Source organism: Clostridium akagii DSM 12554 (assembly GCF_000686725.1).
Lineage (GTDB): Bacteria > Bacillota > Clostridia > Clostridiales > Clostridiaceae > Clostridium_I > Clostridium_I akagii.
Genome location: NZ_JMLK01000011.1, coordinates 1 through 115,343, shown reverse-complemented (window position 1 = coordinate 115,343; position 115,343 = coordinate 1). Strand labels below are relative to the sequence as shown.

115 protein-coding genes, 4 tRNA genes, 3 pseudogenes and 1 riboswitch are annotated in these 115,343 nt (G+C 31.2%); of the genes and pseudogenes, 16 read left to right on the top strand and 106 right to left on the bottom strand.

The genetic code is table 11. The features are described 5' to 3' along the window. Nucleotides 1-329 precede the first annotated feature (329 nt). The 29 genes from BR66_RS0106330 to BR66_RS0106190 all read right to left on the bottom strand — a co-directional run bounded on the left by BR66_RS0106330 (nt 330) and on the right by BR66_RS0106190 (nt 31,138). Nucleotides 330-1,349: a glycoside hydrolase family 130 protein gene (locus tag BR66_RS0106330; protein WP_026882155.1), complete on the bottom strand. Its 1,020-nt coding sequence runs from the start codon at nt 1,347-1,349 to the stop codon at nt 330-332. Between the two features lie 225 nt (nt 1,350-1,574). Then, the gene (locus tag BR66_RS0106325) at nt 1,575-2,297 is read right to left on the bottom strand and encodes a response regulator transcription factor (RefSeq protein ID WP_278246801.1); all 723 of its coding nucleotides are present in this window, start codon (nt 2,295-2,297) and stop codon (nt 1,575-1,577) included. Nucleotides 2,298-3,228: 931 nt separating this feature from the next. Then, the gene (locus tag BR66_RS23270; RefSeq protein ID WP_051624125.1) at nt 3,229-3,906 is read right to left on the bottom strand and encodes a hypothetical protein; all 678 of its coding nucleotides are present in this window, start codon (nt 3,904-3,906) and stop codon (nt 3,229-3,231) included. Between the two features lie 65 nt (nt 3,907-3,971). Beyond that, nucleotides 3,972-4,376, bottom strand: coding sequence for a hypothetical protein (locus BR66_RS23265; protein WP_035795614.1), 405 nt, complete (start codon nt 4,374-4,376; stop codon nt 3,972-3,974). 458 nt (nt 4,377-4,834) lie between these two features. After that, nucleotides 4,835-5,404 (bottom strand): hypothetical protein, encoded by a 570-nt coding sequence (locus BR66_RS23260; RefSeq protein WP_051624124.1) that lies wholly within the window; start codon nt 5,402-5,404, stop codon nt 4,835-4,837. Then, complete coding sequence (locus tag BR66_RS0106305; protein WP_026882152.1) at nt 5,391-6,056, bottom strand: response regulator transcription factor; 666 nt, start codon at nt 6,054-6,056, stop codon at nt 5,391-5,393. The genes BR66_RS23260 and BR66_RS0106305 overlap by 14 nt, the downstream gene beginning before the upstream one ends. A gap of 215 nt (nt 6,057-6,271) precedes the next feature. Continuing rightward, entirely contained in the window at nt 6,272-8,077 is a 1,806-nt protein-coding gene (gene ftsH, locus BR66_RS0106300; RefSeq protein WP_026882151.1) for an ATP-dependent zinc metalloprotease FtsH, read from the bottom strand. Between the two features lie 51 nt (nt 8,078-8,128). After that, entirely contained in the window at nt 8,129-8,692 is a 564-nt protein-coding gene (locus BR66_RS0106295) for a TetR/AcrR family transcriptional regulator (protein WP_026882150.1), read from the bottom strand. A gap of 102 nt (nt 8,693-8,794) precedes the next feature. After that, entirely contained in the window at nt 8,795-10,507 is a 1,713-nt protein-coding gene (locus BR66_RS0106290) for a sensor domain-containing diguanylate cyclase (protein WP_026882149.1), read from the bottom strand. Between the two features lie 389 nt (nt 10,508-10,896). Beyond that, nucleotides 10,897-11,043 carry a hypothetical protein gene (locus BR66_RS25590; RefSeq protein WP_156946239.1) on the bottom strand — a complete coding sequence of 49 codons (147 nt, stop codon included), beginning with the start codon at nt 11,041-11,043 and terminating at the stop codon, nt 10,897-10,899. A gap of 14 nt (nt 11,044-11,057) precedes the next feature. After that, a complete protein-coding gene (locus BR66_RS24745) occupies nt 11,058-12,329 on the bottom strand; it encodes a helix-turn-helix domain-containing protein (RefSeq protein WP_051624123.1) in 1,272 nt (423 codons plus the stop codon). Nucleotides 12,330-12,509: 180 nt separating this feature from the next. Beyond that, nucleotides 12,510-14,009, bottom strand: coding sequence for a uroporphyrinogen-III C-methyltransferase (cobA, locus tag BR66_RS0106275; protein WP_026882148.1), 1,500 nt, complete (start codon nt 14,007-14,009; stop codon nt 12,510-12,512). Between the two features lie 5 nt (nt 14,010-14,014). Next, nucleotides 14,015-14,917 (bottom strand): hydroxymethylbilane synthase, encoded by a 903-nt coding sequence (gene hemC, locus BR66_RS0106270; protein ID WP_026882147.1) that lies wholly within the window; start codon nt 14,915-14,917, stop codon nt 14,015-14,017. After that, complete coding sequence (hemA, locus tag BR66_RS0106265) at nt 14,914-15,990, bottom strand: glutamyl-tRNA reductase (RefSeq protein ID WP_026882146.1); 1,077 nt, start codon at nt 15,988-15,990, stop codon at nt 14,914-14,916. The genes hemC and hemA overlap by 4 nt, the downstream gene beginning before the upstream one ends. Nucleotides 15,991-16,084: 94 nt before the next feature. Beyond that, nucleotides 16,085-17,920 (bottom strand): GTP-binding protein, encoded by a 1,836-nt coding sequence (locus BR66_RS0106260; RefSeq protein WP_026882145.1) that lies wholly within the window; start codon nt 17,918-17,920, stop codon nt 16,085-16,087. Nucleotides 17,921-17,934: 14 nt separating this feature from the next. After that, nucleotides 17,935-18,735: a sulfate adenylyltransferase subunit CysD gene (gene cysD, locus BR66_RS0106255; protein WP_026882144.1), complete on the bottom strand. Its 801-nt coding sequence runs from the start codon at nt 18,733-18,735 to the stop codon at nt 17,935-17,937. A 12-nt stretch (nt 18,736-18,747) separates the two neighbouring features. Continuing rightward, the gene (locus BR66_RS0106250; RefSeq protein WP_084156378.1) at nt 18,748-19,488 is read right to left on the bottom strand and encodes an ABC transporter permease; all 741 of its coding nucleotides are present in this window, start codon (nt 19,486-19,488) and stop codon (nt 18,748-18,750) included. After that, nucleotides 19,454-20,293, bottom strand: coding sequence for an ABC transporter ATP-binding protein (locus BR66_RS0106245; protein WP_026882142.1), 840 nt, complete (start codon nt 20,291-20,293; stop codon nt 19,454-19,456). Before BR66_RS0106245 ends, BR66_RS0106250 begins: the two co-directional genes overlap by 35 nt. Nucleotides 20,294-20,305: 12 nt before the next feature. Continuing rightward, entirely contained in the window at nt 20,306-21,337 is a 1,032-nt protein-coding gene (locus BR66_RS0106240; RefSeq protein ID WP_084156368.1) for an aliphatic sulfonate ABC transporter substrate-binding protein, read from the bottom strand. A 13-nt stretch (nt 21,338-21,350) separates the two neighbouring features. After that, nucleotides 21,351-21,665 (bottom strand): 4Fe-4S dicluster domain-containing protein, encoded by a 315-nt coding sequence (locus tag BR66_RS0106235; protein WP_026882140.1) that lies wholly within the window; start codon nt 21,663-21,665, stop codon nt 21,351-21,353. Then, the gene (locus tag BR66_RS0106230) at nt 21,649-23,331 is read right to left on the bottom strand and encodes an adenylyl-sulfate reductase subunit alpha (RefSeq protein ID WP_026882139.1); all 1,683 of its coding nucleotides are present in this window, start codon (nt 23,329-23,331) and stop codon (nt 21,649-21,651) included. Before BR66_RS0106230 ends, BR66_RS0106235 begins: the two co-directional genes overlap by 17 nt. A gap of 74 nt (nt 23,332-23,405) precedes the next feature. Further along, nucleotides 23,406-23,993, bottom strand: coding sequence for an adenylyl-sulfate kinase (gene cysC / locus BR66_RS0106225; RefSeq protein ID WP_026882138.1), 588 nt, complete (start codon nt 23,991-23,993; stop codon nt 23,406-23,408). A gap of 9 nt (nt 23,994-24,002) precedes the next feature. Beyond that, nucleotides 24,003-25,232, bottom strand: coding sequence for an O-acetylhomoserine aminocarboxypropyltransferase/cysteine synthase family protein (locus BR66_RS0106220; protein ID WP_026882137.1), 1,230 nt, complete (start codon nt 25,230-25,232; stop codon nt 24,003-24,005). Between the two features lie 15 nt (nt 25,233-25,247). Next, the gene (locus BR66_RS0106215; protein ID WP_026882136.1) at nt 25,248-27,539 is read right to left on the bottom strand and encodes a sulfurtransferase TusA family protein; all 2,292 of its coding nucleotides are present in this window, start codon (nt 27,537-27,539) and stop codon (nt 25,248-25,250) included. A gap of 19 nt (nt 27,540-27,558) precedes the next feature. Continuing rightward, a complete protein-coding gene (locus BR66_RS0106210; RefSeq protein ID WP_026882135.1) occupies nt 27,559-27,969 on the bottom strand; it encodes a M67 family metallopeptidase in 411 nt (136 codons plus the stop codon). Between the two features lie 21 nt (nt 27,970-27,990). Further along, nucleotides 27,991-28,800 carry a HesA/MoeB/ThiF family protein gene (locus BR66_RS0106205; protein ID WP_026882134.1) on the bottom strand — a complete coding sequence of 270 codons (810 nt, stop codon included), beginning with the start codon at nt 28,798-28,800 and terminating at the stop codon, nt 27,991-27,993. Beyond that, nucleotides 28,790-29,005 (bottom strand): sulfur carrier protein ThiS, encoded by a 216-nt coding sequence (gene thiS, locus BR66_RS0106200; RefSeq protein ID WP_026882133.1) that lies wholly within the window; start codon nt 29,003-29,005, stop codon nt 28,790-28,792. The genes BR66_RS0106205 and thiS overlap by 11 nt, the downstream gene beginning before the upstream one ends. A gap of 18 nt (nt 29,006-29,023) precedes the next feature. Next, nucleotides 29,024-30,226, bottom strand: coding sequence for an ROK family protein (locus BR66_RS0106195; RefSeq protein WP_026882132.1), 1,203 nt, complete (start codon nt 30,224-30,226; stop codon nt 29,024-29,026). A gap of 276 nt (nt 30,227-30,502) precedes the next feature. Further along, the gene (locus BR66_RS0106190; protein ID WP_026882131.1) at nt 30,503-31,138 is read right to left on the bottom strand and encodes a precorrin-2 dehydrogenase/sirohydrochlorin ferrochelatase family protein; all 636 of its coding nucleotides are present in this window, start codon (nt 31,136-31,138) and stop codon (nt 30,503-30,505) included. A 138-nt stretch (nt 31,139-31,276) separates the two neighbouring features. Between BR66_RS0106190 and BR66_RS0106185 the strand changes: the two genes are divergently transcribed. Further along, complete coding sequence (locus BR66_RS0106185; protein WP_026882130.1) at nt 31,277-31,711, top strand: HAD family hydrolase; 435 nt, start codon at nt 31,277-31,279, stop codon at nt 31,709-31,711. Nucleotides 31,712-31,772: 61 nt separating this feature from the next. Here the strand turns inward: BR66_RS0106185 and prfB are convergent. The 3 genes from prfB to hpf all read right to left on the bottom strand — a co-directional run bounded on the left by prfB (nt 31,773) and on the right by hpf (nt 36,197). Further along, a protein-coding gene (gene prfB / locus BR66_RS0106180; RefSeq protein WP_207641236.1) for a peptide chain release factor 2 occupies nt 31,773-32,880 on the bottom strand; the annotation gives its coding sequence in 2 pieces (ribosomal slippage) (nt 31,773-32,801 and nt 32,803-32,880; 1,107 coding nt in all). Nucleotides 32,881-32,974: 94 nt separating this feature from the next. Further along, nucleotides 32,975-35,479: a preprotein translocase subunit SecA gene (gene secA, locus BR66_RS0106170; protein WP_026882128.1), complete on the bottom strand. Its 2,505-nt coding sequence runs from the start codon at nt 35,477-35,479 to the stop codon at nt 32,975-32,977. A 181-nt stretch (nt 35,480-35,660) separates the two neighbouring features. After that, nucleotides 35,661-36,197: a ribosome hibernation-promoting factor, HPF/YfiA family gene (hpf, locus tag BR66_RS0106165; RefSeq protein ID WP_026882127.1), complete on the bottom strand. Its 537-nt coding sequence runs from the start codon at nt 36,195-36,197 to the stop codon at nt 35,661-35,663. A gap of 313 nt (nt 36,198-36,510) precedes the next feature. Between hpf and BR66_RS0106160 the strand changes: the two genes are divergently transcribed. The 4 genes and pseudogenes from BR66_RS0106160 (at nt 36,511) to BR66_RS26380 (ending at nt 39,220) form a co-directional block, all read left to right on the top strand. Continuing rightward, the gene (locus BR66_RS0106160; RefSeq protein ID WP_026882126.1) at nt 36,511-36,813 is read left to right on the top strand and encodes an ArsR/SmtB family transcription factor; all 303 of its coding nucleotides are present in this window, start codon (nt 36,511-36,513) and stop codon (nt 36,811-36,813) included. Nucleotides 36,814-36,935: 122 nt separating this feature from the next. Continuing rightward, nucleotides 36,936-38,108, top strand: a complete 1,173-nt coding sequence (locus BR66_RS0106155) for an MFS transporter (protein WP_026882125.1) — start codon at nt 36,936-36,938, stop codon at nt 38,106-38,108. A 176-nt stretch (nt 38,109-38,284) separates the two neighbouring features. After that, nucleotides 38,285-38,932: pseudogene (locus BR66_RS23250) on the top strand (flavodoxin family protein); the annotation flags it as partial. Next, complete coding sequence (locus tag BR66_RS26380; RefSeq protein ID WP_242841120.1) at nt 38,930-39,220, top strand: chorismate mutase; 291 nt, start codon at nt 38,930-38,932, stop codon at nt 39,218-39,220. The pseudogene BR66_RS23250 and the gene BR66_RS26380, both read left to right, overlap by 3 nt. Nucleotides 39,221-39,368: 148 nt before the next feature. Here BR66_RS26380 and BR66_RS25585 read toward each other — a convergent pair whose 3' ends face one another. The 12 genes from BR66_RS25585 to BR66_RS0106090 all read right to left on the bottom strand — a co-directional run bounded on the left by BR66_RS25585 (nt 39,369) and on the right by BR66_RS0106090 (nt 50,240). Then, the gene (locus tag BR66_RS25585) at nt 39,369-39,515 is read right to left on the bottom strand and encodes a hypothetical protein (protein ID WP_156946238.1); all 147 of its coding nucleotides are present in this window, start codon (nt 39,513-39,515) and stop codon (nt 39,369-39,371) included. Nucleotides 39,516-39,530: 15 nt separating this feature from the next. Then, nucleotides 39,531-40,808: a helix-turn-helix domain-containing protein gene (locus BR66_RS0106140; protein WP_026882124.1), complete on the bottom strand. Its 1,278-nt coding sequence runs from the start codon at nt 40,806-40,808 to the stop codon at nt 39,531-39,533. A 349-nt stretch (nt 40,809-41,157) separates the two neighbouring features. After that, on the bottom strand, nt 41,158-42,660 hold the full coding sequence (locus BR66_RS0106135; RefSeq protein ID WP_026882123.1) for an arylsulfotransferase family protein: 1,503 nt from the start codon (nt 42,658-42,660) through the stop codon (nt 41,158-41,160). A gap of 827 nt (nt 42,661-43,487) precedes the next feature. Then, nucleotides 43,488-44,165 (bottom strand): ComF family protein, encoded by a 678-nt coding sequence (locus tag BR66_RS0106130; RefSeq protein ID WP_026882122.1) that lies wholly within the window; start codon nt 44,163-44,165, stop codon nt 43,488-43,490. Next, a complete protein-coding gene (locus BR66_RS0106125; protein ID WP_026882121.1) occupies nt 44,138-45,163 on the bottom strand; it encodes a hypothetical protein in 1,026 nt (341 codons plus the stop codon). The genes BR66_RS0106130 and BR66_RS0106125 overlap by 28 nt, the downstream gene beginning before the upstream one ends. 25 nt (nt 45,164-45,188) lie before the next feature. Further along, on the bottom strand, nt 45,189-47,399 hold the full coding sequence (recD2, locus tag BR66_RS0106120) for an SF1B family DNA helicase RecD2 (protein ID WP_026882120.1): 2,211 nt from the start codon (nt 47,397-47,399) through the stop codon (nt 45,189-45,191). 175 nt (nt 47,400-47,574) lie between these two features. After that, nucleotides 47,575-48,750 carry a methionine adenosyltransferase gene (gene metK / locus BR66_RS0106115; RefSeq protein ID WP_026882119.1) on the bottom strand — a complete coding sequence of 392 codons (1,176 nt, stop codon included), beginning with the start codon at nt 48,748-48,750 and terminating at the stop codon, nt 47,575-47,577. Between the two features lie 69 nt (nt 48,751-48,819). Further along, nucleotides 48,820-48,927, bottom strand: a riboswitch (SAM riboswitch). 105 nt (nt 48,928-49,032) lie between these two features. After that, a tRNA-Tyr gene (locus tag BR66_RS0106110) sits at nt 49,033-49,117 on the bottom strand. Nucleotides 49,118-49,122: 5 nt separating this feature from the next. Continuing rightward, nucleotides 49,123-49,198, bottom strand: a tRNA-Thr gene (locus BR66_RS0106105). 21 nt (nt 49,199-49,219) lie between these two features. Next, nucleotides 49,220-49,295: transfer RNA gene (locus tag BR66_RS0106100), tRNA-Val, on the bottom strand. Between the two features lie 4 nt (nt 49,296-49,299). Next, nucleotides 49,300-49,384 (bottom strand) — tRNA-Tyr (locus tag BR66_RS0106095). Nucleotides 49,385-49,601: 217 nt separating this feature from the next. Beyond that, entirely contained in the window at nt 49,602-50,240 is a 639-nt protein-coding gene (locus tag BR66_RS0106090; RefSeq protein ID WP_026882118.1) for a hypothetical protein, read from the bottom strand. Between the two features lie 276 nt (nt 50,241-50,516). Between BR66_RS0106090 and yyaC the strand changes: the two genes are divergently transcribed. Next, complete coding sequence (gene yyaC / locus BR66_RS0106085) at nt 50,517-51,053, top strand: spore protease YyaC (protein WP_026882117.1); 537 nt, start codon at nt 50,517-50,519, stop codon at nt 51,051-51,053. Nucleotides 51,054-51,134: 81 nt separating this feature from the next. Here the strand turns inward: yyaC and mreB are convergent, their stop codons facing one another. The 19 genes from mreB to BR66_RS0105990 all read right to left on the bottom strand — a co-directional run bounded on the left by mreB (nt 51,135) and on the right by BR66_RS0105990 (nt 68,355). Next, a complete protein-coding gene (gene mreB, locus BR66_RS0106080; protein WP_026882116.1) occupies nt 51,135-52,154 on the bottom strand; it encodes a rod shape-determining protein in 1,020 nt (339 codons plus the stop codon). A 116-nt stretch (nt 52,155-52,270) separates the two neighbouring features. Then, nucleotides 52,271-52,525, bottom strand: coding sequence for a sporulation transcriptional regulator SpoIIID (gene spoIIID, locus BR66_RS0106075; RefSeq protein ID WP_026882115.1), 255 nt, complete (start codon nt 52,523-52,525; stop codon nt 52,271-52,273). A 117-nt stretch (nt 52,526-52,642) separates the two neighbouring features. Further along, nucleotides 52,643-53,392: a M23 family metallopeptidase gene (locus tag BR66_RS0106070; protein ID WP_026882114.1), complete on the bottom strand. Its 750-nt coding sequence runs from the start codon at nt 53,390-53,392 to the stop codon at nt 52,643-52,645. 250 nt (nt 53,393-53,642) lie between these two features. Continuing rightward, entirely contained in the window at nt 53,643-54,686 is a 1,044-nt protein-coding gene (spoIID, locus tag BR66_RS0106065) for a stage II sporulation protein D (RefSeq protein ID WP_026882113.1), read from the bottom strand. Nucleotides 54,687-54,913: 227 nt separating this feature from the next. Continuing rightward, nucleotides 54,914-56,209 carry a UDP-N-acetylglucosamine 1-carboxyvinyltransferase gene (gene murA, locus BR66_RS23245; protein ID WP_051624122.1) on the bottom strand — a complete coding sequence of 432 codons (1,296 nt, stop codon included), beginning with the start codon at nt 56,207-56,209 and terminating at the stop codon, nt 54,914-54,916. A gap of 21 nt (nt 56,210-56,230) precedes the next feature. Then, the gene (locus tag BR66_RS0106055) at nt 56,231-57,037 is read right to left on the bottom strand and encodes a YwmB family TATA-box binding protein (protein WP_026882112.1); all 807 of its coding nucleotides are present in this window, start codon (nt 57,035-57,037) and stop codon (nt 56,231-56,233) included. Nucleotides 57,038-57,234: 197 nt separating this feature from the next. Beyond that, nucleotides 57,235-57,645, bottom strand: coding sequence for a F0F1 ATP synthase subunit epsilon (locus BR66_RS0106050; protein WP_026882111.1), 411 nt, complete (start codon nt 57,643-57,645; stop codon nt 57,235-57,237). A gap of 14 nt (nt 57,646-57,659) precedes the next feature. Then, entirely contained in the window at nt 57,660-59,054 is a 1,395-nt protein-coding gene (atpD, locus tag BR66_RS0106045) for a F0F1 ATP synthase subunit beta (protein WP_026882110.1), read from the bottom strand. Nucleotides 59,055-59,067: 13 nt separating this feature from the next. Next, a complete protein-coding gene (gene atpG / locus BR66_RS0106040; RefSeq protein WP_026882109.1) occupies nt 59,068-59,910 on the bottom strand; it encodes an ATP synthase F1 subunit gamma in 843 nt (280 codons plus the stop codon). Between the two features lie 30 nt (nt 59,911-59,940). Then, entirely contained in the window at nt 59,941-61,449 is a 1,509-nt protein-coding gene (atpA, locus tag BR66_RS0106035; protein WP_026882108.1) for a F0F1 ATP synthase subunit alpha, read from the bottom strand. Nucleotides 61,450-61,459: 10 nt separating this feature from the next. Further along, nucleotides 61,460-61,999, bottom strand: coding sequence for a F0F1 ATP synthase subunit delta (locus BR66_RS0106030; protein ID WP_026882107.1), 540 nt, complete (start codon nt 61,997-61,999; stop codon nt 61,460-61,462). Between the two features lie 2 nt (nt 62,000-62,001). Then, the gene (locus tag BR66_RS0106025) at nt 62,002-62,481 is read right to left on the bottom strand and encodes a F0F1 ATP synthase subunit B (RefSeq protein ID WP_026882106.1); all 480 of its coding nucleotides are present in this window, start codon (nt 62,479-62,481) and stop codon (nt 62,002-62,004) included. Between the two features lie 52 nt (nt 62,482-62,533). Beyond that, nucleotides 62,534-62,782: an ATP synthase F0 subunit C gene (gene atpE / locus BR66_RS0106020; RefSeq protein WP_026882105.1), complete on the bottom strand. Its 249-nt coding sequence runs from the start codon at nt 62,780-62,782 to the stop codon at nt 62,534-62,536. Between the two features lie 75 nt (nt 62,783-62,857). Further along, a complete protein-coding gene (locus tag BR66_RS0106015; RefSeq protein WP_026882222.1) occupies nt 62,858-63,532 on the bottom strand; it encodes a F0F1 ATP synthase subunit A in 675 nt (224 codons plus the stop codon). Nucleotides 63,533-63,548: 16 nt separating this feature from the next. Beyond that, nucleotides 63,549-63,905, bottom strand: coding sequence for an ATP synthase subunit I (locus BR66_RS23240; protein ID WP_051624121.1), 357 nt, complete (start codon nt 63,903-63,905; stop codon nt 63,549-63,551). Between the two features lie 393 nt (nt 63,906-64,298). Continuing rightward, nucleotides 64,299-65,477 (bottom strand): acetyl-CoA C-acetyltransferase, encoded by a 1,179-nt coding sequence (locus BR66_RS0106005; protein ID WP_026882104.1) that lies wholly within the window; start codon nt 65,475-65,477, stop codon nt 64,299-64,301. A 150-nt stretch (nt 65,478-65,627) separates the two neighbouring features. Then, nucleotides 65,628-66,755 (bottom strand): non-hydrolyzing UDP-N-acetylglucosamine 2-epimerase, encoded by a 1,128-nt coding sequence (gene wecB, locus BR66_RS0106000; protein ID WP_026882103.1) that lies wholly within the window; start codon nt 66,753-66,755, stop codon nt 65,628-65,630. Between the two features lie 23 nt (nt 66,756-66,778). Continuing rightward, on the bottom strand, nt 66,779-67,816 hold the full coding sequence (locus BR66_RS0105995) for an MraY family glycosyltransferase (protein WP_026882102.1): 1,038 nt from the start codon (nt 67,814-67,816) through the stop codon (nt 66,779-66,781). A 50-nt stretch (nt 67,817-67,866) separates the two neighbouring features. Then, entirely contained in the window at nt 67,867-68,355 is a 489-nt protein-coding gene (locus BR66_RS0105990; RefSeq protein ID WP_026882101.1) for a deaminase, read from the bottom strand. Between the two features lie 175 nt (nt 68,356-68,530). Between BR66_RS0105990 and BR66_RS0105985 the strand changes: the two genes are divergently transcribed. Then, nucleotides 68,531-69,211, top strand: a complete 681-nt coding sequence (locus BR66_RS0105985; RefSeq protein WP_026882100.1) for a metal ABC transporter ATP-binding protein — start codon at nt 68,531-68,533, stop codon at nt 69,209-69,211. Then, nucleotides 69,189-70,001, top strand: a complete 813-nt coding sequence (locus BR66_RS0105980; RefSeq protein WP_026882099.1) for a metal ABC transporter permease — start codon at nt 69,189-69,191, stop codon at nt 69,999-70,001. The genes BR66_RS0105985 and BR66_RS0105980 overlap by 23 nt, the downstream gene beginning before the upstream one ends. A gap of 131 nt (nt 70,002-70,132) precedes the next feature. Here the strand turns inward: BR66_RS0105980 and upp are convergent, their stop codons facing one another. The 10 genes from upp to BR66_RS0105930 form a co-directional block, all read right to left on the bottom strand. Continuing rightward, nucleotides 70,133-70,762 carry a uracil phosphoribosyltransferase gene (upp, locus tag BR66_RS0105975; protein WP_026882098.1) on the bottom strand — a complete coding sequence of 210 codons (630 nt, stop codon included), beginning with the start codon at nt 70,760-70,762 and terminating at the stop codon, nt 70,133-70,135. Then, nucleotides 70,763-71,212 carry a ribose 5-phosphate isomerase B gene (rpiB, locus tag BR66_RS0105970; RefSeq protein WP_026882097.1) on the bottom strand — a complete coding sequence of 150 codons (450 nt, stop codon included), beginning with the start codon at nt 71,210-71,212 and terminating at the stop codon, nt 70,763-70,765. Nucleotides 71,213-71,260: 48 nt separating this feature from the next. Further along, nucleotides 71,261-71,713 carry a low molecular weight protein arginine phosphatase gene (locus BR66_RS0105965; RefSeq protein ID WP_026882096.1) on the bottom strand — a complete coding sequence of 151 codons (453 nt, stop codon included), beginning with the start codon at nt 71,711-71,713 and terminating at the stop codon, nt 71,261-71,263. Between the two features lie 53 nt (nt 71,714-71,766). Further along, the gene (locus BR66_RS0105960; RefSeq protein WP_026882095.1) at nt 71,767-72,819 is read right to left on the bottom strand and encodes an L-threonylcarbamoyladenylate synthase; all 1,053 of its coding nucleotides are present in this window, start codon (nt 72,817-72,819) and stop codon (nt 71,767-71,769) included. 115 nt (nt 72,820-72,934) lie between these two features. Continuing rightward, nucleotides 72,935-73,660, bottom strand: coding sequence for a ZIP family metal transporter (locus BR66_RS0105955; protein ID WP_026882094.1), 726 nt, complete (start codon nt 73,658-73,660; stop codon nt 72,935-72,937). Between the two features lie 46 nt (nt 73,661-73,706). Continuing rightward, nucleotides 73,707-74,291, bottom strand: a complete 585-nt coding sequence (locus BR66_RS0105950; protein ID WP_026882093.1) for a hypothetical protein — start codon at nt 74,289-74,291, stop codon at nt 73,707-73,709. Nucleotides 74,292-74,335: 44 nt separating this feature from the next. Continuing rightward, nucleotides 74,336-75,415 (bottom strand): peptide chain release factor 1, encoded by a 1,080-nt coding sequence (gene prfA, locus BR66_RS0105945; protein ID WP_026882092.1) that lies wholly within the window; start codon nt 75,413-75,415, stop codon nt 74,336-74,338. Between the two features lie 90 nt (nt 75,416-75,505). Beyond that, the gene (gene prmC / locus BR66_RS0105940; RefSeq protein WP_026882091.1) at nt 75,506-76,354 is read right to left on the bottom strand and encodes a peptide chain release factor N(5)-glutamine methyltransferase; all 849 of its coding nucleotides are present in this window, start codon (nt 76,352-76,354) and stop codon (nt 75,506-75,508) included. Nucleotides 76,355-76,356: 2 nt separating this feature from the next. Next, nucleotides 76,357-77,268, bottom strand: coding sequence for a DUF1385 domain-containing protein (locus BR66_RS0105935; protein WP_026882090.1), 912 nt, complete (start codon nt 77,266-77,268; stop codon nt 76,357-76,359). Between the two features lie 2 nt (nt 77,269-77,270). Next, nucleotides 77,271-77,858, bottom strand: a complete 588-nt coding sequence (locus BR66_RS0105930; RefSeq protein WP_026882089.1) for a thymidine kinase — start codon at nt 77,856-77,858, stop codon at nt 77,271-77,273. A 180-nt stretch (nt 77,859-78,038) separates the two neighbouring features. On the opposite strand from BR66_RS0105930, the gene rpmE reads away from it, so the two are divergent. Next, the gene (rpmE, locus tag BR66_RS0105925) at nt 78,039-78,251 is read left to right on the top strand and encodes a 50S ribosomal protein L31 (protein WP_026882088.1); all 213 of its coding nucleotides are present in this window, start codon (nt 78,039-78,041) and stop codon (nt 78,249-78,251) included. Nucleotides 78,252-78,278: 27 nt separating this feature from the next. Here the strand turns inward: rpmE and rho are convergent, their stop codons facing one another. Both rho and BR66_RS0105915 read right to left on the bottom strand, forming a co-directional pair. Next, a complete protein-coding gene (rho, locus tag BR66_RS0105920) occupies nt 78,279-79,817 on the bottom strand; it encodes a transcription termination factor Rho (RefSeq protein ID WP_026882087.1) in 1,539 nt (512 codons plus the stop codon). A 273-nt stretch (nt 79,818-80,090) separates the two neighbouring features. After that, entirely contained in the window at nt 80,091-80,435 is a 345-nt protein-coding gene (locus tag BR66_RS0105915) for a hypothetical protein (protein ID WP_051624120.1), read from the bottom strand. Between the two features lie 176 nt (nt 80,436-80,611). Here BR66_RS0105915 and BR66_RS23235 point away from each other — a divergent pair, with 176 nt between their 5' ends. Beyond that, nucleotides 80,612-82,138, top strand: coding sequence for a GTP pyrophosphokinase (locus BR66_RS23235; protein ID WP_051624119.1), 1,527 nt, complete (start codon nt 80,612-80,614; stop codon nt 82,136-82,138). Nucleotides 82,139-82,178: 40 nt separating this feature from the next. Here BR66_RS23235 and BR66_RS0105905 read toward each other — a convergent pair whose 3' ends face one another. The 4 genes from BR66_RS0105905 to BR66_RS0105890 all read right to left on the bottom strand — a co-directional run bounded on the left by BR66_RS0105905 (nt 82,179) and on the right by BR66_RS0105890 (nt 85,886). After that, nucleotides 82,179-83,780 (bottom strand): CTP synthase, encoded by a 1,602-nt coding sequence (locus BR66_RS0105905; RefSeq protein WP_026882085.1) that lies wholly within the window; start codon nt 83,778-83,780, stop codon nt 82,179-82,181. Between the two features lie 169 nt (nt 83,781-83,949). Further along, nucleotides 83,950-84,243, bottom strand: a complete 294-nt coding sequence (locus BR66_RS0105900) for a hypothetical protein (protein WP_026882084.1) — start codon at nt 84,241-84,243, stop codon at nt 83,950-83,952. A 163-nt stretch (nt 84,244-84,406) separates the two neighbouring features. After that, on the bottom strand, nt 84,407-84,844 hold the full coding sequence (locus BR66_RS0105895) for a YwiB family protein (RefSeq protein ID WP_026882083.1): 438 nt from the start codon (nt 84,842-84,844) through the stop codon (nt 84,407-84,409). 10 nt (nt 84,845-84,854) lie between these two features. Then, nucleotides 84,855-85,886 (bottom strand): D-alanine--D-alanine ligase family protein, encoded by a 1,032-nt coding sequence (locus tag BR66_RS0105890; protein ID WP_026882082.1) that lies wholly within the window; start codon nt 85,884-85,886, stop codon nt 84,855-84,857. Between the two features lie 376 nt (nt 85,887-86,262). Here BR66_RS0105890 and BR66_RS0105885 point away from each other — a divergent pair, with 376 nt between their 5' ends. After that, complete coding sequence (locus BR66_RS0105885; RefSeq protein ID WP_026882081.1) at nt 86,263-87,405, top strand: MGDG synthase family glycosyltransferase; 1,143 nt, start codon at nt 86,263-86,265, stop codon at nt 87,403-87,405. A 112-nt stretch (nt 87,406-87,517) separates the two neighbouring features. Here BR66_RS0105885 and BR66_RS0105880 read toward each other — a convergent pair whose 3' ends face one another. Together BR66_RS0105880 and spoIIR are read right to left on the bottom strand one after the other, a co-directional pair. Beyond that, complete coding sequence (locus BR66_RS0105880; protein WP_026882080.1) at nt 87,518-87,763, bottom strand: hypothetical protein; 246 nt, start codon at nt 87,761-87,763, stop codon at nt 87,518-87,520. An 88-nt stretch (nt 87,764-87,851) separates the two neighbouring features. Further along, entirely contained in the window at nt 87,852-88,508 is a 657-nt protein-coding gene (gene spoIIR, locus BR66_RS0105875; RefSeq protein WP_026882079.1) for a stage II sporulation protein R, read from the bottom strand. 159 nt (nt 88,509-88,667) lie between these two features. Here spoIIR and BR66_RS0105870 point away from each other — a divergent pair, with 159 nt between their 5' ends. Continuing rightward, nucleotides 88,668-89,063, top strand: coding sequence for a hypothetical protein (locus tag BR66_RS0105870; protein ID WP_026882078.1), 396 nt, complete (start codon nt 88,668-88,670; stop codon nt 89,061-89,063). 115 nt (nt 89,064-89,178) lie between these two features. Here the strand turns inward: BR66_RS0105870 and ispE are convergent, their stop codons facing one another. The 12 genes from ispE to acgA form a co-directional block, all read right to left on the bottom strand. After that, nucleotides 89,179-90,021 (bottom strand): 4-(cytidine 5'-diphospho)-2-C-methyl-D-erythritol kinase, encoded by an 843-nt coding sequence (gene ispE / locus BR66_RS0105865; RefSeq protein ID WP_026882077.1) that lies wholly within the window; start codon nt 90,019-90,021, stop codon nt 89,179-89,181. Between the two features lie 43 nt (nt 90,022-90,064). Beyond that, nucleotides 90,065-90,943, bottom strand: coding sequence for an acetylglutamate kinase (gene argB, locus BR66_RS0105860; protein WP_026882076.1), 879 nt, complete (start codon nt 90,941-90,943; stop codon nt 90,065-90,067). A 236-nt stretch (nt 90,944-91,179) separates the two neighbouring features. Continuing rightward, nucleotides 91,180-92,742, bottom strand: coding sequence for a DUF3794 and LysM peptidoglycan-binding domain-containing protein (locus tag BR66_RS0105855; RefSeq protein WP_026882075.1), 1,563 nt, complete (start codon nt 92,740-92,742; stop codon nt 91,180-91,182). Nucleotides 92,743-92,911: 169 nt separating this feature from the next. Beyond that, entirely contained in the window at nt 92,912-93,148 is a 237-nt protein-coding gene (locus tag BR66_RS0105850) for a Veg family protein (protein WP_026882074.1), read from the bottom strand. Nucleotides 93,149-93,301: 153 nt separating this feature from the next. Further along, the gene (locus BR66_RS25105) at nt 93,302-93,433 is read right to left on the bottom strand and encodes a sporulation peptidase YabG (RefSeq protein ID WP_084156360.1); all 132 of its coding nucleotides are present in this window, start codon (nt 93,431-93,433) and stop codon (nt 93,302-93,304) included. Nucleotides 93,434-93,655: 222 nt separating this feature from the next. Then, entirely contained in the window at nt 93,656-94,468 is an 813-nt protein-coding gene (locus BR66_RS0105840) for a protein-ADP-ribose hydrolase (protein ID WP_026882073.1), read from the bottom strand. A 30-nt stretch (nt 94,469-94,498) separates the two neighbouring features. Further along, entirely contained in the window at nt 94,499-95,425 is a 927-nt protein-coding gene (locus BR66_RS0105835; RefSeq protein WP_026882072.1) for a DUF1848 domain-containing protein, read from the bottom strand. 90 nt (nt 95,426-95,515) lie between these two features. Beyond that, the gene (locus BR66_RS0105830; RefSeq protein WP_026882071.1) at nt 95,516-96,484 is read right to left on the bottom strand and encodes a zinc-binding alcohol dehydrogenase family protein; all 969 of its coding nucleotides are present in this window, start codon (nt 96,482-96,484) and stop codon (nt 95,516-95,518) included. 231 nt (nt 96,485-96,715) lie between these two features. Then, nucleotides 96,716-97,552, bottom strand: a complete 837-nt coding sequence (locus tag BR66_RS0105825) for an SIR2 family NAD-dependent protein deacylase (protein ID WP_026882070.1) — start codon at nt 97,550-97,552, stop codon at nt 96,716-96,718. A gap of 10 nt (nt 97,553-97,562) precedes the next feature. Beyond that, complete coding sequence (locus BR66_RS0105820) at nt 97,563-98,528, bottom strand: zinc-binding dehydrogenase (RefSeq protein ID WP_026882069.1); 966 nt, start codon at nt 98,526-98,528, stop codon at nt 97,563-97,565. Between the two features lie 35 nt (nt 98,529-98,563). Then, on the bottom strand, nt 98,564-99,589 hold the full coding sequence (acgM, locus tag BR66_RS0105815) for a radical SAM/SPASM domain protein, ACGX system (RefSeq protein WP_026882068.1): 1,026 nt from the start codon (nt 99,587-99,589) through the stop codon (nt 98,564-98,566). Between the two features lie 154 nt (nt 99,590-99,743). Next, complete coding sequence (gene acgA / locus BR66_RS23230; protein ID WP_035795599.1) at nt 99,744-99,974, bottom strand: ACGX-repeat peptide; 231 nt, start codon at nt 99,972-99,974, stop codon at nt 99,744-99,746. 173 nt (nt 99,975-100,147) lie between these two features. Between acgA and BR66_RS0105805 the strand changes: the two genes are divergently transcribed. Then, entirely contained in the window at nt 100,148-100,492 is a 345-nt protein-coding gene (locus BR66_RS0105805; protein WP_026882067.1) for a winged helix-turn-helix transcriptional regulator, read from the top strand. A 228-nt stretch (nt 100,493-100,720) separates the two neighbouring features. On the opposite strand, the gene BR66_RS0105800 is transcribed toward BR66_RS0105805, so the two are convergent. After that, nucleotides 100,721-101,530: a hypothetical protein gene (locus BR66_RS0105800; RefSeq protein WP_026882066.1), complete on the bottom strand. Its 810-nt coding sequence runs from the start codon at nt 101,528-101,530 to the stop codon at nt 100,721-100,723. Between the two features lie 447 nt (nt 101,531-101,977). Here BR66_RS0105800 and BR66_RS0105795 point away from each other — a divergent pair, with 447 nt between their 5' ends. Together BR66_RS0105795 and BR66_RS26600 are read left to right on the top strand one after the other, a co-directional pair. Then, nucleotides 101,978-102,784: an amidohydrolase family protein gene (locus BR66_RS0105795; protein ID WP_026882065.1), complete on the top strand. Its 807-nt coding sequence runs from the start codon at nt 101,978-101,980 to the stop codon at nt 102,782-102,784. A 102-nt stretch (nt 102,785-102,886) separates the two neighbouring features. After that, nucleotides 102,887-103,006, top strand: a complete 120-nt coding sequence (locus tag BR66_RS26600; protein WP_207641234.1) for a TetR family transcriptional regulator C-terminal domain-containing protein — start codon at nt 102,887-102,889, stop codon at nt 103,004-103,006. 256 nt (nt 103,007-103,262) lie between these two features. On the opposite strand, the gene BR66_RS0105785 is transcribed toward BR66_RS26600, so the two are convergent. Continuing rightward, nucleotides 103,263-104,063 carry a nitroreductase family protein gene (locus BR66_RS0105785; RefSeq protein ID WP_026882064.1) on the bottom strand — a complete coding sequence of 267 codons (801 nt, stop codon included), beginning with the start codon at nt 104,061-104,063 and terminating at the stop codon, nt 103,263-103,265. Between the two features lie 128 nt (nt 104,064-104,191). Continuing rightward, nucleotides 104,192-104,524, bottom strand: a complete 333-nt coding sequence (locus tag BR66_RS0105780; RefSeq protein WP_026882063.1) for an ArsR/SmtB family transcription factor — start codon at nt 104,522-104,524, stop codon at nt 104,192-104,194. Between the two features lie 610 nt (nt 104,525-105,134). Here BR66_RS0105780 and BR66_RS0105775 point away from each other — a divergent pair. Beyond that, nucleotides 105,135-106,565 (top strand): MFS transporter, encoded by a 1,431-nt coding sequence (locus tag BR66_RS0105775; RefSeq protein WP_026882062.1) that lies wholly within the window; start codon nt 105,135-105,137, stop codon nt 106,563-106,565. An 88-nt stretch (nt 106,566-106,653) separates the two neighbouring features. Here BR66_RS0105775 and BR66_RS0105770 read toward each other — a convergent pair whose 3' ends face one another. The 10 genes and pseudogenes from BR66_RS0105770 to BR66_RS0105725 all read right to left on the bottom strand — a co-directional run. Continuing rightward, complete coding sequence (locus BR66_RS0105770) at nt 106,654-107,223, bottom strand: NADPH-dependent FMN reductase (protein ID WP_026882061.1); 570 nt, start codon at nt 107,221-107,223, stop codon at nt 106,654-106,656. A 36-nt stretch (nt 107,224-107,259) separates the two neighbouring features. After that, nucleotides 107,260-108,120: a thiamine pyrophosphate-dependent enzyme gene (locus BR66_RS0105765; RefSeq protein ID WP_026882060.1), complete on the bottom strand. Its 861-nt coding sequence runs from the start codon at nt 108,118-108,120 to the stop codon at nt 107,260-107,262. 1 nt (nt 108,121) lies between these two features. Then, complete coding sequence (locus BR66_RS0105760) at nt 108,122-109,798, bottom strand: 2-oxoacid:acceptor oxidoreductase subunit alpha (RefSeq protein ID WP_026882059.1); 1,677 nt, start codon at nt 109,796-109,798, stop codon at nt 108,122-108,124. A gap of 193 nt (nt 109,799-109,991) precedes the next feature. Next, on the bottom strand, nt 109,992-110,672 hold the full coding sequence (locus BR66_RS23225; protein WP_242841115.1) for a hypothetical protein: 681 nt from the start codon (nt 110,670-110,672) through the stop codon (nt 109,992-109,994). After that, nucleotides 110,644-110,946, bottom strand: a complete 303-nt coding sequence (locus tag BR66_RS26375; protein ID WP_242841114.1) for a hypothetical protein — start codon at nt 110,944-110,946, stop codon at nt 110,644-110,646. The genes BR66_RS23225 and BR66_RS26375 overlap by 29 nt, the downstream gene beginning before the upstream one ends. A 267-nt stretch (nt 110,947-111,213) precedes the next feature. Then, nucleotides 111,214-111,402 (bottom strand): annotated as a pseudogene (locus tag BR66_RS0105745) (ATP-binding cassette domain-containing protein); the annotation flags it as partial. Nucleotides 111,403-111,726: 324 nt separating this feature from the next. Then, nucleotides 111,727-112,806: an HD-GYP domain-containing protein gene (locus BR66_RS0105740; protein ID WP_026882057.1), complete on the bottom strand. Its 1,080-nt coding sequence runs from the start codon at nt 112,804-112,806 to the stop codon at nt 111,727-111,729. Between the two features lie 251 nt (nt 112,807-113,057). Next, the gene (locus BR66_RS0105735; protein ID WP_026882056.1) at nt 113,058-114,101 is read right to left on the bottom strand and encodes a PocR ligand-binding domain-containing protein; all 1,044 of its coding nucleotides are present in this window, start codon (nt 114,099-114,101) and stop codon (nt 113,058-113,060) included. Between the two features lie 61 nt (nt 114,102-114,162). Continuing rightward, complete coding sequence (locus BR66_RS23220; protein WP_035795597.1) at nt 114,163-114,621, bottom strand: chemotaxis protein CheW; 459 nt, start codon at nt 114,619-114,621, stop codon at nt 114,163-114,165. Nucleotides 114,622-114,902: 281 nt separating this feature from the next. Beyond that, nucleotides 114,903-115,127: pseudogene (locus tag BR66_RS0105725) on the bottom strand (sporulation peptidase YabG); the annotation flags it as partial. Nucleotides 115,128-115,343: the final 216 nt, after the last annotated feature.

Genomic DNA, 115,343 nt, shown 5'->3' with positions numbered 1-115,343 from the left:
AAATGGATATACTTTATTATCGTTTACAATTCATACCTTTTTATCAAAGGTATATACTTTATTAATATATTATATGATACTTTAATACTATTTAAAACAACTAATATTCAGTTTTATTAACATAATTTCAGTTCTTTAGATTTAAAATTTAAAAAAAAGCAAAAATAAAACGTATACATATAAAATGTATACGTTTTATAGATATATATGACAAAATAAATATAATTTCACTTTCTTATCTAGCATCATCATATAAATAAATCCTTAAGCCTCTCATTCAAAGATGATTTAAGGATTTACAATTCATATCACAAATTCTGTGATATGCTTTATCTATATTCTTCAGCATCTCCAGGTAATAATTGTGAATTGGCTTTAATATAGTTAATTAATTCATCTACCTCAGCGAATGCTACAGCTGAAAAAGTATCAGCAGCTCCATAATAGATTGCTATTCTACCAGTTTCAGCATCCTGTAATGTAGCACAAGGGAAAGTTACATTTGGTACAAAACCTGTAGTTTCATATTCTTTTTCTGGGGTTAATACATAATCTCTTGTCCTATATAAAACTTTAGATGGATTTTCTAAATCTAATATTGCAGCTCCAAAACTATAAACAAAACCATTACAAGTTCCAGAAACACCGTGATAAAACATTAACCATCCCTCTGATGTTTCTATTGGTACTGCTCCAGCGCCAATTTTAGTTCCTTGCCACCAACCAGCTCCACCACTAGTCATAACCCTTCTATGTTTTCCCCAATATACTAGATCTGGACTTTCACTAAGAAATATATCTCCGAAAGGAGTATGACCACTATCGCTTGGTCTACTAAGCAATATATAATTCCCATTAATCTTTCTTGGGAATAATACTCCATTTCTATTAAATGGAATAAATGGATTTTCAAGCCTTGTAAATTCTTTAAAATCTGTAGTTTTTCCTAAAGCCAAAGAAGCACCACCAAAATCTGTACACCAGACAATATAATAGGTATCTTCTAATTTAACTAAACGTGGATCATAAGAATAACCTGGTTGATAAGGCTGTCCTTGTTCATCATTCCATTGTATCTCTTCATTGTTTATATCCCATTTTAATCCATCTTTACTAAAACCTAAATGTATACGGGCTGTACCATTTTTGTGGTCTGCTCTAAATATACCTGCAAATCCACCTTCAAAAGGAACTACTGAACTATTATAAATACGAGCAGCTTTTGGGATTGGATTCCATCCTATAATTGGATTAGCATCATGTCTCCATACTACTCCCTTATAATCTTCTGGTTTATCTTGCCATGGTACATTTTTCATTGCTTCACCTATAATTTTAACTTTACTCACAACCATCACTCCCATTGTAATATTTACCATAAAACAGTATAATTGTATACTTCGAAAACGTTTTATTGTAATCAATTACTTACATGTTATACGATTTCTCAAAAGTATATACTTTATATTTAAATTATATGTTACTTTAATTTATTTTAAAACTACAAAACTTCAGTTTTATTAACATAAATTCAGCTGTTTACAGTTAAAAACCTATTAGATAGCTACAATTACTTATGAATGGTAGTGTATGGATAAGTTTACATATTCTTTAGGTGTTACTCCTACATTTTTTTTAAATACTCGATTGAATGAAGCAACCTCTTCATAACCAACAATCCTAGCAACTTCATAAATCTTAACCCCTGGTTGCTTAAGCAATTCTTTAGCAGCAACAATTCTAGTATCTATTAAATAATCAATAAAATTTATACCAGTTTCTTCTTTAAAAAGTGTACTAAAATAATTTGCATTTAAAAATACATGTTCAGCTACAAGTTTTAATGATATATCATTATTATAATGTTCATTGATATAAAATTTTGCCTCTTGGATTACCTTTTTCCCATTTTTATATTTTAAATTTTTTGTTTTTTCAGCTTTGATTTCTTCATTAACTTTATTTAAAATGCCAAGGAGCTCCTTTTCATTAATAGGTTTTAACAAATAATCAATTGCACCGTTTATAAAAGCTTCTCTAACATATTTGAAATTATCAAATTCACTTAATACAATAACTCTAGTACCTATGAAACTCTCTTTTATTGTTTTAATTAATCCCATCACTTCTATACCTTTTATAAATATATCTGTTATGAAAATATCTGGTTTCAAATTATTTATTATTTTTAATGCCTCTTCCACATCATCAATCTGTTCAATAACATTAAATTCATAATTTTTACCTTGAATTATATTGATTAATTCACTTCTAGCATTTTTATTATTATCTGCAATTATAATATTAATGATTAAGGCACCCCCTGGCTGATTTATGTTCTATAACATACTCGTAATGTATTTAGCTTGTTCTTTTGTTTCCCTTCCTTGCCCATAGTTTAATATCTTAATAATATTATATATCAATTTACTCAATATAACGTAAATATTTATTCTAACCTCTGTAAATTACTATTTTAGATGATGAAAAATTACTGTGTAATTAATTCTATAATAAATTCATACTAATTATTGCTGATAGACCATTTATTAATAACCATATTCCAGCAATTCTTATAGGTGTATCCTCGGCCCTGTGCCATCATTTTTAAATATAAACCTTCCTATTTTCCCTTCTTACAAAACTAAAACTATTAGCACAACTAAATACTGCTCTCTCTTGACTATAGAACTAGTTCTATTGAATTGAATTTAATTTGTTTTTTAATTAGAAGTATAGTTATTGAAAAAATTAAAACCAGAAAACTTAATAATGAGCTTAAGAAAACTAATTTTACGTTAAAAAAGTATTCAAAATTGTTATTCACTTTCTAAAGATTGCTTAAATAATTTAAGAAAAGCAGTCAGTGTGCTGAAAGCAACTACCAATATTAACTTACGAAATGATATTGGTAAACTTTTCCTTAATTTGAAAATTGCAGACAAATATCTAATGATATAGATGGCTTTACCATAGACGTGAAAATTCCAGAAAATATATTGGAGGTAAATTCATGAGATGATTTATTAATTCATAACCTTTTGGAAATGATCTACCAATCTGAATTTCGCTTGCTTTTTATAAATAAAATACCATCTTCTAGCAAACATATTGCAAAGAATATTGCTATTAGTATAACTGGAAATGAGTAACGTGCCTGACCCTCAGTAACAAAATATACACAAGTAAACATGTAAAATAGGATCAAATTATACGCACTATATGAGGCTATTTTTTTCTACTCATTAAATTACAAATAGTTTTTATGGTATATATAATTATTGAAATTATAGCTAATATGAATACTAACCATTTAATATCATTTACATATATATTTAATGCTATTTGAGCATTGCTACTTAACCCCGTTCCATATATGCTATAATTCACATCATCACTGCTAAGATATGTATTAGACAATCGTTTAAATCCTAGCATGAAAAATTGCTTTGGATGAGTTATTATCCATTTTTTAGCTGCAACAGTCAACATTCTATTTTTCTCTGTGGCATTTGCTTTAATATAATCTTTTTTTGTTACAATTGAGTTTTCCACATTTTCAGCAGGCATCCACCTACCATAATTATTTTGCGAATTATTATTTATGTACAGTACTATGCCGCTATTATTTGAAATAGGAGTAAACTCACCAAAAAGTTTTGTGTTTCTGTAAATCCATGGTGAAATACATAACATACTGATAAATAATATAATTGTGCTATGTTTTATTACAGCAACCCATTTATTTTTTAGTACTAATTCTAATATAAATATCACTAAAAAGAATAAAATAAAAAATGGTTTTATCATAGCATCAACGGCTGTAAGAACTCCAATTATAATATACTTATATTTAATATCGCTATAATATATAAATGTTATAAAAAAGAAAACAGTAGTAAACAATATTTCAGTTCCTGTGATGCTGTTATAAAAAATATTATTTGGGAAAAGAACAAATACTCCATAAATTAGCTTCCGTTTCCTTTCACTGTAAACATTTTGGAAAGATAATATCCAGTAAAAACTATAGCAAGAACTGGAGGGACTAAAAATATTGTTCCGATTTCCTTGATAATATCACTGCTTATCTCCTTGTATGTAAGCCCTATTTTAACTAATTGATTGGATCTATTTTTATCATCCTCTAAGGATGTAAATGTTTTGAAATACAAAACAGCCCCACTACCCATCAAGAACATAATTCCAAGAAAGGATGATGTAAATAACATAAATCCTCTACTGTTAATTTCTTTATTGAATTTTTCAGTTTTTAACACTAAGCTTTTCTTTATGCTATTTCCACCTATTTTATTAAACTTCTCTATTAAATTGTTTTTAATATATTTGTACTCAATGTTATTATTTAAATTCACTAATACATCATAGCAAATATAATTCTCTGCGGTATTTTTTTTTCTGCTATGAAGCTTAAGTCATAGGGATAATGGTAATTAATATAATTTTCCGTTGATTTATACATAGAATAGTTAATAGAAAGAAGTATCATAGCTCCTGCAACAAGTAATGTTACTATATATAAAACTGCCCTATAAGCAACAAACCTGTGTGTGAGGGAATTTAAACATAGGATATTATTGTTATAGAAGCTTTTAAACATTTTTGATATTGTTACTATGAGACTCATAATAAAACCTATTATAAGATATAGAGATACAATCGTTAATACAACTGATACAATCAGCATATTTCCACTGTTTTTAAATTCTTGATTTATTGTTTTTTGAAAAACTATCAATGAAGCTATAAGAATAGCTATTCCTATAATACCTATAACTAAATTAGACCTTCCAATTTATCTTTCATGGAATACTTAATAGCGTTTAAGATTTATCTTTTCAGGCATATAGTCCCTTCTAAAATCATTAATTCTAAATAAATTTAATGCTCCCTCAAGGTTTTCTTGAAGCTTGTTGCTCTCATCTGCAATATCATCAATTATTTTGCCCAAGTTTTGATTTTTCCCCATTTCTGATGCAAGTTCTATAATCGACACTGAGGTCTTCATATTATGAATCCATTCTTCCAAAATTTTATTTCTTTCTTCGTATTTTGCTTCCATACTATAAATTTTAGAAATATAATAATTATGTACATCCATTAAGCCATTAAGCACATCTTCAAAAATATAACCTGATTTTATTTTATATTGTGGACTAACTTTTCCCTCTCTCAATGAAATGTTCAAGGTCCTGTACACAAAAAATTTATATACAAGATAACATAATAAAAAAGTATCCGTTAATATTATTGGATATATATCAAATTGTTTATCAAACAGAAAATAGTAATAAAGCATAATTGTAAGCGTATTACATAGGAATAAAATTATAGCTATTTTTTCTTTTTTCAAGGTATCAATTATACTCTTAAGTAAAGACATATCCAATCCCCCTCTTAGTTATAATTGACTCTTTTACTCCCACTTGATCTAATCTCTTTTTAAGTCTTGTTATGTTAACCGTAAGTGTATTATCGTCCACAAATACAGTATCATCCCAAAGTTCCTCCAAGAGCTCTTCCCTAGAAACAACTTTATTATAATTACTCATAAAAATTTTGAGAAGCTTGTATTCATTTTTACTAAGTTCAATTATTTTATTATTTGCCTTAAGTTGCATACTTTCACAAATGAGCATAATATCATTGATTTTTATACTGTTATTTTTATCAGTATTAGTCCTTCTAAGCACTGCATTGATTTTTGCAACCAAAATTCCCATATTGAATCGCTTGGTTACATAGTCATCAGCTCCCATATTCATTCCCCTTATTTGCTCTCCCTCAGAGCTTCTTGCAGACACTATGATTACTGGCACAGTTAATTTATTTCTAATAGCCTTCAAAAAATAGAATCCATCAAACTTTGGAAGGTTAATATCTAAAAGCACTAGATCAGCGCTAGCTTTCAAAGTCTCTTCTTTTACATTATTAAAATCTGTTACAATCTGAACTTCGTAATCATATCCCACCAAATATTCTTCTATATATTTTCTAAGTAGCACATCGTCTTCAATTATTAATATTTTTTTCATTTTTACCTCACTGTATTTATCATCTTATGAATTTCAAAGTTATATACTATATAATTTTATCAAATTTCACTTGATATGTCATTAATCTACTTGTTTTCAATTCTTGCACTAAATATAGTCATTCTACCCTTCTGGCTCGTATCAATATTAACTAAGTATTAATGAAACAAAAAACACCGAGGATTTCTCCTCAGTGTTTAAAATTGTTAAATTAATTAGCTTCTTGCAAATATTTCTTGAAAATCCGCTGCCTCAAGTTTCTCTTTTACTAAAAGTTCTTCAGCAACAGCATTAAGTTTACTCCTATTGTCAGTTAGAAGCGTCAATGCTTTATTATATGCTTCATCTATAACTTTTTTTATTTCTTCATCTATTTTATTTGCAACTTCTTCACTATAGCTTTTACTTTTACCCATATCTCTACCAACAAATACATCGTCACTACCCGATTCAAAGGTTATTGGTCCAAGAGTATCACTCATTCCATAGCTCATTACCATTTTCCTTGCTATGGAAGTTGCTCTTTCAATATCATTGCTTGCACCAGTACTTATATCTCCAATAACTAGTTTTTCTGCAACTCTTCCACCTAGGAGTCCTGCGATTTCATCTTCAAGTCTTGAACGGGACATATATGAACTTTCCACATCTGGAAGATGCATAGTATACCCTCCAGCCATCCCTCTAGGAACTATACTTATTTGGTGAACAGGATCAAGCCTTGGAAGTAATTTCATTACAATCGCATGTCCTGCCTCATGGTATGCTGTAAGCCTTCTATCTTCTTCACTTACTATTCTGCTTTTCTTTTCAGGTCCGGCTACTATTCTTGTAACTGCTTCTTCAAGCTCATCCATGCCTATAAGTTTTTTAGCTCTTCGTACAGCTAAAAGTGCTGATTCATTCATTAAGTTTTCAAGATCTGCACCTGTAAATCCTGGTGTTCTCTTAGCAAGTACACTAAGCTTAATTTCTGGTTCAAGATGCTTATTTTTTGAATGCACTGCCAAAATTGCTTCTCTACCCTTTGTATCAGGGACTCCAACAAGTATTTGTCTGTCAAATCTACCTGGTCTTAGTAGTGCTGGATCAAGTACATCAGCTCTGTTCGTAGCTGCAATCATTATAATTCCTTCATTTTCTCCAAATCCATCCATCTCAACTAACAGCTGATTTAATGTCTGCTCTCGTTCGTCATTTCCTCCACCAATTCCTGCACCTCTTTGTCTTCCCACAGCATCAATTTCATCTATAAAAACTATACAAGGCGAGTTCTTTTTTGCTTGCTCAAACAAATCTCTTACTCTGGAAGCTCCTACACCTACATACATTTCTACAAAATCCGAACCGGAGATGCTAAAAAATGGTACTCCAGCCTCACCTGAAATAGCTCTTGCAAGAAGTGTCTTACCCGTTCCCGGAGGTCCTACAAGTAAAACACCTTTTGGTATACGAGCGCCCATATCTATATATTGTTTAGGTTGCTTTAAAAAATCAACTATTTCTGCAAGCTCAGCTTTTTCTTCATCTGCTCCTGCAACATCATCAAAACTAACTTTCTTCTTATTATTAGGATCCACAAGTTTTGCTTTACTTTTACCAAACTTCATTGCAGCACCACCACCTGCACCATTGGACTGCTTTATCATTGAAGAAAAAAACCATACAAACATTAATATCATTAGTACCGTAGGCAAATACTGTAACCATATAGGTAAAGTTGCAGGTTTTAGGTATATTTCCTGAACATCCGCACTCTTTGGATGATCTTTAATGAATTGAAATAATCTGGCAGATGGGACAACCGTTTCATATGTAGTTCCATTTTTTAAAGTTCCCGAAACTAACATTTTATCTTCTTCTACCGTGAAGCTTTTTATAGTTTTATTGGTCCAATCATTCTGAAATTCATTAAAATTAATAGTTTTTGAAGTCTGATTTGTTTTAAAAAGCGATAGTGCTGCAATAACAACAATAATGAAAATTATTGTTGAACCAACAACGCTTGATTTTTTTTTCATCAGAGATCCACCTCTCTTTCTAAATATATTATTAACTAAATTATCTTGATTTTAAATTAGCAAAGCATTCTGAATAATTTTGATCATCTCTTGGAGCAATTCTACCATTTCTGCTTCACTTTTATTTTTATTCACCGCAATTTCTTTTACTGGACAAAACAGAATCGCCAGTAAATTATCATTATTATAATCCTTTATAATACGGTTATTTTTCATCTCAACTATCAAATTATTAATATTGCAAATGCCTTGCATTTCTAAGCAACCACTAGCTAATGAGGGACAATTTGAAAACTGATCTACAAAGTTGAAAATTTCTTTATTTTCCCGAATATAATTATAATAACTCCTAACAAGTATTTCTATAAGTTGCTGTCCTCCCATTCCTTGATGTACATTATTTAAAAGATAATTATAAATTTCTTCTGAGTACTCACGATAAATATCTTGAAACATAATCTCTTTGTTATCAAAATATATATATACTGTGGCTGGAGAAACCCCTGCTTCTTTAGCGATCTTTGAAATAGACGTACCATAAAAACCTTCTTGAAGTATTAATTTAATTACTGCTTCTTTTATTTTTTTTTCTTTTTCATCATCCTTTTTTCTCATCTTACCACCTCTGTTTGTATTTATATAATAAACGATCATTCATTTATTGTCAATAGATGCTTTCTAAAGCACTTTAGGTGAATTTACAGATGAATTCTCTTTCTATACCTCTATTCTATTTCTCCCATTCTCTTTTGCCTTATACAAAAGTTTGTCGGCATTTTTTATACATTCTCCCTTTATAAAAGTGTCATTTTCATACAAACCTCCGCTTATAGTAATTTTAGCTTCATCTTTAAATGCAAGCTCACTAACGCTATCCCTAATTTTTTCTGCTATTTCTTTAGCTTTTCCCTTATTTGTGTCAGGTAAAATGATAATGAATTCTTCCCCTCCATACCTTCCAGCATAACCTATATTCTTAACATTACTATCAATCAAATCACTTATAGTTATCAAAACTTTATCCCCATATGGATGACCATAAGTATCATTAACTGATTTAAAAAAATCAATGTCAAACATCACTGTAGTAAATATTTCTCCTCTTGTTCTGTAATTTTCCATTGTATTATCCAGTATTTTCTCAATATAATTCCTATTATACAAATTTGTAAGACTATCTCTAATTGATTTCTCATATATAAGTTGATTTTCAATTTTCAGCTTTTCATAATGTACTAAATCGTCACAATATTTAATTATAAGTGCATAAGTTTCTAAAAATGCAAAAATAAACATTCCTATTTGAAAAACATATCTGCCATATATAGCTCCATTATTCACCAATATGTCATTACATGTTGTTATTATTAGAAATATTAGAGCCAAAAGTGTTGCTCCACTATTTTTTTCTCTCTCTCTAAATTTATTTATTAAAAATATCAATAAATAGATTACAATAATTGTTAGAATAGCTTGACTTACATATGAAAGCTTATCGTAAAATACATTGTTAGTTGTAAGACATATAATAGTAAATATTATTGAAAATGCCCATGACAGGGTAACTATTTTTTTAGATAAACTTTTGTACATATCTTTTAAAAACAACACGTATATTGGTATCCACAAATAATATGTAAGTGCCGCAGTCTTGCTTAGAAGTTCAAAAGGCATATTGGGGAAGAAATGTATAATTATTCTTTCATTGAGGAAGAGGCATCTCAATTGTACAAATACACAGAGCAAAGAAAAATATAAAAAGCACTTATTATTTTTAAGACGTGTATAAAATGGCAAGAACAACAATTCTATAATAAACAAGCTTCCAATTATTATTAAATCTACGCTTGAATTCAATATAAATTGATTCATTATTTGGTCTTTGAGTCCTAAATCCATAGAATCAATCACAGGAAAAATATCCCTATAATTAGATGTTTCAATTACTATATCAATAACGCCATTTTCAGAAGTAAAATATTGGTATGTAGGCAAATATATTGCCTTTTCATCATTATAGCTTTTCCCTACTTTCCCTGTTGATCCTTGTAAAATGCCATTTATCCAAACCTTTGAAGCCGATAGCATACTTTTAATTTCAAGTCCATATACAACTTTGGATGGTGCATATATTCTTAATCTCAATGTCATATATCCAGTGTTTTTTCCATTTAATTGGCTTTTTAATTCACTAGGTATTATCAAATATTTATCAGTTTTTTCCTGTTTCACTTTTTCTGGATCAAGTAGCTTATTATTGTACATATCCCATTGTCCATCTAACTTAACAATACCATTATGTATAAAATCATAATTATTTAGATTAATAATACCGTTGACAGCCTTAATATTACTGGCATTATGCTTATTAAGTGTTGGATAAATCACTACTAAAATTGCAAAAACAATAAGTATTATAACTTTTTTCATACGTTATCTCCTATTAACAAATAAATAGTGCTTTAACCACTATACCTGTTTTATTTTTCTTAAAGCTCGTTTTAGTAAGGCTTTTAGGTGTTTTTTTATAAAAAAAATAATGGTTCCATTTCTTCTGATATAATTGAATTTCTGATATCCCACAAAAATCAAAAAAGGTGGTACCCCAGAGTATACCAATATAATGATACCTAATTTTATGAAAAAATGCAAAAGCATTTTAGTGGTGAATATCAATAATAAGAATTCGTATTATATAACAAAAGTTTAAGCACAGCTGCAATGCGGCCGTGCTTAAACTTTTCATGGTAATCAAATTTTTAGTCCTATACTTTATAATAATCTTTTAGCTATTCTATATACATGGATTTTATAGTATTTCATGCATATGGAGAGTTCTCATCAATGTGTATTGGTGCTTTAGTTAAACTTGTTGAGTTAAGGTTTAGTACATTAACTGATAGTGATAGTGTTAACACTAAGCAACCTAGAACTAGATTTAATTTTTTCATTGTTTTATTTTTCATGATATACCTCCCTATTAATTTAAACCATCAGATAACAATAAATATTTTTCACATAGAGTAGATTTACCCTGTTTTAAGTACATAAGAGCTATTTTATCATAAACTGATTTAAGATTACTTATATCCCCATTAGTCCTTAATAACTCAATTAGTTCAACATAAACCTTCTCCACATTTTCGAAATCATTTATTTTATCATATATATCACGTAAATTATAATAACCTTTTATTAAATATTCCAGATCATTATAGTTTTTTGCGTACTTTAATCCTAGTTCAATGGATTTAACCGCCTCAGCATATAAATTCTGTTTTAATAAAACAATTGATTTTTCTATAAGACTATGTGATAATTTTTCTTTATCCGTTTCGCTTCTAAACTTTTCAGCCATCTCAAAATATTTCATACTCTCTTTAAAATCATTTTTATTACAATAATTTAAGCCTAAATTATTATACACATATCCCAAAATAGGATTCTCGTTGTCCAGATTTTTTTCTAGTAGAGATTTATATATTTCTATAGCTTTATCATAATTTTCTTTAGCTTCATAACATTGTGCTTTAATATTAAGTCCATAATTGTAGTAATAATCTTCTTTGTCACTGATTGTTAAGTATTTTTCAACAGTTTCCAAAGCTAAGTCAATTTTATTTAAATAAATATATGCATTTGCTAAATTGTACAAAGACAATCCTTCAGTGTTTTTATCTCCATAAGTAAAAGAGTAATATTGGCTTAAATTAAAATAAACTACGGCTGTATCATGTTGCAAACTTTTTCCCTTACAAGATCCCAGTCTAAGATAAACATACCCTAACTCTTTATCTTTAGAAATATCTTTATATATTATTATAGCCTTGTCATAATTAATGCAAGCTTCATCATAATTTTTCTTGTCCTCGCTTATTTCTCCAAGTTTAAAGTATGTTTTGGCTTTCACTTCCAATAAGTCATATTCACTTATTAATTCAAAAATTTCGTCTATTGTGCTTTGAGTTATGTCCTCATTTTTTAGTCTATTAAAGCAATAAATTTCAGCATCCTGTTTTGGAGAACGCATTAGGTAGGCTTCATCAATGTTCATAAGAATGTTAAGTTCTTCAGCTTTTTGGTTAAACTCTTCAGCCAACTTTACAGCCGTTGAATAAGTAACATCCCGCCTATCAGTCTCAATCATACTTATAAGACCTCTAGTGAGTTTTTCAGCCTGCAAATCTTCTTGAGTTAAATTTAATTGAATCCTCAGTTTCCTAACCTTTTCACCCGGGGTCATAAAATTCATAATATCACCTTCATTTCATAATTATGTATATGGGAATTGTACCACAATTATTCCATGCTATCAACTATTATATTCCATAAAAGCCATGTTTATCTAAATGTTTTTATAATTATTTTAAGTTTCTGATATCTTTAATAAGGGGAGTAATATTCACAATGTAAATTACCACATATTAACTTGTCACTTGTCACTGATTTCCCCTGCCACGCCCTGCACGTTATGCACTTTAGCACACTTAAACCTCTCAACGCCCGCTTCACTTAAAGCCTTCCCTGTAATTGGTCCAATACAGACAACTTCCTTATCCTTAAGTACTGCTGAGGTATCATAGCTGTCTTCCTTAAGTATAGTAACAAATCCTTTAACACAGGAAGGACTTGTAAACGTAACAACATCAATATTTGATAAAACTTCCATAAGTTCACCCTTCTCATACTTTGGTGTTACAACTTCATATATAAATACCATATCTATATGACCACCAACTTCTTTTATAGCACCATAAATAGAGTTATGAGCAAGGCTGGAAGTTGGAAGCAGTACTTTTTCACCTGTTTTAACCTTATCTCTTAGCTCCCGAGCTAAGATTTCGGTTTCAAATTCTGGTGGTGTTATATCTGCCTTTAAATAATATTTATTAAGTGCTGCTTTTGTAGCGCTTCCAATTACAGCTATTTTTAAGCCTGAAAGAACTCTTACATCGCCTCTTTCATTCATTAGACCCCTCATAAATATATTCACTGCATTTTCACTTGTAAATACAATCCAGTTATACTGCTCTATATTTTTATACATCTCTTTAATTTCAAAAGCATTTAATCTATCTCTAACCTCTATCATTGGCATGCTTAAAGGTACTGCGCCAACATCTTCTATAGCACTTGCAAATTTTTTATACTGATCCGTTGATCTAGTTACAAGTACCCTCTTCTGACTTATCTGTTTGCCTTCAAACCAATTTAATGACTCTCTAAGTGAAACTACCTCACCTACAACAATCAGTGCTGGTGACTCCATAGAGTCCTTTAAATCTACTATATTCTGCAAAGTGCTACAGACAGTTTTCTGATTTTCAAGAGTTCCATTAGAAATCACAGCTACAGGTGTGCTTTTATCTTTACCGTTCTTCGTTAGATTTGTGCATATGCTACTTAGATTATTTAATCCCATAAAAAACACCAGTGTTCCACTTAGTTTAGCTATTACACTGTAATCTATAATATTTTCATTTTTAGTAGGATCCTCGTGTCCTGTTATAACATGAAAAGAACTGCTTATACCTCTGTGTGTAAGTGGTATTCCTGCAAATGCTGTAACTGCATTGGCGGCTGAAACTCCAGGGACGATTTCAAACTCTATGCCCGCTTTAAAAAGTTCTAGCCCCTCTTCTCCACCTCTTCCAAATACAAAGGGATCGCCACCCTTAAGTCTTAAAACTATTTTGCCTTCCTTAGCTTTTTTGCATAAGAGTTCATTTATTTGCCATTGAGCAAGGGTATGTTTATTGGCGCGTTTACCTACATCTATCTTTTCAGCATCTTTCTTTGCAAAGGATAAAAATTTTGGATTAGCTAGCCTGTCATAAACTATAACATCTGCTTCTTTAATGCATTCCATTGCCCTTACAGTTATAAGTTTTTCGTCCCCTGAACCAACCCCTGCTATATATACTTTTCCCATAGAGACTATTCACCAGCCTTTTGCAATTTTAACTTTCTGCCTAATTCTATTCCTATGTTTTCATATTCTTCTGATTTCCCCACTGTAAAATCCCTAAAAATCACTTCATTATTATCATCACATACAAACCCATCTAATTTTATTTGTCCGTGAGTTTCCTCTGCATATGCTCCTATTGCAATGGTGCATCCTCCATCCATTTCCTTTAAAAAAGCTCTTTCTGCTGATACACATCTTAGATCTTTTGCATCTACCAAAGGCTTTACTATATTAAAAATAGCTTCATCTCCTTCTCTTATTTCAAAACAAAGAGCGCCCTGTCCTACCGATGGAATACAATTTTTAGTATCAATGTATTCAGCTATTCTTTCTTGTAGTGCCATTCTTTTTAGGCCTGCTGCTGCAAGAACTATAGCATCCACTTCACCGTTTTCAAGCTTTTTTATCCTGGTATCTACATTTCCCCTTAGAGGTTTAAAATAAAGATCCGGACGAATATTCTTTAGCTGAACAATTCTCCTAAGGCTGCCAGTTCCAACTGTAGCTCCCCTAGGTAAACTTAAAAGTGTTTTATTATCTCTGCTTATAAGTGCGTCTCTTGGATCTTCTCTTTTAAGAGCAGTTAGGATTCTAAACTCAGGTCCAACAGAATTTTGCACATCCTTCATGCTATGCACAGCTATGTCTATTTCGCCACTGCTAAGAGCATTTTCTATTTCAGCTATAAATAGCCCTTTACCACCAATTTCACTTAAACTTTTATCTAAAATTTTATCTCCTGTAGTTTTAATCACTCTAACTTCTACCTTTAAATCCTGGTATATATTTTTTAATTCATCAATTACCATATTTGTCTGTACTAATGCCAGATTACTCCCACGGGTTCCTATTATAATCTTTTTTATCATACACTTATCCCTTCATGAAATACTGATTTCGTTATATTGTTACAATCATTTAATTCTATGCCTTCACTGCTTAGCCAATTTATATATTTTATTACATCCTCTTTAAGATATTCCATACCTTTTTCATATTCAACAATTTTCTTTTTAGCATTTTTATCCGCTATACTTTTTATATCATCTATAACATACAAATTAACGTTATCTAGTGTTCCTATTTCCGGTTCTACATCTCTTGGAAGAGCTAGATCAAGTATACATATTGGATTGTCATTGTAATTGTTAACAAATTCATCCTTATGTATAACAAAGTGAGGTGCACTGGTGCAACTTACTATTATATCTACATCTTTAAAGGCTTCCTGCTTGCACTTAAAATCTAAACCTTCAATGTTATCTGCTGTATTTTCTATATCTAACACCTTTGTTCTTGTCCTATTTGTTACATAAATTTTTGAAATACCTTCAGCTAAAAGATACTGTATGGATAACATACTCATTTTACCTAGTCCCACAACTAAAGCTTTTTTACCCTTTAGACTTTTAAACTGGCTATGAATAAGTTTTATTCCAATGGCACTTACGGATACTGAAGTATTTGTTAAGGATGTTTGAGTTTTTATTTTTTTTGCATCTGTAATAGAATTTAAAAATAATCTATTTAGTATTTTCCCACTGCCCTTATTTATAAGTGCCTGTTTGTAAGCATCTTTTACTTGCCCAAGTATTTGATCTTCTCCAAGTACCATGGATTTAAATCCATTTGTAACTTGAAATAAATGGTAAATCGTTTGAAATCCAGTTCTAAGCACTATATTTTTTTCAGCCTCTTGGCTACATATATTAAAAAAAGAAGAATAGAAATTTTTCAGATATTCCTCTCCGTTAATTTTTTCTGAAATACCGTATATTTCACTTCTATTACAAGTTGAAACTATTACTGCTTCCTTTATTTTCCCCTCACTTTTTATCTTTTCATAGGCTCTTTTAATAGCGCTAGGTGTAAAACTCACCTTTTCTCTTGTTTCTACATTACTATTTTCATAATCAATACCAGCCATAATTAAATAGCTCATTTTTTTCACCTCTAAAATTATATGTAGTTTATAAAAAATGTAGGATAAGATTATAATCATCTTATCCTACATACACTTTAATAATAAACGAAATTTATAAATTTATCAATTCTATAATTGATTCAGCTTTTTTATCTGAGTTAAACTCAGTATCACTTATATTTAAAGATATAACAGGATACTCAGATTTCTCATATTTAAAAGCATCTTCACTTGCTATTTCAAAGGCATTAGGGTTTCTCTTTTTACATATTTCATCAGTTGCCTCAATAAGTACCTCTATATAATTTTCATTGCCAATTATTTCTTTTGCATATTCCCTGTGATCTTTATATCTACTTACAGAACTTACTATAGTTATTGTTCCACTATCTGCAAATAAATCAGCCACTTCTGCTATTCTTCTCGTCTGCTCCCGAGCATCATCTTTTGTAAACGCTAAATCACTGCTGAGTCCAAATCTAAGGCAAGCAGAATCAATATAATATACCTTTTTACCAAGATCAAACAGTTTTTTTTCAAGTTTAACTGCTATTTCGTTTTTTCCTGAGCCTGGTAGTCCTGTAAGCCAAATAACCTTGCCTTTTTGATTTAGTGCCTCTTCCCTTTGCTTTTTGGATACAAGCCTTTTCCTTATTGCAATATTTTTGCTTTTAACTTCATTTGCTCCCCTTTTAATAGATCCCTCAGCGCTGGATATAATTCCACCGCCTGCCGTATTGTAATCATCTATAATAACAAATCTCCCCAGTGCTGGAGTATCACTAAATGCATCAAAACATATTGAAGTTTTTGTTTTAATTGTAACTTCAGCCACGTCATTTTTCTTTATGGCATTAAGTTTTTCATTTGAATCCAAAGAAACTGCATCTATAACTTTATTAAATGACAATACTTCAAACTCTATTTCCTGAGTTGCAAGCTTTAATTTATATGTTTTTAATTTTTCCAGCTTATTTTTTCCAAGCCAAAATATATTCGCATTAAAAATATTGGCTGTAGAAACGTGTCTTTCTTCTTTGTGGCAGATTATCTCTCCACGTTTGTTGAAAAATTCGTCCTCAACAGTTATTCCTACAGACATTCCCGCTTTTACTACGTTCGTCTTATCTTTTTCCTGCCAAACTTCAATGGATTTAACCCTTGTAGTTTTGCCACTTGGATATATAACAATTTCGTCTCCCTTTTTAAGGGTACCTGCTTCTATTCTTCCTGCAATAATCCTTCTGCTATCAAACTTATATACATCTTGAATTGGAAATCTAAGTGCTTTTTCATCTATTCCCTTTTCTTTTTCAATATTATCCATGGTTTCTATTACAGAATCACCTCTGTACCAAGGCATGCTTTTAGGTTTTGAAGTTACATTTTCACCATTAAACGCAGAAATAGGTACATATTTTTCTGGATATATGTTTAAATTGCTAAGATATTCATTGAACTGCTGTTGCAACTCATTAAATCTCTCCTCTGAATAATCAACAAGATCCATTTTGTTTACAATTACATAAACTTTTTTTATTCCAAGTAGTGAAAGTATATATCCATGTCTCTTAGTCTGTTCTTGTATACCTTCCTTAGCATCAATTAATAAAAAAGCTGCTTCTGCACTAGCTGCACCTGAAATCATATTCTTTAAAAATTCCTTATGACCTGGTGCATCAATAATCACATAGTCTCTTTTTTTTGTAAAAAATTGAATCATTGTTATATCTATTGTAATGCCTTGCTTTTGCTCTTCTTCAAAAGCATCTAAAAGATATGCATATTCAAAACTTTTTCCCTTTTCCGCTGATATTTTTTTTACCTTTTCAATAGCACCACTAGAAAGTGAATTTGTATCATATAAAAGCCTTCCAATAAGTGTTGATTTACCATGATCCACATGTCCAACTACCACAATATTTAAATTCTCTCTTTCGCTTTTCACTCCATCCGCCCCCATTACATATACCCATGCTTTCTAAGTTTTTCTAGTGCATGAGCATCTTCTTGATCCTGCGCTCTTCCTGATCTTTCCGTATCATCCGAATTTTTAAGTTCTTCAATTATCTCGTCTAGTGTTGACGCATTTGAATCGATAGGATTTGTACATGGTGCACACCCAAGACTTCTGTACCTCTTACCATTTTTAGAGAAATACAAATCTATTATTGGGATACTTTCTCGTTTTATATACTCCCAAATATCAATTTCTCTCCAACCTAAAAGTGGATGAATTCTTATATGGTTACCCTTTTTAAAATCAGTTTTAAATTGATCCCAAAGTTCAGGTGGTTGATCTGCATAGTCCCATTCTGATTCGGCATTTCTTTCACTAAAAACTCTTTCCTTTGATCTTGACCCTTCTTCATCTCTTCTTACCCCTACAATAAGTCCGTCGAATTCATACTCAGTAACAACTTGTTGCAGTCCATCAGTTTTTAATGCCTTGCAACACACCAGTCTGCCCTTTTCTGGTCCCATTCCTTCTTCAATTGCTTTAGTATTTGTATGAACTATTAAATTAAGATGATAGTCCTTAGCAACCTTGTCCCTAAACTCTATCATTGCGGGTATTTTGTACTTTGTATCCACATGAATTAGTGGAAATGGGCAATTTCCGAAAAAAGCTTTTTGTGCAAGCCACAACATTACTGTGGAGTCCTTACCAATTGACCATAGCATTCCAAGTTTTCCAAAATGCTTATAAGCCTCTCTTAAAATATAAATACTTTCTGCTTCCAATCTGTCTAAATGATCCATATAAATTCCTCCTTAATTTCTCTCAAGTCCACATCTTCGTCTAACACTTTTTTCTAGGGCTCCAAAGATAAATTTATCTATGACAAGACCTAAAACTATTATTACAATCATCACTGACGCCACCTGATTTATATCTGCCAGATCTCTTCCTACCATAAGTATCTGTCCAATACCTTTTGTAGCTGATAGCATTTCACCTGCTATTAGTGCTCTCCAAGCAAATGACCATCCCTGTTTCATACCACTTATTATTGATGGAAGTGCAGAAGGTATTACTACATTGAAATATAATTTCAGTCCTTTTGCTCCCATGGTGCTAGCTGCTTTAACGTATATTGGATTTACATTTTTTATTCCTGCTTCTGTTGCCATAGAAATTGCAAATACTGAACCTATGGTTGTTACAAATATTATAGAACTCTCACTTAAACCAAACCAAAGTATGGCAAAGGGCAGCCAGCAAACACTTGGAAGTGTTTGCATCCCTAAAATAAGAGCACTGAAATTTTCATCTAAATATTTAAATCTTACAATGAGAAGCCCCAGTATCAATCCTACCACTAGCGAAATTGTATAACCAATAATTATTCTTCTCATACTTATAAGTATTGCCCCAATTAATGACCCATCACTTATTAATGAACCCAAAGTTTTTATAACGCTCAATGGTTCCGGAAAAGTATAGGACTTCCAAACACCCAGTACATCAACTCCTACTTTATAAACCACTTCCCATATTATTATTAGAATCATATAAAATATTACTTTTTTCAATGCTCCAATCATTGTCGTATTCGCTTTTTGCAACCTTCTCCACCTCCTCTTTAAGTTCATTCATAACTTCTCTTGCAACGTATGCCAAATCCACACTTTGTGCTTCTCTTGGCCTTGCTAATTGAATTTTGAATTCTCTTTTTATTCTCCCAGGATTGGCAGACATCACTATAACCCTATCACCTAAAAGCACTGCTTCCTCCACATTGTGAGTTACAAATACTATGGTTTTTTTTGTCTCCCACCATATCTTCTGAAGTTCAAGCTGAAGAATACTTTTGGTTTGACTATCAAGAGCTGAAAATGGCTCATCCATAAGTAAGAGTTCTGAATCCAGTGTTAGGGCCCTTGCCAGTGAAACTCTTTGTTTCATTCCACCAGAGAGTTCGTGTACATATGATTTTTCAAATTTAGACAAATGGACCATCTTTAAATACTTTATAGCTTTAATCCGTCTTTCTTCTTTTGGGATTCCTGCCATCTTCATTCCAAACTCAACATTATCAATAACGTTAAGCCAAGGAAAAAGTGCAGATTCCTGAAACATCATAGCCTTATCTGGTCCAACCTCTTTAACTACCTGACCACTAAGGCTTACAGTTCCAGAACTAGGTTTTAATAGTCCAGCAATTATATTGAGCAAAGTAGACTTCCCGCAACCAGAAGGCCCTAGAAGACATATAAACTCTCCTTTTTTTATAGATAAATTTATATTGTCTAAAGTATAAGTTTCTTTATTTTTAGTTATAAACTTTTTACTTACCTCTTTTATCTCTAACCCCAAAATTGTCGCCTCCTAATTAATGGTTTTTTCTCCTTTTGCCTTAAGTACTTTGTTTAAAATATCAAGATTAAATAATCCATTTTCATCAGCTGGTTTTTCTTTAATAAATCCTACTTTTAAAGACATATCAATCATAGCTTTGGTTGCATTTTTTTCTGGATCTACTGTGGGTGATAATCTACTAAATGAAGTTTTCAAAACATCCTTGTCTAGTGCCTTTTTAGTAAGGGTTTTAAACTCTATATTTGCATCATCTGCTGCTTTGTCTTTATTAGTATTTATATAGTCTGTTAATTCCACATGTGCCTTTAGAAAATTTTCAATTACATCAGGATGATCCTTTATGAATTCTTTTCTTGCAACTACAAGTGCAGTTGGATATTTTCCATTTCTCCAAACCTTATTAGAATCCAATACTAAATCAGCCGAAGCTTGTTTTTGAATTCTTGAACCCCATGGTTCTGGTACTAGTGCAGCGTCTATTGAACCTTTATCAAGAAGTGTTACAATATCGGGATTATCAGCGGCAACTATTTCTACATTTCCGCCTTTTGTCTTATCCTGTAATCCATTATTCGCAAGCAAGAATCTAAGAGTTAAATCCTGTGTATTGCCAAACTGAGGTATTGCAACCTTTTTATTTGCAAGATCTTTTACACTCTTAATGTTTTCACCTTTTCTGCTAACCAAAACAGCACCTGAGTCTGTGGCACCTGCTATTACCTGTAAATCTCCCTTGGATTTTGTATAACCATTTATTGCAGGTCCGGGTCCAATATAACCAATATCAACCGATCCAGATAAAAATGCCTCCACTTCTGATGACCCAGCATTAAATTGTTTCCATTGGATTGTTACCTTATCACCTAGTGCTTTTTTAAATTTTCCTTCCTCCATGCCTACTAATGCTTGAGAATGAGTTATATTAGGAAAATATGCAATTCGCACTGTTTGGGCATCATCACTTTTTTTAGCATTACATCCTGCTAAAACCCCTGCAGCCAATGTCCCAATAATAGCTAGCGTTAATAGTGTTTTTTTCATTTTTATTTCCCCCTTAATATTTATTTGATTGTTTTCTATTTGTTGAAATTATTACGTCCCTACCACATTTATCAGTAATGTGCCAATTCAGCGTATCATTAACTTCTTCCACATATAATTCAGCACCATTTCCTCCGATATCGGTTCCTAAATAATATTTAATTGCTTTAAATTTACATTCCTTTAGGCAGGCGGTGCATCCCCAGCAATCCTTCTCATATTTTATAAAAGCTTTATTACTTTCGTTTTTGTAGATTAAGCTTCCAGGACAGATTTCTAAGCATTTATTGCAACCAACACATTTATTAACATCAATTTTTATGCTCATAAATCTCATCCCTTCCAACTAAATCTCTAAATACAATATTAACTTTTCCATCTTTATACACAGAATTTATATATTTTAAGTAGTTTTTGTCATCAACTTGTGGATAATCTTCATATTCTTCATAACAATGCCATCTTGTTTCTTTTCTTGCAAGCATATGATAAATAAGTATCTTTGCCACATATAGCCTATCTAATAATTCATATATGAATAATAGGTTGTGGGCATCAGTGGCACTAAGTTTATAGGCTATAACCATTAGTTCCTTAATTTTCTTAGCTGCTTTCTTTAGGTTTTTACCATTATATCTGTAATTTTCAGATATTCCACCTGCATACTTATCCATAACTCTTTGCATTTCCTGTTCTAGCTGTTCCGTACTGTATAAGGACTTGTTGTTTTCAAGAAAATTGTTAACTTCCTTTAACTTATTTTGAATTTCTTCTTCAGAAAGTTTTTTCTCTTTAATATCTTTTATATATCTAACCGCAGAGTTTGCGGCAATTTCCCCTTCAACAAAAGCACCTGTTACATATTTTTTAGGACTTCCTCCTGCCACATCCCCAGCAGCATATAAACCATTAATTGTAGTCATTCTTGAATTATCTATCCAATAACCACATGCGCCATGCCCACCAACAATATAAGGTTCTGTTCCCTCTATTTCCACATCTTCAGTTCTTGGAGATGTTCCATTTTCAATCCATTTCAGTGTTTGAGCTGGTGCCATGTTTAAATATGCTTTAAGAAGTTCCCTCTCCTCATTTTCATTTATATCTGTAGTTTTTAAATAACAAGGTCCATTGCCTTCTAAGTTTTCCATAACCGTTGCATACAATCTATTCACCGTAGTGGATTTTCCAAACTTTCTTAAATACAGTTCTTTATTGCCGTTAACTTGAGGAGTTTTAACCCCTTGGGCAATTGTTCCTGTAGGTGCAATTGTATCTTTACACCTTAATGCAATGAACCTCATTTCAAAGGTAGTCATTTCTGCTCCCGCTCTTATGCCCATTGCATAACCCGCACCTGTATTAAAAGGACTGTACCACATCTTATGCCTTGAAAAGCCTGGATTATTAGGTTTATATATGCCTGCTGCACCCCCAGTAGTACAAATCACTGCCTTTGCATAGATAACATATAGATTTGCCTCATTTATTGAAAAACCAAAAGCACCTATTATCTTTCCATCTTTTTTTATATAGTCTATAATATTTAGCTTATTTTTAATTTGTATGTTTTTTTCTTTAGCTACTGCTTCTGCAATAATTGGTTTTATATTCTCACCATTTATCTTAATACTTCTTTTCCCACGAGTTACATATTCTCCATTTTCATCTTTTAAAATTGTAAGACCATAATCTTCTATAGTTTTTGTTACGCTATTAAGTTTTTTGGCTATGGAGTACACAAGATCCTCTCTAATCACACCACTAAATTCTTCTTTCACATATTTAACAAAAGACTCTGGAGATTCATCCTTTGTTATGTATGCGTTAAGAGCATTGACTCCAGCTGCAAGGCAACCACTTCTTTTTATATTGGCTTTCTCTGCAATTATAACCTTTACGGTTTTAGCTGCAGTTAATGCTGCAAAACAGCCTGCCGCACCTCCACCAATTATGAGAATATCAGTACTTATAATTTCAGGGTTTAACTTCATTATATCAATCCTCACTTTTTTAGTTATATTTATGAAATCCTATTAGCATTTTTGCTATCTATTTTTGTTGAAGCTTACCCATAAAGATAATTAATAATTTGTGATGTGCACTCCTCTAAACTGTTTTCATTAGTATGTATTGTAATATCGGGATTTATTGGCTCCTGGTAAGGCGAATCTATACCTGTAAAATCTTTTATAGTTCCTTGCCTTGCCTTTTTATAAATACCCTTTGGATCTCTAGTTTCACAGATCTCTAATGGGCAATTCACATAAATTTCTCTGAAATCTTCTCCTAAAAGTTTCTTAACCTTTTCTCTTTCTTCTATAAATGGTGATATGAATGTGGCTATGGTTATGATTCCAGCATCCACAAAAAGTTTTGAAAGTTCTGCTATTCTTCTTATGTTCTCTATTCTGTCTGTGCTAGAAAACCCTAAATCTTTATTGAGTCCATGCCTTACATTGTCACCATCTAAAAGATAGGTTAATTTGCCTTTATCATGAAGTCTCTGCTCAAGCATCACAGCCACTGATGATTTACCTGAACCGGAAAGGCCGGTAAACCAAAGTAGTATACCCTTTTGCTTTAAGATCTTTTCTCTGTCTTCTCTTTTTACACTTGTATTGTGCCAAACTACATTAGTTGCCTTTATATCCAAAACATCACCTCATATAACTTTTATTGCACCTTTTATATCATTTATAATATCTTCAACATCTTCAATTCCTACAGACAATCTTAAAAGATCATCATAAACTCCCATGTTTTCTTTTTCTTCCTCTGTATTTGTTACACATATTGTAGATGAAGGATGAATAATTATTGTTTTTGTATCTCCAATGTTTGTTAGGTTTTTCACTAGTTTTAGCTCATTCACAAATTTAAAAGCATTTTCTTTACTGCCAAGTCTAAATGTTAGTATTCCACTAGCTCCATCTTTATAATATTTTTGTGCAATGCCATAATACTTGGAACTTTTCAGTCCGGGATAATTTACTGAAACTATTTTTTCATTACTCTCTAAAAATTCAGCTACAGCCTTAGCATTTTTGCAATGCTGACACATCCTTAACCCTAGAGTTTCCACTCCCGTTAGGTTTAAAAATGCACTTAATGGTGAAAGTGCTGCTCCTAAATCTTTTCCTATGGTTGCTTTAAGTTTTGCAGTAAAAGCTAACTTTCCAAACTTTTTAGTGTAATCCTTAAAATTTTTAAATTTATCACTTTTATACTTGCTGCTTCCACCATCCACTATGATTCCACCTATGGAATTTGATGTACCATTTATATACTTAGAAGTGGAATGTATAACTAGATCTACTCCATGTTTTAGAGGATTTATAAGATATGGTGTCGTAATAGTTGAATCTACTATAAAAATCACATTATTATCAGTGCATACCTTTGCTACTAAATCTATATCTAGCACATCCAGCTTTGGGTTACCTATGGTTTCTCCAAATACAATTTTTGTTTTATCCGTTATATTTGCTTTTAAGCTTGCCTCATCAATTGTGCCGAGAAACTTTACGTTTATGCCAAAGGACTTAAGATTTGTAAGGAGAGTATATGTTCCTCCATAAAGTCCACTAGAGGCAATTATCTCATCTCCGGTTTCTAATATATTCATAACTGCTAAATAAATAGCGCTCATTCCGGAGGCAGCAGAGGTAGCTACTTGTCCGCCCTCAATACTTGCCATTCTTCGTTCAAATGAGTTCACAGTTGGATTTGAGATCCTTGTATATGCAAACCCCATACTTGTTCCTGACATTATCCCTTCAAGCTTTTCAGCTGAATCATGTGCAAATGCATTGGAAAGATAAATAGGAGTATTTGTGGCTCCGGCACTATCAACTTTATGATTTCCGTGTATAAGTCTCGTATTGAAATTCATAGCTCACACTCCTAATTATTTTTTCTCTATGGTAAGTAAATTGTAACCCTTATAATTTTCATCTATTGAAATTATTTTATGACCCTCTTTTTCAACGCTCTTAGGAACATTTTCAATGGGTGCCCCATCATCTAGATAAAAACCTTTCTTTTCACCAGATTTTATTTTTGAAAGTTCAATCTTTACTTTTACGAAATTTATTGGACACTGAACCCCTCTAAAATCTACTATATCCACTTTTTCTTGTTCTTTCTTTTCTTGTGTTTCTTCATCTTTTAATTCCTTTGGCAGTGTTATTTCCAGTTGCCCATTTAATGATTCATACATAGCTTTAACCTTTTCTAGCAAATATGTAATATCATCTGCATAGCTTGATATATCACTTATATCTCCAAGTTTATAATCTATTAAAGAATCGAATAATACTGAAATTTCAGGTTTTACATATCCAGTATCTATAAAGTTTGATTTAAAACCCTTAAATATTTCTCTATCCTTGTTAGAATCTATTCCCTTTAAAACAAGTAAAGTCCTTGCTGAAGATAAAGCTGAGGCGTATAAAACATCATTATCCTTATTATCTTTATATAGAGAAAGACTACCCTCAGCATTTGATATATCTAACTTAATTACATCAAGAACTCCAGTACTACACTCTCCAGCTCCCCTTCCCTTAAGAGTGAACTTTTCATCTGCTCCAAAATCATAATAAAAATCTGGATTTTCACTAAAACTTTCTACTAATGAATTTTTTTCTATAAGATCCTTTATGTCCTGAGATTTTTCTTCAATGAACTTATCAAAACATTCATAACCAAGTTTCACTTTAAGCTGGGCTAATTCTAAAAGATATTGGGGAATTTTTTTAACTGGAACTACTCCAAATAGTTCTCCCATCTTAGCACCACCGCTTCCTACTTTTCCTCCAAGGAAAACTGAATACATTGGCATTAGTCCATCTTGAGTTCTAACTGCTTTCCCGCTTAACCCAATCTTACCTTTTTCATGCTGACCACAAGAATTTTGGCATCCTGAAATAAATAATCTTGGAAGGGCATCTTTAACTTCATAACTTGCATTTTTAAATTTTTCTTTTATTGCTATTAATAAACTTTGTGATAAACAAAGACCTAACTGACAAGTTGAAGCGCCTGCGCAAGTTAATGAATTATCAATATTAAAAGGAGATGCAAATTTAAGCACGATATCTGCAAGTTTTTTTGCATCTTCACCTTTTAAACTCCTTACAAAAAATCCTTGAGTGTTAGTTACTCTTAGCGTAACTCCATAGTCTAAAGATTCTACAAATGTAATTACTGAATCTAATGATTCTGCTCTTAAATTACCACTTTGAGCATGTACATATATTGAATAATAGCCATCTTGCTTTTCAGCAAAGATTATATTTTCGTAACCTTTTTCTATTTTTTCCTCTTTAGGATTTATTTCTTCTAACGTGCTTTCAATAATTACATCTAAGTTAATTCTATTTTTAACTTTTGCCACATATCCTTTTAGCTCTTCTAAAAATTTTTCTTCCCCAAGCCGTGCTACTATATATCTTATTCTTGCCTTGTTTTTATTTGTTCTGTCTCCCTCTTTTTCAAAAAGTTCTTTTAATCCTTGAATATAATAAAGTATATCTGTATCAGGACTAAAATCCGAAAGTTTTAGTGACACTCTTGGATTTGCTCCAAAACCTCCACCAGCATAAATTTCAAAACCTTTTATTGCATTTTGAATTTTAGCTATAAAACCCAGGTCTGAAATAGTGGCATTTGCTGTATCTTCCTTACTATTTGAAAAACCTATTTTATATTTTCTTGGAAGATTCATGGTGCTTGGGTCTTTAATTAAATAGTCTGTTGCCACCTTCACATAAGGAGTTACATCAAATATTTCATCATGGGAAACCCCTGAAAGTGGAGAACATTCTACGTTTCTTACTGTATTTCCACCTGTTCCCTTAGTCGTTATTCCCTTTTCTATTAGTTCTTTCATTATTGTATACACATTTTTAAGTTCTACATTTTGAAATTGTATATCCTGCCTTGAAGTTAAATGAAGTTTTCCACTAGAATATTTTTTGGAAAGTTCACTTACTAACTTAAACTGATCTTTGTTTATAACTCCACCTGGTATTCTTGTCCTTACCATATAAGTTTCTTTTTTTCTTTGCTCATAAATACCCATAGCCACTCTAAATGCTTTAAATCTAAGTGGATCTAATTTACCGCTTACATATTCTCCAGCTTTGTTTTTAAAATCTTCTACAGCCGCGAAATGTTCATCTCTAATTTCAATCATCAATTTCACCTCATATGAATTAGTCTACTATACATTCAAGTTTCTCAACTTTTTTATCTTTATTTATACTAAATAAATTAAATACTGGTTCTTCTTTTTCTAAAGATAATATGCCATACAAAACTGTGGAATCGTACGCCAATCTCTTGTCCTCTTCTGAAGGCCTAGAAGGCGAATAAGGATGTGAATGATAGTTGCCTATTACTATCATGTCTTCATTTCTTATATCTTTAACAGCTGCAAACTGCTCCTTAGTATCCATGGAAAAATGTTCGCTACTCTTATCAATATTTGTTAGCACCCATATTTTTTCTATATGTATATCTTGTTCAGATTTATATCCCGCTAAAAACCCACAACACTCATTTGGGAATTCATTTTTCGCCTGATCTATTATATGTTGTAACTGTAGTTTTTTTATATAAATCATATTAAGCACTCCTTACTGAATTTATAAGTCACAAGCTGGGATTTCATAATCAATCAATGTTTTTATAGTTGGATGATCCCCACACACTCCGCATTTTTTATTATGATTTATCTTTATCTTCTTAAATTCCATTGTTAATGCATTATATGTCAAAAGGTAACCTGCTAAAGTCTCTCCAAGTCCTAATATATATTTTAATGCTTCAGTTGCTTGAAGCGATCCAATTACTCCTCCCATTACCCCTAAAACTCCTGCTTCTCTACAAGTTGGTACAGCCCCCTCTGGTGGTGGAGTTTGGAATATACATCTATAACAAGGTGTGCCATTGTCTGGAATAAATGTGGTAAGTTGTCCTTGAAATCTTATTATTCCTGCATGTGAAAATGGTTTTTTTGCTAGTACACAAGCGTCATTAATTAAAAACTTTGCTGCAAAATTATCTGTACCATCAATTATAAAATCATAATCTTGGTCCTTTATTATGTCTAGTATATTTTCTGAAGTTACAAACTCGTTATATGTAATTACCTTTACATCAGGGTTTATATCGTTTATGGTCTCTCTGCCAGATTCAGTTTTTAATTTGCCTACATCCTTAGTTTGATGTATTATCTGTCTTTGCAAGTTAGAAAGGTCAACCACATCTCCATCTACAAGCCCTATAGTACCGATTCCTGCTGCTGCAAGATACATTGCCGCTGGTGCCCCAAGACCTCCTGTTCCTATTACAAGTACCTTTGAATTTAAAAGTTTTTCCTGTCCTTCTACTCCAACCTCTGAAAGAATAATGTGTCTTGAATATCTCTCTATTTGATCTTCTCTAAAGTCCAAAACTTCCGCCTCCCATGAAATACAAAAATTCTATTTGGTCGTCTTCCTTAACAGCTAAAGTTGAAAATTCATCTCTTTCTACAAATTCACCATTTAGTTGAACAGAAACCATATCTGGCATCTCTACATTTTCGATTTTTAATAATTCTGTTATTGTCACCGAATCCTTTATTTCTTTAATTTCACCGTTAACTTTAACCTTCATAATTATCCCCCTCTTAATTTAACTGTTTATTAGATTTTCAATGGCTACTGCTACAGCCCCTACTGAAATGGCATTTTCTTTAAAATATCCACCTCTATTAAAAAATATATTAGTATGTTTACTAAAATAACATTTTTTCTTAGCAGTTTCCTCACTTACTCTATAAAATAGCTCTGAAGCCATTATTAGTGGTCCACTTAACACAACTAACTGCGGATTCAGTAAATTTATAAAATTTGCAAGTCCTGTTCCAAATATTTCTGCAGCTTGTGTTATAATCTCACTTGCTACAATGTCGCCTGCTTCTGCAGCCTCACTTATGTCAATATAATTAATATTTTCTACTTGCTTTTTTATTTGTGTATTTTCACCATCTATGATTTTTTGTTTAAACTTTTCTGTGATTGCCTTTATTGAAGAGTAACACTCAACACATCCAAAATTCCCACAACTGCATTTTATTCCATCAACATTTATTACCATATGTGCAAAAGCATCTTCTGCATCATTAATGGATCTTATTATATTTCCATTAGAGATTACCGCTGTTCTTATTCCCATTCCAAAATTAAAATAGGCCATATTTTTTAAATCTTTTCCGCTTCCAAATTTATATTCTGCTATTACTGCTGCATTGGCCCCATTATCCATAAAAAAATCTAGCTTCAATTTTTCTTGAAGCATATCTTTAATTTCCGTACCTTCCCAGCCTTCTGCCATAAAATTAATAGCACTTTTCATTATTCCTCTTTTTATATCAAAAGGTCCTACTGTTCCAAGTCCAGCAGCAATTGTTTCTTTGTTCTTTAATTCCGGTATTTTTTTGGCTTTTTCACATATATCTATAATTCTATCCACTGTTTTTTTAGGTGTATGGGACTTGTCCATATTAAAACGCTCTTTATATATTATGTTTAATTTTAAGTCAGTAAAAACCACTTGAGTGTAAATTCTAGAAATATCTATACCAACAAAAGCATAATCCCTAAGATTAACATCATATAAAGTTGGTTTTCTTCCTCCTGTTGACTCGCCTATGCTAGATTCAACAATCAATTTGTCAGTAACAAATGGATTCATTATACGATTTAAAGTTGTTAATTTGAATTTTGATATACCTAAAATTTGTGCTTTTGTTAATGGTCCGTTCTTTTGAATAATATCAAATATTTTTTTTGCATCCTCACCCATACTCTTTAGTTTATCAATTGTTCTTTTCATTCATAAACTCCTTACAATTTGTTTTTACCTAAGTGGTAAAAAGTTTTTATAAATTAATACCATGAATAATTTATTTTAGCCATAATGTAATAAATATATAACATAGTATTCTGCTAGGTGTGTTTGGTTTTAACATATTAGTGTTTATTCTAATGTATATTTTACTATGTGTCAATATTTTTTCATAAAAATTGCTTGTTTTTTTATAAACCAGTGTATATTTTATTATAATGATAAAAATAAGCATCTGATATTAACTGAATGTTAAAACAGTACTTAAAATTTATGCAGAAAACTAATAATTTGTTTTTGTATATCTTCTTTATTTTCTGAAGTTAACCCATATATATAATCTGAATATACAACGGTTTTATAAAATTCGCTCCGCTTTTTTGCATCTTTCAGAGTATGAAATACCTCTTTCCTAACCTCACCCATAATATCTAAAAAAAGTTCATATCTGTAATCATAAACTTTTTCTAAATCCTGCCTTATCTTTCTTGCAAGCATTGGGCTCTTTCCGTTGGTGGATATAGCAATTGTTAAATCACCTTTTTTAATCTTGGAAGGTACTATGAAATTACAAATTTCCGGTTTATCTACTACATTTACTAAAATGTTTTTTTGTGAACACTGTGAGTATACGGCTTGGTTAACATCACTATTATTTGTGGCGGCATATACAAGATAACAATCCGAAATATATTTAAAATTATATTCATGCTTTAAATATTTTACTTTTCCATCATCCACTAATTGTTTTAACTCTGGTATTACCTCATGACTTATAACAGTTACCTCCGCCATGCATTCTAATAATGACAATACTTTTCTATATGCAATATTTCCACCGCCAATAACCACACATTTTTTTTCTTTTATATCTAACATTATAGGATAATATTTATTCATATTACATAACCTTCCTTACATAATCTGTATGTTAATTATTCTTAACATACGTAATTTTTATATTAATTTGTATTATAATAGTATTGAAAACATTTTACATACATTAATTTATTCATGTATCAAAGTGGGGGTGTAATTTTGAAACAAGTAGAAGGATGTATTTTTGACCTTGACAACGTTTTGGTTGATTCTAATGATTCCACTATTTTACCAGGTGTTAAGAGATTTTTAATTAACCTTAGAGTATCAGGAATGAAATTAGCTGTTACCTCTAAAAAATATGATGCCAATAATATTTTAAAAGTTTTGGACATTCAAAATTATTTTGATGTTATTTTGGGATCAAATGACGATAATACGAATTTAGGATCACTTCTTTTAAAGACTGCTGAAGAACTTAAACTTGTTCCTGAACATTGTGTTATGTTTGACAATGAAACTGATATACTTGGTCAGGCAAAAAAATTAAACATGTCTGCCGTAGGTGTTGGAACTGATATTTCTTGCAATTATGCTGATAAAACAGTGCCAAATTTATCTGATGTAAATTCATCAATTCTGAATTTTAATTAAATTTGATTTTAAATAGTAAAGAAAAGACCAAGGATAAAATTGGTCTTTTCTTTTTTATTCTTTATTCTTTATTCTGTTTTAAGAATTCATTGATAAAAACATCAATTTCTCCATCCATTACTGAATCAATATTCCCAACTTCTGCGCCCGTTCTATGATCTTTTACCATAGTGTATGGCTGAAAAACATAAGATCTTATTTGACTTCCCCAGCCAATTTCTTTAAGATCTCCAGATAAATCCTCTATCTTTTCCTTGTGAGCTCTCTCTTTAAGTTCTACAAGCTTTGCTTTGAGCATTGCCATTGCAGTTTCTTTATTTGAGTGTTGGCTTCTTTCATTTTGACACTGAACTACTATTCCTGTAGGGAGATGAGTTATTCTTATTGCAGATTCTGTTTTGTTAACATGTTGCCCACCAGCTCCACTGGATCTAAACGTATCTATTCTTAAGTCATCCGACTTAATATCAATATCCTGTTTTTCAGTAAGTTCAGGAAGAACTTCAACCGCTGCAAAAGAAGTTTGCCTTTTTCCATTTGCATTAAAGGGAGATATTCTTACTAACCTATGAATACCTTTTTCTGCCTTTAAATGTCCATAGGCATAATCACCAGTTATTTTTAAAGTAACACTTTTGATTCCAGCCTCATCACCTGGAAGTATATCTAAAGTTTCAACTTTAAATCCTTTGGCTTCTGCCCATCTTGTATACATCCTTAAAAGCATTTCCGTCCAATCCTGTGCATCCGTTCCACCTGCACCGGTATGCAAATCTAAAATAGCATTATTTTTATCATATTTTCCTGATAAAAGTATTTCTATTCTAAATCTTTCAATTTCTTTTTCAAGATTTTTTATCTCTAATAGTATTTCCTGAAGTAAAGTTTCGTCCTCTTCTTCCTTACACATCTCTATTAGTGTCTCTACATCCTCAATTCTTTGGGAAAAGGATTCCAATAGTCCTATTCTATCCTTTAAACCTTTAGCTTCCTGAGTTATCTCTTGTGCTTTTTTCATATCATCCCAAAAATAAGTTTCCTGCATTGCACCTTCAAATTCCTCTATTTTTTGGTTCATTAGAGGTAGGTCAAAGTGAATCCCTTATTTCTTTTGTATTTTGTTTTAGTACTGTAACAACTCTTAATGCTTCTTCAAGTTTTATTAGCACCACATTCACGACCTTTATCTAAATTAAAGTTTCTGCCCTAGCAGAAACCTCATTAACTTGTTACTTCCCACTTGTCACTTGTTACCGGCTTCAATTAAGCTCTTCTTCCATGGCAGTTTTTGTACTTTTTACCTGAACCACATGGACAAGGATCATTTCTTCCTATTTTTTCTTCAGTTCTTCTAATAGGTTGATTTTCTACTGATTCATCATGATTCGTTGCCACTACTTTTGCTACTTGCTCTCTTTCTGGAGCCCTTGAAATTTGAACATGGAATAGATACTTAACAGTTTCAATTCTTATATTATAAATCATTTCAGTAAACATTTGGCTTCCTTCAAACTGATAAGCTTGAACTGGATCTTGTTGCCTATATGCTCTAAGATTCATTCCTTGTTTTAAATGATCCATATTATCAATATGATCCATCCACTTTGTATCAACAATTCTTAGAAGAATTACTCTTTCTATTTCTCTTATTTGTTCTTCGCCGAATTCTTCCTCTTTTTTGCTGTAGACACCAGTGGCTATAGTTAAAAGTTTTTCTTTAATTTCTTCATCGGATAACACCTTTAATTCTTCCACGCTTGTAGAATTATCAGGAATGCATATATCATTTAGAAATTCTAACAATTTTCGTAAATCTTCTTGCAATTCTTCTTCAATACCACTTAAATGAGATTCCACAGCATTAAAAATTATTTCTTTTACCATGGTTTGAATTTGAGCTTTCATATCCTCGCCTTCAAGTACTTCTGATCTTTGTTTGTAGATAATTTCTCTTTGTTGGTTCATAACATCATCATACTTAATTAATGTTTTTCTTATATCAAAGTTATTACCTTCAACTTTTTTCTGGGCATTTTCAATAGCACCACTAACCATCCTGCTTTCAATGGCTTCGTCATCTTGTAGTCCTAATCTTTCAACCATTCCACCAAGTTTTTCTGATCCAAATATTCTCATAAGATCATCTTGAAGTGATACATAGAATCTAGAACTTCCTGGATCTCCTTGACGACCAGAACGCCCTCTAAGTTGGTTATCAATACGTCTTGATTCGTGTCTTTCAGTACCTATTATCTTTAATCCGCCTAGTTCTACAACCCCATCTTGAAGCTTAATATCAGTACCACGTCCAGCCATATTAGTAGCTATGGTTATCATACCTTTTTCGCCTGCATGGGTTATTATTTCTGCTTCTTTTTCATGGTACTTAGCATTTAGCACTTGATGCGGTATTCCCTTTTTCTTAAGAAGATTTGAAATAACTTCTGATTTTTCAATACTTACGGTACCAACCAGAACTGGGCCACCTATTTTATGTGTCTCTTCAATCTCTTCAACTACAGCGTTAAATTTACCCATTTCAGTTTTATATACTAAATCCGGAAAATCCTTTCTACCTATTTCTTTATGGGTTGGTATAACAATAACATCTAAGTCATATATTTCTCTAAATTCTACCTCTTCAGTTAATGCAGTACCTGTCATACCAGAAAGTTTATTATACAATCTAAAATAGTTTTGGAATGTTATTGTTGCGAGTGTTTTTGATTCTTTCTGAACCTTAACTCCCTCTTTTGCTTCAATTGCTTGATGAAGTCCATCACTATATCTTCTGCCTTCCATAAGTCTTCCTGTAAATTCATCTACTATAAGAACCTCATTATCTTTAACCATATAGTCCTTATCTTTTTTCATCATATAATTACCTTTTAAGGCCTGAGCTACATGATGTTGAATTTCCATGTTGGCAGGATCAGCATAGTTATCTAAATGGAAGAACTTTTCTGCCATTTCTACTCCAGAATCATTTAATATTACAGAATTAGACTTTTCATCTACTGTGTAATCATCTTTCTTTAACATTTTAGCAAATGTATCAGCAACCTTGTAAAATTCGGTTGATTTGTCGCCCTCACCTGAAATTATAAGAGGTGTCCTAGCTTCATCAATTAAAATTGAGTCAACCTCATCCACTATGGAATAATTCAAAGGTCTTTGAACTCTCTCCTCTTTGTATACAACCATGTTATCTCTAAGATAATCAAAACCATATTCATTATTAGTACCATATGTAATATCACAAGCATATGCATTTTGTCTCTCTTCTTGAGTTAGATTATGTACTATAACACCTACTCTAAGTCCTAGAAATTCATATACTTGACCCATCCATTCCTTATCTCTTTTAGCAAGGTAGTCATTAACTGTTACTATATGAACACCTTTACCAGTTATTCCATTTAAATATGAAGGAAGAGTAGCCACAAGTGTTTTTCCTTCACCGGTTTTCATTTCTGCAATTCTACCTTGATAAAGAACCACACCACCAATAAGCTGTTCTCTAAAGTGTTTCATTCCAAGAACTCTAAGAGATGCTTCTCTTACAACAGCAAAAGATTCTGGAAGCAAATCATCTAAAGTTTCACCTTTTTCTAATCTATCTCTAAATTCCTGTGTTTTCCCTTTTAATTCCTCATCACTGAGTGTTTGCATCTTTTCGTCAAAACTTTCTATTTTATCTACTATTGGAATAACTCTATTTACTTCTTTTTCACTGTAAGATTTAAATATTTTATTAAAAATTCCCATTAATTTCATCCTCACTATACTTATAAATTATACAAAACAAAAAGTATTATACCTAATAGATTATACCATTTAACATTAGTTCATTCAATGTTTATATAAATTTATCCAATTTTATCATATTTTAAAAAAAGTTAGAATGTAAATAAATCTACATTCTAACTTTTAGCTATAAACAGGTTTATTAAAATTCTGGTTCTATAAGCCCGTAATTCCCATCTCTTCTTTTATAAACAACATTAACTTCATTTGAATTAGGATTTGTGAATACAAAGAAACTGTGTCCTAAAAGTTCCATCTGCAAAACTGCCTCTTCCTCAACCATAGGTTTTATAGCAAATTTTTTAGTTTTTACGATTGCAGGATCTTTATGTTCATTCTCATCATTTGAAACATAATCAGGTATAGATTGAAACCTTACTGACTCTGCATATTTTTTTCTATCCAATTTTGTTTTTTGTTTTCTGACTTGTCTTTCCATCTTATCTGCTACTAAATCTATTGCAGCATACATATCTGTATTTGATTCTTCTCCTCTTAGTATAGCTCCACCAAATGGAATAGTAACTTCTACTATTTTTCTATAGTTCTCTACACTCAAGGTTGCATGAGCTGTTACATCCGGGCTAAAAAACTTCTCCAATTTTGAAAGCTTTTTTTCAATAACACTTCTGAGTCCCTCTGTAACCTCTACGTTTTTTCCGCTAATTGTAATTCTCATATTAACAGCTCCTCTCAAAAACAAATTTCAATGTATATCTTTTATAGTTATCTTATTCGTTTTTACGACAAATAACAACCCCTTAATGGATAGTTAATATAAAATTTTTTATTTTATTAAAAGGTTTTCATATTATTGTTTGCCAAATAAAAATTTTTAAGCACAGATTTTATTAATTTAAAAAATAAAAGGCAGCTCCCTCCTTAGGTTTTCATTTATTTGTTTAGAATAGTTGAATAGTATCCATAAGAGTATTTATACTCTTGTTTTAAAACATATTGACATATCGTTATTTAATGATATAATTTTTTATATGGAACCAATTGAAGTTTTTAAAGCATTATCTAATGAATCAAGATTGCAAATTTTACAATGGCTTAAAGAGCCCGAGCGTCATTTTAAAACCTATGAAGGAGTTGATATGAGAGAAAAAGGGGTCTGTGTTAACCAAATCACACAGAAATTACAAATGACTCAATCTACTGCTTCGCAATATCTCTCCATACTTTTACGTGCTGGATTAATTAAAACGGAAAGAATAGGAAAGTATACTTGTTATAAAAGAGATGAAGATGCTATTAGTAGAATTTCTGACTTTATTAAAAAAGAAATATAAAATAAGAAACTGAATCCTTTCTATGAATTCAGTTTTTTATTACTGCAACATATCTATATATTGTTATATATAGATATGTTGCAACATGTATATCAATAAATATATTTAAGGAGTGAAGTACTTTGTCTAACAATTTTAAAATTTATATTTTAGCAATTACTAGTTTTTTAGTAGGAACATCTGAATACATTATATCAGGTATCTTAGATAAGATTTCAAGTTCATTTGGTATCACTATGGCCGCGGCTGGACTGCTTATTACAATTTTTTCACTTGTGTATGCTATTTGCACACCAATTCTTATGGCTTTCACAGCAAGTATGGATAGAAAAAAGCTAATTATGTACTCATTGGGTTTATTTACACTAGGCAATATCTTAGCATTTGTATTACCTGGTTATAAATTGTTTATTGTTGCACGTATTGTAATGGCACTTGGGGCAGGGCTGGTGGTTGTCACTGCACTTAATATTGCGGCTAAAATCGCTACCCATGGTAAACAAGCAAGTTCTATTGCAACAGTTATTATGGGCTTTACAGCATCATTAATTATTGGCGTGCCTATTGGAAGAGTTGTATCTAATATATTAGGCTGGAAATCTGTATTTGGAGCAATAGCTTTATTGGGATTTATTGTAGCAATTATAATATTTTTTACTATTCCAAATACAAAAGGTGATAAGCCAGTACCTCTTCTTCAGCAACTTGCTCTATTAAAACATAAAAAAGTGGCTCTTGGATTAGCAATTACATTTTTTTGGCTTGGGGGATATTCAATTGCGTATACCTATCTATCACCTTACCTTCTCACAGTTTCACATATAAGCGAAAATCTACTTAGTACAGCTTTGCTTATTTTCGGAGTTGCAAGCCTGATTGGATCTAAATTTGGTGGGTATAGTACTGATCGCTGGGGAGTAACTTTTACATTAATTGGTGGCATGATATTGCATACTCTTATGCTAATTTTGTTATCTCTAGTGACTAATTCACTAGTTGGAGTTTTGGTTGTACTTACATTATGGTCCTTTTCAGCATGGACATCTGGGCCAACGCAACAATATAACTTAATAGCAATTGAACCTGAGTCATCTGGAATTTTGTTAGGGTTAAATCAATCTATGATGCAATTCTCCATGGCTATAGGTGCTGCTTTAGGAGGTGTAATGGTAGATCATGTGTCATTAGCTTCAATTACTTGGAGTGGTTCTCTGGGCGTTGCAATTGCAGTTGTTATTGCTGTGATACTTTCAAACTTATCCTCAAACAAAATAGTTTTAGATGAATCTGCATAATCTTCTATAAATTAAAATAGGTTAAAAATAAGGATTAATATACTATTAAATAGCTTTCTTTGCTAAAAATGCACTATCACTAATTTTATTAGAAATGATTCATAGATATATATAAAATATTAAATAGGTAGTGTAAATAAATTTACACTACCACAAATAGAAACAGGAGTGATACTATGAAAATTTATGCTATTAATGGAAGTCCAAGAAAAAATAAAAATACAGCCGCATTACTTCAAAAAGCTTTAGATGGAGTAAAAGAATCAGTAAAAGATAAAGAAATTGAAACTGAAATCATTAATTTATATGATTTCAAATATACTGGATGTAAAAGTTGCTTTGCTTGCAAACGACTTGGAGGAAAGAGTTATGGCAAATGTGCAATAAATGATGATATTAGTGCAATTTTAGAAAAAGTATCCCAGGCTGATGGAATTATATTTGGATCTCCAATATATTTGAGTAATATAACAGGTCAACTACAGTCGTTTTTAGAAAGATTATTATTCCCTTATTTACTATATGATAAGAACTATTCTTCAATTGCACCAAAGAAGATGCCAACAGCATTTATTTATACAATGAATACGCCAAAGGAAAAAATGGATAAAATGGGGTATTTGTCAATTTTAAAAAGAATAGATGGTCTTCTTGGAAACATATTCACAAAACCTTTAGTTATGTATTCAAATGATACTTATCAATTTGATGATTACTCAAAATATGAAGCTGAATGCTTTTCTGAAAAAGAAAAAGCAGATCATAGAAAAATACAATTTCCTTTAGATTGTCAAAAAGCATTTGAACTAGGTGAAATTTTAATGAATAATTGTAAAGATTTAAATGAGGTCAGAGAGAATATAGATGAAATAGATGATCAAATTGTTAAGTTGATTGCTAAAAGAAGTTATTATGTTAGAGAAGCAGCCAACTTTAAAAAAGACTCTGAAGAAGTAAAAGCACCCAAACGAGTAGAAAAAATTATTGAAAAAGTTCGTAGACTTGCAGATGACAATAATTTAAACCCGAATATAATAGAGGCAGTTTATCGTAATATGATGAATTGTTTTATTAATATGGAATTAGAAGAACACAGTAAAATAAATAAATAAATAAATAAAATAGTGCTTAATGTGCGTTCTTTTAGTCCATATCTCAGTTAGTAATAATAAGCTATTTTTATCCGCTTAGTTTATAACTAAAAGGAGTTGTATGAATATAACTCCTTCATACAACTCCTCTTTTTAATGATATATTTTTCTAGCTGTTTGGCATATCCTCATCAACATGTACAACATGAGTATTTGTATTTGTTGTATTATTATTTAATACCCCTGTTGATATTGTTAGTGTCAGCATTAAACATCCTAGCGCCATAGCCAAAGTTTTAATTAGTTTGTTTTTCATAGTAAAAACCTCCAATTAATTTAATTTTTTTGATAATGACAAATATTCTTTACACATGTCTATCTTATTTTGATTTAAATACATAATCGCTAACTCATTGTAAACTGTTTTGAGCTTGTCATTATTTTCAGTATTCTTTATTAATTCAATAATCTCAAGATAAACCTTTTCCAAATTTTCATTATCTTTTATTTTATCGTAGATTTTTCCTAATAAATAATTACCTTTTAGTAAATATTCTAAATCTTTATATTCTTTTGCATATTTAATACCTAATTCAATAGTCTTAATTGCTTCATCAATTAGGTTTTGCTTTAATAAAACTTCTGATTTTTCTATAATGGTATGGGACAACAATGATCTATCTATTTCTCTTTTGAGGTTTTCTGCCATTTCAAAATATTTTATACTTTCCTTAAGATCGTTTTTATGACAATAATCCAAGCCTAAATTATTATATATATAACCTAGAAAGACACTTTTATCATCTGAAATTTTGGTAAGCAAAAATTCATATATCTTTATAGCTTCATCATACTTACCTTTAGATTCATAACAAGTAGCTTTTATACCTCTGGCGTAGATATAAAGTCTATAGTCTTTTTGCTCATCGCATACGGATAAAAATCTCTCAATAGTTTCTAAAGCTAAATCTACTCTATTTAATTTTTTATAGCTATTTGCTAAAGAATATAAACATGATTTTCTTGTTTCATTGTCACCATATTGGGCGCAGTAATATTGGCTCAATTGATAATATTCAACGGCTGTATCATATTTCAAATTATCTGCATTAAAAACTCCTAGCCTCCAATAAACATACCCTAGTTTTTCATTTTCCCCAATATTTATGTATATCTCCCTGGCCTTTTTATAAATATCGCAAGCTACCTCAAATTCTTTTTCCTTGAAGTAAATTTCACCTAGTCCACAATATGCTTTTGCCTTAACTTTTATTAAGTCGTATTCCTCTGCTAATTGAAAAATTTCATCAATTGTACTTTTAGTTATGTCATCATTTTTAAGCTTGTTTAAACAATAAATTTCAGCATCTTCAGCTGGGGAACGCATTAAATATGCTTCGTCAATATTCATTATAATGTTAAGTTCTTCTGCTTTTTCGTTAAACTTTTCAGCAAGTTTAACCCCTGTAGCAAATGTTACGTCTCTTCTTCCTGTCTCAATCATACTTATAAGTCCTCTAGTTACTCTTTCTGAAATTAAATCCTCTTGTTTAACATTTAATTGCTCTCTTAGCTTCCTAACCTTTTCTCCTGTAGTTAAAAATTTCATTACATCACCTTTTTCCCACAATATTCTATATATGTATATTATACAATGGTAAAATGGGAATAGCAACATTTTTTGTTATTTAATGTTTTTATATATTTTATGTTTTGTAATCGTTTTTAGAACCATATTTCATAGGTTTTTTAAATTAATACAACCATAAATAAGACTAATTGTTGGTGTCACAATAAGGATGTTAATATTTATTTGATTTTAAATTCAACTGATTTTTATTCTGTTCGACTATTAATTCCTATAGCCGGTACTTTCAATTTATGGATTGACCACCTTTTTACGTTTAGAACGTTCCGTATTCTTGGCCTCTTACTTTTGGAACGTTCCATTCAATTTGTCATCCTAAGTGAGCAATTTGTGACGTACCAATAACATCATCACATGAATTCAATGCATTTACTTGGAAATATGATGCACCTGAATTAATATAAATATCTGTCTCAAATCCAGTACGAGGTGTGCTATCTACAATTACTGACAACCTATCAGGTTTTAGCCCAGCTAATACCTGCCAAGCTATGGTTTCAGTTGAACCGTTCCATGATGCATAAACAATCACCGCATTTTCCCGAAATGCCTCTAAAGCAATATTAGGTTGATAAAGTGGAAAGCCTACCCATTTATTCTTAAATGCCCTATACGATAAATTTTGATTAGGAAATTGCATATCATATAATAAATTTAATGAAGGATTTTTTTCAGTATTGCCAGCATTTGCAAATTCAGAAACATAGGGCTCTTGACCCCACCCAACTAATTGATTTCCGTTAGGTAATTTTTGAAGATTTCCCTGACTTGGAACATATAACATTGGATCATGATAATATGCCCGGTCTACGTTTGCAGTCATGTTTTGAAAATTCAACTTAAGAATTAAGCCATGTGCTTTGCTCTCAGGCGGAGAGCTTGTAGATGCACAACATCCATCATCGAACAAACTTATCCTTTTTCCCTGTCTATAACGGGCATCGTGTTGCCAAGAAAATCTAGCTTTTGGACCAAAAGTAAAATCACTTTGTTTCCCACCAAGTTGCCAAATTATATTACCCGTTTTTTTATCAATATTATAAATAGCCCACATGTTACGCATACTAATTAGAAGTGTATTATTGGGTCCCTCTTCAACTGAATTCACATGGAAACAGTCCCAAATATTATTAGAACTAGTTGCAGATGATGCAGAAATCATTGAGTCTGCCGGATCAACATGATCAAGTGCACTCCAAAAGAAAAGTAGCTTGCCAGTCTCAATATCAACTTCTTGAATAGAATAGTTATCAAAATATCCACATGCTGGTCCTCCATAAGGTGTTAGATCTGCTGAAACTTGTTTCACCGCAGTAAACAAAGCAGTATTTCGATTTGTGATAGTAAACTCGTGCACATCAGCAGTATATCCTTTTTGGGCAGTAAGTTTCTTAATAATTTTATAGTTCTGATTTATAATTTGGAAATAAGCGCCAGGCTCAGGATCCCCCGCTGGAAGATTAGGATTTGCAGACTGAGTTCCTGATATGGTTCCCTGCCACATGGTAAGAACTAGTTTACCTTTATAGGATTGAACCCTAAAGTCGGAATTCTGTATATATCTACTACTAAGAGGTCTAAACCAAATTGGGTTACCAGCTTGATCCATAATTAGTGCCCCTGTTTGTCCAATCATAGCTGCCTCATATAGAGTATATGGTGAAACAAATATTACTCCAGGAGCTGTTCCTCCTTTATTCATATTAATGATAATCTTCATGGGATGCAGGTCAGGGGATGAAACAAAGTTCCACACCTGTGGACAATTATTTGTAAATTTTCCTAATGACTCTTCCAATTTAAAATTATCCATTTGAATTATCATCTCCTGTTATATAAAATAACTGTTAGAAATTGTTTTTAATTTATGCATCTATTTCTATTTATTTTTAATTTGTATATTAAATATTCCTAGTATATATTATATGTTTATCAATATACTTTGTTCCAATTAATATAAGCCATACTAATCAAATCAGAGTAACAATAACTTATACTCTTTATATTTTAATTACACACTAATTTCATTGAACTAAACCGCTATAGGCGGTGGGAGATAATCTGATATTTTTAAATTTTAGGATTAAAACTTAAGATATGTTATTAACCAATGGAGAAATACTCACATAGCTCTGAATATCGAGTATATGGCATTTCATACAACTATGCAGAGTTGTGACTCAAATGGCTATTGACGGTATTCCTGGATGAATTACGCAGGCTATGGTTGGTCATAGGAAAGGTTCTGAAGTTACACATAAAATTCATACACATATTAATAAGAAAATCACGAAATTTTTTTAGAAAAATATAATGTCACTGTACCTATGGGATAAGTTATATTTTCTAAGGCGGGAATCTTTAATTCAAAAAAAAATTATAGCAGCCTATAAAAGGCTGCTAAGTACACCATTGGTGCACAATATAAAGTTAGTTGACCTGGTCTTTGACCCCACACTCGCCTGCTGGAGCTTTTGCTACTAGGACTTAACCCCTCACTACTAACACTCTCGTTTTAAAAAACGGCAGGACTAACCTCTAAACCGCACCATGCTCACTAAACTTTGTTTAACTTACGTGGATCGTTTCGCCTGCGACTGGCATCGACTTTCAACCACAAACCTAACTCATACTATTATATTATATATTACTTTTCGCAACAGTCAAGACAATAACATCATTTCCTCCGTTTTCAAGTAATGTAATTGCACAGCAATACGTTGTGGCTCCTGTGGTAAAAACATCATCCACCAATAAAATCTTTTTCCCTGGAATATTTTTATTATTCCGGATTTTAAAACTTTTTGCCACATTTGTCCATCTTTCTTCAGAGCTTAGTCCTATCTGATCTTTTGTTTCTTTAATTTTTTTAATACAATTTATTACTTTAATTCCAAATTTCTTTCCTATGATTTTAGCTAAAATTTCACTTTGATTATAGCCTCTTTTATTAATTGAGCTTTTAGTCATAGGTACAAATGTGATTAAATCAAATTTTATTTTTTCTATTTCAATAAGCTCTATCATGAAATTCCCCAATATATCTCCACATCTAAAATTGCTTTTATATTTAAAATTCAAAATTAATTTTGTTATATTTCCAGAATAATAGGATACATTATAACCTTTTATACACAAACCATTTTTGTTTATAACAAAAGGGTCTTTACAAAAATGTATTTTATCTCTGCATTTTTTACAAATATCACCATTTTCTAAATACTCTCCACATATCTCACATTTGTAATCATATGCATATATAACACTTATAAGTGAATCAATTAAATATTCTATAAACTCAATAAACCTTTTTCCCATGCCATTTTATTAAAGCCTCTTGTTATTTTTTTAGCTAAATCAATTTGCTTATTTTCTTCTCTTGCTAAATATATAACCTCGCCTCTATTCACCATATCTCCTTTTCCAGTTCTTCCGCAAAAGTATACAAGCTGTTTATAATCATATTGCTTTTCATCTGCGAAAAAAACAATTATATTTTTGCTATCATCACTATCACATATAGCATCAAAGTCATCTGTTACAACTATAGAATCCTTGTATTTTTGGAATTCTTTTATATCTTTTATACCTTTATCATTCATTGAATAAAAAAATATATTGTGTGTTAAAGCTTTAAAGTATTTATAAATATACGATGTAACATTAAATATTTTTTGGTCATCTGGTACAGATATAATAACTCTCTTACCAACACTAATAGACCATTTTATATATTCATACACAACAAAAGGTATATCTTTATTTATATCTATTCTTGTAGTTATTACCCTTGGCTCTGCAATAGGCATTTTGTTATTTCTAATAGGTAGTACTAGCTCTTCTGATTTATTGAAAATTCTAGCTATAGAATAAGCTATTATTTTGCCGGTTTTACTACAACATTTATTTACTATATCCAATATCTCATACTTAGAATATCTAGGGTAACTTCTTATATCATCATAGATTACCAAATCATATTTCTTATGAACCATCACTGCTTTACTATAAGATGCAAAATTTAAATTAGAATTAGACATACTTCCAGTATTCCTTAAATATGTATAGTCTCTGAATTTTGTATGTTTTCTGAAATACAATATACTCTCAATATTTTTTTCTGGCTCTCCAGTTATATATAAAACATTTTTACCATCATCTACAAACTTCATTATTATTTCTATGAATATCAATGATGTATTGTAAGAAGGAGCCATTATATTTAAAAAATTTTTCTTTCCAAGACCCCACTTTAATATTGTGGTACTGGTTTGTTTTTCCCAAATACTTACCTCTTTTAAATTATTGACTATCATAGATTTTACCTCATTTTCACCATCATTAATTTATTATGTCCATAATTCTCCATTTTAATCCGGAGTATCTTTCAAACCCCTTATCATTACGTATCATGGAATGTATAGCTCTAGTCATACCTACAAGTACCACCAATTTTTTTGCCCTTGTAATTCCCGTATAAAATAAATTTCTATTCATAAGTAAAGGTGGACCCATAAAAACTGGCATAACTACAACTGGAAATTCACTTCCTTGGCTTTTATGGATAGTAATAGCATAAGCAAGATCTAATTCATCCATATTTACGTTATCATACTCCACTTCTCTTTCATCATCAAATATAACTAAGAGATTACCCTCCTCATCAATATCATTGATAAATCCACCGTCACCATTAAAAACTCCTTCACCATCTAAATCTCCTTCACCGGAAACTCTTTTCCATTTTATGGTGTAGTTATTTTTTGTTTGCATTACTTTGTCTCCGACTCTAAAAATCACATCTCTGTATTTTATTTCTTTTTTATCATCACTTTCAGCATTTAGAACCTTTTGAATTTGATTATTTAAATTTGTTACCCCAAGAATACCTTTTCTCATTGGTGATAAAACCTGAATGTCATTTTTATTGCCCCACTCTTTATTAAAATTAGGCAGCCTTTTATTTACAAGATCAATCACAGTATTTAATATGCCTTCACTCTTTTCGTTCTGAATAAAATAAAAATCCTTTCCCTTTTTATTCAAAATAGGAATTTCGCCATTATTAATCATATGAGCATTGACAATAATCATACTTTCATGAGCTTGCCTAAATATCTCTTTAAGTCTTACTACATTCACAGCTTTGCTTTCAATAATATCTCTAAGCACATTACCAGGTCCAACAGACGGAAGCTGATCAACATCACCAACAATTATAAGTCTTGTTCCAAGTCCTATGGCTTTTAACAGATTGTTCATTAAAACTATATCAATCATAGACGTTTCATCTATGATCACCACATCACATTCCAGTGGACATTCTTCTCCTTTTAAAAATCCAAATTGATCCCCGCCATCGCCAAAGCCAATTTCTAGCAATCTATGTATGGTTTTAGCTTCTTTACCTGTAGCTTCTGACATTCTTTTAGCTGCTCTTCCTGTTGGTGCTGCCATAAATACTTTTAAAGAAGCTTTTTCGAATATATCAGCTATACAATTTATAATAGTAGTTTTACCGGTTCCTGGTCCTCCAGTTATAACTTCAATTCCATTTTTAAAAGCACCAATTATGGCTTCTTTTTGAGTCTCTGCAAAATTTATTTCCTTAGAAACCTCAAACTCTTCAATTTCTTTGTCTATATCAAGGTCTATGTCTTCATATTCATTGGTTGCCATTGTTACTATTTTTTTTGTTACTCCTAGTTCACAGTAATAATATGGCATTGTAAATACGCAATTTTCATTATTTATAACTTCAACTTTAATCTTTTGCTCCAAGGTACTTTCATATACATTTTTTTCTATTTCATCATTATCTACGCCTAAAACATCACTGGCATCAATAATGAGTTTTTCCATAGGCATATAGGTATTGCCTTTCAAACAAAAATCATTTATAACATAACTTATTCCACTTTGTATTCTAAAAGGAGATCCTATTTCAACTCCTAAATTTTGTGCTATTTTATCTGCTGTTCTAAATCCAATTCCTACAATTCCTTCAGTTAAAATGTAAGGATTTTCTTTCACAACATTTATTGATTCATTATGGTATTTATTATATATTTTAACACATTGATTTGCTGTTACACCATAAGTTTGCAAAAATACCATTATATTTCTTACTTCTCGCTGTCTTGAGTAAGATTCATATATAATCTTTATCTTTTTTTTGCCAATACCTTCAATTTCATTTAGTCTTTCTATGTCATTATCCAATATTTCAAGCGTTTTGTCCCCAAACTTATCCACTATTTTTTTTGCACTTACAGGTCCTATTCCTGATATAATTCCAGAAGAAAGATATCTTTCAATTCCTATCTTTGAATCAGGTAAAACTTCCTCGTATGATTCAACCTTTAATTGTTTTCCAAATTGAGGGTGCACCGCCCATTCACCTCGGAGCTTCAATGACTGACCCTCGATAATATATGGAATACATCCAACTATAGTATATTTTTCGTTTTCATCTTTTACTTGTGCTACAACATACCCATTTTCTTCATTTTTGAAAACTATATTATCAACAATACAGCGTATTTCAGTCATAAAACCTCTCCCAATCTAAAAAGTATCTACATATAAAAATTATATCATACTGATTTTTTATTACAATACTAGACGAAAATCCCGCTTTCCATAGACTCAGCGAAGTGGCACCTATTAGAAAAATAAAAAAGGATGTCCAAAATGATTTTAAACATTTTGGACATCTCTCTATATATTATAGATATTTTTTTATTTCTTCCACTCTATCTAGTTTTTCCCAAGGTACGTCGATATCCGTTCTACCAAAGTGACCATATGCTGCTACTTGTCTATATATTGGTCTCCTTAAATCAAGATCTCTAATTATAGCACCAGGTCTTAAGTCAAATACCTTATCAATTATTTCTACGATCTTATCTTCATCGATTTTTCCAGTTCCAAAAGTATCAGCTGCTATTGACACTGGTTTTGCAACTCCAATTGCATAAGCTACTTGTATTTCAATCTTGTCAGCAACTCCAGCTGCAACTAAATTTTTTGCAACCCATCTACTAGCATATGATGCAGATCTATCAACTTTTGTTGGATCTTTTCCTGAGAAAGCACCGCCACCATGTCTACCATATCCACCGTAAGTATCTACTATTATTTTTCTTCCTGTAAGACCGGAGTCCCCTTGAGGTCCACCAACTACAAATCTCCCAGTAGGATTTATAAAATATTTAGTATCTTCATCTAAAAGTTCAGCTGGTATAACGGCATTTATAACATATTCTTTTATATCTTTCTTAATTTGTTCCTGAGTTACCTCAGGGCTGTGTTGAGTTGATATAACAATTGTATCAATTCTAACAGGTTTATTGTCCTGATATTCTACAGTTACTTGAGTTTTACCATCTGGTCTTAAATAATCTAAAGTTTTGTTTTTTCTAACTTCAGCTAATTTTCTTGAAAGTTTATGAGCTAGAGCAATTGGCATTGGCATATACTCTTCAGTTTCATTTGTTGCAAAACCAAACATCATACCTTGATCTCCAGCCCCAACTGAATCTATCTTCTCCATCTGGCCTTCTTTTGACTCTAACGCTTCATCAACGCCCATTGCTATATCAGCTGATTGCTCATCAATGGTTGTAACTACAGCGCATGTGTCACCGTCAAAGCCATATTTTGCTCTTGTATATCCAATTTCTTTTACTGTTTGTCTAACTACTTTAGGAATATCCACATAACATTTTGTTGATATTTCACCCATAACATTAACTATACCTGTGGTAACTGTTGTTTCACAAGCTACTCTTGCATTTGGATCATTTGTTAATATTGCATCTAATATAGCATCAGAAATTTGATCACACATTTTATCTGGATGCCCTTCAGTCACTGATTCAGAAGTAAATAATTTTTTCATCTTTTTCTCCTCCTAATTACAAAAAATAAAGTCCCTTCAAGTAAGAAGAGACTTATACACTATAAATCCCTCTTATCTTGCAGAATAGTATTCTGCAGGAATTGGCACCTTAATGTATTAAATACATTGGTTGCCGGGTTTCATAGGGCCATTTCCCTCCACCTCTCTTGATAAGAGTCAATTTTTATTTTGTTTTATTAAATAACATCTTAATAATGTTATCATATTTTTTCTATTTAATCAATATTATACTAAAATAAAATAAGACACATAAGTGTCTTTTGGTGGAGGAAGATGGATTTGAACCATCGAAAGCTGAGCTAACAGATTTACAGTCTGCCCCCTTTGGCCACTCGGGAATTCCTCCAAAAATGGTGCTGGCAGTAGGAATTGAACCCACAACCTACTGATTACAAGTCAGTTGCTCTACCAATTGAGCTATGCCAGCTTATTAAATTAAATTTCAAAATGGTGGGCATTACAGGGCTCGAACCTGTGACCCTCTGCTTGTAAGGCAGATGCTCTCCCAGCTGAGCTAAACGCCCATTTTGGTGGAGGAAGATGGATTTGAACCATCGAAAGCTGAGCTAACAGATTTACAGTCTGCCCCCTTTGGCCACTCGGGAATTCCTCCAATTAAACAATACAAATTGTTTTAGTCTTCTCCGTTGTTACTCATAAGTTCCTACATCGTTGACAAGTAATAGTATACAATCTTAATCATATTTTTACAAACTATAAATCCGTCGAATATTAAATCGTTCTCCCTGTTTCTCATACTACATTGCTTTTACTTGATTAGATATACCAAGTCATAATTAATTATTCAATATACTTTCTAATTATGAAAATTAGTAATTTAAGGCATCAAGATTTATAAACTTTGAAGCTATATTTTTCAATTTCCCATAATCCTCATCATCAAGTCTCCTCCTCAGAAGGGTCATAGCACTCACTATTCCTTTTTTTTCATCATCACTATTTACATCATTTTGAAGCTTGCTAAAATCAGTTGGAGAAAGACTTCTACTTATAGATAATATTTTAGCCTTATCTGTAAAACTCAGTTTATCCATTATTTTATCCTTGGATATTTTAAATATAGGCTTATTATTTTTCTCGCTATTAACCTCATTATTTTTTATATTATCTGTTTTATTTTGTTGATTTTCTATTGTTGAATTGCCATTTTGATTTTGCGTTGCAGAATTCGTATTGCTTTTGTTTTCAGAATTATCGGTACTATTTTTTGCTGTATTTTCAAGATTATTATTGCCATTTTTCACTGTATTATCTAAGCTTGAAGTTCCATTTGGTACTATATTTTTATTCCCACCATCACTAGAATTTTTATTTATCGCCTTATTATCTTTTATAGTTGAATACCCTAATTGCCTATTGTAATTACAATATTTGTAATTATATAGCATAATACAAACTGTTATCATAGTCATGGTTATTGCGGCCATACTCATAATTTTTTTATTCATATTAACGCCTCCTACCTATTAATTATTTCTATTTGGATTTTTTTTATACATATTTTCATAATATTACCTATATTAATCTCATATAGATTAATTGGGAGGATTATCAACAGTCTAAGCATAAAAACGCAAAATTTTAATACAGAAAGGTAGGTGAAATCCGTTTATGAGTCTCTAATTTCTTCAAGACATCTTCAAAAAACTATCAGTATACTGTTTCTTTTTCATTCGGATGCCTAGCATAGTAGATTTTAGCAGATTTTACGTAACGGTGCATTATTGAACAAAATGAAGACATTCTATAAAAATCCGCTTGCTTATTATGAGATTGGTTATTTTCTTAAAAATTATATTAACAACAATATTATAATTGTTTGCATTGGCACTGATAGATGTATTGGAGATTGCCTCGGACCACTTACAGGAACAATTTTAAAAAGAAAAAATTTCCCACTATCAGTCTATGGAACAATATCAGAACCAATTCATGCTTTAAATCTTGATAAAAAATTAAGTGACATTAAATCTGCTTCACCAAATTCCAAAATAATTGGTATAGATGCCTGCCTAGGTAATTCAGATAGCATTGGTGAAATCCAAATAAGAGATTATCCAATTCATCCGGGCAAAGGTGTTGGAAAATCACTACCTAATGTAGGTGATTTTTCGATAATTGGTATAGTGGATTCATGCGAAAGTAATGAAATATTTACAAATAGAAATATAAGACTAAATCTAATTTTAGAAATGTCAACAGTTATATGTGATTCCTTAATTCATTCCTACTATTTATACAAAAATGAAACAATGGCTTAATTAGCGTATGCATAAATTTAATGCATACAAAAAGTGGCTGCTACTAAATGCAGTCACTTTTTTCCTTAAATAAATTTAATGCTACTCTATTAATGAAATGTCATTACCATTTAGTTTATCTATAAAATCCAATACCTTTCCAGTTCCAAGTACAACACAGGAAACTGCATCATCGGCTACATAAACTGGTACCTTAGTTGCATATTGGATAAGCTTATCCAATCCATTTAGAAGCGAACCTCCACCTGTCATAATTATACCTTTTGCTGCAATATCAGCTGCAAGCTCTGGAGGTGTTTTTTCCAATACAGAATGTACACAATCCACTATTGCACTAACAGTATCTTCAAGAGCCTCTCTCATTTCATCTGAAGTAACCGTAAGATTTTTGGGAAGTCCTGTTATTAGGTCTCGTCCTCTAATATCTAGAGATTCTTCAACTTCTCTCTTAAATGCAGACCCAATGCTTATTTTTATATCTTCTGCAGTTCTTTCTCCAATCATTAATTTATGTTTTTTTCTAACATATTTTATTATTGACTCGTCAAACTTATCTCCTGCAACCTTTATTGACTTTCTAACAACTATTCCGCCTAATGAAATAACAGCAATATCAGTAGTTCCTCCACCAATATCTATAACCATGTGTCCACTTGCCTTAGTTATATCTAGTCCAGCTCCAATTGCTGCTGCTAATGGTTCCTCAATCAAACAAGGTTTTTTTGCTCCGGCACTAACCGCAGCATCTTTAGCGGCTCTTTTCTCAACTTCCGTAGCTTCACATGGGACACATATAACTACCCTTGGTGTATAAAATCTTCTCCTTCCACAAGCTTTTCTTATAAAATGTTTAAGCATTTTTTCAGTAATATCATAATCTGATATTACACCGTCTCGTAACGGACGAATTGCTACTATATTTCCCGGAGTTCTACCTATCATCATTCTAGCTTCTTCTCCAACTGCAAGGACTTCTTTGTTGTTACGGTTTATTGCTACAACCGATGGTTCTTTTAGAATGATACCTTTTCCCTTAAGATATACTAATACTGTTGCTGTTCCTAAATCAATACCTATATCAGATCCAATTCCAAAAAACATTCCTTCGTTCAACTCCATCTCTTATGGCATACTAGAGTAACACATTTTTATCATTTTACTTTTATTAGTTTATAAATTTACAATATGTCTCTATTTATATTATAATAGGAATGTTTCTAACCTTCAATAGCTTTGTACTTCATTTTTGTAGCTTTTCCACCTCTAATATGCCTTTCTGCTTTATTTATTTCTAAAACACCTTTAGCTTGTTCAGCAATTTGAGGATTTATTTGAGGTAATCTCTCTGTCATATCTTTGTGTATCGTACTTTTACTTACTCCAAAAACTTTAGCAGTTTTTCTAATTGTAGCTTTTGACTCAATAATATATTGTGCTACTTCTAGAACTCTTTCCTCAATATAATCTTTCAAAGTACTACCTCCTTAGTCCTTCTATATTTATAAATATGCGCTACACCCTTTATTAATTACTTAATATCAGCCATCCCGACAGATTTTTGGATGGCTGATAATCTTGCAAAACATATTTTAATACTTAATATAATTTTGAGGATTTACATCCCTATAACTTCCATCTTGCTGTTTTTCATCAATTTCAAAATATAGATGATTACAATCAACGATTCTGTCTTTAGCATTATCGCTATCTCCTACCACCGCTATTTGATCATTTTGCTTTACAGCATCTCCAGTTTTTAATTTTATACTTGATGGGTTCAAATTATCGTATATGATTTTCAGCTTTTTATCATTACTTAAGATGGTTACCCTACCACTTTCTACAACACTAACAGTTCCATTTACTGAAGAATATACAGGAATCCCTAAATTATCTACTTTTATATATTCTCCTAATATTGTCCTCGACACCTTATCTAGTCCTACTGCCATTACACCATCGGTACCCGTATATGCTTGAGCAATAACACCTTTTATAGGAGCCACCACAGTGGTTACAACTGGTGCACTTGTTGAAACACTTGCATTGTTTTTAGCTAAATTAGCATTATCCATGTTTGTATTTTTGCTTTGATCCTTTGATACATCTGCTTTAGCAGTGTTTACATTTGTTTTTGTTTTAACCTTTTTTTTGTTTAATGATACTTTATTTTCTTGTTTTACTGCAGAACTACTTTTAGGTTTTGTATTCACATATGTGGCAACTCCAGCAATTATGCAGAGGCAAAGAAATAAGATTAAATAAAAACCATCTTTCTTAAGAAAACTTAGCCTGTGATTTTTATTAGGTTGTTTGTTTAGTAAATCATTTTTATCCATTGAAAAACACCTCCGTCTTCTATTTTGTCCACAACTTAGTAAATAATACATTTTATATGTAATTTTTTTAATTTTTAGTTTTTTGAGAAAAGCATGTCACAAAATAGTTGTAGGTTTTAAGTGATAAGTGGCAATCTACTATAGATTTTCTATAGCTAATCTAGCAATGAATAAAAAAGGGAAAGTAAGAAGATTTATGTAAACAAATCCTCATACTTTCCCTTTAATTTTTCACTTTCAACTTGTTACTTTATTTACTAATCTTCTCTATACTTATCCCAGTATAGTAATGATTCAATATATCTCTATAGTTTTTACCACTCTTAGCCATAATATTAGCGCCCCATTGACTCATCCCTATATCATGTCCATAGCCAACACAATTAATTTCTAAAGACATAATATTATATTTAATATTAAAATCAGTTGAGTTAAGCCCCATAATACTTCTAAATTTAGTTCCTGTTATTGTATTTTTCCCTAGCTTTATCTCCTTAACGCCTTCACCTTTAGTTCTGCTAAGTATTTCAATTGAACTTTTTATATTTAAATAGTTTAGATTTGAATTCTTATATGCTTTATTTATTTTATTTATAAAATCTCCATAAGAAATTTTAACAGAGCTTTTATATTTTGGTGCTGATTCTTCGCCACTACTTATAACACTTTTTAAATATGGTTCATCATCACCAATAACTTCTTTTGAATCTTCGGTCTTTCCTCTACTAACAGCAAAATAAAGTGGCTCCATTACCAATTTCCCATTGTACTTCAATATTTCACCTTGAGTATCTTGTACAGCCCCAGTTATTTTATTCCAGTATTCATCTACTGATTTTTGTGGCCATTTGTTTAATATATGATCCTTGTCCATATATACTTGGCATTCCACAGTATCGGTAACATCAGCCCCTTTTGCACCAGGATATGGTTTTCCTCCATAAATTAGCATATGTGCAGCTGCAAATGTCCTTGCAGCAATAGCCTGTGCCTTAAGGGCTTCTATATTGAATTCAGCTGGCATTTCTGCAGCTACAACCCCCCTTGTGTACTCTTCCAGACTTAGCTGTACTATCTCTTTATTTTTAGCTATATACACCTTTATATCACCATCTGAATCATCTTTATTGTTAAAGACTATATCATTAGGCTTAAAATTATATTTTTCAATATCACCATCTGAATTCCCTATTTTTCCATTATCCTTGTTTCCAGAAAAACCACCTATACAAATTGATACAATTATCAAAAATAAACTTCCAGTAAATATTAGAATAATAAACTTTTTTAGCATTATTTTTCCGTTATCAATTTCATGCTACTAATATGTTTAATTGTTTAATAACGGTTTTCACCTTCCCTTCAGCTACTTTAAACATACATGCCCCTAATAATATAAATATTTCATTTTAGAATATTTATTACATAAAAAGGAATGTACCAATATTTAATTTTCAAATTAAATATTGGTACATTCCTTTTTTATTTTGTAATTATTTTTTTCATATATGGAAAAAGTCCTTATTGATTTTTCACTTTTAGCTCTTCATCTAAGCTACTATCTTTAACCCTTTTTATTTCTGCCCCTAGTAATCCTAATTTTTTTTCAATTCCGCTATAACCCCGATCTATATGATATATATCAACTATTTCCGTTTCTCCATCTGACTCTAATCCAGCCAAAATCAATGCCGCACCTGCTCTTAAATCTGTTGCCTTTACTTGTGCACCTGTAAGCTTATTTATCCCCTCAATAACTGCACTTCTACCATCTATTTTTATATTAGCACCCATTCTTTTAAGTTCTGCTATATGCATAAATCTATTTTCAAAAATTGTTTCAGTAACAACACTCGTTCCCAATACGCAACTTAATAAACTCATCATTTGAGGCTGCATATCTGTGGGGAAACCTGGATATGGCATTGTCTTAATATCAATGGGCTTCAATTCATTTCTTCCATCTATTATTAATCCATTATTATATAATTGTATATCCATTCCCATTTCTGATAGTTTTGCAATAACTGGTTTTATATGCTCATGATTTATTCCATTTATTTTCATCTTACTTCTAGTTATTCCTGCCGCAATCATAAAGGTACCTGCTTCAATTCTATCATAAATTGGTCTATGTTTAGCACCATGTAAATATTCTACTCCCGTAACCTTTAATGTGTCAGTTCCAATACCTTTTACTTTTGCACCCATCTTATTTAAAAAATTTATCAAATCGCCTATTTCTGGTTCCTGTGCTACATTTTCTATTATCGTTTCTCCCTTGGCCAGTACTGATGCCATAATTATGTTTTCTGTAGCCCCAACAGATGGATAATCCAAATATATTTTATCACCAATCAATTTTTCTGCTGAAACCTGTACATATCCATGATCAATTTTAACTTTTGCACCTAATGCTTTAAATCCCTTTAGATGTAAATCTATTGGTCTAGTGCCTATATTACACCCCCCAGGCAATGATATTTTGAAGCTTCCAAATCTTGATATCATTGCTCCCATTATTAAAAAAGAGCCTCGCATCTTTCTTACAAGATCGCCACAGGGTTTATTATCACTTAAATTAGATGTATCTATATTTACTGTTGAATTTTTGCTTTCAATTTCAACTTTTGCACCAAGACTTCTAAGCACATCACAAATTACATATACATCTAAAAGCATGGGACAATTTAATATTGTGCATTTATCTCCACTGAGAATAGTTGCTGCAATTATTGGTAATACTGCATTCTTTGCAGAACTAATTTCCACTTCACCGCTTAATGTATTTCCCCCTTTAATTATGAATTTATCCATTTTAATCCTCCAATTCATTGTTTAATAAGAAATGTCTATTAGTGGTGTACCTAAAATTATATAATTTTGACCTGATTCTTTTAATACTGCATAATTAAAGTCTTCAGACTTTCCATCATCTGATATAGCACCAAAATTTTTAGTATATGCCACTGTACTGTAACCTTCGTTAATATTCACTGTAGATATATTATCCGCATCTATATCTTTTAAATAATTTGTTATTTTATTTTGTACCACTTTTATATTACTAATAGGGGTTTTAGCTTTTAAATATTTATATATATTGATGTTACTTGCTTTTTTCCCCATAGCCTTTCTTATTTTAATTTCAATATCATTGAGACTTTCTTTTGGCGTTAATTCCCTTATAAATATGCTTACCTCTGCACCATTACCATTTTCCCTGCTTTCTATATACCCATGAATATTGTTTTTTTCAAATTCTCTACAATACTCTTTGTTATTATTTATACTCAACCAATTTTCTAGGGTACCTGAATCTTTTGCGCTTGGGATTTTTTCACCTTTATCCTCCACGTCAGTAGCAGTATTTAGTAAGTTAGAATAGGAATTATTATTACTACTACTTTCATCAATTATTTTTTCATTGTACAAATTCAAAGACTTAAGCCAATCTATACATTCATTTTTACCATCCGTGCTGATTTCATAATCTGCATTGATTCCGATTTCAGTAGTTGTACTATTAGTGCGGTTTAATATATTATTAAAAATCTCTGTGTTTTCTGCAGCAAATGCGTCTGATACTGCAAAAGTTAAAATTAAAATGCCAGTAAAACAAATTAAAATATTTTTTATTCTCACGTTTTCCCCCTACCTTTCTCTTTAGATTATTAACTTTATTTCCATTTTTTATTCTATATTCACTATTAATATATATATCTTCAATAAAAAGTGTGAAAATTTCTTAGCTGCTTTTTATTTTGCCTAGTAATCCGAGTTATAGTATTCTTTTCAAAAAAAAAAAATATGTCCAAGAATATTATTCTTAGACATATTTTCTAGATATTTTTTGTTTTAAGTCTTGCCATTGCCCTTTGCAGTGCAATTTCAGCTCTATCTGTATCCGTTTTACCGGTTTCTTTATCTTTAGCTAATCTTTCTTCTGCTCTTTCTTTGGCTTCTTTAGCTCTTCTTACATCAATTTCCTCAGGCCATTCTGAAGCATCAACTAACATTTCAACTTCTGTCTTTGTGACCTTTATAAGTCCAGTTGACGTAAATGCTATTTTTTCAGTTCCATCCGCCAGCTTAAATCTTGTTTCTGATGGTTTTAGCATTCCAACAAAGGGAATATGCTCTGGAAGTATTCCTATACCACCATTTCCCGTCTGTGTATTAATCTCTGTTACATCGCCAACATAGAATTTCTTTTGGGGAGTTACTATGCTAAGCTTCATTTTAGACGCCATGCAAAATCACTCCTTTATGCCATAGATTTAGCTTTTTCTCTAACTTCTTCTATTGAACCTGCAAATAAGAATGCTGCTTCTGGAAGCTCATCACACTTACCTTCAAGAATTTCCTTAAATCCGTTTAGTGTATCCTTTATAGTAACGAATTTACCAGGCATTCCAGTAAATTGTTCCGCAACGCTAAATGGTTGAGACAAAAATCTTTGAACTCTTCTTGCTCTATTTACAGCCATTCTATCATCTTCACCTAATTCATCAATACCAAGTATTGCTATAATATCCTGAAGTTCATTATATCTTTCAAGTATAACTCTTACCTTACTTGCGATTTCATAATGTTCTTCACCAACTATATTTGGATCAAGTATTCTAGATGTTGATTCAAGTGGGTCAACAGCTGGATATATTCCAAGTTCTGAAATAGCTCTTGATAAAACTGTTGTTGCATCAAGATGTGAAAATGTTGTTGCTGGCGCTGGGTCAGTAAAATCATCAGCAGGAACGTAAACAGCCTGAACAGATGTTATTGAACCTTGTTTTGTTGAAGTTATTCTTTCTTGAAGCGTACCCATTTCAGTTGCAAGTGTTGGTTGATAACCAACAGCACTAGGTATTCTTCCAAGTAAAGCTGAAACTTCAGATCCAGCTTGAGTAAATCTGAATATATTATCTATGAATAGAAGAACATCCTGTCCTTCATCCCTAAATTTTTCTGCCATAGTAAGACCAGTAAGAGCAACTCTCATTCTAGCTCCTGGTGGTTCATTCATTTGACCAAACACCAGTGCAGTCTTATCTATAACTCCAGATTCTTTCATTTCATAATAAAGGTCATTACCTTCTCTTGTTCTTTCTCCAACACCTGCGAATACAGACAATCCACCGTGTTCCTTTGCTATGTTGTTTATAAGTTCTTGAATAAGAACCGTTTTACCAACACCTGCACCACCAAATAGTCCTATTTTACCACCTCTTTGATAAGGTGCTAAAAGATCTATAACCTTTATACCTGTTTCAAACATTTCTGGTGATACTGATTGCTCTTCAAAACTTGGTGCTAATCTGTGAATAGGCATTAATTCTGTAGGCCCTAAATCTCCCGCTTCATCAATAGTTTTACCTAATACATTAAATAAACGTCCTAGCACAAGTTTTCCAACTGGAACACAAATTGGCTTTCCAGTATCTATTACTTCTGCACCTCTTCTTAATCCATCAGTTGACTCCATTGATATAGTTCTAACTACATCATCACCTGTATGTAGTTCAACTTCTACGATAAGTTTTTTGTTGTCTCCCATATCAATTTCCAAAGCATTAAATATATTAGGAAGGCTATCACTCTCGAATTTTATATCTACAACTGGTCCTATTACTTGAACAACTTTACCAATACCTTTTGGCATAAGTTTCCCCTCCTTACTTCAGAGCTTCTGCTCCTGAAACTATCTCAGTTATTTCACTAGTTATTGCACTTTGTCTTATTCTGTTATATTTCAATTTTAAAGCATCTAACAAATCATTAGCATTTTTTGTTGAACTATCCATTGAAGACATTCTGGACGCTTGTTCGCTAGCTTTTGAATTTAGTAAGAAGTTAAATATCTGAGCTTTTAAATGAATAAAAGCAGTACCTTCTAGCAATTCATCAGCATCGGGTTCAAACTCTCCAGCATTACCACCACTTTTTTTATCTACTTTTAATGGTAATACAACTTCATCTACAATAGATTGCCTTGCAGTTGATACAAATTTAGTATACAGCACATGTACTTCGCCAACTTCTCCACTTTTATAAAGATTTAATGCATGTTCAGCTATTGTTTTAGCTTCCTTAAGCGTTGGTTCGTCAGGTATATCTACATATTCAGCAACTGTATCGTATTGCAATCTTCTAAAGAAAGTTCTTCCTTTTTGTCCAACAGACATTAGGAGACAATTTTCTCTATCAGTTGACATTTTTCCAGTAGTTGCTGTAACAATAGCACCATTAAAACCCCCACAAAGTCCAGAATCTGATGTCAAGGCTATATATAATTTTTTGCTACTTCCGTTACCATTCACATATATACTTTTTCCAATGATACCTTCAGCAACACTCTTTATGATACTTTCAAAAGAATCATAATAGCCTTGATTTGATTCTAGATTTTTTCTGCATTTTCTTATTTTAGAGGTGGCAATAAGTCCCATAGCCTTAGTTATTTTTTTTGTACTAGTTACAGACTTAATCCTTCTTTTTATTACAAGAAGTCCTGCCATACTACACCTCCCGCATAGATACTACTACGCTTATGCTAAAAAAACTTTTTTGTATTCTTCAATTGCCTCACCAAGCATTTTTTTGATTTCATCATCTAAAACTTTTTTTGTGATAATTGCTTCTGGAACTTCTTTATGATGAGTACTCATAAATTCTAAGAATCCTTGTTCAAATTCTTTGATTTTTGTAATATCTACATCATTTAGATGATTTTCAACCACTGCATAGATTACCATAATTTGATTTTCTATAGGCATTGGAACATATTGATCTTGGTTAAAGATTTCAAGCAATCTTTTACCTTTTTCAAGTCTTCTTTTTGATTCATTATCAAGATCAGAACCAAATTGTGAGAAAGAAGCAAGTTCTCTATATTGAGCAAGTTCAAGTCTAAGTGTTCCTGAAACTTGTTTCATTGCTTTTATTTGAGCACTACCTCCAACTCTCGAAACTGATATACCTGAGTTAACAGCTGGTCTTTGCCCTGCATGGAAAAGATCTGCTTCAAGGAATATTTGCCCATCTGTTATGGATATAACATTTGTTGGTATGTAAGCTGATACATCCCCTGCTTGAGTTTCAATTATCGGAATAGCAGTAATTGATCCTCCACCTAGTTTATCTGAAAGCTTAGCTGCTCTTTCAAGAAGTCTTGAATGTAAATAGAATACATCTCCTGGATAAGCTTCTCGAGCAGGTGGTCTTCTAAGTAATAATGACATTGTTCTATAAGCAACTGCATGCTTAGTTAAATCATCATATATTATTAATACATCTTTTCCTTGATCCATGAAGTACTCACCCATAGTTACTCCAGCATATGGTGCAAGATATTGAAGTGGAGCTGTTTCAGCTGCTGAAGCTGATACAATAAATGTATAATCCATAGCACCTTTTTGAGTAAGTATATTATAAATATTAGCTACTGTAGATTGCTTTTGTCCTATAGCAACGTAAATACATATAACATCTTGACCCTTTTGGTTAATTATAGCATCAATAGTTATGGCAGTTTTACCTGTCTGTCTATCTCCTATAATAAGCTCTCTTTGACCTCTTCCAATAGGAATCATAGCATCAATTGCCTTTATACCAGTTTGTAATGGTTTATTAACTGATTTTCTTTCAATAATTCCATGAGCTACAATATCTGCTGGTCTTAGTTCAGTTTCTTTTATTGGACCTTTTCCATCTATTGGCTGACCTAGAGCATTAACAACTCTGCCTATCATAGCTTCGCCTACTGGCACTTCAACAACTCTACCAGTACTCTTAACTATGTCGCCTTCTTTTATTCCTTCTTCATTACCAAGTAAAACACAACCTACATTATCTTGTTCTAGATTCATTACCATTCCAAATACATCATTTGGAAATTCAAGAAGTTCTCCTGCCATACAGTTTTCTAAACCATATACTCTGGCAATACCGTCACCTACTTGAATTATGGTACCTGAATCCACGGATTCTACATTATTATCATAACCTTCAATTTGCTTCTTAATTATGGAAGTTATCTCTTCAGGTTTTATGTTCATAGGCTCACCCCTATCCTCTTACAAGCATTAATTTTTTTATTTCATCGATTTTGTTTTTAACTGTTCCGTCAATAACTTCGTCTCCAACTCTAACATAAACCCCACCTAGTATACTTGCATCAATACTTTCTTTCAAAATTATTAATTTATTATACTTAGCTTTTAGTTTAGCAGTTAGTGATGTTCTTTCATTATCATTTAGTGGAACGACTGTTTTTACAATTGCTATAACTTCATTTTTTTCTTCCAAACGAATTTCATCCATTTGCAGGATAATATCTTGAAGATCAACAATTCTGTGTTTTTCCACAAGTATTAGTAAAAAAGAGAGAATTTCTTTTTCTATGTTATTTTCAAAAACTCCTTTGAAAATTTCCATTTTTTTAGAAGTACTTATTTCTGGATTATTTATAACATTATTCAAATCAGTATTTCCCTTGATTAAGGTTTCAATCTGCTTTAAATCATCTATATATTCATCCACTTTGTTTTTAGCACCAGCAACTTCATAAAGTGCAAGTGCGTATCTTCTAGCTAGATATTCAAACATAATTAATTACCTACCTTAGCTATGAATTGTTCTATAAGTCTTCTATGTTCTTCTTCATCTATGGATTTTTCCAAAGCTTTTGAAGACAAAATAACAGCAAGATCTACTACCTTTTTCTTTAATTCGTCTTCTGCTTTTTCTTTTTCTCTCTCAATATCTTTTTTTGCTCTAGTAATTATTAGCTGAGCTTCATTTGAAGCTTCACTTTTAATATTACCTGATACTTTTTCAGCTTTTTCTTTATACTCTTCTACAATACTTTTACCTTTTTCTTTTGACTCATCTAAATTCTTTTGTGTTGATATCTTAAGAACTTCTGCTTCTTTCTTATCAGAATTAGCTTTGTCTATTGTTTCTTTAACTTCATTATTTCTGTCATCTATCACTTTAGTAATCTTCTCGAATAAAAAATGTTTTAAAAATAACAAAATAATTATAAAGTTTATTATAGTAATACATATTGTAACTATACTTATATTCATTTGCCCAAAAGCCTCCCTTCGGCCTCATTTTTTAACACACTCAGCTACTCTATTATTGCCATTTTGTAAATATTAACAACAAAGCGATAAATAAAGCGTATAGAGAAGTTACTTCGGCAAATGCCAAACCTATAAACATTGTAGATGTTACAGATCCTCTTGCTTCTGGTTGTCTTCCAATAGCTTCGACAGCTTTACCGGTAACAGTACCTATACCAATACCTCCGCCTAAACATCCTATTGCAGCTAAACCTGCACCTATTGCTATCATTCCATCATATAAAGCTTTAGTACTATTCATTTTTTATTCCTCCTTAAAATATAAAATTTCAATCTATAATATCTAGCACCAATTTTGATGTAGTTTATTATTAAGTTATTCTAACTCTCCACCCATTTTAGTGTAGAGCATGGTAAGCATCATAAATATATACACTTGTATTACTCCATCAAACATATCAAAGAACAGATGGAACGGTATTGGAACTATAAAGGCAAAATGACCCATACCTTGATATATAAGTCCTATAATTATAAACCCTACAAGCATATTACAAAATAGTCTTAAACATAATGATATTGGAAGAGTTATTTTTTCAAGTAAATTCATTGGTAACATTAGTATATATGGACTAATTAATTCTTTACCAAAACCACCTATTCCAACCTTACTAAAGGAATTTACATTTATAACAACAAAACTTATAATTGCAAAACCTGCTGTTACACTTATGTCTTTAGTGGAAGGGTCCACTCCAACTAATCCTGTTAGATTTAAGAAAAACAAGAAAATTCCCATTGTGCCAATGAAAGGAACAAAACTCATGTACTTTTCTCCCATATTTTCTCTTACCAATCCATTGAAGAAATCAATAAGCATTTCTAACACACTTTGCTTTTTATCTGGTAATTTTTTTAAATTGCGAGTTAAAGCTAGCACCAATATTACTATTACAACCATAATTACCCATTGTGTAACAATACTATCTGTTATACCAATATTGTGACCGCCTAAACGCAAAGTAAATAACGTTTTAGCATTCAAATCCATATTATCACTTCCTTTCTTATACTTTTATTGTGAATCCATGAATGACAACAGCTATGTAGTGAAGCGTGTATCCTATTATAATAGCTATATATTTAAATTTATCATTACCACATAGTAATATGACAATACCCAAAGTAATGATAATTCTAAATGCTGATAACAAAACAGTTAATAATTTATTACTTGACTTAGATAATATGTAACTTGTTGAAACCGCATTACCCAAAAAATTTAATGCAGCTAAAAGTAACCCCACTACTACTATATAATCGTAAGGTTTATAAAAAACATAAGATATAATAAATGCTACTATTGCAATTATTATATCAATAAAAAATACTCTCTTTAAAATAAACTTAACTTCTGAGTCCAATTTAATCACCCACCATCTGAATACGCTACATAAATTATATATCTAAGTAATTTTTATTGAAACTTGTATAATCGTTCAAATGTACTCATATTACACGTTTTCAATTGATTATCTTTGATATAATAGTTAATAATAGCTTTAGCTTATTATTTCACTATAATGACCATATTTTTTTCTCTACTTCATTTATTTGATAATACTATATTTTCTGTCTTTTTGCACTGCAATTTCATTGTAAACGAAGTCATAACCTAAAACCTGCATACATTTTTTGATTAGTAAGCTTTATTATTAGCATAAAGTACAAAATATATATGTAAATAATAAAGTTTTTTGAATAAAACAAAGGAGATGCTAAAAATCCATCTCCTTTGTTTACAAAAAGTTCATATTTTATCTTTCAACTATTAGAGCTGTTCCTTGTCCGCCACCTATACAAAGTGTAGCAAGACCTTTTTTAGCATCTCTTTTTTCCATTTCATATAAAAGTGTTACTAATATTCTTGCTCCTGATGCTCCTACTGGATGTCCAAGTGCAATAGCTCCACCATTTACATTAACTATATCCATGTTGAATTTCAAATCTTTTGCAACAGCTAAACTTTGAGCTGCAAAAGCTTCATTAGCTTCAATTAAATCTAAATCTTCAACCTTTAAATTAGCTCTTTCAAGTGCAACTTTTGTAGCTCCAACTGGACCATAACCCATTATAGCAGGGTCTACTCCCTTTGAACCAAATGCTCTTATTGTTGCAAGTGGTTTTACTCCAAGTTCTTTTGCTTTTTCAGCACTCATTATAACAAATGCAGCAGCTCCATCATTTATACCTGATGCATTTCCTGCAGTTACAGTACCATCTTTTTTAAATGAAGGTCTTAGTTTTGCTAATGTTTCAGCAGTTGTACCAAATCTTGGAAATTCATCGGTATCAAATATCTTTGGATCTCCCTTTCTCTGAGGTATTTCTACAGGAACAATTTCATCTTTAAATTTACCGTTTTTTATAGCTGCTTCTGCTTTTTGTTGTGACCATGCTGAAAATTTATCTTGTTCTTCTCTAGTAATATTCCATTTTTCTGATATATTTTCTGCAGTCATTCCCATGTGGTAATCATTAAAAGCATCCCATAATCCATCTTTGATCATTTCATCTACGAATTTTTTATCACCCATTTTAGTTCCCCATCTAGCTTCATCAACTAAATATGGAGCTCTTGACATGTTTTCCATACCACCAGCAACTACAATATCAACATCTCCTGATTGTATCATCTGGCGAGCAAGTGAAACAGCTCTAAGACCTGAACCACAGACTTTATTAATTGTAAAAGATGATACTTCAATTGGTAGTCCTGCTTTTACAGAAGACTGTCTTGCTGGGTTTTGTCCAAGTCCTGCTTGAAGAACATTACCCATAACTACTTCTTCAACGTCCTCTGGTTTTATTCCTGCTCTTTTAACAGCCTCTTTAATAACTATTGCGCCTAAGTCTACTGCTGTTATACCTTTTAATGCTCCACCAAATGAACCAACTGGTGTTCTTACTGCACTTGCGATTACTACTTCTCTCATGAAAACGACCTCCTAAAATTTATATTCTTAAGTAATTATCAATTTGTTTTGTTACGGTTATTTTCTTTCCAACATAATTATACCCACAATAAAATTTTTTATCAAGGCATTTTGTGAAAAAATAAACAATGTCTATTCATCATTTAATAATTACTGCTTAGCATGGAAATATTTTAGAATTATATCTACTATTCTTTCGGATGCATGACCGTCTCCATAAGGATTTATAGCTCTACTCATATTTAAATACTTTTCCTTATCATTGATAAGTTCATTTGTTTCATAAATTATCTTATCAACATCCGTACCTACAAGTTTTACTGTTTTTGCATCAACAGCCTCTGGTCTTTCAGTTACATTTCTTAATACTAATACAGGTTTACCAAGATGTGGAGCTTCCTCTTGTAATCCCCCTGAATCCGTCATTACCATAAAACATTTATTCATTAAATTATGAGTTTCCTTTGTATCAAGTGGTGGCAGAAGGTGTATACCTCTTACGCCATCTAAATTTTTATAAACAACGTCCCTTACCACTGGATTTAAATGAACTAAATACACTATCTCCACATTTTCATTCATAAGTGCTATGTTTTTTAGAGCCTTGCAGATGTTTTCTATTCCATCTCCCCAGTTTTCTCTTCTATGTGCTGTAACCAAAATTATCTTTTTACCTATGTAATCTAGATTATTAAGTTCTTCATTTTCAAATTTATAATCTACTTCAACAGTATGTTGCATAGCATCAATTACGGTGTTCCCTGTTATATAAATATTTTTTTCACATACTCCTTCGTTTAATAGGTTTTGCCTTGAACCCTTAGTAGGAGCAAAGTGAAGGTCAGCTATCGCACCTGTTAGCTTCCTATTCATTTCTTCTGGAAATGGGAAATATTTATTGAAAGTTCTTAGCCCAGCTTCCACATGCCCAACTGCAATTTGCCTATAAAATGCTGCTAATGATCCGGCAAAAGTAGTTGTTGTATCACCATGTACTAAAACTAAGTCTGGTTGTTCTTTTTCAAATATTTCTTCTAACCCTTCAAGAGTTCTTGTGGTTATACTTGTTAATGTCTGTTTGTCCTTCATTATATTTAAATCATAATCAGGTACTATATCAAATAAATTCAGAACCTGGTCAAGCATCTGTCTATGTTGGGCAGTTACGCATACCTTTATATCTATTTCTTTCCTCTTTTTTAGTTCCTTTACAAGAGGCGACATCTTGACGGCTTCTGGTCTAGTTCCAAAAATAGTTATAATTTTTATTTTGTTCAATTGATTTTCCTCCTAAATGTATGTTAGTTTTTATGTTTAAACAAACCAAATCTCCATGCTAAAAATACAATCAAAATTATCACAGCAGCAAAAACCATATAAGCGCTCCGATTTGTGAGTTGCATTACTATCACTGCAATCAGTCCTAATATTGCACTTATCAAATACATGATAATTACAGCCTGGCGCTGACTAAGTCCCATATTTAAAAGCCTATGATGTAAATGCCCCTTATCCCCCTGTGCTATAGGTTTTCCATTTATTTTTCTTCTTACTATTGCAAAAATAGTGTCATAAATAGGAAGCCCTAATGCCAAAATTGGCACAGCTAATACTATTGCTGAAGTAGCCTTTATTGCACCTTTCATAGCTATCGCTGCTAATAAAAATCCAATAAGCTGAGCACCTGTGTCTCCCATAAAAATTGATGCAGGGTTGAAATTATAAGGTAAAAATCCTAGTATTGCTCCTGCAAGTATAATAGTTATCACAATTATCTCAGGCTCTACTCTACCACTTAAATATGAAGCTACAATCATGGTAACGCAAGCAATAAAACCAAGCCCCGCTGAAAGTCCATCTAGACCGTCAATTAAATTAAAAGCATTGGTAACCCCTATAACCCATATCAAAGTTAGAGGAATTGCAATGTATGGATTTATAGTCAAAAATTGGCTTGCATCTCCTATGGGATTTGTAACTATGGAAATCATTGTTTTCGTACCAATAAGTACGCAAGCTGCAACTAACTGAAAACATAATTTTTGCCAAGGCTTTATAGTATATTTATCATCTATAAAACCACCTATAACAATAATAGTTGCCCCAATTAATACACCAAGTTCCGCCTCTTTAATTGGGCCTCCTTTAGCTATAAACATAATAATAAAGGACATGTAAATTGCTATACCTCCTAATTTTGGTATAGGTTTATTATGTACTCTTCTATTATCTTTTGGTACATCCACAACATCAAGAATAACCGCAAGTTTTCTTATAAGCGGAGTGCTAATAAAAGAAATTAACGTGGACAATAATGCAATTAAAAATAAATTTTCCATAATATCTTCCTTTTCGTCTGTAATTATTGTTTTTTTAATGTCTAAATATTTTAGTATCCTCGTTTATCATAAATGGAATCATCTTCATCTATCCATGAATTTGTTTTTATTATCCTGTAATCATCCTTTGTATCTCTAATAACTACCATTTCAATTCCAGCATTAATTATCAATCTTTTGCACATAGTACAAGAATTTGCATTTTCAACATACTCTGATGTTTTTGTATCCTTTCCAACAAGATATAGTATACTACTAATCATATCTTTTCTTGAAGCACTAATTATTGCGTTAGCCTCCGAATGCACCGATCTACACAGCTCATATTGCTCACCTCTTGGCACATTTAATTTTTCTCTTCTACAAGTCCCTAAATCATTACAATTTTTTCTGCCCCTTGGAGCACCTGTATACCCGGTAGCTATAATTTCATCATTTTTAACTATAATTGATCCATAATTTCTTCTTAAACAAGTTCCTCTTTCAAGTACAGTTTCTGCAATATCTAAATAATAATTATATTTATTTCTGCGCTCCAAAATGAATCTTCTCCTTCTCCATTTGTTATGCTACAAATCACCTATTATATAATTGTTCTCATATATTATATCATTAATCAAAAATCTTTTTATATTTTTTTTTATCATTTCACACTTGCAAATGATTCGCAACAAAGTATATAATTATTTTAGCAATTACTCAGGAGGATATTTTATGATAAAAATCAAAAATTTGTATTTTACTTATAATAAATCCAATCCCTATACTTTAAATGATATTAATTTAAATGTAGAAAAAGGATCTTATCTTTCAATTATAGGCGAAAATGGTAGCGGAAAAAGTACTCTTATGAAATTAATACTAAACTTATTGAAACCAACTAGTGGAACAATAGAAATATCAACAAAAAAAATTGGGTATGTACCACAAATTATGGATAATTTTAATTCAGCTTTCCCTCTAACAGTTGAAGAAATGCTAAAATCCCATATGAAAGCTCTTAAAATTAAAGATAAGGGCTGTATTGCTCGAAGTTTATCCATAGTTAAAATGGGTAATTTTAAAAATCAGCTTATAGGAAGTTTATCTGGAGGTCAACGGCAGAAAATATTTATTGCCCGGGCAATAATGGGAGTTCCAGAACTCATAGTTTTAGATGAACCTTCAAGTGGAATAGACGTTAAAAGTCAAGCTGAAATTTATTCTGTAATAAAGGATTTAAACACGGCTAAAAAAATTACAATACTTTCAGTGGAACATAATATGAAGGCTGCAATAGAAAACTCAACCCATATATTTAATATAGACAAAGGTCAAGGATACAAATCATCAATAGAAGATTATATTAATTTAAACACGGAGGTTTTACATAATGCTCCAACTATTACATCTTAGTTTTATGCAAAATGCATTAATATCATCGGTGCTTATATCAATATTATGTCCTTCAATTGGTATATTTTTAGTATTAAAAAGATATTCTATGGTAGGCGATACGCTGGCCCATTCATCATTTGCCGGAGTTGCTATAGGCCTTGTATTTGGATTTAGTCCAATTATAACTTCGTTTATTTTTACTACACTTTGTGCTGTTTTTATCGAAATATTAAAGACTTACTATAAACAATATTCCGATTTAATTCTTCCTATTGTGCTTACTTTTTCTGTAGGAATTGCCATAACATTAACAAGTAGTGGTATGGCTCAAGGTAACATAGAATCCTTTCTTTTTGGAAGCATTCTAACCGTTAGTAAAGGTGATTTGTATACAATTCTTTTTATAAGTATAATAAGCGTAATTTTATTATGCGTACTTTATGAAAAACTTGTATATATAACATTTGATGAAGATGGTGCTAAAATTGCTCAAATTAATGTTAAATTTATAAACTACTTGCTATCAATTTTAACTGGTGCTGCTATATCAGTATCAATTCGAATTATAGGTATTCTTGTTGTTTCATCCATGATTGCAGTTCCTGTAGCTACATCAATGCAACTTGGCAAAGGTTTCAAAAAAACTCTTATTTTTTCCGTTATATTTGGTTTTATTGATGTGGTTACCGGACTCATTTCATCTTATTACCTTAATTGTGCACCGGGAGGTACCATTGCATTAACTTCAGTGTTTGTGCTAGTTTTAGTTCTTGTATTTAAACAACTGGTCACACAGAAAAGCAGTTAATAGTGTCAAGTTAGAGAAAATTTTCGGCTAAATCCGGAGAATCAGAAAAAAGGCGGTCTCCTATAATGATTATATATAATCATTTGGAGATCGCCTTTTTAAATATTCTAACTTGTCACTATTCTTTGTTATTATTTTGTTCCAAAAAGTCTGTCTCCAGCATCTCCAAGACCTGGGACTATATATCCCTTTTCATTTAGTTTTTCATCAATGGATGCTAAATATATATCTACATCAGGATGTGCTTCCTGAACGGCTTTAACACCTTCTGGTGCACCTATCAAGCACATTAATCTTATATATTTTGCTCCTCTTTTTTTTAGCAGAGATATAGCATCAATAGCTGAACCTCCTGTTGCAAGCATAGGATCTGTTACAATTACTTCTCTTTCCTGAATATCTGGTGGTAATTTACAGAAATATTCCACTGGCTGTAAAGTCTTTTCATCTCTATACAATCCAATATGTCCAACCTTTGCAGCTGGTATAAGTTTAAGCATTCCATCTACCATTCCAAGTCCTGCTCTTAATATTGGAACTATAGCAACTTTTTTGCCTGCTAGTCTTTTACATTTTGTAGTACATATAGGTGTTTCAATATCTACCGTTTTCACCTGCATATCACGAGTAACCTCATATGCCATAAGCATAGCTACTTCTTCAACGAGTTCTCTAAAATCCTTTGATCCTGTTTTTTTATCTCTTATAAATGACAATTTATGTAATATTAATGGGTGGGATATTTGGGTTACTTTACTCATTTATTTATTCCTCCTGTTTTCTATTTCAGTAATTTTATCTATTCTTCTTTGATGTCTGTCGCCTTGAAATTTTGAATTTAAAAATGTATCCACAATATCTAGCGCTAGGCCTACTCCAACTACTCTTTCACCAAGAGCAATTATATTTGCATCATTATGTTCTCTGGATGCATGTGCTGAAAAAGTATCTGAGCATGCTGCTGCCCTTATTCCCTTTACTTTATTGGCAGCTATACTTATGCCAATTCCTGTTCCACATACCAATATTCCAAGATCAAAATTTTTCTTTGAAACCTCACTGGCAACTGCATATGCATAATCAGGATAATCGCATGATTCTTCAGTATATGTTCCAAAATCCTTAATTTCCAAAGATTTTTCTTCTAGATGTTTTATTATTTCCATTTTTAAAGATAGACCTGCATGATCACTACCTAATGCTATTTTCATCATTTACACCTCCGAGTATATTTACAAAAAAAGAAGACAAACGTATTGCTAAATACCTTTATCCTCCCTTAGTTTTTTTATTAATAATTTTATACTTAATTCCATATCCCTATAAGTATTTTTATAAATATCCAAACTACCACCATAAGGATCAGATACATCACCATTTCTATTTACATATAAATTTAATGGGTGCACCTTATCTTTAATACTTTCAAATTGATCCTTAATTATAGAACTCATATAATTTGTCATTGTGAGTATAAGATCCGCTTTGCTAAGCATACTTTCTGTAAGCCCCACTGCTTTTCTATTTGAAATATCAAGGCCTAAATTTTCCATCACAACAGCTGCTGAGTGCTTTGATGTAATACTATTTTTCTCAATACTCATACCTGCTGAATATGCCTTTATATTCTTTATATCACAATGCTTGTTGAATATTGCTTCTGCCATACAACTCCTGCAAGTGTTCCCTGTACAAACAAAAAGTATATTCATCCTCTTCCTCCTATATCAGTCCTATTTTTCTCAATATTTATCAATGATTCAAACTAAACATCTATTATGTTAAAACCTGCAGATTTGTTTAATCTATTCATGATTGCTACTCCAAAACCACTTTCATCGAAGGCCTCTGATATTATAACATCAATATCTGTATCATCAAAACATCTTAAAGTTTCAAAAAGATTTTTTCCTATTGATTTAATATCTTTCCTAGTTCCAAGTGATATAACAAGTTCTGCAGTATACTGATTTTTAGTTTCCTCAGTAGCCATAATTCCAACTTTCTTGCCTTTGCCTATATAATTTTGCACTATTTCATTGATTTTTGCAACAGTTTTTTTTAAATCTCCTTTAACAATTGTTACAGGTGCTTTGGGTGCATAATGCCTGTATTTCATTCCAGGGGCTTTCGGCACTAAATCTGACTTTGGCTTTTCCATTATAGCCTTGTCAATATATATGTCACTATCTATTGTTCTTAGCATTTCTAATGTTACTCCACCTGGTCTTAGTACACACGGAGGAACAACAGTACAATCAATTATTGTGGATTCAAGACCTATTTCTGATACTTCTCCACCTACTATGCATTGAATTTTCCCAAATAAATCATCAATACACCTTTGGACATCTGTAGGACTAGGTTTTCCAGAAATATTTGCGGATGGAGCTGCTATTGGTACACCCGCAGCCTTTATTATTTCTCTAGCTATAATACTACTTGGCATTCTAATACCTACGGACATTAAACCAGCAGAAGTTATATCTGGGATTATTGGTTTTTTATTCAATATTATAGTCATTGGTCCAGGCCAAAAACTTTCCATGAGTTTTTTAGCAACATGTGGTACTTCATTTACCAATTCATATATCTCCTGAAAATCAGCTATATGGACAATAAGTGGATTATCTTGTGGTCTTCCCTTGGCTATAAATATTTTTTTCACAGCTTCAGGATCAAGTGCATTTGCTCCAAGGCCATATACTGTTTCAGTTGGGAAGGCTACCAATCCTCCTTTTTTTATTATATCTCCAATATTTAAAAGTATATTTTTATCTAGCTTTTTACTATCTAAAATCTCTATTTTAGTATTCATCTATGTTCACACACCTCTTAAACTAAGACATCAGAAATTATTTTTTCATGATGCCAATATACGTTATAACACTTAAATTTTACTCTTTGATTGCCATTGATGTCAAATAGTAATATTATAAATTTGTACACATGGTAAATCCAAGTAAGACTCCTAACAAAATGCCCATCTTACTCATTCGCCCCCCCCAAAGCTTCATTGCCTCAGGTATCATTCCGAAAAACACTACATAAATCATTATTCCAGAAGCTAGTCCAAGACTGCTTCCTAGTATTGCTTTAGATATTCCCCCAATAAAAAGACCAATAGCCGCACCAAATGCCGTTGGCAAAGCCGTTATTGCTGTATATATAAATATTTTTACTGGATTAATTTTCGAGGCAACCATTGGTGCTGTGACGGCTAATCCCTCTGGTACATCATGTATAGCAATAAGTATACACATTTTCACTCCAAGACTACCTCCAACAAGAAAAGAACATCCCATAATTATTCCTTCTGGAAAGTTATGTAGCATAAGTCCTACTGCTGTTAATATCGCCACCTGCAAATGCTTATTTGCACATATGTTTTTTTTATTTAATAAGTTGTCCCCAAAATAAATAATTATTATCCCTGCTATTATACTCATAATAGTATTATTAAAACTCCATTTTTTTAAACACTCTGGAATCAAATCAAAAACTACTACAGAAAGCATTAACCCTGCGGCAAATCCAATCATGGCACCTAAAAGCCTTTTGGATGGATTTTTTATAAGAAGTCCTAAGGCAGACCCAATAAGAGTACCTAAAAGTGAGACAACACTTAAAAATAAAAATAGTATTATATTTATATTCAAAAAATACACCTCCATATCTATATTCTCTAATTATAGATATGCAGGTTTATTCAATGATATTTCTATATTCCTTTATCCTTGATATTGCTTCTTCGGTAAATGACAAGGCTGTACAACTTCTATATATCTCATTTAGAAGCGGATATTTTTTATATCCGCCTCTACTTATTATTGTATAAAAATATTGTGTCTCTGGATTCCTTTTTTTTAATTTACCGTAATAATAGCCAGCATATGGATTTTCCTTTAAAAATTCAATGTCTATGGGTCTAACATACTTATTTCTAAGTTTTGATTTACCTATTAAAACAAGTTTTATATCTTTACCACTTCCCTCTGCGTGAACTAACTCCACTTTTTCACAGGGTAAATTTATAGTTTTTATAGGAAATCCTATTGTTATACTTATTTTATATGCATCAACTTTATAATCAAGTACTTGGTTGTTTTTCATAAACACTAAAAATAGTAGTATTAACATTTCTATGACAAATAAATAAATTATAAAAAATAAATTTGTCTGCCTTGATATATATAAAATAACTGGGAGAACAATAAATAATAAACAAATAGCTAGAACAAATCTTTTGTATCTGGATGTTTGTTTTTTTATAGCTTTGTCTACATTCATAATTCTACCTCCAGATAAATATCAATCACAATAGAAACCTAATATTATACTGCTTCATTCCCTACTGATTGCATTTTTTCAGCCTGATCTTCAGTAATAAGTGAATCAATAATTTCATCTATTTCTCCATTAAGAAAAGATTCAAGTTTATAAAGAGTTAGACCTATTCTATGATCTGTAACTCTTCCTTGAGGATAATTGTAAGTTCTTATTCTTTCACTTCTGTCTCCAGTTCCAACCTTACTTTTTCTGTCTTCTGCAATCCCTGCTGATCTTTCATTTTGAGCTCTTTCAAAAAGTCTAGCCTTTAAAACCTTCATTGCTTTTTCCTTGTTTTTAAGTTGTCGTTTTTCATCTTGACATGAAACAACAAGTCCTGTTGGAAGATGTGTAATTCTTACTGCTGAATCTGTAGTATTTACACACTGTCCACCATGTCCTGAAGCTCTAAACACATCTATTCTTAAATCATTTGGACTAATATCAATTTCTACATCATCAACCTCAGGCATAACCGCTACCGTTGCTGCTGAAGTATGAATTCTACCACTTGATTCTGTATCTGGAACCCTTTGAACTCTATGTGCTCCATTTTCAAATTTAAGTCTACTATATGCACCTTGACCCTTTATCATAAACACAATTTCTTTAAAACCACCAATGTCAGTTTCGTTGGCACTCATTACTTCTATCTTCCAACCTCTAATTTCAGCATATCTTGTATACATTCTAAAAAGGTTAGCAGCAAAAAGTGCAGCTTCTTCTCCACCAGCACCACCTCTAATTTCCATGAAAACATTTTTGTTATCATTTGGATCCTTTGGTAGAAGTAATATTTTAAGTTCTTCTTCGTATTTTACAACGCTTTGTTCTAGTTCTTTTATTTCTTCTTGAACCATTTCTTCTAATTCTTTTTCAATCTTTTCCCTTAACATTTCATGGTCAGCTTCTAGATCTTCTTTAGCTTTTTTATATTCTCTATATTTATCAACTAACGTTTCTAAGTCAGAATGCTCCTTGCAAAGCTTCTGCCATTCTTTCTGATCTGCCATAATTGTTGGGTCACTAATTTTGACTGAAAGTTCTTCATATTTATTTTCTATAAAATTGAGTCTCTCAAGCATTATTTTATCACTCCGTATTTATATTTTTATTAATTTTGAATTATAGTGCGATAGAGTCGCTATAACCACAAAATCCACTTTATCACCATCTTAAAATCTCCCTTTAACTACTCTATCATTTCCTGATAGGTCTTTTATAAATTGAATATTTTTAAATTCATTTTCTTCCATTATATTCATTACAGCTTCTCGTTGGTCATACCCTATCTCAAATACCAAAGAACCACCATGGTTTAAAACACCTTTGGATTGTAATACAATTTTTCTATAAAAATCAAGTCCATCTTCTCCGCCAGATAGCGCTATAAATGGCTCATAATCCTTAACATCTTCCATTAGTGTGTCTATAACATCCTCTTTAATATATGGAGGGTTGGAAACTATAATATCAAATTTCCTATTGCTCTTAGTTGCTTCACTAAGTAAATCACTTTCATATACTTCTATTCTATCATGAAACTGCAACATATTTATATTTTTTTCAGTAACTTCAAGTGCAATATCTGAAATATCATAACAAATTATATTTATATCTTCTATATAATGTGCTAATGATATCCCAATAGCACCACTCCCACAACATAAATCACAAACTGTTTTGTACCTATTGGCTTTAATTTCATCAATGGCTTCCTCTACAAGAATTTCTGTATCCATTCTTGGTATAAGAACTCCTTCTTTTACAAAAAAATCTATTCCCATAAATTCAGCACTTTGAAGAATATATTTAACAGGCATTTTTTTTTCTCTTAATTTTATTAACCTTATATATTCTTTTACCTCATTATCTCCAACTTGTAAATTTCTATTAGTAATTATAAACAATTTATCTACATTTAAAACCTTACATAAAATAAGTTGACTATCAATCATATATGTTTCAATATTAACTTTTTTTAAAAGTTCATATCCTAATTTCAAAAGTTCTTGAATCTTCATTATTATTCCATACCTTCCGCAGCCTTTAACGCCTGAATCGCAACCTCAAGTTGACTATCATCCGGCTCCCTTGTAGTTAGTTTTTGCAACATCAATCCAGGATATGCAAACATTTGAAGCAATTTATTATCACTTCTTCCCATGAGTTTTATTACTTCATAGGTTAATCCAGATACAACTGGAAGTAATATAATTCTAGAAAGAATTCTGAAACTCAAAGATTTCCATCCAGTAAGAGAAAAAATCAATATACTTACTATCATAACCAAAAACATAAAATTTGTTCCACACCTAGGATGGAACCTTGAATACTCTTTTGCATTTTTAGGAATAAGTTCCTCATTGTGTTCATAACAAAATATAGTTTTGTGCTCCGCTCCATGATACTGAAAAAGTCTTTGTATGTCTTCCATTTTTCCTATTAATATCAAATATCCAATAAATATAACTACTCTAATTAATCCCTCTATTAAGTTTAGTACCACTGGGTTTTTAACATCTAACTTTTTAAACATGTTTGCAGCCAAAGTAGGCAATATAAAGAAAATACCTACAGCAAGAACTAAAGATATAAACATAGTGACTCCCATAATTACTTCCTCAGCCTTGTCTTTAAACAGTCTATTAAAAAACGCATCAAACTTAGATGGAGTGCTTTCTTCCTCATCTTCAAAGAATGAAGCAGAATAATTCAAGGTTTGTATACCAACTACCATTGATTCTACAAGAGAAACAAATCCTCTTATAATAGGTAAGCCTAAGAATTTATTTCTTTTTGTAAATGGTACTGTCTCTTTTAAATCAACCACTATGCTTCCGTCACTCTTTCTAACTGCAGTTGCAATACCTTTAATTCCTCTCATCATTACGCCTTCAATTACAGCCTGTCCACCTACTGAACGTTTTTTATCCATTTTCACACCCCATCTTTTTTAGGAACATCATGACACTTTCTACATCTTGCTTCATAGGATTCTGTAGCTCCTATAAGTACTATTTTATCACTATAAATTACTGGTTTTCCATTGATTAACCTTTGAGTCCTTGTGGCAGGATTACCACATACTATACAAATTGCCTGTATCTTATCAACAAACTCAGCAATTGCCATAAGTTTTGGAACACAACCAAAAGGTTCTCCTCTAAAATCCATATCTAGTCCTGCACATATAACTCTTTTATTTTGATCAGCAATTTTATTTAGTACTCCAACAATGCCATCATCTAAAAATTGGACTTCATCTACAGCTACCACATCAGTATCGTGTTCTAATAACCTAACAATATCATTACTGTTATTTATTGGAATTGCTTCTTCCTTCTCTCCACAGTGAGAAACTACATCGTCTTTACCATATCTAATATCAATTTCAGGTTTAAACACCTGAACCTTTTGCCTTGCTATTTTAGCCCTTCTTATCCGCCTTATAATCTCTTCTGATTTCCCACTATACATAGGTCCAACAACTACCTCTATCCAGCCATGATTTTTTGGTCCGTACATATTTGTATTTCCTCCTTAATGTTATGCTACTATAAACATATACATTTTAACAGATGTAATGTATTTATTAAAGAGTACTTTTTAAAATCATGTATGGTTATTGACTATAATCTCTTACCTATGATATAATATGAAAGTTGATATTGTAATTTATCATGTAATTTGAAAGAGGTGAAAAACGTGAAAGAAGGCATACAACCAGCATACTATCATGATACAGTTGTTAAATGTGCATGTGGAAATACTTTTATAACAGGTTCAACTAAAGAAGAACTTAAAGTTGATATTTGTTCAAAATGTCATCCTTTCTTCACTGGTCATCAGAATTTTGTTGACGTTGGTGGAAGAGTTGAAAGATTCAGAAAGAAATACAACTTATCAGAAGAAGAATAATATTTGTAATATTAAATGGGAAAGATTTTATCTTTCCCATTTTTCTTTGTTTATAATATCTGCTAAATCCTTATTTGTCCTGGTTTTACTCATAAGATTTATAAGTTTTTCAGTTACACCTTGAGTATTATTTTCACTATATAATGTTCTTCTAATTGAAAATGCTGCATCATACTCTTCTTGTGATAAAAGAAGTTTTTCTTTTCTTGTTCCAGATTTATAAATATCAATGGCAGGGAAAATTCTTCTTTCCTGAAGTTTTCTATCAAGATGTACTTCCATATTACCAGTACCCTTAAATTCTTCAAAAATCATATCATCCATTCTACTTCCTGTATCTACAAGCACTGTAGCGAGTATTGTAAGACTTCCGCCTTCTTTGATATTTCTTGCTGCTCCAAAGAATTTTTTTGGCATAAGTAATGCTCCAGGATCAAGTCCTCCTGATAAAGTTCTTCCTGTTGGAGTTATTGTAAGATTGTAAGCCCTTGCAAGTCTTGTTAAGCTGTCTAGAAGGATTATTACATCCTGACCTTGCTCTACCATTCTCTTTGCTCGTTCTAATACCATATAAGCAACCTTTGTGTGATGATCTGGTTCCTCATCAAAAGTTGAATAAATAACTTCACCTTTTATAGAATCTTTCATATCTGTAACTTCTTCTGGTCTTTCATCTATTAGAACTACTATAAGTTTCACTTCTGGATGGTTTAAGGATATACTTTGAGCCACAGTTTTTAGAAGTGTAGTTTTACCAGCTTTAGGTGGTGCTACAATCATACCTCTTTGACCTTTTCCAATTGGCGCCATAAGGTCCATAAGTCTTGTAGACAGTTCTCTTTCATTTTTTTCAAGTTTCATTCTTTTATTAGGATAAATTGGTATTAAAGTTTCAAATGGCTTTCTTCCAACAGCTTTTTGAGGATGTTCGCCATTAACACTTTCAACATATAAAAGTGCCTTAAATTTTTCTCCCTCTTTAGGAGTTCTAACTTTTCCTGAAACCTCATCACCAGTTTTAAGATTAAATCTTCTTATTTGTGATGGAGAAACATATATATCGTCAGTACTTGTTAAATAATTTTTTCCGCGCAAAAATCCGAAATTGTTATTATCAACAAGTTCTAAAACACCTTTTGCTGAATCTGAATCGTTTACCATTTCTTTGAATTTTTCATTTTTTTCTTCTCTTACCACTTTATCGGAAATATTATTTGTTAATGTTTCTGAATTGTTTTTAGTTGAATCAATATCTTTATCTTCAACATTGCTTACACTTTCAGTATTTTTTATTACATTTTCTTCATTACTAGAATCCTCATTCACACTATTAATTGAACTTATCGCTTCTATTTTGTTCTCCACAATTGTAACATTTTCGCCACTTTTAGGAGTTATTTTTTCTCTTAACACAACCCCGTTTTTTTCTATAGAAACAGGGGATACCCTATTTATCTCATCAATGAGCTCTTTTTTTCTGAATTTTGATAAATTCTTTATTCCAAGCCCTTTTGCTGTCTCTTTAATCTGAACAAGGGTCATACTTTCTAAGTCGCCATTATACAAAAAGAAAACACCTCCGTATTATATTCTGATATTCTTGTATTTTGATATTACTTGTTAGAAATTTAAAAAGAATTAGTAGAGATATGAATACTTTTTTTAAACTGTAACCATATATTACAATCTATCAACTTTTTAAAACTTTAAAATATCATTTTCTATTCTCATCTATAATAACCTTAAAAATGTTTTAAAACAATACTTTTCTTGTATATTAAACTCTGAAAATAATTTGAAATCATAATATTAATGTGTCATTCATATTATTTATCGCCACTATATCATAGCATATACCATATTCTTTATTTCCTTATATTTATTTATTGTTTCATAAATGCTTTTGGTATTTCCAATATAAATTATTGTTATTCCAGAATACTCACAACCACCTAAAAGCATTTTACTATTTATCAAATCCATTATTCTGAATTTATAGCAATGATATCTATCACAAATTGGGCACTTGAGTTTTAGTTCTATTTCTATATTGTTAGTCAAATAAACATTAAAATCAGGAAACATATCATTCAGTCTATTAATTTGAAACAGATTGAAATTTTTTATTTTATACTGTCCTATTTCATTTTTCAAAGAGATACTTAAGTTAGTATTACATAACAACAGTTTCACCTCCAAATTAATTCACAGTACCAAAACAATATTTTTATATTTATTATAAATAATTCTACAAAATATATAAAACTCCTCTATTGATATTTATTTTTTTCAATATACTTAAGTGTATTTTGCTTCTATGCTATAATGAAAAAAAATATATAAATCAGGAGATTTTGCAGATGGAACTTAAGATATTTGATTACATAGAAGAAGCTACAAAAAATTTAGAAGAAAAAACGGGTACTTATGAAAAAGCTTCAAATATTATATGTACATATTTAAGAAATATATTTTTAGCTAAAAAAGACAGTTTTTCCAACATAACCTCAAGAGTTAAATCTTCAAACAGCTTAAAAGAAAAGATACTTAGAAATTCTTACTATAAAAAATATTCTGTGACTGAATTGTTTGAAAATCTTTCTGATACTATAGGCATAAGAATTGAATGCCGATTTATTGAAGATGAAGTGGATATTTATAAATCTATTAAAAAACTCTTTAATAAAATTTCAAGTGATGATCTTTATTCCTCTTTAGGATCAGAGTCCATAAAATTAAATCTTTCAGATAAGCAACCTCAAGAACAAAAAAACGGTGTTAAAATATATAGAATAGATGGTCAATATGAAGAAAATGGACAACGTGTTAATTTTGAGCTCCAAATAAAATCTCTAGTAAATATGTTTTGGGGAGAAATAGAACATAAAATTATCTATAAAAACTATAACTTACTTGATGACAATATGATAACCAGTATGCTAGGTTCTATCAAGAATAGTCTTACCATGATAGATAATCAACTAAGCGGTATGTGTAAGCAAATGGCTGAAGCTAATGGGTTTAGCGTATCAAATAAAACTCTACAAACCGAAAAACTCATGTCTATATTCATTTTTGATATATATTCAAAAAGGATGAACAAAAATCTAGGATTTCTAGTGGATTTCAGAAAATCCTGTGAGATAATAATGAAATATATTTTTAGGACAAACAATGCTAAAGATTTAGATGATTATACAAGTGTACTTTTAAAAACCTTCTCAAGATTAAATGAAGTATCAAAAAATAAAATTGATTTTAGTGTGGAAATTTTCTTTGAAAGAAAGCCTTCATTTAACGATACTTTTTCAGAAATCATAGGGGAATTCATACTAAAGAATATAAATAATGACTTTCAATGGAATTTATTTTTTAGAATATTATTTGAAATTGAAATTGGTAATAATGTAGAAGATTTTGAAAGTTTTATAATATTTTTAAAAAGTAAATTTTATAAAAATCCAGCTCTACTTTTACTTCATTCCTCTCTAAAACCGGATGAAGCAAAACAAATAAAGGAAGATTTCATAAATGAAATTGCTAAAGTCATGGCTGAAGTTACATCAATAAATATTTTATACAATGAAAACATAGATGCTGTAAATAACATTTTGAAAGAATATGTAACCAAGTTGTTTGAAACCACAGATGATTATTTATCTTGGGAAAATCACAAAAAAATCTATCTCAAAATTTTTAATATACGCCTTTTATCAGTTTTTGATTATGAAATAGAAACAGATGACTTGAAAAGCATTGTTCATTGGGTGGAATCAAACCAGGGTAAATTTAATATTAGCAAATATATGCCAAAATATAACTATAAAATAAATGAACAAAAAAAGATAAAAGCTAGTGAAGCAATAAAATTATTCAATTTTAAATAAAAAATATGGTAATGAGAAATATTTCTCATTACCATATTTTTTATTTATTCATTGCAGCTTTTATAAATTCTCTAAATAGAGGATGTGGTCTGTTTGGTCTTGATTTAAATTCTGGGTGGAATTGAACTCCAACAAACCAAGGATGATCCTTAATTTCAACTATTTCTACTAATCTGTCATCAGGGCTTGTACCTGCTATTATAAGTCCCTTTGATGTTAATATATTTCTAAATTCATTGTTAAATTCATATCTATGTCTATGTCTTTCGGAAATAACTGCTTCCCCGTATGCATTTTTTGAATTTGTATCATTTGATATTTTACATTCGTATTTACCTAATCTCATAGTGCCACCCATTTTATCAATATTCTTTTGGTCTGGCATTAAATCTATGACAGGGTATTTTGTATTTGGATCTATTTCTGAACTGTTTGCACCCTTTAGTCCAGACACGTTTCTTGCATACTCAACTACTGCACACTGCATTCCAAGGCAAATCCCGAAGAATGGTACTTTGTTTTCTCTTGCCCATCTTGTAGCTTCAATTTTACCTTCTATACCTCTATCACCAAAACCTCCGGGAACAAGAACACCATCAACATCTTTTAATATTTCATCAACATTTTCTTTGTTAACATCTTCAGCATTTATCCACTTTATATTAACATTTGTTCCATTTGCATATCCGCCATGCGCTAATGACTCTGCAACTGAGATATAAGCATCATGAAGTTCTACATACTTTCCAACTAAAGCGATATTCACTTCTCCTGATAAACTTTTTATCCTTTGAACCATATCAATCCATTCAGTGTTATCTACATCTTTACAATCAAGATTTAATTTTTCGCAAACTAAATTATCTAATCCTTGTTCATTTAAAAGTAATGGAACTTCATATAAATTTTCAGCATCTAAATTTTGTATTACAGAATTTCCATTCATATTACAAAATAGACCAATTTTATCTCTTAATGATTGTGATAATTCTTTTTCTGAACGACATACAATTATATCTGGCTGAATACCGATTCCTGTAAGTTCCTTTACTGAGTGTTGTGTAGGTTTTGTTTTAAGCTCTCCAGCTTTTTCAAGATACGGTACAAGGGTAACATGTATAAAACATGAATTGCCTACTCCAACTTCATTTTTTATCTGTCTTATAGCTTCTAAAAATGGTAGTGACTCAATATCCCCAACAGTTCCACCAATTTCAGTTATAACAACATCTACATCGCCATCCTGTGCTACTGCATAAACTCTTTCCTTAAGTTCATTTGTTATATGAGGAATTACTTGAACCGTTCCTCCAAGATAGTCTCCTCTTCTTTCCTTTGTTAATACTGTCCAGTAAACTTTTCCTGTAGTAACATTACTATTTTTACTCAAATTTTCATCGATAAATCTTTCATAATGTCCTAAATCTAAATCTGTTTCAGCACCGTCATCTGTAACAAATACCTCTCCGTGCTGATATGGACTCATAGTTCCAGGATCAATATTTATGTATGGATCAAATTTCTGTATAGAAACCTTAAGTCCTCTATTTTTAAGCAACCTTCCAAGTGAAGCAGCTGTTATTCCTTTACCTAAAGACGAAACAACTCCGCCTGTTACAAAAATATATTTTGTAGTTTTCATTTATAATCCTCCTAAGTAAATATTTTTATATATAAACTGTTGACAAACACAAAGAATAAATTTATAATAGAAATTACCCTATAAAATTAAAATGGGGTTTTGCGTTTTAATTAACATAAAATCTATTGTAACATAATATTTTGTGTTTTTCCACTTCTTTTTTTATTTTTTATAATGATTTTTTCATGTCGTCTTCAATTTCAAAATACAGTTCTCTAAAGTCCTTATTGACAAAAAATTTTTCTCGTGCCTTTTTAAACCCATAATTTAGTGACTTTTTGCTGTAACTTGGGAAATAATTATTTATCATATCACTGTCTATACATTTGTATTTTTTTAACAATAGAAGCATTAAATATTTGCACTGCTGATCTTTTAATATCTTAAACAATTCATCTCTGTTTATTTTTTTATATTCGCACATAAATTCAATTATTTTTTCATATTTATCACTTGGTAACATTTACAATCACCTCATTCAAATTATTGGCAAAATGAGGCAATTTTAAACTTGTATATTAAACAAAAACAACTATAACAGTTAAAAGCTTTCTTCTAAGGCATAGAAATCCATAAAAAATATGAGTGGATTTATGTAAATAAATCCACTCATAACTTGTCACTTGTCACTTGTCACCTGTCACTTCTTCTTTGTTTACTTTTATTTCTATTTTCAAAGTTGTTATTGGTATTTTTTCACCTGAAATATCCATATCATACTTTACAAATACCTTACCACCATTTTCATCTACATCTATTTTTATTTCCTTGGTGTTTGTTGTTATCTGCAGAGTTCCATAAGGCGTATCATACATAGATATATTTTTTAGATCTTTAGCAAATTTCATTTTAGAGCTAGTAGTACCACTTCTCATAAGAACTAGTTCATCAGATTTTATCTTTAAAATTGTAGTAGTACCTTTCATTCCCGATATTTCTGTTTCCTCATAACGAGCATAATAGGTTTCATCCTTTATATAAAACTTACCTGGAGTAATTACAGCAATAGGCTCTGCATCCACACCTTGCATGCTGGATATACTTATAACGGCTTTTTTATTCATCCTATTCTCCTTAATTGTTATTTCTTTCTATGGCAAGACATATAAGTTCACTTATTAAATCTTTGTATGCCTTCCCTGATGCATCCCACATTTTTGGATACATACTTATTTTAGTAAATCCAGGAATAGTATTTACTTCGTTTAAGTATACTTCATTTGTATCTTTATCCACAAGAAAATCTACCCTTGCCATTCCAGCACAATCCAAAGCAATATAAATTTTCACTGCCAGTTCTCTTATATCTTCAAGTTCTTTATTATTCATATCTGCTGGTATTAAAATTCTAGATTCCGCATTTTCATATTTTGCTTCATAATCATAAAACTCTTTTGCAGGAAGAACTTCACCTGGAACAGCAGCTTCTGGCCTATCGTTACCAAGCACAGCTACTTCTACTTCTCTTGCATTTATAGCTTCTTCAACTAAAACTTTTCTATCGTATTTTAATGCTTCTTCAAGTCCACCTATTAATTCCTGTCTGTTATGAGCCTTTGTTATTCCAACTGAAGATCCACTATTAGAAGGTTTTATAAATAAATCATAACCTAACTTTTTCTCTATTATATTTATTATATTTTCTTTATCTTCTGCATATTTTACTGATGTTACTACAACGTAGTCAGCCTGTTTTATTTTGAAATGTTCAAGCACATATTTTGCATACACCTTATCCATACATACGGCTGAAGACATAACATTAGGACCAACACAAGGAATATCCAAAAGTCTGCATAACCCTTGCACAGTTCCATCTTCTCCACATAATCCATGAAGCACTGGAAAAACAACATCTACTCCCCTATTAAATAAAATCTTTTGTCCTTCTGATGTTTTATAGTACTCGTCTTTTTCCCACTCACCATTCTCTATTTTTTCAATAGTTCCAGAATATTCAATCCACTGTCCCTGTTTTGTTATCCCTATAGGATAAACCTCATATTTTGTAATATCTATATTTCTTAAAACAGATGCTGCTGATGCTCTAGAAACCTCATGTTCAGTTGATCTCCCACCAAATAATATAGCTACTTTTTTTTTCATATCAAATCTCTCCTCTTAAAAACTTCCTTTTTACCCATTAGTCCAAAATCATGAAATCATACAACTAAATGCAAGTTTCACTTTATAGTTTAATAATTTTCAAGCATTTTAGCAATGAGTTATCTTTAATATATATTTTACGTCATATAAATAAAAAAGATAGAGCCGCAAAATCATAGTTTTTGCGTGTTTGTGGTTCGGATTTTTATTATATTTATTTTAACCATTGTTATTCTAAGTGGCATGAATCAATATATATTAAATATATATTGATTCATGAATTCTATATTTAAATAAGTTATTCTGCATTTAAGTGCCTTATAGTGTATAATTAAATAGTATTGTTACAGTTAATTTTAATTGAAAGGTGAATGTGATGCGAGCTTTAATACTTTCAGTATCAGCAGGTGGCGGCCATATACAGGCATCACTTGCACTAAAAAATTATATCATGCAATTTGAACCAACTTCAGATATTGAAATATTGGATACAATAAAATATATAAATCCACTACTTGATAAATTGATAATTGGTAGCTATTTGCAAACAGTAAAAATGACTCCGTCTATTTTTGGGAAAATATATAAATTTACTGAAAAAGATGAAGGTTTGAATTCTGTTACAAATAAATTTAATGAGCTTATGGCTTATAAATTATTACCAATCATTGATAATTATAAACCAGATATAATAATCTGTACCCATCCATTTCCAACACAGATGGTTTCAATATTAAAACAAAAGAAGAAGCTTAATATACCTATGATTTGTATACTTACGGATTATGCTCCACATAATACTTGGATACATCCAAAGGTTGATTCATATATAGTTTCTAATAGTGATATGAAAGAGGAGATGACCTTACGAGGAGTAGACAAAGACTCTGTTTTTGATTTTGGTATACCTGTTAGTTCGGATTTTTTTCTTAAATATGACAAAAGTCAAATACTAGCAGAACTAAATCTAGACCCTCTTAAAAAGACAATTATGATTATGGGTGGTAGCCTTGGAATAGGTAAAATTGCTAGGGTATATTCTCAGCTTTCAAAACTTACTACCAATGTACAAATAATCGTCATTGCAGGAAGCAATAAAAAATTATATTCTCAACTTATGAATTTAAAAGAACATTCCACTGTTACTACAAGCATATTAGGATTTTCAAAAAATATAAACAAGTATATGCAATGTAGTGATCTTCTTATCACAAAACCTGGTGGTCTTACTATTACAGAAGCTCTAATTTGCAATGTACCTCTTGCACTTTTCTCTGCAATTCCAGGTCAAGAAAAAAAGAATGAGGAATTTTTGCTAAGACATAAACTTGCCATAACTTTAGAGGATGGAACTAATTGTAAAGAAATAATAGAAAATCTAATGTCCTCACCAAAGCAGCTTCAAGAAATGAAAGAGAACTGTAGAAAGTATTCAAAGCCAAGCTGTGGAAGAGATATTTTTAATTTAATAAATGTGCTTATTAAAAAGAGAGAAATCGCTGTTACAAAGAAAGACTAAAAAGCAGTTTCCAAATACCAGGTTCCAGGTGACGGTGATTTTCTGCTCAGCAGAAGAATCAACATACAAAAAAATATCATTTTTCTGGTATTTAGTGTTTGGTATCTGGAACCTAACAACTGCTTTTCTGCTTCTCTATGATTATCTTTACCTCAATTGACGATAGACCTTTATTCATGAAAATAAGATAGTATAAATATAAGCAAATAATACAACTTGAAGTTAAGATGATTATAATTCCAACAGCTTTATTGAATAGTATTACACAAAATACTCCTAGGACCATGAAAAATATACTTACAATTATTCTTGTAATACTTTGTTCTTTTGTAGGTAGAAATTTATATTTATTTAGCACGCTCCTGCCTCCAATCCATAATTGTAATTTCTAACAATTATGTTATATATATAATATTATCATTTTTCATCACACATTTAAATAACTTTTAAATTTTAACCCTTAATTTTTTAGCAAGGCCTTCAATTAAATCTACTATCTTAAATCTTACTACTATCTTGTTGCCGGTTCCCTTTGAATTATCAACCATATCATATTCTTCTTTTGTAAGCACTTTTTTCATTTCATTTTGCGTTTTTTCCACTTCAACATTGCCCTTTGTTATATCAGTAAAACATAGTGGTGGAAACATTACACACCACCAATTATGACCTTTTGCTGACCCAATTAATATTCTATATGCATCATATTTACCTTCTGGTAATGTTATCGCTCCATAGGTTTTTATAGGAAAATAGTCTTTACTGAGTTCTGTTGTGACTCCATAATTATATCCATTTTGCCTAACCACCTTCTGAGCTATGCTATTTATGTCATTGTTATATTTTAAAAGCAATTGCTTTGATTCATTAACGCTAGTGCTTTTACTCATCTTAGGCGATATAAAAGCTAACACCTTGTCCCTAACTTTTAGTTTTAGTGCTTGGTCATCATTAGAATCACTATTTGCTAAAACATGAAATCTAATTATCTTATTTGCTATGCTTTGCTGATTACTACTAACATTACGTTCACCATTATTGTCGTATCCTAGCATTAGCAATACAATTAAAAAAATAACTATAAATGCTAAAATTCTTTTCATTTTATCTCCCCCCCACATACTCTATTTCTAATTATTGACATATATTGTTTTTATATTCACATATGTGGGTAATATCTATAAACCTTTTTAATAAAATTTTATTCCCAATTTGTATAAATTTTGTAGTAAATGTTAATGATATTTTTAGAGGTGTCTAAAATGAAAGATTTATTACACTTAAATTATCCGAAGACATTAGAAGAGAAACGCATCATAATAGTTGCTTTTTGGTGTTTTACCCTATTAGAATCCGGGGTTTTTTTTACCATATTAAGAGATCATGGACTTTTTTCAACTTTCCTAGCAATTTCATGCATAATAGCTTTAACATTCTTTTTTATAATGGCCTCAATTACAATATATGAATTTTACATATATTTTAGAGCTGAATATGTGTTGTATATCGTACAGTGCGAAGATACTTTACTTGGAATTTCTCAGAGATTTTTGCCAGAGTGCAATCCTTGGAGAACTGCGGCAATTATAAAATATAAGAATAATATAAATGACTCCATTATTATGGGTGAAAAATTATTAATACCAATTCGCAAATAAAATTAAAAAGCTCTGTCATAAAAAGAATAATTCAACTCACCTTTAGACAGGCCCTGAAAATTAATTGTATTGGTTGTTTATTTCAAAACATGCTAATATGTCCATTATTTACGTATTATATAGTCCTTGTTATATATACTTCATCATAACTTTCTTTCATGTGTGAAAAACAATTTTGAGCTGTTAACATATCCTCAAAAAAAGCAAAGACAGTAGGTCCGCTTCCACTCATCATAGAACCCAAAGCTCCATATTTTATCATTTCTGCTTTAATTTCTTTTAGTACAGGATATTTTTTTAAAGTAACATTTTCAAGTAAATTCCTCATATTGTTGCTTACATATTTTAGGTCTTCCTTATCCATAGCCCTTATTAGATCTTCAGTATGAGGATGCCTATAAACTTTTGTTAAATCAAAATTCTTGTAAACCTCCTTAGTAGATACACCAAAATTTGGCTTTACTAAAACTAATATTTTATTTTTAAAATGCTTTAAGCTAAGTATTTTTTCCCCTATACCCTCACATAATGCAGTACCTCCTACAATACAATAAGGTATATCTGAACCTATTTCAACTCCCAGTTCCATAAGCTTTTTATCGGATGTTGCAATTTTAAAGAGTTTCCTCATACCTCTTAGTACCGCAGCACCATCAGTACTTCCCCCTGCCAGTCCTGCTGCTACTGGAATGTTTTTTATAATATCAATTTGTATACCTTCATTAATATTGTAAGTGTCCATAAAAAGTTTTGCCACTCGGTATGCAATATTTCTCTCATCTGTTGGTACATACTGCTTGTTACAAGTTATATTTATACCTTTGGAAGCCTTATTGAATTGTATTACATCATATAAATCTATTGATTGCATAATCATCTTTAATAAGTGATACTCATCTTCTCTTTTACCAACTATATCTAATGATATGTTAATTTTCGCATAAGCCTTTAATAACATATTTTTTCCTCCAAAATAATTTAAAATAAAATCAATTAATTTACTATAAAATCATTGTTCCTACACCTTCATGGGAAAATACCTCTAATAAAAGAGAATGTGGAACTCTCCCATCTATAATATGAGTTTTATGAACGCCTCCGTCAACTGCTTCTTTGCAACAATTTATTTTAGGAATCATTCCACCAGTAATTATATTTTCCTCAATTAACTTTGGTATTTCTTCTACTTTAAGTTCTGATATAAGAGAAGTCTCATCCTTTTGATCCTTTAAAAGTCCTGGTACATCAGTTATTAAAACAAATTTTTCAGCTTTTAATTTAACGCTTATTTTAGATGCTGCTAAATCCGCATTAACATTATATGTTTTTCCATCTGTTTGACCAAGAGCCACCGTTGAAATAACCGGAATATATCCACCATTTAAGCAATGCCTAATAATATCGTCATTTACCTCAACTATGTCTCCCACATAACCTATATCTTCCCCACTACTTATTTCAAGTTTTTTCGCTTTTAAAAGATTGGCATCTATTCCACATAAACCTACTGCTTTTCCACCATTCTTATCAATTAATGATACTATATCTTTATTTACTTTTCCCGCAAGTACCATTTGAACCACTTCCATAGTTTCTTCATCTGTTACTCTTAGTCCATTTACAAATTCGCTTTTTTTACCTATTTTAGCTAAAAAATCGTTAATATCTGGTCCTCCACCATGAACAACCACCACTTTAATTCCAACATAATTTAATAAAACTATATCTTTAATAACTGTATCCTTTAATTCTTCATTTATCATTGCATTTCCACCATACTTTATCACAATAGTCTTACCATTGTACTCTTGTATGTAAGGCAATGCCTGACTCAAAATGTTTGCCTTTTGTATATTTGCAGCGTTATTACTGTTAAACAAAATAATGCCCCCTTGGTATCCGATTTAAGAGTTTACACTTTATTTTTGTATAATATAATGTAATTTTATGTGTACATTTAGTTACTATTTATAAACTACAAAGACATTATACCAAAAAACAATTTATATGTGCAGTTTTTATGTAAAAACTAAAAAATAGAATGTCTATAAATTTGCACAACAAATCTATAAACATTCTCAATAATTATGAAAACTTACCGCCTGCCACTTGTTACTTACACAACAGCTCTGCCCGGTATTATTAGCTTTTGTCCTGGCAAAATATAATCAGGATTTTCTATATTATTTATTCTAACTATATCCTCTATTGTTGTGAAATACATCTTTGCTATCTTCCATAGGGTATCTCCTGCCTGAATGGCATATATAGTTATACTAGCTTTCTTTTCTGGTTTAGCGCCCTCTAAAGGCTCTATATTTACAAGAAAATCTTTATGTGCATTATAATTTACTTTAACATAAATTGATACTATGGCCTTAACTGCAATAGTTCCTGCTTCCACCACACCTTCTATACCTTCTAAACATACCTTGGCACTAGAAATCATCTCAATTTTAGAACCAAGTATTTCATTAGTTACATTAAACGGTATATCCTCTTCGAAAGCATAAATATTATTTTCTTCATTATCAGTTTTATATATAACAGAGGCTTTAACTATTCCCTCAATTAAAACCTTATCCTCCACAAGTTTTTTATCTGTTATTGAAACCTTTCCAATTATTAAAACTACTTCTGTTGGAAGTCCATTTTCTTTATTAACATCAATATTTTCCTTTACAATACTTTCAATGTTTGACTGCCCATATACTAAGTTCAATTTGTAATCCTGCTTTTCTATCTGAATATTAAGTTCTGGTGAATAAGCATCTTCGATAACTTCAATGTCTAATTTACTTTCAATTTTAATATCAACCTTTATCAATGCCTCAATATCAAGAAGCCTACTTTCCCCTAAATCATCATCTCTAATATTATATTCTGCAGCGTCAATATTAAAATCAGCATAGGAACTCATTGAACTATTTACATCTTCTGCATCAATTTCTTGTTCTAAAAGTACGTCATCAGAAAGATGAACCACATCTCCCGTATCTTTTGCCTTGTACAAAATATTAAATTTTGCAAAAGCTTCAATTTGCACTTTACCTTCTAGCAATTTTATTTGTTTTTTATGAATATTTATATCACATTTTAATATGTTTAATATTTGCGGTTTATCCATGGGAATTTGAATATTAGTCTTCGCTATTAAATTTGTGCTATTATTAGAAATGGTCTTATCAATAGAAGTTGAATTTTTTAAAAATTGTACATCCTTTAGTCCATCAACATCCTTAACTATGTGCAATTCGTTTTTAGAATAAACCTCTGACTTTAATTTAATTATACCTTCCACTGCTATTTTTCTTTCATTAACTGCCACGCAACTGATATGCTCTACATCAGCTTCTGCATTTGACGGCATTTTGTGCACTGCACCTTCAAGCTCTACATAATTTGAAAATTTAGCAGAGTAGGTTACTCCGCAAACTTCTGTCCTATCATCTACTTTTCCTAAATATAAAACATCAAATTCTAATTGACCCTCCAAATAAACCTTGTCCTGCATAACTTCTTTGCTGAGTATTGTAGGTTTTGCATCTACCAAAAGTATTTTTAATACATCCGGTTCAGTATCTGGTATGATATATTCTTCCTTTACAACAGTATCGGCAGTATTCTTTCCTAGAAACTGTTCATACTCTATATTTTCCTTCACAAGTTCTATAGCCATGTTATTCCCTCCTATAAAATACCTAGTATAATATATATGGATATGTACTATTGAATATGCCTTTTTTAAGTTATTGACAAAATTAAAATGAAATATATCTCATCTTCACTTTAATATATTCTATGATAATTAAAAAATGTTATCGAATATATATTCGATAACATTTTTTTTATACTGCGAAATCCAACTGTACTGTCTTAGTTAATACATCTGAATAACTATATGTCACTTTCCTTTGGGTACCAGATTCTAATCTAACAACAAATATGCTGGGATATGTCTTCTCAATGACGCCATTGTTAACAACTACCCTTTTCCTGCCGCTATTCGCTTTTAATACTACTTTCTGTCCCAGATGTTCTTCAATATTTCTCTTGATGGAATCTAAAACGTTCACTTTTTCCACATGAAACACCCTCTTTCCACATTTACATTATACATCAAAAACTCATCCCTGTCAAATAAACATTCAATTTTATCAGTAATGGGTACAACTTGTCAAGGTCAATTTATTCTAAATAAAATAACCCTCACGGCAAATAAAGCCTTGAGGCTAAGTTTATCTAACAAATATAGACTTTGGATATTCTTCTCTACATTTACCTAGTGTTTGTACTCCTCCAACCCCTTTTATACCCGCTATTGTATTTTTTACTACATCCTGAATGTTAGCAATTTCTCCAATGCTCATATGTGCTAAAATTTCTAATCATAAATAAAATATGCAGATTGTTTGATTCATGTTACAATTGTCCAAATTATTAAGCATTACCCATTCACGTGCTAGACGATTACTAAATAATAAAATAAATCTTCATATAATATGTATGCAGAATAAAAAAATAGGAGTTTTTTAAAGCTCCCATTTTTTAATAATATAATTTTGCCAGCACTATCATTTGAACTTTTTCAATTATAAACTTGCGAAATTTCTATAAATTCTATTATCCAAATCCTTAAATACGTTAAATATAACTCTGTCTATTTTTACTTGATTTTCACTTAAAAATTGTATTACTGTTTCTATTGCAATTTCAGTAGCTTTGTCATTTGGGAAATTGTACTCGCCTGTAGATATACAGCAAAATGCTATAGTTCTGACTTCATTTGAAACTGCACACTCTAAGCACGATAGGTAACAAGATTGTAAATTTTCTTCCAGTTCTTTTGTTAATCCAAATCTTACAATCGGCCCCACAGTATGTATCACACGTTTGCATGGCAAATTATAGGCATTTGTTATTTTTGCCATACCTGTTTTTTCTTCATGTCCTAGCCGATTCATTATATGAAAACATTCATCTCTAAGCTGTATTCCAGCTGCTGAATGTATTGCATTATCAATACAGCTGTGGCATGGTGAAAAGCAACCAAGCATCTGTGAATTAGCTGCATTTACAATTGCATCTACTTCTAATCTTGTTATATCTCCCTGCCATATTGACATTTTTTCTTTAAATGGCAAAGTTGATAATGGAAATTCATCTGCTATAGTTGGTATATCCGTGTGCTTTACAATGCCTTTCTGCATGGCTACATTCAATAGAAACTCATCTTGGACAAGTAGAAATTCTTCACTGGTTTTTTTAGGCATTCTCACATTCATAAGTGAGCGGAGTAGTCTATCCTGTTCCAAATAAGAGTCTGGAATTTTCAAATCTTTATATCTATAATCCTCATTCCTTAATTCATCTGTTAAAAAGAGTATTCTTTCTGATTGATTCATAACATAAACACCTTCATTCAAAAATCAATATTAGAACAATGTCATTTGACCATCAATAAAACTTTCTTGTCTAGCATCTTTTACTATATCACCCTCCATATTTCCACCAATCAAAAATGGTGAGTTTGGATTATACTTCTTCATGTTATCTAATACTGTTTTTTTGTCATAGTTTGCATAGCAATAAACACAACCGTGCCCACATGTATTGTATACTCCAATATCATTTCCAATCAAGCAATTGCAACCACCTCTGGTAGATTTTTTTGTGTGGATTTTTAGGTTGCTACCTATTGCACGTTCAATTATTGGTTTCGTGACACAGCCGCTACAATCAACACCATACTTTGACAGCTCCTGTCCTTCAAAACAGGTTTTAATTTTAATATGGTGTTTTTTTCCTATTTCTACGAATTCTTTTGCGACTTTACAACGTTCTTCCGCTGTCACTTCATTAACTCCTGGAAAATTACGCTTTGTCTTCTCATACAAATCGATGAAACTAATAACACAGTCATGAGTATAACCCGACAGTTCATACGCCATTTTTTCAAAGTTTTCTATATGATTTCTTAATGTATATTTATTTGTAATAAAAATTGGATCATATCGCCATCCTACCTTTTCTGCTCCAATAAGTGTTGAAAGCTTTTTAAAATCTTCCATTACTTTTTCCTTAGGTGGCACATAGGGCTCAATTTCTTTTCCATAAGGTGTAATTGTTACAAACCAGAACTGCCCAAATTCATCAAGTTCATGAATTCTAGGTAACATCGGTCCCGGATTTTTCGTGCAGAAAGACAGACAATCCACTACATCAGGTGTCAGTTTGTATTTCATAACCTGATTCTTATAATAAGGATTTCTCACATAAACATATCCATCTTTAATCCTGTTAAAAAACCACTTGCTAAAATAGGCAGGAATATCCGTCCTGCATCCTGTATTTATTATCATAAAGTTCTTATTGCCTCCGTTTTGTCTTTATCAAAACACTGTTAAATGCTTTTTACTTTAAATCTTCAAATATGAGTTCTAAGCATGGTTTTATAAAGAATTAGTAACAACAATTTTTCCATTAGCCTCATTGCTTTCCATCAAGATGTGTGCCTTTTGGATATCATCCAATGAAAAAACTTGTGCAATAGGCACTTTAATTTTATACTGTTGAATATGGTTGAATATTTCAACCAGTATTTTTTCTTTCACCGGCGTACTTGTAAACGTGGTAAAGTAAACTCCAGTGGGAATATCTACTAATGGTTCAAATCGTTCCATTTGCCATTCGCCAGCTAAAATACCTGTCATACATAAAATTCCGTTTTCTGAAACCAACCCAAGTGAATTTTTTAATGTAACCGTACCCACTAGCTCTAAGACTTTATTTACACCTTTTGGGAAAATCAACAAGAGTTGGTGTGATAAATTTGTGCCTTCCAATAATACAAAATCCGCACCCTGTTGCTTTAAAAATTCCTGCTTGTTTTTGTTTCTTGTAGTGGAAATAACAGTTGCGCCCACGCTCTTAGCAAGTTGCAACGCAGCTAACCCCACAGAACTGGTGCCTCCACGTATTAGTAAAGTATCTCCTTTGGTAAGACGTAGAGAATAGAACAGAGATGCATAAGCAGTATAATACATTTCAGGAATTGCGGCCAATTCTTCCCATTCCATATCATTGTTAATAGGGTAAACCTGATTTGATGGAATAAGGGCATATTCCGCATAACTCCCATCAAATTCACGTCCAAGATCGCCCATCAGAGAAACAACCCGCTGTCCTTTTTCATAAAAACTATCAGATGGATTTTCAATTTCCCCTACACATTCTATTCCAATAATTCGGGGTAATTTAACAGATGGGGAATCCCCTCGTCTAGTAAATATCTCCGATCGATTTATCCCGAAAGCTTTTATCTTTACCAATACCCAACCTGGTTTCACTTGAGGTATTGGCACTTCACTTACAACTAATTCTTGTGCTGTACATGCTTTTTTTAATACAACTGCTTTCATTTTCTAGATTCTCCTTTTTCAAAGAATTCAATATTTTTATACACTTTATATAAAATATTAGAAACAACTGCCAATCACATTTAGGTAAAAGTGATAAACTAATTCTCCAATAATCTCCTCTCTTCCTATCCTCATGCTATGTAATCGTATTGTTACTATCATTTTAACTATATTCTACACATAATTAATTATACTTACTTATAACCTTCTTGTCGTGTCATATATTTATTATCATAAAATACTTATTACTTCCATTATATCTTCATCAAATGCAATAGTTTGATTTTTATTTTCAGTCAATCCATCTGGATAATCCCTATTTAGTCTGATTATCGTTGCATTAGAATTTTTATATGTCATCTGCTCAAAAGGAAAACGTATGATACCAGGTGTATTAAATCCTACACCAAGCTCCAATAATACAACTTTTTTTCCCTCAATTTTTTCTACAAAAGTGTTGTAATTATCACGTGCATTATACCACGCTTCATCTTGAATAAAGTGTTCATCCTTTCGTATGTTTACATCCATTTCACCACCACAAACAGGACATTTTGGTACAAGTTCTAAGGGAATCTTACAGTCTTTTGTCTGCCTAAGCATATCTTCAACAAGGTTTTCATCATCATAAAGCTTTGAGTGGCATCCCACCGCACATTGAATATATCCGTAATCTCCCTGTGTTGCAAATATTTTTTCATCCTGGAATCCAGCTTTGCTAAACTGATGCTCCACATTTGTTGTGAGAACAAAATGTTTTTTTTGCTGTACCAGCTTGTATAACTTCTTATACAGCTCGGTAGCAGGTGTTTCGAACCGATTAAGCGCTATGTGCCTTGACCAATATGCCCATTTTTCTTCCATTGTGCCAAAGTTGTAGAAGCTAGAAGTATACAAATCTTTCATATGATATTTTTTTATAAAATCAGGAAATCTGTCAGTAAATCTTTTGCCTGAATATTTAAGTCCTGCAGCATCTGATAGTCCTGCACCCGCACCAATCAAAATGTATTCTGCAGATCTTACAGCTTCGCTTGCTTCTTTAATACGTTCTTGATAATTTTTCATAGAAACTCCCTTAATCAACTAAAACCACTACCTTACCCATTGCCATATTATTTTCCAACAAAAGATGAGCACTTGCTACATCTTTAAGTGAAAATACCTTTGCGATTGGTGGTTTTAGGTTGTATTTTTTAATATAACAAAAAATATCGTCTATACTTTTCTGTGTTGGATAATTACTAAAAAAAGAGCATAGATAAATTCCATTAATAATGTCCTTAATTGGGTCAAAATTGTCCATTGCTCCTCCCAAAATCCCTGTAATACAAATAACTCCATGATTAGAAAGACATTTCATAGATTCTTTTAAAGTTGATGGACCTATAAATTCTAATACTTTCGTTACACCATCTGGATAAACATAATGGAGCTGCTCTAGTATAGTTCCATCATCAATAAGTGCATAGTCAGCACCATGTTGCTTTAATATCTCAAGATTTTCTGATTTTCTTGTTGTAGCTAGTACAACACTTCCAATACATTTAGCTAGTTGTATTGCCACCAATCCAGCTGCACTTGTCCCCCCACGAATAAGCAGTGTATCAGAAGATTCTATTTGCAGACAGTGAAACAGTGAACCATATACTGTAAAATATGTTTCTGGCACTGCCGCAAGTTCTTCCCAACTCATGTCAGTTTCTACTGTGAATACATTCTTTTGGGGAAGTAAGGCGTATTCAGCATATCCACCATCAAAGCTGCGTCCCATACCACCCATCAAAGCAACCACATGCTGTCCTTTTTTGAATTCACTATCAGATGAATCTGATATTTCTCCGACGCATTCTATTCCAAGTATTCTCGGTAAACTTATATAACCGGCATCACCTTCAACGCTTCTCATTATTAACTCAGAACGATTAATACCAAACGCTTTTATTTTAACTAACACCCATCCTGGTTTCACTTTGGGAATAGGTACATTACTTACCGTCAGTTCTTTAGCTGTGCAGGTTTTTTCAAGAATTACCGCCTTCATAGCATTCACTTCCCCTTCAATATTATTTCACAAACTTATATTTCTTTCCAGCACTGAGGATCAGCTGCATAAGCATTGTGTGTATACCCATATGCTACAGCAGGACATCCGCGACAAAATCTTAACAATTCACATTTTGAACATTTCTCAAACTTATCATATTGTCTATATTTATCCATCTTTTCACCTAAAAAAATATCCTGCATACTTTCTGAAAAAGCATTTCCAATTAAACTTTCCATACGTCTACAAGCATAAACATCACCATTAGGTAGAATTGTCATATGACAATTTGCACAGTTACATCCATCATAAATTTTATTATCATCCAAACCTTCTGGTATAGTAAATAATCCTTTTTCATAGAGAAATAGTGTCCATAAATGATCTTTCAAATTAAATGTTGTACCAGAATCCTTATATTCTTTAAACTTTTCCCAGCAAATCTCAAGTAATTCCTTATATTCATTAGATTCAATATGTGTGCTTTTTTCAAGGCTTGTAGGACAATACCTTGCAAAAGCAAATATATCAACATGATGGTGAGCCACAAGATCAATTATTTGTGGTATCTCTGCAATATTTATTTTGGACACAGTTGTCATAACTACACACTTAATTCCTTCATTGCGGATACATTTAATTTTCTCTATGGTAGTATCAAATGATCCAGGCTTTCGAATAGAATCATGGTTATTTCTCATTCCATCGATGGAAAGCTGATACTTATCACATCCATAATATCTTAATTTTTTGCAAATTTCATCATTAAGATGGAATGGATTCCCTAATAATCCAAAGGAAACATTATGGAATTTTAACATCTCCATAAATGTCCAAAAATCTTTATGCAAAATGGGATCACCACCTGTAATATAGAAATACGGGATTCGATTTAATTTTTTACACATATCCATACAATTTTCCAATACATGCTCCATTTTCTCATAAGACATCTCAATAATAGGAATGTCATTGTCTTCTGAAAAAATATAACAATGCTGACAACGTTGGTCACAGCTATCCGTAATATGCCATTGAAATGCCAAATACTGTTCCATATCATTCACTTACCTTTCTTATTAATTTAAAATTTATTTAAACCACCAGCTTATAACTAGCAGATGGCTATTCTATTCTTTATATTATAATGCCCCCGATTCAGAAATTTCTGACAAAATCGAGGACACCACATCTTCTTTGCTTTACTAGTTGTTATTTGTCACCAGCACCACATGCAGAACTGCATGCAGTTGGTTTTGGATCTGGATTTTCCTCTGGTTTAGGTTTAGGTTTACTATCACCATCACCTGCTCCACAAGCTGAACCACAACCACCGCTTACTGCGAATGTAACGTTACCAGAATTTAAATAACTCTGTGCACTTCTTTTCCCAAAGAATTTGCTCATTCCTGACCATGCATCTAACATATTAAGTTTAATCATAATGTCACCTCCATGTCTTTATTGGATTTTTGAGGTTTTCATAAACACTAATTTTCAGTTGCTTTATCCTTCCTCTACTTATATAATAACTATATGTATTAATTTAGTAAATACGGCACTTTAATGTGTCCTTGTTACCTTTTTGTAATCTATGACATGAAAGGAGATATACTATGGTTGTTAATAAAAACTTGCCACAATGCCCTGTAGCAACTGCTGTTGCCATTATCGGTAATAAGTGGAAATTATTGATATTAAGGAACCTTTTGGCAGGTCCACAGCGATTTACTGATTTATTAAACGGTATAGACAACATTAGTAAAAAAGTACTAACTGAAAATCTTCGTTCTTTAGAGGAGGATGGTATTCTAAACAGAAAAACATATGCTGAAGAAATCCCTTTCAAAGTTGAATATAGTTTGAGTGAGATTGGTGAAACCTTGAAGCCTATCTTTGAAGTTTTAACTGACTGGGGAAACAATTACAAAAAATCCGTTAAAAATATTTCTGAGAAATAGAAAACAACAGCCTTCTTTATGGGCATTTTAAAATCAATACAAGATTTTATAGTAAAGCTTGTTGATAAAGAAGTCTTCAATAATATTACTGCGCACTTTAGTGTTATAGCAAAAGCTACTATAAGTTTCTTTAGTGGAGCACTAGTTTAAATAACTTCTACTGTATAAAACTATAGAATGATTGCAGTATATGGAAAGGGGCTATCCCATTAGCGATTTTTAAAATCGCTATGAACAGTCCTTTTTTTGTTGTCTACACCAATCTAATAATTTGAAAATATTTATAAATATTAAACACAATGCAATAATAATACATATAAATATCAAATAATAAGTTGCTTTACTATCTTCAGAACATGATATTGAAGAATTACCTTGATGATAATAATTATTTACACGGTTATGATCTTTATCCCATAAGTTGAAATCTGTTAATATATTTAATTTATTGTTAGAAGAATAAACTTTCAAGAAAGATATAAAATAATCGCCATATGGAACTTTACTTTCTATTATTATTTGATTATCTATAGTAATCGATGTGCTCATAGTTAAATGTTTAACGTTACTACCATAAATCAAATAGCCTCCATACTCACTTGGGCTCTCAATACCAATAGGCCCAATTTCTGTTCTATCTGAATTATTGATTTCAATTTTTACTATTTTATATTTATTGTTGATTCCTTTTTTTAATTGAATTACACCTAAATTTTTATCATTAATTAAAAGTAATGCATATCTATAATTATCAGAATCAGCATAACCATAAATGCTATATTTAAAATCTGATTTGCTTTTTTCTAATATTTTAATTTTATTCTTCAGATCAACATTACTTATTAAGTCATTATATTTTATACTATATAAATTCTCATATAAACTAATAGATATAATAATAAGAACAATAGGAATTAATTTTATTGTTAAACTTTTTATACCTATGTGAAACTTGAATGATTTGAATTTATCATATTTGTTTCCGCCATCTTTGCTTGTCCTTCTATAACTGTTAGATGTGTTTTGCTTGAAGCTCATTTATAATGACTCCTTTTCATCTTATATTTTTGCACACTGAATCAAATATTTTCAATTTATATATAGTTATATCAATTTTATTGATTTCATTTACAGTTATAAATGTCTGTCTTGCTTTTATTTAAGTTTATACATTATAGGCATATCCTACTTTTATATGTATTTGTCAGCCAGATATTTACACTATATCATATATGTCATAATTAACAATAAATTTAATTTTTTTTTATATATGCAATAATTTACTTGACCGGAACAGTAATAATGACAACTTCAACATTTCCGACTTATCTATACTGGTTTAAGCATAAATGTCTAAAGCCATAATTTTCCAAAAACAATTCCAAAGTATGTCATATTATGATATTATTATTGTATAATAGTTTTATTATGTGTCAGATAACTACATTGCTTTTACTTACATTACATTTTATTGGAGGTATTTATATGATTATTGATGCACATGCCCATGCAGCAGGGACCTATTCCAAAGCAGAATCTATAATGAATATGGTTCAAAAGTATGAAATTGAAAAGATCATACTTTGTACAAGCCCGAAAAATATTCTGGATTTACCAGCTCCACCAAATCTTCCGCTGAAAAAATCTCCAGATAGTAATTATTTAGTTAATAGAATGCTTAAATTTAGCTATAAGCATTTTATGAAAGACAACGGTGATGGGAATAAATATGTCTTCGAATTAAAAAATAAGGTACCTGGAAAAATAATTCAGTTCCTGTGGGTGAATCCTCTTGATAAAGGGCATATGACCAATATTGAAAGAAGCATTCGTGAGTATCAACCAAAAGGGATTAAACTTCATCAAGCATGGGATCCTTTTAAAATAGGCAAAATCGAATTTAACACACTGGCAGATATAGCGAGGTCATATAAACTACCGATTTTTATCCACTTATATTCAAAGAAGGAAACATGGAGATTACTGCAATATATAAAGAGCAATCAGGATGTTGTATTTATAATTGCACATATGGCTGGATTAGATATATTCAAATCAGATAAGAATTTTTTAAGAAATGTATTTTTCGATACTTCAGGTTCTGACCGGGTTCAGGGAAAAGACATTTTAAAGGCGATCAATTCATTTGGCTATGAGCATGTCGTTTTTGGTAGTGACACCCCTTTTGCAAACATTGATGATCAGATAAACAAGATAGATCAATTAAATTTATCTGATAATGTGAAAGAACATATTTTTAAATTGAATATTAGTAATATTTTGTCTTTATAAGCATAGTATCGGCGGTTAATGTACAAACTATTGATTTCAATTAAGTATATTCTTCAAAGATGCACAGGATTTTTACATTCATTATTCCAGGATATTATGTTTATGAGATCCTGTTCCGAGGAAGAAGATAGATATTGTATTGAATTTTTAGCAGGAGGGTTTTATAAGGTATTAATAGAATGGGCTAAAAGTGGTATGAAGTTATTTTTAGTATCACAGTAAAATACCATTACATCTTGATTTCATATATATTATACTTTTGAATTAACTTTTACAAATGAAGGTGACACGTTGTTTAAATATAAACAACGTTAAAGCCAACTGTTTAATCCATTTATGCCTAACCCAGTATAGCTAATCCGACAAAGTCCACTTTAATACATAAAATGGATATAAAATGTGGGTTTATGTAACTATACTCCTTAACGTGATATTTGTCGGTTTTGTTGGCTGCCTTATATAAACTTAAAAATGAGCATTAACTTATAAATGTAGCATCTAATGGATTTCTATCCACTAACCTCTTGTAACTATAATTAGGATATCCAACCATAACCGCAGCTGTTATCTTTTTTCCTTCTGGAATATTGAATAATTTAAGCATTGGTGAATTCTCAATGGATGCACAATACTCAAAAATCCCAGCCCAACAAGATCCAAGTCCTAGTGAAGGAGCATATAATTCTAGATAAGTCAAAGATGAAACAGAGTTATCTCTAGCACTTCTAAGATCTTTATCTGCAATAGTTATGATTAAGTTCGGAGCACCGCGAAAAATTGAATCAACTCCATTTTTCCTGTAACTTGTGACAGCGTCTTCTACTAGATACCTTAATGGGGAAATTTCTATCATCTCAATAGAAACTTCAGTAGCTTTTTCAATTAATTGTTTATTTTCAACTACCACAAAGGATATACCTTGACTGTTTTCTGCAGTTGGCGCTAACCTTGCAATATTAATTAATTTTGTTAATTCTTCTCTTGATACTGACTTGTCTTTATAATTTCTTATGGAACGACGTGATCTTAAAAAATGCTCAGTCTGCTCAGCATCTAATTTGGGAAAATCTTTTGCATCAACTTGTTGCGCTAAAGGTGTTTTGTTATTATCTATAGCAGTTGTAGGGCATATAGCTACGCAATGTCCACAAGCAATACAATTTGATTCAACTACTTCTTCAGGTACATTTTCTCCCATTTTTAAAACATTTACTGGACATTCCTTAATACACATTTCGCATTTAATACACTTTTCTTCATTTACAGTTATAAGGTTCATTTTAATCAATTCCTTTCAAAATAGTTTTTTATAAATTTAATTCAATAATCAGAGTATAAGTGCGCATAAATGCACCTATATACTAAAATAAAAAGTTTTTAATGCTTTTTATTCAATAAATCAACTTTTTATTTTTCCATAAGTTCTTTCAAGTTTTTTGTGGTTGCTTCAAATTTTTCAAGAATAAGATTCTTATTAATTTCATAAAAAGTGCTTCTGCTTTGCTTTGTTTTGTTTAATATCCTATACCGACTCATTAGCTCCAAATGTCTTGAAATAACGGACCTATCCTGTGTAAAGTTTTTTGCAATTTCTGTGATATTTTTATTACCTTGTACTGCAAGAAATTTCAAAATTTCACTTCTCACAGGGTCAAACAGAGTCTTATAGAATTCGAAATCAATGATTTGTCCAATGATTATTCCACATTCTAACTTATTATTTTGATTTTCCTTTTCCATTTCCATCACCACTTAAATTATAAGTGCACACATATGCACTTGTCAAGGATAAATATGCCTTTTAAGAATGTATCCATTTTTTGCGTCACTTTTAGCTTTTAACCCGAGATGCTACAGATGATTCTTCTCCAACCAAAGAAGAATATCGTGCGGAATTCATTTTTTTATTTAAGTATCTTAAGCGATGTTTTATAGTACTACTTTCCTTAGAGTGGTTATTACTCGAACGTATTCAAATTATGCCCCATTTATCATCAGATTAGCGAAAGTGTTTGTTGAAAATATTGATCAAGAATAAAAGGATTATAGAAAATTTTTATATTTTGACAAAAAAAATATAAGCTTTCAAAAATATATTGTATTATATGTTAAATTATATGTTAAATTATATATATATAATAAAAAGATGAAAGTTTAAAGTGGTGATGAAATGGAAAAAAGAAAGAATCTAAAAAAAATATTTAGCAGTTAAGATTTTTAAAAGATCGAGGTTTTCAATATAGTTTATTAAAAAAAGATTTTCAATATAAAAATATAAGAAAACTTATAAGTTTTGGATATGAATGGAAATACATGAAGAAAGAAGAATATATTGAAAGGATGACGAATTTTGAATGAGATAGAAAGTGAAGTATATAAAAATAGGTGGATTATTTTAGTTAATGTATTACTGGCAACCTTTATGGGAACCTTAGATGGAAGTATTGTAAATGTAGCATTACCCGTTATGTCACAAAAAATGAATGTTACTATGGGTGAAATAGAATGGGTAGTTACTAGTTTTCTTATAGTTGTTGCTGCTACAATTTTAATATTTGGAAGACTCGGCGATATTATAGGGAAAACCAAAGTTTTCAGATTTGGAATTGTGGTATTCACAATTGGATCATTATTATGTGGACTCACTAATTCTCTGCCAATTTTAGTTGCTGCAAGAGCAATACAAGCCATAGGTGCAGCAGGAACTATGTCTACAAACCAAGGAATTATTACTCAAGTATTTCCAGCTAGAGAAAGAGGAAGAGCACTTGGTGTCATAGGTACTTTTGTTGCATTAGGCGCCATGGCAGGTCCACCAATTGGTGGGTTAATAGTTTCGGCTGTAAGTTGGAGATATATTTTTTTGATAAATGTACCAATAGGTATTATAGTATTTTTAATGACGACTAAAATATTTCCTAAATCAGATAAAGCCAAAAATGAGAAATTTGATGGAAGAGGAGCAATATTATTTGCAATAACAATGGTAGCATTATTTGGTGCTATGGGACAAGGCCAAAATACAAGTTATAACAATCCAGTAATTAAAGCAGCTTTTATTATTTCAATTATATCATTTATACTGTTTATTATTGTTGAAAAAAAATTAGAAGTTCCACTACTACAATTGAATATATTCAAAAATAGCTTATTTTCAATAAGTATAACATGTGGGTTTATAGCATCTATATCAATAAGTGCATCAAATATTATATTACCTTTTTACTTTCAAGATACACAAAAACTTTCACCGGAAGTAACAGGACTACTTATGATGGTTTCACCAATTGTTTTATCGGTAGTATCTCCATTTAGTGGATATCTATCAGATAAGATTGGTTCGGAGATTCTTACGCTAATAGGACTAATAGTTACTAGCGTAGGGTTGTTATTAATAGCTACGTTAAATGAAAATTCGCCCATTATATTTCTTATGGTGTTTATAGTGATAATGACTTTGGGAAACGGAATGTTTCAGTCACCTAATAATTCATTGATTATGTCCACTGTATCCAAGGATAAGCTTGGTATAGCAGGGAGCGTAAATGCATTAGTAAGAAATGTAGCAATGGTTACAGGTACATCCTTAGCCACTCTTTTATTATATAATAGAATGAGTCATAAAATAGGATACAGGGTTATTGATTATATAAAAGGTAGAGATGACGTATTTATGTATGGAATGAGATATGTATATCTGTTTGTAGCAAGTCTATGTATAATAGGTGCTGTGATAACGGGAATAAGATATTATAATAGTAGAAAAAAAGGACTTAGATAGATTAACTTGTGTTAATCTATCTAAGCCCTGCCTGAATTACCAGTCACATGCTTAGAATCTAAACATTTTTTTAATTAATTGAATATTATCATGACTTCTTACGTGCATTTGTGTCAACCCAGTTTACAAATGCATCTATGAATATCTGTAAGAACTCCTGAGTTCTCTCATTAGTTAGGTCACCATTCTCATCTAAAAGTGTGGCAACATTTCCTATATAAGCCTCTGGTTGCTGCATAGTTGGAATGTTTAAGAATACCAATGATTGTCTTAAATGATGGTTTGCTCCGAAAGCACTTAATGCACCTGGTGATACACTTACCACTGCACCTGGTATACCATCCCATACATTTTTTCCATATGGCCGTGATCCTATATCTATGGCATTCTTAAGTACAGCTGGCACTGATCGATTGTATTCCGGCGTTACAAAAATAATGCCGTCATATTTTTCAATCTGCTTGCGGAAAGTTGTCCATGATGTTGGTGTATTGCCTTCATCATCAAAATCTTGGTTGAAAATTGAAAGTTCACTTATATCCACTTCCTCCACGTCAAAAGTTTTAGGAGATAGTTTCATTAATATTTTAGCAATCTTCCTACTAAATGATTCTTTGCGAAGACTCCCTACGATAATTCCGATTTTCTTTATTTCCATATATAATCATTCCTTTTTTAATTTTATTTTTACTCATTATTGAAAGTCGTCCATAAATCCACCTATTTTATTTAAATCAACTTCACTGCTCACGAGCGATTCACCATTTTTTAAAAAATCTAGCTTATCTTGAAAATCCGGTTTTTCTTCTCGGTATAATATGCCTAAAGGAATCTTATCTCCCCATTCCATAGCTTTCTCTATTGCCTTTAACTTATTTGTTGGATCATAACCTTCTTCTAAGTTATAAACTCTTTTTTTATACCACATATAGGTATTTATTTTATTAAAACTTATACAAGGTTGAAGTATATCAACTAGAGCATAACCTTTATGGTTTATTGCTTGTTTCATTATTTCTTTAAGGCCCTCTTTATCACTGCTGAAAGCTCTTGCTACAAAACCAGCGCCAAGGGTAATAGCAAGTAAAACTGGATTCATAGGAATATTGTTAGAACCAAAAGGCTGCACTTCTGTAACATGACCAAAATCAGTAGTTGGAGATGCTTGACCCTTTGTTAAACCATAAATTTGATTGTCGTGTACAAAATGAGTTATATCAACATTTCTTCTGATATTGTGTAAAAAATGATTTCCTCCTTCTCCATAAGAATCGCCATCTCCTGTATCAACAATTACGGTCAAATCCTTATTAACAATTTTTGCAGCAACTGCTGGTGGCAATGATCTTCCATGAAGACCACAAAACCCATTAGTATTTATATACTGTGCAGTTTTAGCAGCTTGTCCTATCCCACCAACAATAAGTACTTGATGAGGTTGTTTATCAAGTTCTGTAAGGCTTTGTTTTAAAACATCAAGTATATTTAAGTCTCCACATCCTGGGCACCATGCTGTTTCTGATGTTAAAATTTCACAATCTTTGCAATCACTCATTTTACAAAACCTCCTTTAGTTTATTAATTATGTCTTCAGCACTTAATGGTCTTCCGTCATACCTTAAAATATTGTTTTTAATTTCTATTCCAGTATTTTCTCTTATAAGCTGAGCAAGTTGACCAGTAGCATTTTGTTCAATATTAATAAGCTTTTTAGCTTTTGATGCCTTATCAATAAGAAGTTTGGTTGGTAATGGCCAAATATCTCCAAACACTAAAGCACCATACTTAGTTTTCCCTGAAGCATTAAGAAGCTTAACTGCCTCTTTAATTGGACTATATAATGAACCCCAGCCAACTAACAAGGTATCAATCTTTTCTTCACCTAAGTATTCTGGTTCAAGTATTTCTTCTTTTAAATAATTCATTTTTCTAAGTCTCTTATCATTCATTGCTATTCTAACATCTGCTGCCTCAGTAATATGTCCCCATTCATCATGTTCATCACTATCTACTAAAACAGTTTTTCCAGGGGTTCTACCAGGAATTATTCTAGGAGAAACACCTGTTTTTGTTAATAAATATCGTTTGTATTCTGTTTCTTTTGCAATTTTCTCATCACTTAAATGTCGCTCAATCTTAACTTTAGTGAAATCAAAAGGCTTAACAGTTCTAATACTATCAGCAAGAAATTGGTCTCCAAGTAAAATCACTGGAATTTGATATTTATCCGCAAGATTAAATGCCCTCATAGTCTGATAAAATGCATCCTCTGGTTCCTTTAATGCAATAACCATTTTAGGAATCTCTCCTGGTGTTGATGAAATAACAAATTTCAGGTCGGCCTGTTCTGTTCTAGTTGGCAGTCCAGTGACGGGACCTGGTCTTTGTATTTCTGCTATTACAAGAGGTACCTCTTGCATAGCGGCTAATCCCACAGCTTCAACCATAAGTGCGAATCCACCACCAGAAGTACCAGTCATTGCACGTGCTCCTGCATAAGATGCACCAATAGCCATATTAATAGCGGCTATTTCGTCTTCAGCTTGTTCTACAACAATTTCAGCCTCTTTCATTTTTGATGCCAGGTAATTCATAATACTTGTAGAAGGTGTCATTGGGTAAGCAGAATAAAATTTACAACCCGCAGCCAGTGTACCTAGTGCTATAGCATCATTACCATTTATTAAAATACTCTTATCTTTACCTTTTGCCTGCACCTCATATTTTGAAGAAACTTGCTTATATCCAATTTTAAAAGCATCTAAATTTTTATCAGCAACCTCTTTCTTGAATTTCTCATTTAACAGTTCTTCCACAAAACTCAAATCTTGATTAAACAATTTTAAAACAGCTCCAAGGGCAATACTACCAAACACTTTAGGATTACCAATGGTTTTAGCTAAAGCTTTCAAAGGAAGTTTATACACTCTGTCATCTTTGTAATCTATTTCTTCGTCTGAAATAACAAAACCCGTACTTTTTAAATCATCTATATGTAATTTAATTGTCTCTGTATTTAAAGCTATAATTCCATCAATTTCATTACAATGGGAGCTTATGTCTTCATTTCCAAACCTTATTTGAAAGAAATTATGTCCACCTCTGACCCTAGACATGTAATCTTGGATTGTAAAAGTCTCAAAACCTTTTCTCTTTAAAAGCTTTTCTAATATCGAAGCAAGTGTTTCCATGCCTTGTCCAGCTGCTCCACCAACAAGAAGATTATAAATCATGATGTTAACTTCCTTTCGTCCTTTAATTTTTTTAAAATTTAGAATATTTTTATTCTTGCAATAAATTATATCACTTTAATTATTATTAAACAACAGTTATTAAATAATAATATATGAAAAATAGTGATACACTGACTTTTTTATCAAAAGCTCTAGAATTACATTTTTTCATTTAAGCATTATGATTATTTTTTTAAATGTTTAAGGCTCTATAATTTACATTGATTGTTACCAATATCAATAGTTGTGCTAAAAATATAATTTTCTCTATATTACTCACAATAGTTAAATATCTATTATATACATTGCTTACTCCATTTTCATTTGCATTGTTTAACTGAATATTTGAAATTATTGTTTTCTTATAAAAGTCCAAATCAAAAATGTTATCTGAAGGTAAATACTTAGGAGGAATAACCAAATTAAATTTAATCAAATTAAATATAACTGCAATTCCTAGAAGGCATATGAATATCTTACACGCAAAAGATAAAAATTTTTTTCTATTATTTTTTAGCACACCATTTAAATAGTCGCCCTTCATTTTTTCCTTTGAAAATATGACAACATCTCCAATGAATTTTGTTATGATTTTTATTAGAAAGACAATTATAAAAATCCCTATTATAAAAAACAATATTCTTATATTTTCATATATTATTTTTTTTGTAGCTGTATAATCTACAGATTTATATAAAGATAATTTATCTCCTAAAACTTTACTAAGCTTAGTGTCTATATCCTTATCATCATAATCTTTTGTTTCTCTTGTGGTCATTATGTCTAGAAAAGAACTATCATTTTTATCCTGACTTGTATATGAAGTGTAGGGAATATAAACTCTTTCATATCCATCTTCTGCAGCACTGTACAATTTTAATTTCTTTTTGTGGTGAAATTCCATATTTATTTGTTACACTTGCCATATTTTCCTTATAACATGTAAGTTTAAGCTCTCCATACTGTTTTTTTACCTTGTTAAGTTCATCAAAGGTAATGCCAGTAATATTACTATTATTTTTATATTCTATTACATCTAAAACACTATTACTTAACATAAAATTAAGATAACCAGTTGCTACTATTAAAACAATTAAAATACTTAAACTTATTATTAATCTGTTCCTTGTTAATTTGATTATATTCACGCCGCTCACCCCGTTGCAGATGAGAAAATGGGCTTTACTTCATCATTATCCTCAATGGGTTTAGAAGTATTAGTTACAATTCCATAGATGCCTTTAGACAAATCTGACGCTGCCTTGATTGAACAATTTAAGGAATCAGAAACACCTACCTGTACTTGAATTTTTTGTACATAGTCTTCTTCGCCAAGTGCTCCGTTTCTAGAACTAACCTCGTATATATAATCAGTCCCATTTTCATCGTAAAGACAACTTTTTGGGATAACATTATATGATTTCTCCCGAAGTTGGTCTAAGAATACCAGTAATCATTTTTAGTGTGGTTGATTTTCCAGCACCATTAGGCCCCAGTGGACCGTAAACAGAATTCTCCTCAACAGAAATTGAAACATTATTTACTGCTGATTGGTTCTTGAATTTTCTACAAAGACTTTTTGTTTTCAAAATATAATTTGACATTTTATTCATCCTCCCTTTATGTTCTATTAAATAGTATAGGTACCATTTATAAGGATTTTAAGATTTATATATACAAAGTTAAAGTTAATATCTTTCAATTCACCAAAAAATCTTCTATAAACAGTAAATATGTTTATAGAAGATTTTTTAATGTATAAGTTCTAATGAAGTTTCTACATTTATTTAATTGCATGTTTTGTCGATGCTTAACGGTATCCCCTATTGTACTACTCGAAAAAGGAAGAAAAATATCAGCTGAAATATTATCCAATGCTTGATCCAATATGTTGAATTAGGCAGTTAAAAATTCTAAAATACATCCATTTATCGGAATAACAATGCATCCGTCATACCTACGATAGTAACATTATAGTTTGATTCCTTAAGATTTATTAAGTATGGTGTTACTAATTTATCCTCATACTGTATGATTTTTACTAAAGGTCTTAAAGAATAACCGGAATAATTCTCAACCACTATTCCTATTAAACTATTGCTTAAGATTACACAAGTGCCTATTGGGTAACATGATATTCTATCAGAAAAGGTTCTCACTAAATGCTGGTCAAACATAGTACCACCACCACCCATAATGTACTCTACAGCTTCAGATGGTAAAATGCCTTTTCTATACGGTCTATCAGATACAAGTGCATCATATACATCAGCAATTGATATTATACGCCCAAACAATGATATTTTTTCCCATTTTATATTTAATGGATAGCCTGTACCATCATACCTTTCATGATGCTCATATATACCCATAGAAACTTTAGTATGTATATTCAAATACTTTTTTACATATCTATATCCATTTTCAGAATGTAGTTTTATTGTTTCGAACTCTTCATAAGTTAATTTGGAAGGTTTATCTAATATCTCATTGGGTGTATATATTTTACCTATATCATGTAATAACGAGGCTATACCTAACAAATATAAATCCTTTTTTCTTAATTTAAGAGCTGAACCTAATACCATTGATATTACACAAACATTTACAGAATGATAAAATGTGTACTCACTAGCTACTTTTAAATCTATCATATTAACTATAATATCTTTGTTACATGATATTTCATCAACAATATTTTTCGTTAACACTTCAATAACTTTAAGAGATGATTTTATTTCGTCTTCTTTTATATTGGGTCTCATTAAATTTTTTATTGACTTCATTGTTCTCATCCTTAACGCATCACTAATAATTTCCGTTACAGTAATATCTTCAGATAGTTCATCTCTAATGTAGATTCCACTGTAACCTAAGCGAATAAGTATTTTTACATATAATAAATTAATGGATGTTCCTTTTGTTAAAAGAATTTCGCCATTATCACCATATAATGTTTTACCTAGAATCATACCTTCTCTTATATATTTAATTAATACATATCTCATTTAACTCCCTCTCAACATGGTTACTATATTATTGGTTCTGCCATCATTTCCGACAAGCCTCACGCTAAGGATATAAATAGCAATAGCTCAAAACTTTTGACTACGTTAAGCCAATACCATTTTCCTTAGAGTGGTTTTTGTCAGTTTTTTGGGTTGTATCCCGCTAACAAACAAGCATATTTCTAAAATCATTTTTAGAAATATGCTTGTTTATTGTTGTATGAATTGCTATATTTATTATTTCATCTTTCTTATTTAGAGTTTGCCATGTCATTCAGTGAATCTGCTAGAGTAGAAACTTCTTGAATGTTAGCAGAAACTTCTTGGATAGCGGATGTCTGTTGCTCAGTAGTCTCTAATGTAGAATTAGCAGTGTCTAAGGTTTTATCTACAGATTCCTGTATCTTTTTAGTAAGATCAGAAATTGTTAAAGCGGTTTCTTTTGAACTTTGAGATAAAGCTCTAATTTCAGTGGCCACAACTCCAAAACCTTTACCAGCATCGCCAGCACGAGCCGCTTCTATAGCAGCATTCAAACCAAGCATCTTTGTTTCATCAGCTATACTTTTTATGGAATCTAGTATTGTATTTATTTCTTTAGATATATCTTTTACTCTATTTATTTCATCGTTTAAAACATGCTGATTGCTACTTACATTTATAGATGAGGCAGCAAGTTCTTCCATGGTAGCAGAAATTTGGCTAAAATTATCAGCAAGATTATTTGTAACAGTGCTTATAAGCAATCCTTCATAGCCTATTTTTACCAGTGCATTTGCTACTATAAATAAAACTTCCGCTCCAGCCTGTACATTCTTTTCAGCTGATTTATTTACGTTGTTTGAAGCTTTTACATATTCATCTTCATTCACACCTAGTTCCGTTGCAATTTTTCTAAAGTTTGCTTCAACTGGATCTGATAAGAGGACTTGGCCACCTAGTATTGATCCTATGGATTTACCATTTAGAAGTATTGGTGCTGCAAAGTCAATAAGTCCTGCATGACAGGTATAGACATATGGTTTTCCTAGTCGTGTTGCTTCTTCACCACCTTTTTTATGGGATTCGGCACATCTAGATTCACCAGTGGTTGTAGATTGTGTAAGATTTGAACAAAAATTTGTGTAGGAACTTGGTTTTGTTACAGATTTACCATCTCTATTTACAGTAACGCTAGCTAAATTCGTACTGTTCGCAAAATTATCTTGAAATTTCTGAAGTATTGTAATATCCATAACATCTTTTATTTCCAATGAGTCTATATCAATTTCACCATTACTATTTTTTTTTATCATAATATAATTTCCCCCATGTATATATTTTCACTCACTAATAATTCATTGCATTTTATTGAAATTATGATACCAATTCCTTTCCTAAATTATATTTAAAAATTTCAGATTTAAGGTTTATAACGTTCAATAATATAATTATTCTTTGATCAATTATACTGATACCTCGTATACTATTTTTGCTGATGCCTACAATTTCAGAATTTAGATTTTGAATTGATTCTTCATCAATGCTAATAACCTCAGACACATCATCAACAATAATGCCCACCTTCATGTCATCTAGTTCAAGTATCAATAATCGGTTATCAGTATTTCTCTCAGATTGACCTAGTCCAAATCTTTTCTTAAGGTCAAAAATAGGAATTACTTTACCTCTTAGATTAATGACACCTTCAATGAATGATGGCACATTAGGTATTTTTGTGAATTTGGGTATTCGAATTATTTCTTTAGCACAAGAAATATCAACCGCATACTCTTCCAATCCCAAGTTAAATACAACTAACTGACAATAACTCAAATTAACACAACTCCTTTCGTATTTTTACAAATTTTAATATATAATATATATTATTAAATAAAATATCCATTTTAACCAATTGCTCCATATATTGTATATAGATTTCCTTTAAATTTCTTTTATTTTCTATTAATACCACCAATTACATTGATATTTTTTTGTGAATAATTTGGATATATCCTATTCATTTATTAGAACATCGGAGTTCGGATAGCAATATGTGTGATTAAACCCATATTTATAAACAGAGTCTCATGGTTTTATTTGCCATGAAACTCTGTTTATCTAACGAATATAGATTTTGGATATCCTTCTCTGCACTTACCTCGTGTTTGAACCCTTCCAACCCCTTTTACACCCGTTATTGTATTTTTTACAACGTCCTGTATGTTAACAACTTCTCCAATGTTCGTATATGCCACCTTTTGGCATACAAAAACCGGATCAAGGCAATGTATTAGTACTCGTTCAGGTGAACTTGCAAAATTCGCTCCAGCAGACTGAACCAAAGTACGCCAATTAGGAGAATATTTACAAGCAAGGTTTTTTACCTATATAAAGAACTGTATAAAGGATTACCAGAGACAACTATTGCTGAAAAATCATCAAATTAAGATATACCCATAACTTAAGACAAGAAGATCTTGCAGATTTATTAAGTATGCATTGTAGCACAATAGAAGGCTTAGAAGTTTATAACATCATGCCCAAACCAATAAGCA

Coding starts and splice junctions, on each gene's coding strand:
- BR66_RS23260 (WP_051624124.1), bottom strand. CDS start 5,404: ATGTCTTTACTTAAGAGTATAATTGATACCTTGAAAAAAGAAAAAATA.
- BR66_RS0106305 (WP_026882152.1), bottom strand. CDS start 6,056: ATGAAAAAAATATTAATAATTGAAGACGATGTGCTACTTAGAAAATAT.
- ftsH (WP_026882151.1), bottom strand. CDS start 8,077: ATGAAAAAAAAATCAAGCGTTGTTGGTTCAACAATAATTTTCATTATT.
- BR66_RS0106295 (WP_026882150.1), bottom strand. CDS start 8,692: ATGAGAAAAAAGGATGATGAAAAAGAAAAAAAAATAAAAGAAGCAGTA.
- BR66_RS0106290 (WP_026882149.1), bottom strand. CDS start 10,507: ATGAAAAAAGTTATAATACTTATTGTTTTTGCAATTTTAGTAGTGATT.
- BR66_RS25590 (WP_156946239.1), bottom strand. CDS start 11,043: ATGAAAAATAAAACAATGAAAAAATTAAATCTAGTTCTAGGTTGCTTA.
- BR66_RS24745 (WP_051624123.1), bottom strand. CDS start 12,329: ATGAATTTTATGACCCCGGGTGAAAAGGTTAGGAAACTGAGGATTCAA.
- cobA (WP_026882148.1), bottom strand. CDS start 14,009: ATGGGAAAAGTATATATAGCAGGGGTTGGTTCAGGGGACGAAAAACTT.
- hemC (WP_026882147.1), bottom strand. CDS start 14,917: ATGATAAAAAAGATTATAATAGGAACCCGTGGGAGTAATCTGGCATTA.
- hemA (WP_026882146.1), bottom strand. CDS start 15,990: ATGAGCTATTTAATTATGGCTGGTATTGATTATGAAAATAGTAATGTA.
- cysD (WP_026882144.1), bottom strand. CDS start 18,735: ATGGATCATTTAGACAGATTGGAAGCAGAAAGTATTTATATTTTAAGA.
- BR66_RS0106250 (WP_084156378.1), bottom strand. CDS start 19,488: ATGATTCTAATAATAATATGGGAAGTGGTTTATAAAGTAGGAGTTGAT.
- BR66_RS0106240 (WP_084156368.1), bottom strand. CDS start 21,337: ATGAAAAAAACACTATTAACGCTAGCTATTATTGGGACATTGGCTGCA.
- BR66_RS0106235 (WP_026882140.1), bottom strand. CDS start 21,665: ATGAGCATAAAAATTGATGTTAATAAATGTGTTGGTTGCAATAAATGC.
- BR66_RS0106230 (WP_026882139.1), bottom strand. CDS start 23,331: ATGAAGTTAAACCCTGAAATTATAAGTACTGATATTCTCATAATTGGT.
- BR66_RS0106220 (WP_026882137.1), bottom strand. CDS start 25,232: ATGAATTTCAATACGAGACTTATACACGGAAATCATAAAGTTGATAGT.
- BR66_RS0106215 (WP_026882136.1), bottom strand. CDS start 27,539: ATGATTGAAATTAGAGATGAACATTTCGCGGCTGTAGAAGATTTTAAA.
- BR66_RS0106210 (WP_026882135.1), bottom strand. CDS start 27,969: ATGATTTATATAAAAAAACTACAGTTACAACATATAATAGATCAGGCG.
- thiS (WP_026882133.1), bottom strand. CDS start 29,005: ATGAAGGTTAAAGTTAACGGTGAAATTAAAGAAATAAAGGATTCGGTG.
- BR66_RS0106195 (WP_026882132.1), bottom strand. CDS start 30,226: ATGAAAAGAACAATTGATAAACTAAAGAGTATGGGTGAGGATGCAAAA.
- BR66_RS0106190 (WP_026882131.1), bottom strand. CDS start 31,138: ATGAATAAATATTATCCTATAATGTTAGATATAAAAGAAAAAAAATGT.
- secA (WP_026882128.1), bottom strand. CDS start 35,479: ATGGGAATTTTTAATAAAATATTTAAATCTTACAGTGAAAAAGAAGTA.
- hpf (WP_026882127.1), bottom strand. CDS start 36,197: ATGAGAATTACAATTAGCGGAAAAAACGTAGAGGTTACAGAGGGACTC.
- BR66_RS0106160 (WP_026882126.1), top strand. CDS start 36,511: ATGGAACCAATTGAAGTTTTTAAAGCATTATCTAATGAATCAAGATTG.
- BR66_RS26380 (WP_242841120.1), top strand. CDS start 38,930: ATGAATAATTGTAAAGATTTAAATGAGGTCAGAGAGAATATAGATGAA.
- BR66_RS25585 (WP_156946238.1), bottom strand. CDS start 39,515: ATGAAAAACAAACTAATTAAAACTTTGGCTATGGCGCTAGGATGTTTA.
- BR66_RS0106140 (WP_026882124.1), bottom strand. CDS start 40,808: ATGAAATTTTTAACTACAGGAGAAAAGGTTAGGAAGCTAAGAGAGCAA.
- BR66_RS0106135 (WP_026882123.1), bottom strand. CDS start 42,660: ATGGATAATTTTAAATTGGAAGAGTCATTAGGAAAATTTACAAATAAT.
- BR66_RS0106130 (WP_026882122.1), bottom strand. CDS start 44,165: ATGGGAAAAAGGTTTATTGAGTTTATAGAATATTTAATTGATTCACTT.
- BR66_RS0106125 (WP_026882121.1), bottom strand. CDS start 45,163: ATGATAGTCAATAATTTAAAAGAGGTAAGTATTTGGGAAAAACAAACC.
- recD2 (WP_026882120.1), bottom strand. CDS start 47,399: ATGACTGAAATACGCTGTATTGTTGATAATATAGTTTTCAAAAATGAA.
- metK (WP_026882119.1), bottom strand. CDS start 48,750: ATGAAAAAATTATTTACTTCTGAATCAGTGACTGAAGGGCATCCAGAT.
- BR66_RS0106090 (WP_026882118.1), bottom strand. CDS start 50,240: ATGAATAAAAAAATTATGAGTATGGCCGCAATAACCATGACTATGATA.
- mreB (WP_026882116.1), bottom strand. CDS start 52,154: ATGTTTTTTGGAATTGGATCTGATATAGGTATTGATTTAGGAACAGCA.
- BR66_RS0106070 (WP_026882114.1), bottom strand. CDS start 53,392: ATGGATAAAAATGATTTACTAAACAAACAACCTAATAAAAATCACAGG.
- spoIID (WP_026882113.1), bottom strand. CDS start 54,686: ATGCTAAAAAAGTTTATTATTCTAATATTTACTGGAAGTTTATTTTTG.
- murA (WP_051624122.1), bottom strand. CDS start 56,209: ATGGATAAATTCATAATTAAAGGGGGAAATACATTAAGCGGTGAAGTG.
- BR66_RS0106050 (WP_026882111.1), bottom strand. CDS start 57,645: ATGGCGTCTAAAATGAAGCTTAGCATAGTAACTCCCCAAAAGAAATTC.
- atpD (WP_026882110.1), bottom strand. CDS start 59,054: ATGCCAAAAGGTATTGGTAAAGTTGTTCAAGTAATAGGACCAGTTGTA.
- atpG (WP_026882109.1), bottom strand. CDS start 59,910: ATGGCAGGACTTCTTGTAATAAAAAGAAGGATTAAGTCTGTAACTAGT.
- atpA (WP_026882108.1), bottom strand. CDS start 61,449: ATGAACATAAAACCTGAAGAGATAACTTCCATAATTAAGAAGCAAATT.
- BR66_RS0106030 (WP_026882107.1), bottom strand. CDS start 61,999: ATGTTTGAATATCTAGCTAGAAGATACGCACTTGCACTTTATGAAGTT.
- BR66_RS0106025 (WP_026882106.1), bottom strand. CDS start 62,481: ATGAATATAAGTATAGTTACAATATGTATTACTATAATAAACTTTATA.
- atpE (WP_026882105.1), bottom strand. CDS start 62,782: ATGAATAGTACTAAAGCTTTATATGATGGAATGATAGCAATAGGTGCA.
- BR66_RS0106015 (WP_026882222.1), bottom strand. CDS start 63,532: ATGGATTTGAATGCTAAAACGTTATTTACTTTGCGTTTAGGCGGTCAC.
- BR66_RS0106005 (WP_026882104.1), bottom strand. CDS start 65,477: ATGAGAGAAGTAGTAATCGCAAGTGCAGTAAGAACACCAGTTGGTTCA.
- BR66_RS0105995 (WP_026882102.1), bottom strand. CDS start 67,816: ATGGAAAATTTATTTTTAATTGCATTATTGTCCACGTTAATTTCTTTT.
- BR66_RS0105985 (WP_026882100.1), top strand. CDS start 68,531: ATGATAAAAATCAAAAATTTGTATTTTACTTATAATAAATCCAATCCC.
- BR66_RS0105980 (WP_026882099.1), top strand. CDS start 69,189: ATGCTCCAACTATTACATCTTAGTTTTATGCAAAATGCATTAATATCA.
- upp (WP_026882098.1), bottom strand. CDS start 70,762: ATGAGTAAAGTAACCCAAATATCCCACCCATTAATATTACATAAATTG.
- rpiB (WP_026882097.1), bottom strand. CDS start 71,212: ATGAAAATAGCATTAGGTAGTGATCATGCAGGTCTATCTTTAAAAATG.
- BR66_RS0105965 (WP_026882096.1), bottom strand. CDS start 71,713: ATGAATATACTTTTTGTTTGTACAGGGAACACTTGCAGGAGTTGTATG.
- BR66_RS0105960 (WP_026882095.1), bottom strand. CDS start 72,819: ATGAATACTAAAATAGAGATTTTAGATAGTAAAAAGCTAGATAAAAAT.
- BR66_RS0105950 (WP_026882093.1), bottom strand. CDS start 74,291: ATGAATGTAGACAAAGCTATAAAAAAACAAACATCCAGATACAAAAGA.
- prfA (WP_026882092.1), bottom strand. CDS start 75,415: ATGCTTGAGAGACTCAATTTTATAGAAAATAAATATGAAGAACTTTCA.
- prmC (WP_026882091.1), bottom strand. CDS start 76,354: ATGAAGATTCAAGAACTTTTGAAATTAGGATATGAACTTTTAAAAAAA.
- BR66_RS0105935 (WP_026882090.1), bottom strand. CDS start 77,268: ATGGATAAAAAACGTTCAGTAGGTGGACAGGCTGTAATTGAAGGCGTA.
- BR66_RS0105930 (WP_026882089.1), bottom strand. CDS start 77,858: ATGTACGGACCAAAAAATCATGGCTGGATAGAGGTAGTTGTTGGACCT.
- BR66_RS23235 (WP_051624119.1), top strand. CDS start 80,612: ATGGAACTTAAGATATTTGATTACATAGAAGAAGCTACAAAAAATTTA.
- BR66_RS0105905 (WP_026882085.1), bottom strand. CDS start 83,780: ATGAAAACTACAAAATATATTTTTGTAACAGGCGGAGTTGTTTCGTCT.
- BR66_RS0105900 (WP_026882084.1), bottom strand. CDS start 84,243: ATGTTACCAAGTGATAAATATGAAAAAATAATTGAATTTATGTGCGAA.
- BR66_RS0105895 (WP_026882083.1), bottom strand. CDS start 84,844: ATGAATAAAAAAGCCGTTATAAGTATATCCAGCATGCAAGGTGTGGAT.
- BR66_RS0105890 (WP_026882082.1), bottom strand. CDS start 85,886: ATGAAAAAAAAAGTAGCTATATTATTTGGTGGGAGATCAACTGAACAT.
- BR66_RS0105885 (WP_026882081.1), top strand. CDS start 86,263: ATGCGAGCTTTAATACTTTCAGTATCAGCAGGTGGCGGCCATATACAG.
- spoIIR (WP_026882079.1), bottom strand. CDS start 88,508: ATGAAAAGAATTTTAGCATTTATAGTTATTTTTTTAATTGTATTGCTA.
- BR66_RS0105870 (WP_026882078.1), top strand. CDS start 88,668: ATGAAAGATTTATTACACTTAAATTATCCGAAGACATTAGAAGAGAAA.
- ispE (WP_026882077.1), bottom strand. CDS start 90,021: ATGTTATTAAAGGCTTATGCGAAAATTAACATATCATTAGATATAGTT.
- BR66_RS0105855 (WP_026882075.1), bottom strand. CDS start 92,742: ATGGCTATAGAACTTGTGAAGGAAAATATAGAGTATGAACAGTTTCTA.
- BR66_RS25105 (WP_084156360.1), bottom strand. CDS start 93,433: ATGAGCATTGGAGAAATTGCTAACATTCAGGATGTAGTAAAAAATACA.
- BR66_RS0105840 (WP_026882073.1), bottom strand. CDS start 94,468: ATGAATCAATCAGAAAGAATACTCTTTTTAACAGATGAATTAAGGAAT.
- BR66_RS0105835 (WP_026882072.1), bottom strand. CDS start 95,425: ATGATAATAAATACAGGATGCAGGACGGATATTCCTGCCTATTTTAGC.
- BR66_RS0105830 (WP_026882071.1), bottom strand. CDS start 96,484: ATGAAAGCAGTTGTATTAAAAAAAGCATGTACAGCACAAGAATTAGTT.
- BR66_RS0105825 (WP_026882070.1), bottom strand. CDS start 97,552: ATGAAAAATTATCAAGAACGTATTAAAGAAGCAAGCGAAGCTGTAAGA.
- BR66_RS0105820 (WP_026882069.1), bottom strand. CDS start 98,528: ATGAAGGCGGTAATTCTTGAAAAAACCTGCACAGCTAAAGAACTGACG.
- acgM (WP_026882068.1), bottom strand. CDS start 99,589: ATGGAACAGTATTTGGCATTTCAATGGCATATTACGGATAGCTGTGAC.
- acgA (WP_035795599.1), bottom strand. CDS start 99,974: ATGATTAAACTTAATATGTTAGATGCATGGTCAGGAATGAGCAAATTC.
- BR66_RS0105805 (WP_026882067.1), top strand. CDS start 100,148: ATGGTTGTTAATAAAAACTTGCCACAATGCCCTGTAGCAACTGCTGTT.
- BR66_RS0105800 (WP_026882066.1), bottom strand. CDS start 101,530: ATGAGCTTCAAGCAAAACACATCTAACAGTTATAGAAGGACAAGCAAA.
- BR66_RS0105795 (WP_026882065.1), top strand. CDS start 101,978: ATGATTATTGATGCACATGCCCATGCAGCAGGGACCTATTCCAAAGCA.
- BR66_RS26600 (WP_207641234.1), top strand. CDS start 102,887: ATGAGATCCTGTTCCGAGGAAGAAGATAGATATTGTATTGAATTTTTA.
- BR66_RS0105785 (WP_026882064.1), bottom strand. CDS start 104,063: ATGAACCTTATAACTGTAAATGAAGAAAAGTGTATTAAATGCGAAATG.
- BR66_RS0105780 (WP_026882063.1), bottom strand. CDS start 104,524: ATGGAAAAGGAAAATCAAAATAATAAGTTAGAATGTGGAATAATCATT.
- BR66_RS0105770 (WP_026882061.1), bottom strand. CDS start 107,223: ATGGAAATAAAGAAAATCGGAATTATCGTAGGGAGTCTTCGCAAAGAA.
- BR66_RS0105765 (WP_026882060.1), bottom strand. CDS start 108,120: ATGAGTGATTGCAAAGATTGTGAAATTTTAACATCAGAAACAGCATGG.
- BR66_RS0105760 (WP_026882059.1), bottom strand. CDS start 109,798: ATGATTTATAATCTTCTTGTTGGTGGAGCAGCTGGACAAGGCATGGAA.
- BR66_RS0105740 (WP_026882057.1), bottom strand. CDS start 112,806: ATGAGATATGTATTAATTAAATATATAAGAGAAGGTATGATTCTAGGT.
- BR66_RS0105735 (WP_026882056.1), bottom strand. CDS start 114,101: ATGATAAAAAAAAATAGTAATGGTGAAATTGATATAGACTCATTGGAA.